This window comes from Pseudomonas sp. Snoq117.2 (assembly GCF_900110545.1).
In the GTDB taxonomy this organism is placed as follows: domain Bacteria; phylum Pseudomonadota; class Gammaproteobacteria; order Pseudomonadales; family Pseudomonadaceae; genus Chryseomonas; species Chryseomonas benzopyrenica.
The window spans coordinates 56,297-169,497 of record NZ_FOED01000004.1; the positions used below are offsets into that span (position 1 = coordinate 56,297).

At 64.7% G+C, this 113,201-nt stretch carries 101 protein-coding genes, 1 tRNA gene, 1 other RNA gene and 1 pseudogene (2 of these 104 running past the window's edge); 52 read left to right on the forward strand and 52 right to left on the reverse strand.

Features of this window, described 5'->3' with window-relative positions; all coding sequences use genetic code 11:
* From aceE to msrA, 4 genes are all read left to right on the forward strand, one after another.
* Positions 1-1,915: the 3' portion of a pyruvate dehydrogenase (acetyl-transferring), homodimeric type gene (gene aceE / locus BMZ43_RS12135; protein WP_093253899.1), read on the forward strand. It extends 728 nt beyond the left edge of the window; only the last 1,915 of its 2,643 coding nucleotides appear in the window; its start codon lies beyond the left edge, outside the window; it ends in the stop codon at positions 1,913-1,915.
* 28 nt (positions 1,916-1,943) lie between these two features.
* Entirely contained in the window at positions 1,944-3,932 is a 1,989-nt protein-coding gene (aceF, locus tag BMZ43_RS12140; protein ID WP_064307371.1) for a dihydrolipoyllysine-residue acetyltransferase, read from the forward strand.
* A 279-nt stretch (positions 3,933-4,211) separates the two neighbouring features.
* Positions 4,212-6,818, forward strand: coding sequence for a putative bifunctional diguanylate cyclase/phosphodiesterase (locus tag BMZ43_RS12145; protein WP_017640099.1), 2,607 nt, complete (start codon positions 4,212-4,214; stop codon positions 6,816-6,818).
* Between the two features lie 81 nt (positions 6,819-6,899).
* Positions 6,900-7,559, forward strand: coding sequence for a peptide-methionine (S)-S-oxide reductase MsrA (gene msrA, locus BMZ43_RS12150; RefSeq protein WP_093253902.1), 660 nt, complete (start codon positions 6,900-6,902; stop codon positions 7,557-7,559).
* A gap of 123 nt (positions 7,560-7,682) precedes the next feature.
* Here the strand turns inward: msrA and BMZ43_RS12155 are convergent, their stop codons facing one another.
* Positions 7,683-8,519 (reverse strand): 23S rRNA (adenine(2030)-N(6))-methyltransferase RlmJ, encoded by an 837-nt coding sequence (locus tag BMZ43_RS12155; RefSeq protein WP_068383043.1) that lies wholly within the window; start codon positions 8,517-8,519, stop codon positions 7,683-7,685.
* Positions 8,520-8,648: 129 nt separating this feature from the next.
* On the opposite strand from BMZ43_RS12155, the gene BMZ43_RS12160 reads away from it, so the two are divergent.
* The 3 genes from BMZ43_RS12160 to selO all read left to right on the forward strand — a co-directional run bounded on the left by BMZ43_RS12160 (position 8,649) and on the right by selO (position 15,335).
* Positions 8,649-10,388, forward strand: a complete 1,740-nt coding sequence (locus BMZ43_RS12160) for a potassium/proton antiporter (RefSeq protein WP_017640096.1) — start codon at positions 8,649-8,651, stop codon at positions 10,386-10,388.
* Between the two features lie 98 nt (positions 10,389-10,486).
* On the forward strand, positions 10,487-13,831 hold the full coding sequence (gene mscK / locus BMZ43_RS12165) for a mechanosensitive channel MscK (RefSeq protein ID WP_064307374.1): 3,345 nt from the start codon (positions 10,487-10,489) through the stop codon (positions 13,829-13,831).
* 31 nt (positions 13,832-13,862) lie between these two features.
* The gene (gene selO / locus BMZ43_RS12170; RefSeq protein ID WP_093253905.1) at positions 13,863-15,335 is read left to right on the forward strand and encodes a protein adenylyltransferase SelO; all 1,473 of its coding nucleotides are present in this window, start codon (positions 13,863-13,865) and stop codon (positions 15,333-15,335) included.
* 27 nt (positions 15,336-15,362) lie between these two features.
* On the opposite strand, the gene pncB is transcribed toward selO, so the two are convergent.
* The 10 genes from pncB to BMZ43_RS12220 form a co-directional block, all read right to left on the reverse strand.
* Entirely contained in the window at positions 15,363-16,565 is a 1,203-nt protein-coding gene (gene pncB / locus BMZ43_RS12175; RefSeq protein ID WP_093253908.1) for a nicotinate phosphoribosyltransferase, read from the reverse strand.
* Between the two features lie 81 nt (positions 16,566-16,646).
* Positions 16,647-16,865 (reverse strand): hypothetical protein, encoded by a 219-nt coding sequence (locus BMZ43_RS12180; protein WP_177344807.1) that lies wholly within the window; start codon positions 16,863-16,865, stop codon positions 16,647-16,649.
* Positions 16,862-17,560 carry a lipopolysaccharide kinase InaA family protein gene (locus BMZ43_RS12185; protein WP_017640091.1) on the reverse strand — a complete coding sequence of 233 codons (699 nt, stop codon included), beginning with the start codon at positions 17,558-17,560 and terminating at the stop codon, positions 16,862-16,864. Before BMZ43_RS12185 ends, BMZ43_RS12180 begins: the two co-directional genes overlap by 4 nt.
* A gap of 27 nt (positions 17,561-17,587) precedes the next feature.
* Positions 17,588-18,274: a class I SAM-dependent methyltransferase gene (locus BMZ43_RS12190; RefSeq protein WP_093253914.1), complete on the reverse strand. Its 687-nt coding sequence runs from the start codon at positions 18,272-18,274 to the stop codon at positions 17,588-17,590.
* A 91-nt stretch (positions 18,275-18,365) separates the two neighbouring features.
* Positions 18,366-19,655 (reverse strand): sensor histidine kinase, encoded by a 1,290-nt coding sequence (locus tag BMZ43_RS12195; protein ID WP_093253917.1) that lies wholly within the window; start codon positions 19,653-19,655, stop codon positions 18,366-18,368.
* A gap of 2 nt (positions 19,656-19,657) precedes the next feature.
* A complete protein-coding gene (locus tag BMZ43_RS12200; RefSeq protein ID WP_017640088.1) occupies positions 19,658-20,332 on the reverse strand; it encodes a response regulator transcription factor in 675 nt (224 codons plus the stop codon).
* A gap of 176 nt (positions 20,333-20,508) precedes the next feature.
* On the reverse strand, positions 20,509-22,149 hold the full coding sequence (groL, locus tag BMZ43_RS12205; protein WP_017640087.1) for a chaperonin GroEL: 1,641 nt from the start codon (positions 22,147-22,149) through the stop codon (positions 20,509-20,511).
* 39 nt (positions 22,150-22,188) lie between these two features.
* A complete protein-coding gene (locus BMZ43_RS12210; protein WP_007161933.1) occupies positions 22,189-22,482 on the reverse strand; it encodes a co-chaperone GroES in 294 nt (97 codons plus the stop codon).
* 189 nt (positions 22,483-22,671) lie between these two features.
* Positions 22,672-23,130: an FxsA family protein gene (locus tag BMZ43_RS12215; protein ID WP_017640085.1), complete on the reverse strand. Its 459-nt coding sequence runs from the start codon at positions 23,128-23,130 to the stop codon at positions 22,672-22,674.
* Positions 23,131-23,281: 151 nt separating this feature from the next.
* On the reverse strand, positions 23,282-24,289 hold the full coding sequence (locus BMZ43_RS12220) for a DUF481 domain-containing protein (protein ID WP_017640084.1): 1,008 nt from the start codon (positions 24,287-24,289) through the stop codon (positions 23,282-23,284).
* 236 nt (positions 24,290-24,525) lie between these two features.
* On the opposite strand from BMZ43_RS12220, the gene BMZ43_RS12225 reads away from it, so the two are divergent.
* On the forward strand, positions 24,526-24,864 hold the full coding sequence (locus tag BMZ43_RS12225) for an MGMT family protein (protein WP_064307380.1): 339 nt from the start codon (positions 24,526-24,528) through the stop codon (positions 24,862-24,864).
* A 28-nt stretch (positions 24,865-24,892) separates the two neighbouring features.
* On the forward strand, positions 24,893-26,614 hold the full coding sequence (locus BMZ43_RS12230) for an AmpG family muropeptide MFS transporter (RefSeq protein WP_017640082.1): 1,722 nt from the start codon (positions 24,893-24,895) through the stop codon (positions 26,612-26,614).
* A gap of 27 nt (positions 26,615-26,641) precedes the next feature.
* On the opposite strand, the gene BMZ43_RS12235 is transcribed toward BMZ43_RS12230, so the two are convergent.
* Both BMZ43_RS12235 and BMZ43_RS12240 read right to left on the reverse strand, forming a co-directional pair.
* Positions 26,642-27,514 (reverse strand): mechanosensitive ion channel family protein, encoded by an 873-nt coding sequence (locus tag BMZ43_RS12235; RefSeq protein ID WP_017640081.1) that lies wholly within the window; start codon positions 27,512-27,514, stop codon positions 26,642-26,644.
* A gap of 97 nt (positions 27,515-27,611) precedes the next feature.
* Positions 27,612-28,091 (reverse strand): YajQ family cyclic di-GMP-binding protein, encoded by a 480-nt coding sequence (locus BMZ43_RS12240; protein WP_017640080.1) that lies wholly within the window; start codon positions 28,089-28,091, stop codon positions 27,612-27,614.
* A 123-nt stretch (positions 28,092-28,214) separates the two neighbouring features.
* On the opposite strand from BMZ43_RS12240, the gene BMZ43_RS12245 reads away from it, so the two are divergent.
* From BMZ43_RS12245 to BMZ43_RS12260, 4 genes are read left to right on the forward strand one after another with little or no spacing between them, the layout of a single operon-like run.
* The gene (locus BMZ43_RS12245) at positions 28,215-29,129 is read left to right on the forward strand and encodes a putative 2-dehydropantoate 2-reductase (protein ID WP_093253919.1); all 915 of its coding nucleotides are present in this window, start codon (positions 28,215-28,217) and stop codon (positions 29,127-29,129) included.
* Positions 29,130-29,172: 43 nt separating this feature from the next.
* Positions 29,173-31,194: a sensor histidine kinase gene (locus BMZ43_RS12250; RefSeq protein WP_064307382.1), complete on the forward strand. Its 2,022-nt coding sequence runs from the start codon at positions 29,173-29,175 to the stop codon at positions 31,192-31,194.
* A gap of 21 nt (positions 31,195-31,215) precedes the next feature.
* The gene (locus BMZ43_RS12255) at positions 31,216-31,776 is read left to right on the forward strand and encodes a cob(I)yrinic acid a,c-diamide adenosyltransferase (protein WP_093253921.1); all 561 of its coding nucleotides are present in this window, start codon (positions 31,216-31,218) and stop codon (positions 31,774-31,776) included.
* Positions 31,773-32,837: a hypothetical protein gene (locus tag BMZ43_RS12260; RefSeq protein WP_068383035.1), complete on the forward strand. Its 1,065-nt coding sequence runs from the start codon at positions 31,773-31,775 to the stop codon at positions 32,835-32,837. Before BMZ43_RS12255 ends, BMZ43_RS12260 begins: the two co-directional genes overlap by 4 nt.
* Here the strand turns inward: BMZ43_RS12260 and BMZ43_RS12265 are convergent.
* Positions 32,818-33,672, reverse strand: coding sequence for an ATPase (locus tag BMZ43_RS12265; RefSeq protein WP_093253924.1), 855 nt, complete (start codon positions 33,670-33,672; stop codon positions 32,818-32,820). The genes BMZ43_RS12260 and BMZ43_RS12265 overlap by 20 nt on opposite strands.
* Positions 33,673-33,924: 252 nt before the next feature.
* Here BMZ43_RS12265 and BMZ43_RS12270 point away from each other — a divergent pair, with 252 nt between their 5' ends.
* Positions 33,925-34,221, forward strand: coding sequence for a hypothetical protein (locus tag BMZ43_RS12270; RefSeq protein ID WP_093253925.1), 297 nt, complete (start codon positions 33,925-33,927; stop codon positions 34,219-34,221).
* Here BMZ43_RS12270 and BMZ43_RS12275 read toward each other — a convergent pair.
* Both BMZ43_RS12275 and BMZ43_RS12280 read right to left on the reverse strand, forming a co-directional pair.
* A complete protein-coding gene (locus BMZ43_RS12275) occupies positions 34,197-35,141 on the reverse strand; it encodes an NAD-dependent epimerase/dehydratase family protein (protein WP_093253928.1) in 945 nt (314 codons plus the stop codon). The two genes, BMZ43_RS12270 and BMZ43_RS12275, sit on opposite strands and share 25 nt — an antisense overlap.
* 81 nt (positions 35,142-35,222) lie before the next feature.
* Positions 35,223-36,110, reverse strand: coding sequence for a LysR family transcriptional regulator ArgP (locus BMZ43_RS12280; protein ID WP_068383029.1), 888 nt, complete (start codon positions 36,108-36,110; stop codon positions 35,223-35,225).
* A gap of 98 nt (positions 36,111-36,208) precedes the next feature.
* On the opposite strand from BMZ43_RS12280, the gene BMZ43_RS12285 reads away from it, so the two are divergent.
* Positions 36,209-36,808 carry a LysE/ArgO family amino acid transporter gene (locus tag BMZ43_RS12285; protein ID WP_068383027.1) on the forward strand — a complete coding sequence of 200 codons (600 nt, stop codon included), beginning with the start codon at positions 36,209-36,211 and terminating at the stop codon, positions 36,806-36,808.
* Positions 36,809-36,870: 62 nt separating this feature from the next.
* Positions 36,871-37,836, forward strand: a complete 966-nt coding sequence (locus BMZ43_RS12290; RefSeq protein WP_093253930.1) for a methyl-accepting chemotaxis protein — start codon at positions 36,871-36,873, stop codon at positions 37,834-37,836.
* A 9-nt stretch (positions 37,837-37,845) separates the two neighbouring features.
* Here BMZ43_RS12290 and BMZ43_RS12295 read toward each other — a convergent pair whose 3' ends face one another.
* The gene (locus BMZ43_RS12295) at positions 37,846-38,460 is read right to left on the reverse strand and encodes a pseudouridine synthase (RefSeq protein WP_017640069.1); all 615 of its coding nucleotides are present in this window, start codon (positions 38,458-38,460) and stop codon (positions 37,846-37,848) included.
* Positions 38,461-38,517: 57 nt separating this feature from the next.
* Between BMZ43_RS12295 and BMZ43_RS12300 the strand changes: the two genes are divergently transcribed.
* Positions 38,518-39,549, forward strand: a complete 1,032-nt coding sequence (locus tag BMZ43_RS12300; RefSeq protein WP_017640068.1) for an MBL fold metallo-hydrolase — start codon at positions 38,518-38,520, stop codon at positions 39,547-39,549.
* 2 nt (positions 39,550-39,551) lie between these two features.
* Here the strand turns inward: BMZ43_RS12300 and BMZ43_RS12305 are convergent, their stop codons facing one another.
* The 4 genes from BMZ43_RS12305 to BMZ43_RS12320 form a co-directional block, all read right to left on the reverse strand.
* The gene (locus tag BMZ43_RS12305; RefSeq protein ID WP_093253933.1) at positions 39,552-40,013 is read right to left on the reverse strand and encodes a hypothetical protein; all 462 of its coding nucleotides are present in this window, start codon (positions 40,011-40,013) and stop codon (positions 39,552-39,554) included.
* The gene (locus BMZ43_RS12310) at positions 40,010-40,684 is read right to left on the reverse strand and encodes a SatD family protein (protein WP_256562933.1); all 675 of its coding nucleotides are present in this window, start codon (positions 40,682-40,684) and stop codon (positions 40,010-40,012) included. Before BMZ43_RS12310 ends, BMZ43_RS12305 begins: the two co-directional genes overlap by 4 nt.
* Positions 40,685-40,849: 165 nt before the next feature.
* Entirely contained in the window at positions 40,850-41,185 is a 336-nt protein-coding gene (locus tag BMZ43_RS12315) for a protealysin inhibitor emfourin (RefSeq protein ID WP_017640065.1), read from the reverse strand.
* Positions 41,186-41,197: 12 nt separating this feature from the next.
* On the reverse strand, positions 41,198-42,259 hold the full coding sequence (locus tag BMZ43_RS12320) for a M4 family metallopeptidase (RefSeq protein WP_093253935.1): 1,062 nt from the start codon (positions 42,257-42,259) through the stop codon (positions 41,198-41,200).
* A 134-nt stretch (positions 42,260-42,393) separates the two neighbouring features.
* Here BMZ43_RS12320 and BMZ43_RS12325 point away from each other — a divergent pair.
* Positions 42,394-42,467, forward strand: a tRNA-Gly gene (locus tag BMZ43_RS12325).
* A gap of 86 nt (positions 42,468-42,553) precedes the next feature.
* On the forward strand, positions 42,554-44,494 hold the full coding sequence (locus tag BMZ43_RS12330; RefSeq protein ID WP_093253939.1) for a site-specific integrase: 1,941 nt from the start codon (positions 42,554-42,556) through the stop codon (positions 44,492-44,494).
* Between the two features lie 35 nt (positions 44,495-44,529).
* On the opposite strand, the gene BMZ43_RS12335 is transcribed toward BMZ43_RS12330, so the two are convergent.
* The gene (locus BMZ43_RS12335; RefSeq protein ID WP_093253941.1) at positions 44,530-46,344 is read right to left on the reverse strand and encodes an ATP-dependent nuclease; all 1,815 of its coding nucleotides are present in this window, start codon (positions 46,342-46,344) and stop codon (positions 44,530-44,532) included.
* Positions 46,345-46,544: 200 nt separating this feature from the next.
* Here BMZ43_RS12335 and BMZ43_RS12340 point away from each other — a divergent pair, with 200 nt between their 5' ends.
* The gene (locus BMZ43_RS12340) at positions 46,545-47,108 is read left to right on the forward strand and encodes a recombinase family protein (RefSeq protein WP_093253944.1); all 564 of its coding nucleotides are present in this window, start codon (positions 46,545-46,547) and stop codon (positions 47,106-47,108) included.
* A 62-nt stretch (positions 47,109-47,170) separates the two neighbouring features.
* Here BMZ43_RS12340 and BMZ43_RS12345 read toward each other — a convergent pair whose 3' ends face one another.
* Positions 47,171-47,638: a hypothetical protein gene (locus tag BMZ43_RS12345; RefSeq protein WP_093253948.1), complete on the reverse strand. Its 468-nt coding sequence runs from the start codon at positions 47,636-47,638 to the stop codon at positions 47,171-47,173.
* Between the two features lie 108 nt (positions 47,639-47,746).
* Here BMZ43_RS12345 and BMZ43_RS12350 point away from each other — a divergent pair, with 108 nt between their 5' ends.
* Positions 47,747-48,244, forward strand: a complete 498-nt coding sequence (locus tag BMZ43_RS12350; RefSeq protein ID WP_093253951.1) for a helix-turn-helix domain-containing protein — start codon at positions 47,747-47,749, stop codon at positions 48,242-48,244.
* Between the two features lie 782 nt (positions 48,245-49,026).
* Here the strand turns inward: BMZ43_RS12350 and BMZ43_RS12355 are convergent.
* The gene (locus tag BMZ43_RS12355) at positions 49,027-51,408 is read right to left on the reverse strand and encodes a hybrid sensor histidine kinase/response regulator (RefSeq protein WP_371913878.1); all 2,382 of its coding nucleotides are present in this window, start codon (positions 51,406-51,408) and stop codon (positions 49,027-49,029) included.
* Between the two features lie 46 nt (positions 51,409-51,454).
* Here BMZ43_RS12355 and cycA point away from each other — a divergent pair, with 46 nt between their 5' ends.
* Complete coding sequence (gene cycA / locus BMZ43_RS12360) at positions 51,455-52,834, forward strand: D-serine/D-alanine/glycine transporter (RefSeq protein ID WP_064307395.1); 1,380 nt, start codon at positions 51,455-51,457, stop codon at positions 52,832-52,834.
* A 15-nt stretch (positions 52,835-52,849) separates the two neighbouring features.
* Here the strand turns inward: cycA and BMZ43_RS12365 are convergent, their stop codons facing one another.
* The 3 genes from BMZ43_RS12365 to BMZ43_RS12375 form a co-directional block, all read right to left on the reverse strand.
* On the reverse strand, positions 52,850-54,121 hold the full coding sequence (locus tag BMZ43_RS12365; RefSeq protein ID WP_093253957.1) for a Y-family DNA polymerase: 1,272 nt from the start codon (positions 54,119-54,121) through the stop codon (positions 52,850-52,852).
* On the reverse strand, positions 54,114-54,545 hold the full coding sequence (locus tag BMZ43_RS12370; protein WP_093253961.1) for a LexA family protein: 432 nt from the start codon (positions 54,543-54,545) through the stop codon (positions 54,114-54,116). Before BMZ43_RS12370 ends, BMZ43_RS12365 begins: the two co-directional genes overlap by 8 nt.
* Before the next feature lie 96 nt (positions 54,546-54,641).
* Entirely contained in the window at positions 54,642-56,660 is a 2,019-nt protein-coding gene (locus BMZ43_RS12375; RefSeq protein WP_093253965.1) for a methyl-accepting chemotaxis protein, read from the reverse strand.
* 176 nt (positions 56,661-56,836) lie between these two features.
* Here BMZ43_RS12375 and BMZ43_RS12380 point away from each other — a divergent pair, with 176 nt between their 5' ends.
* The 8 genes from BMZ43_RS12380 to BMZ43_RS12415 all read left to right on the forward strand — a co-directional run bounded on the left by BMZ43_RS12380 (position 56,837) and on the right by BMZ43_RS12415 (position 63,909).
* Positions 56,837-58,297: an N-acyl-D-amino-acid deacylase family protein gene (locus BMZ43_RS12380; RefSeq protein ID WP_093253972.1), complete on the forward strand. Its 1,461-nt coding sequence runs from the start codon at positions 56,837-56,839 to the stop codon at positions 58,295-58,297.
* A gap of 268 nt (positions 58,298-58,565) precedes the next feature.
* Positions 58,566-59,345 (forward strand): transporter substrate-binding domain-containing protein, encoded by a 780-nt coding sequence (locus BMZ43_RS12385; protein ID WP_256562936.1) that lies wholly within the window; start codon positions 58,566-58,568, stop codon positions 59,343-59,345.
* Between the two features lie 48 nt (positions 59,346-59,393).
* Complete coding sequence (locus tag BMZ43_RS12390) at positions 59,394-60,056, forward strand: amino acid ABC transporter permease (protein ID WP_064307400.1); 663 nt, start codon at positions 59,394-59,396, stop codon at positions 60,054-60,056.
* 10 nt (positions 60,057-60,066) lie between these two features.
* Complete coding sequence (locus BMZ43_RS12395; protein WP_093253983.1) at positions 60,067-60,729, forward strand: amino acid ABC transporter permease; 663 nt, start codon at positions 60,067-60,069, stop codon at positions 60,727-60,729.
* A complete protein-coding gene (locus tag BMZ43_RS12400) occupies positions 60,726-61,502 on the forward strand; it encodes an amino acid ABC transporter ATP-binding protein (protein ID WP_093253990.1) in 777 nt (258 codons plus the stop codon). The genes BMZ43_RS12395 and BMZ43_RS12400 overlap by 4 nt, the downstream gene beginning before the upstream one ends.
* Positions 61,503-61,529: 27 nt before the next feature.
* Entirely contained in the window at positions 61,530-61,916 is a 387-nt protein-coding gene (locus tag BMZ43_RS12405; protein WP_059313667.1) for a RidA family protein, read from the forward strand.
* A 14-nt stretch (positions 61,917-61,930) separates the two neighbouring features.
* Positions 61,931-62,704, forward strand: a complete 774-nt coding sequence (locus BMZ43_RS12410) for an IclR family transcriptional regulator (protein WP_093253995.1) — start codon at positions 61,931-61,933, stop codon at positions 62,702-62,704.
* Positions 62,701-63,909, forward strand: a complete 1,209-nt coding sequence (locus BMZ43_RS12415) for an amino acid deaminase (RefSeq protein WP_093253999.1) — start codon at positions 62,701-62,703, stop codon at positions 63,907-63,909. Before BMZ43_RS12410 ends, BMZ43_RS12415 begins: the two co-directional genes overlap by 4 nt.
* A gap of 4 nt (positions 63,910-63,913) precedes the next feature.
* Here BMZ43_RS12415 and BMZ43_RS12420 read toward each other — a convergent pair whose 3' ends face one another.
* From BMZ43_RS12420 to BMZ43_RS12430, 3 genes are all read right to left on the reverse strand, one after another.
* Positions 63,914-64,342, reverse strand: coding sequence for a pyridoxamine 5'-phosphate oxidase family protein (locus tag BMZ43_RS12420; protein ID WP_093254001.1), 429 nt, complete (start codon positions 64,340-64,342; stop codon positions 63,914-63,916).
* Between the two features lie 119 nt (positions 64,343-64,461).
* Entirely contained in the window at positions 64,462-66,966 is a 2,505-nt protein-coding gene (gene hrpB, locus BMZ43_RS12425; protein WP_093254004.1) for an ATP-dependent helicase HrpB, read from the reverse strand.
* A gap of 43 nt (positions 66,967-67,009) precedes the next feature.
* Positions 67,010-67,085, reverse strand: a non-coding RNA gene (locus tag BMZ43_RS12430) — sX9 sRNA.
* Between the two features lie 127 nt (positions 67,086-67,212).
* On the opposite strand from BMZ43_RS12430, the gene BMZ43_RS12435 reads away from it, so the two are divergent.
* The 3 genes from BMZ43_RS12435 to BMZ43_RS12445 all read left to right on the forward strand — a co-directional run bounded on the left by BMZ43_RS12435 (position 67,213) and on the right by BMZ43_RS12445 (position 70,161).
* Positions 67,213-67,638, forward strand: coding sequence for a hypothetical protein (locus tag BMZ43_RS12435; RefSeq protein ID WP_017639149.1), 426 nt, complete (start codon positions 67,213-67,215; stop codon positions 67,636-67,638).
* The gene (locus BMZ43_RS12440; RefSeq protein ID WP_093254009.1) at positions 67,638-68,552 is read left to right on the forward strand and encodes a cation diffusion facilitator family transporter; all 915 of its coding nucleotides are present in this window, start codon (positions 67,638-67,640) and stop codon (positions 68,550-68,552) included. Before BMZ43_RS12435 ends, BMZ43_RS12440 begins: the two co-directional genes overlap by 1 nt.
* 79 nt (positions 68,553-68,631) lie before the next feature.
* Entirely contained in the window at positions 68,632-70,161 is a 1,530-nt protein-coding gene (locus BMZ43_RS12445; protein ID WP_093254017.1) for an FAD-dependent oxidoreductase, read from the forward strand.
* Positions 70,162-70,227: 66 nt separating this feature from the next.
* Here BMZ43_RS12445 and BMZ43_RS12450 read toward each other — a convergent pair whose 3' ends face one another.
* The 3 genes from BMZ43_RS12450 to BMZ43_RS12460 form a co-directional block, all read right to left on the reverse strand.
* Positions 70,228-71,109, reverse strand: a complete 882-nt coding sequence (locus BMZ43_RS12450) for a glycine betaine ABC transporter substrate-binding protein (RefSeq protein WP_093254023.1) — start codon at positions 71,107-71,109, stop codon at positions 70,228-70,230.
* Between the two features lie 120 nt (positions 71,110-71,229).
* Positions 71,230-72,156 (reverse strand): electron transfer flavoprotein subunit alpha/FixB family protein, encoded by a 927-nt coding sequence (locus BMZ43_RS12455; RefSeq protein WP_093254028.1) that lies wholly within the window; start codon positions 72,154-72,156, stop codon positions 71,230-71,232.
* Positions 72,156-72,905: an electron transfer flavoprotein subunit beta/FixA family protein gene (locus tag BMZ43_RS12460; protein ID WP_093254032.1), complete on the reverse strand. Its 750-nt coding sequence runs from the start codon at positions 72,903-72,905 to the stop codon at positions 72,156-72,158. The genes BMZ43_RS12455 and BMZ43_RS12460 overlap by 1 nt, the downstream gene beginning before the upstream one ends.
* Positions 72,906-73,082: 177 nt before the next feature.
* On the opposite strand from BMZ43_RS12460, the gene BMZ43_RS12465 reads away from it, so the two are divergent.
* A complete protein-coding gene (locus BMZ43_RS12465; RefSeq protein WP_093254035.1) occupies positions 73,083-75,119 on the forward strand; it encodes an NADH:flavin oxidoreductase in 2,037 nt (678 codons plus the stop codon).
* A gap of 59 nt (positions 75,120-75,178) precedes the next feature.
* Here BMZ43_RS12465 and BMZ43_RS12470 read toward each other — a convergent pair whose 3' ends face one another.
* Positions 75,179-75,889, reverse strand: coding sequence for a TetR/AcrR family transcriptional regulator (locus BMZ43_RS12470; protein ID WP_017639142.1), 711 nt, complete (start codon positions 75,887-75,889; stop codon positions 75,179-75,181).
* Between the two features lie 160 nt (positions 75,890-76,049).
* On the opposite strand from BMZ43_RS12470, the gene BMZ43_RS12475 reads away from it, so the two are divergent.
* From BMZ43_RS12475 to BMZ43_RS12495, 5 genes are all read left to right on the forward strand, one after another.
* Complete coding sequence (locus BMZ43_RS12475) at positions 76,050-76,973, forward strand: LysR substrate-binding domain-containing protein (RefSeq protein ID WP_093254039.1); 924 nt, start codon at positions 76,050-76,052, stop codon at positions 76,971-76,973.
* 123 nt (positions 76,974-77,096) lie between these two features.
* Complete coding sequence (locus BMZ43_RS12480; RefSeq protein ID WP_017639140.1) at positions 77,097-78,353, forward strand: aromatic ring-hydroxylating oxygenase subunit alpha; 1,257 nt, start codon at positions 77,097-77,099, stop codon at positions 78,351-78,353.
* A gap of 8 nt (positions 78,354-78,361) precedes the next feature.
* Positions 78,362-79,480 carry an FAD-binding oxidoreductase gene (locus BMZ43_RS12485; protein WP_017639139.1) on the forward strand — a complete coding sequence of 373 codons (1,119 nt, stop codon included), beginning with the start codon at positions 78,362-78,364 and terminating at the stop codon, positions 79,478-79,480.
* Positions 79,481-79,761: 281 nt separating this feature from the next.
* Positions 79,762-80,241, forward strand: a complete 480-nt coding sequence (locus BMZ43_RS12490; RefSeq protein WP_093254041.1) for a metallophosphoesterase family protein — start codon at positions 79,762-79,764, stop codon at positions 80,239-80,241.
* Positions 80,242-80,251: 10 nt separating this feature from the next.
* The gene (locus BMZ43_RS12495; RefSeq protein WP_093254043.1) at positions 80,252-80,872 is read left to right on the forward strand and encodes a flavin reductase family protein; all 621 of its coding nucleotides are present in this window, start codon (positions 80,252-80,254) and stop codon (positions 80,870-80,872) included.
* 59 nt (positions 80,873-80,931) lie between these two features.
* Here the strand turns inward: BMZ43_RS12495 and BMZ43_RS12500 are convergent, their stop codons facing one another.
* From BMZ43_RS12500 to BMZ43_RS12530, 7 genes are all read right to left on the reverse strand, one after another.
* Positions 80,932-81,870, reverse strand: a complete 939-nt coding sequence (locus BMZ43_RS12500; protein ID WP_093254045.1) for a glutathione S-transferase family protein — start codon at positions 81,868-81,870, stop codon at positions 80,932-80,934.
* On the reverse strand, positions 81,858-82,169 hold the full coding sequence (locus BMZ43_RS12505; protein ID WP_093254390.1) for a GIY-YIG nuclease family protein: 312 nt from the start codon (positions 82,167-82,169) through the stop codon (positions 81,858-81,860). The genes BMZ43_RS12500 and BMZ43_RS12505 overlap by 13 nt, the downstream gene beginning before the upstream one ends.
* A gap of 11 nt (positions 82,170-82,180) precedes the next feature.
* Positions 82,181-82,873 carry a phosphatidylcholine synthase gene (gene pcsA, locus BMZ43_RS12510; protein ID WP_093254393.1) on the reverse strand — a complete coding sequence of 231 codons (693 nt, stop codon included), beginning with the start codon at positions 82,871-82,873 and terminating at the stop codon, positions 82,181-82,183.
* Positions 82,874-83,138: 265 nt separating this feature from the next.
* Positions 83,139-83,906, reverse strand: a complete 768-nt coding sequence (locus BMZ43_RS12515; protein ID WP_017639134.1) for an amino acid ABC transporter ATP-binding protein — start codon at positions 83,904-83,906, stop codon at positions 83,139-83,141.
* Between the two features lie 10 nt (positions 83,907-83,916).
* A complete protein-coding gene (locus BMZ43_RS12520; RefSeq protein WP_017639133.1) occupies positions 83,917-85,017 on the reverse strand; it encodes an amino acid ABC transporter permease in 1,101 nt (366 codons plus the stop codon).
* 9 nt (positions 85,018-85,026) lie between these two features.
* A complete protein-coding gene (locus tag BMZ43_RS12525) occupies positions 85,027-86,214 on the reverse strand; it encodes an amino acid ABC transporter permease (protein ID WP_017639132.1) in 1,188 nt (395 codons plus the stop codon).
* 100 nt (positions 86,215-86,314) lie between these two features.
* Positions 86,315-87,343, reverse strand: a complete 1,029-nt coding sequence (locus tag BMZ43_RS12530) for an amino acid ABC transporter substrate-binding protein (protein WP_017639131.1) — start codon at positions 87,341-87,343, stop codon at positions 86,315-86,317.
* Positions 87,344-87,726: 383 nt separating this feature from the next.
* Between BMZ43_RS12530 and BMZ43_RS12535 the strand changes: the two genes are divergently transcribed.
* The 3 genes from BMZ43_RS12535 to rhlB all read left to right on the forward strand — a co-directional run bounded on the left by BMZ43_RS12535 (position 87,727) and on the right by rhlB (position 91,110).
* Complete coding sequence (locus tag BMZ43_RS12535) at positions 87,727-88,371, forward strand: alpha/beta hydrolase (RefSeq protein WP_017639130.1); 645 nt, start codon at positions 87,727-87,729, stop codon at positions 88,369-88,371.
* 199 nt (positions 88,372-88,570) lie between these two features.
* Entirely contained in the window at positions 88,571-89,521 is a 951-nt protein-coding gene (locus BMZ43_RS12540; protein ID WP_068382978.1) for a GGDEF domain-containing protein, read from the forward strand.
* Positions 89,522-89,616: 95 nt separating this feature from the next.
* Positions 89,617-91,110 carry an ATP-dependent RNA helicase RhlB gene (gene rhlB / locus BMZ43_RS12545; RefSeq protein WP_093254048.1) on the forward strand — a complete coding sequence of 498 codons (1,494 nt, stop codon included), beginning with the start codon at positions 89,617-89,619 and terminating at the stop codon, positions 91,108-91,110.
* A gap of 252 nt (positions 91,111-91,362) precedes the next feature.
* On the opposite strand, the gene moaE is transcribed toward rhlB, so the two are convergent.
* The 4 genes from moaE to BMZ43_RS12565 form a co-directional block, all read right to left on the reverse strand.
* On the reverse strand, positions 91,363-91,815 hold the full coding sequence (gene moaE, locus BMZ43_RS12550; protein WP_064309232.1) for a molybdopterin synthase catalytic subunit MoaE: 453 nt from the start codon (positions 91,813-91,815) through the stop codon (positions 91,363-91,365).
* 2 nt (positions 91,816-91,817) lie between these two features.
* On the reverse strand, positions 91,818-92,069 hold the full coding sequence (locus tag BMZ43_RS12555) for a MoaD/ThiS family protein (RefSeq protein ID WP_017639126.1): 252 nt from the start codon (positions 92,067-92,069) through the stop codon (positions 91,818-91,820).
* Complete coding sequence (gene moaC, locus BMZ43_RS12560) at positions 92,066-92,545, reverse strand: cyclic pyranopterin monophosphate synthase MoaC (protein ID WP_017639125.1); 480 nt, start codon at positions 92,543-92,545, stop codon at positions 92,066-92,068. Before moaC ends, BMZ43_RS12555 begins: the two co-directional genes overlap by 4 nt.
* 229 nt (positions 92,546-92,774) lie before the next feature.
* Positions 92,775-94,166 (reverse strand): PhoH family protein, encoded by a 1,392-nt coding sequence (locus BMZ43_RS12565; RefSeq protein WP_017639124.1) that lies wholly within the window; start codon positions 94,164-94,166, stop codon positions 92,775-92,777.
* A gap of 354 nt (positions 94,167-94,520) precedes the next feature.
* Between BMZ43_RS12565 and yaaA the strand changes: the two genes are divergently transcribed.
* The 5 genes from yaaA (at position 94,521) to BMZ43_RS12595 (ending at position 100,891) form a co-directional block, all read left to right on the forward strand.
* A complete protein-coding gene (gene yaaA, locus BMZ43_RS12570; protein ID WP_093254050.1) occupies positions 94,521-95,300 on the forward strand; it encodes a peroxide stress protein YaaA in 780 nt (259 codons plus the stop codon).
* A 398-nt stretch (positions 95,301-95,698) separates the two neighbouring features.
* Positions 95,699-97,159, forward strand: a complete 1,461-nt coding sequence (locus tag BMZ43_RS12575) for a mannose-1-phosphate guanylyltransferase/mannose-6-phosphate isomerase (RefSeq protein ID WP_093254052.1) — start codon at positions 95,699-95,701, stop codon at positions 97,157-97,159.
* Between the two features lie 117 nt (positions 97,160-97,276).
* Positions 97,277-98,140 carry a TIGR01459 family HAD-type hydrolase gene (locus BMZ43_RS12580; RefSeq protein WP_017639121.1) on the forward strand — a complete coding sequence of 288 codons (864 nt, stop codon included), beginning with the start codon at positions 97,277-97,279 and terminating at the stop codon, positions 98,138-98,140.
* A gap of 25 nt (positions 98,141-98,165) precedes the next feature.
* Positions 98,166-99,140 carry a 2-hydroxyacid dehydrogenase gene (locus tag BMZ43_RS12585; RefSeq protein ID WP_093254054.1) on the forward strand — a complete coding sequence of 325 codons (975 nt, stop codon included), beginning with the start codon at positions 98,166-98,168 and terminating at the stop codon, positions 99,138-99,140.
* Positions 99,141-99,370: 230 nt separating this feature from the next.
* Positions 99,371-100,891 (forward strand): fumarate hydratase, encoded by a 1,521-nt coding sequence (locus BMZ43_RS12595; RefSeq protein ID WP_093254056.1) that lies wholly within the window; start codon positions 99,371-99,373, stop codon positions 100,889-100,891.
* 46 nt (positions 100,892-100,937) lie between these two features.
* Here BMZ43_RS12595 and BMZ43_RS12600 read toward each other — a convergent pair whose 3' ends face one another.
* Together BMZ43_RS12600 and BMZ43_RS12605 are read right to left on the reverse strand one after the other, a co-directional pair.
* Positions 100,938-101,822 carry a carbon-nitrogen hydrolase family protein gene (locus tag BMZ43_RS12600; RefSeq protein ID WP_093254058.1) on the reverse strand — a complete coding sequence of 295 codons (885 nt, stop codon included), beginning with the start codon at positions 101,820-101,822 and terminating at the stop codon, positions 100,938-100,940.
* A complete protein-coding gene (locus tag BMZ43_RS12605) occupies positions 101,819-102,406 on the reverse strand; it encodes a GNAT family N-acetyltransferase (protein ID WP_017639116.1) in 588 nt (195 codons plus the stop codon). Before BMZ43_RS12605 ends, BMZ43_RS12600 begins: the two co-directional genes overlap by 4 nt.
* Before the next feature lie 105 nt (positions 102,407-102,511).
* Between BMZ43_RS12605 and BMZ43_RS12610 the strand changes: the two genes are divergently transcribed.
* Both BMZ43_RS12610 and BMZ43_RS12615 read left to right on the forward strand, forming a co-directional pair.
* Positions 102,512-102,913, forward strand: a complete 402-nt coding sequence (locus BMZ43_RS12610; RefSeq protein WP_017639115.1) for a ketosteroid isomerase-related protein — start codon at positions 102,512-102,514, stop codon at positions 102,911-102,913.
* Positions 102,914-102,987: 74 nt separating this feature from the next.
* On the forward strand, positions 102,988-103,356 hold the full coding sequence (locus tag BMZ43_RS12615; RefSeq protein ID WP_017639114.1) for a putative quinol monooxygenase: 369 nt from the start codon (positions 102,988-102,990) through the stop codon (positions 103,354-103,356).
* On the opposite strand, the gene BMZ43_RS12620 is transcribed toward BMZ43_RS12615, so the two are convergent.
* The 4 genes and pseudogenes from BMZ43_RS12620 to BMZ43_RS12635 all read right to left on the reverse strand — a co-directional run bounded on the left by BMZ43_RS12620 (position 103,331) and on the right by BMZ43_RS12635 (position 109,177).
* A complete protein-coding gene (locus BMZ43_RS12620; RefSeq protein WP_026083613.1) occupies positions 103,331-104,635 on the reverse strand; it encodes an acyltransferase family protein in 1,305 nt (434 codons plus the stop codon). The genes BMZ43_RS12615 and BMZ43_RS12620 overlap by 26 nt on opposite strands.
* A gap of 94 nt (positions 104,636-104,729) precedes the next feature.
* Positions 104,730-105,884, reverse strand: coding sequence for a phospholipase D-like domain-containing protein (locus tag BMZ43_RS12625; RefSeq protein ID WP_093254060.1), 1,155 nt, complete (start codon positions 105,882-105,884; stop codon positions 104,730-104,732).
* 158 nt (positions 105,885-106,042) lie between these two features.
* Complete coding sequence (locus BMZ43_RS12630) at positions 106,043-108,181, reverse strand: putative bifunctional diguanylate cyclase/phosphodiesterase (RefSeq protein WP_173150037.1); 2,139 nt, start codon at positions 108,179-108,181, stop codon at positions 106,043-106,045.
* Positions 108,182-108,431: 250 nt separating this feature from the next.
* Positions 108,432-109,177: pseudogene (locus tag BMZ43_RS12635) on the reverse strand (OmpA family protein).
* 167 nt (positions 109,178-109,344) lie between these two features.
* On the opposite strand from BMZ43_RS12635, the gene BMZ43_RS12640 reads away from it, so the two are divergent.
* The 3 genes from BMZ43_RS12640 to BMZ43_RS12650 are packed head-to-tail and all read left to right on the forward strand — an operon-like array spanning position 109,345 to position 111,880.
* Entirely contained in the window at positions 109,345-109,635 is a 291-nt protein-coding gene (locus BMZ43_RS12640) for an ArsR/SmtB family transcription factor (protein WP_068382959.1), read from the forward strand.
* Between the two features lie 16 nt (positions 109,636-109,651).
* Positions 109,652-110,815, forward strand: a complete 1,164-nt coding sequence (locus BMZ43_RS12645; RefSeq protein ID WP_017639108.1) for an MFS transporter — start codon at positions 109,652-109,654, stop codon at positions 110,813-110,815.
* Between the two features lie 15 nt (positions 110,816-110,830).
* Complete coding sequence (locus BMZ43_RS12650; RefSeq protein WP_093254064.1) at positions 110,831-111,880, forward strand: alkene reductase; 1,050 nt, start codon at positions 110,831-110,833, stop codon at positions 111,878-111,880.
* A 670-nt stretch (positions 111,881-112,550) separates the two neighbouring features.
* On the opposite strand, the gene BMZ43_RS12655 is transcribed toward BMZ43_RS12650, so the two are convergent.
* Positions 112,551-113,201 carry the 3' portion of a Nudix family hydrolase gene (locus tag BMZ43_RS12655; protein ID WP_017639106.1) on the reverse strand. 297 nt of this gene lie beyond the right edge of the window, so the window shows 651 of its 948 coding nt (coding positions 298-948); its start codon lies off the right edge, out of view — the gene reads right to left on this strand; it ends in the stop codon at positions 112,551-112,553.

Consider the following 113,201-nt stretch of genomic DNA (forward strand, 5'->3'; position numbering starts at 1 on the left):
GAACCTCGACAACCTGATCTTCGTCATCAACTGCAACCTGCAGCGCCTCGACGGCCCGGTACGTGGTAACGGCAAAATCGTCCAGGAACTGGAAGGCATCTTCCGTGGCGCCGACTGGAACGTCACCAAGGTCCTCTGGGGCCGCATGTGGGATCCGCTGTTCGCCCGCGACACCGAAGGTCGCATGCAGCAACGCATGGACGCCGTGGTCGATGGTGAATACCAGAACTACAAGGCCAAAGACGGTGCCTATGTGCGCAAGCACTTCTTCGGCGCCAATCCCGAGCTGCTCAAGATGGTCGAGGACCTGTCCGACGACGAGATCTGGAAGCTCAACCGCGGCGGTCACGACCCCTACAAGGTCTATGCGGCCTACCACCAGGCGGTCAACCACAAGGGCCAGCCCACCGTCATCCTGGCCAAGACCATCAAGGGCTATGGCACCGGTGCGGGCGAAGCCAAGAACACCGCGCACAACACCAAGAAGGTCGATGTGGAGTCGCTGAAGAAATTCCGCGATCGCTTCGACATCCCGCTGAACGATTCCCAGCTCAGCGAGCTGCCCTTCTATCGTCCGGCCGACGACAGCGCCGAGATGAAGTACCTGATGGGCCGCCGCGAGTCCCTGGGTGGTCACCTGCCCCAGCGTCGCGCCCGCAGCATCAGCATCCCCACCCCGCCGCTGGACACCCTGAAGGCGGTACTGGACGGCTCCGGTGATCGCGAGATCTCCACCACCATGGCCTTCGGCCGCATCCTGTCGCAACTGGTCAAGGACAAGGACCTGGGCAAGCGCATCGTGCCCATCCTCGCCGACGAGGCCCGTACCTTCGGCATGGAAGGCATGTTCCGCCAGTTGGGCATCTACTCGCCCCATGGCCAGCTCTATGAGCCGGTCGATCGCGACCAGGTGATGTACTACCGCGAAGAGAAGGACGGCCAGATCCTCCAGGAAGGCCTCAACGAAGCGGGCGCCATGTCCTCCTTCATCGCCGCCGGCACCGCCTACAGCAACTACAACCAGCCCATGCTGCCGGTCTACATCTTCTATTCGATGTTCGGCTTCCAGCGCATCGGCGACCTGGCCTGGGCGGCGGGCGATGCCCAGACCCGCGGCTTCCTGCTGGGCGGCACCTCCGGCCGTACCACCCTCAACGGCGAAGGCCTGCAGCACGAGGACGGTCACAGCCACATCCTGGCCGGCACCATCCCCAACTGCCGCAGCTACGATCCCACCTATGCCTACGAGCTGGCAGTGATCATGCGTGAAGGCATCCATCAGATGATGGAACTGCAGCAGAGCGTCTTCTACTACATCACCGTGATGAACGAGAACTACCAGCAGCCGGCCATGCCCGCAGGTGTCGAAGAAGGCATCATCAAGGGCATGTACCTGCTGGAAGAAGAGCAGGGCGACTTCAAGCACCGCGTCCAGCTGCTGGGCTCGGGCACCATCCTCAACGAGGTCCGCGCTGCCGCGAGCCTGCTACGCGAGATGGGCGTCGGCGCCGATATCTGGAGCGTCACCAGCTTCAACGAACTGCGCCGCGAAGGCCTGGCCGTGGATCGCTGGAACCGCCTGCACCCGCTGGAAGAGCGCCGCCTGACCTACGTCGAGCAGTGCCTGGGCGAGCGCCAGGGTCCGGTCATCGCCTCCACCGACTACATGAAGCTGTTCGCCGATCAGATCCGCCAGTGGGTCCCCACCGAATTCCAGGTGCTGGGTACCGACGGCTTCGGTCGCAGCGACAGCCGCAAGAAGCTGCGTGATCACTTCGAGGTCGATCGTCGCTGGGTCGCCGTCGCCGCTCTGCAGGCGCTGGCCAACCAAGGCAAGCTGGAACGCAAGGTCGTGGCCGATGCCATCACCAAGTTCGGCATCGACACCGAGAAGCGCAATCCCCTGGATTGCTGATGCGGCACACGGATAAGAGGAAACAATTGTGAGCGAGACCATCCGCGTACCCGACATCGGCAGTGGCGACGGCGAAGTCATCGAGCTGCTGGTGAAGGTCGGCGATACCGTCGAGGCCGAACAGAGCCTGGTGGTGCTGGAGTCCGACAAGGCCAGCATGGAGATTCCGGCCCCCAAGGCCGGCAAGATCGCCGCCCTGCACATCAAGGTCGGCGACACCCTCAAGACCGGTGATCTGCTAATCGACCTGGAAGGCGAGGACGCCGCCACCGGCAGCGAACCCGCCGCCGAACCCAAGGCCGAGTCCAAGCAGACCCAGGTCGAGGAAAGCGAAACCCCGACGCCAGCCGGCGACGAGGACGCTTCGGCGTCCGCCGGCGAAGGCGAGTCCCAGGAAATTCACGTTCCGGACATCGGCTCCAGCGGCAAGGCCAGCATCATCGAGGTGGCGGTCAAGCCCGGCGACACCATCGCCGCCGAGCAGACGCTGATCACCCTGGAATCCGACAAGGCCAGCATGGAAATCCCCTCCCCCGCCGCGGGCGTGGTGGAGAGCGTTTCCGTCAAGGTCGGCGACGAAGTGGGCACCGGCGATCTGATCCTGGTGCTCAAGGGCGCCGCCAATGCCAAGCCGAGCAAGAGCGTCGAATCCAAGGCCGGCGACAAGCCCGCCAAGGAAGCCGCCGAGCCCGAGCTGCACGAGGAAGCTGCCGCCGAGCCGGCCGGTGAGTCGGTCGAGGAGATCAAGGTCCCCGACATCGGCTCCACCGGTAGTGCCAACGTCATCGAGGTGCTGGTCAAGGCCGGTGAGCAGGTCAAGGCCGAGCAGTCGCTGATCGTGCTGGAGTCCGACAAGGCCAGCATGGAAATCCCGGCGCCCAAGGCGGGCGTGGTGGAAAGCGTCGCCATCAAGGTCAATGACCAGGCCAAGACCGGTGATCTGATCCTGACCCTGAAGGTGGCCGGTGCCGCGCCCAAGCAGGCGGCCAAGCCGGCTGCCGGCAGCACCGCCGCCAGCGCGCCGGCTGCCGAGAAGAAAGCCGAGGCTCCGGCCAAGGCTGCCGCCCCGGCCAGCGCACCCGCCGCCGGCAAGGGCAAGAAGGTCCATGCCGGCCCGGCCGTGCGCATGGTCGCCCGCGAGTTCGGCGTCGATCTGGGCGAGGTCACCCCGACCGGTCCCAAGGGCCGCATCCTCAAGGAAGACGTCCAGGCCTACGTCAAGGATCAGCTGCAGAAGAGCAAGGCGGCTCCGGCCGCGGCTGCAGGGGCCACCGGTGGTGCCGGCATTCCGCCGATCCCCACCGTGGACTTCAGCAAGTTCGGCGAGATCGAAGAGGTGCCGATGACGCGCCTCATGCAGGTCGGTGCCAACAACCTGCATCGCAGCTGGCTGAACGTGCCCCACGTGACCCAGTTCGACCAGTCCGACGTGACCGATCTGGAAGCCTTCCGGGTCGGCCAGAAAGCCGTCGCGGAAAAGGCCGGCGTCAAGTTGACCATCCTGCCGTTCCTGCTCAAGGCCTGTGCCCATGTGCTCAAGGAACTGCCGGACTTCAACGCCTCCCTGGCCCCCAGCGGCAAGGCGGTGATCCGCAAGAAGTACGTGCATATCGGCTTCGCCGTGGACACCCCGGACGGCCTGCTGGTCCCGGTCATCCGCAACGTCGACCAGAAGAGCCTCCTGCAACTCGCCGCCGAAGCCGCCCAGCTGGCGGAAAAGGCGCGGACCAAGAAGCTCAGCGGTGACGACATGCAGGGCGCCTGCTTCACCATTTCCAGCCTGGGTCACATCGGCGGTACCGGCTTCACGCCGATCGTCAATGCCCCGGAAGTGGCGATCCTCGGCGTGTCCAAGGCCAGCATGCAGCCGGTCTGGGACGGCAAGGCCTTCCAGCCGCGCCTGATGCTGCCGCTGTCGCTGTCCTACGATCACCGCGTGATCAACGGGGCAGCTGCCGCGCGCTTCACCAAGCGCCTGGGCGATCTGCTGACGGAAATCCGCAGCCTGCTGCTGTAAACGCCACAGGACGGTAATGGCTTCCCGCTACCGTCTTCTGGTGTAGCAAGAACCCCGCTCATGCGGGGTTTTTGCTGCCAGATCAACCGAAAGATCCAGGAAAAAGGTAGGATGAGCGCCCTGAGCGTCGCCCCTTGCATGCCCTGGGCCCTATCGGGCAACCTTGACAGCTATCCCAGAGCGCTGGCGAGACGGAGAGGAAGAAGGATTAATGATTTGTCTGTCCTTTCCGATAACCCTAGGACATTTTTCCGTCTTCACAAGGACGCGGACCCTCGCATGAGTATTCACTCCGATGCTGCCGATGCCGCGGTAGCCGATCAGGCGGGCGCGCTCAGCGCTCCTGCCCGATTGGGCTTGCTGCGCTTCGAGCGTCTGAATGAAGCCTCCTGGGCGATGCTCTATCTCGACTCCCGCTGTGAGGCCAGCCTCGGCCTGCCCGCCCAGGCGCTGTGTTCGCTCATCGATGCCCCCTATGCCAGCCTGATGGAGCCCAGCGTCCGTCATCGCCTGCACGAGGACATCCAGCTGCAACTCGCCGAGCATGGCAGCTATCAGGTGCGTTACCTGTTCCATTCCACCACGGCCCCCTGCCAGGTCGTCGAGGTGGGCGAGAGCCTGCAGCGTCATGGTCGCCCCCTGCTACGCGGCTATCTGCTGCGGGTGATGAACGACGATGCCCTGGCCGGCGAATGGGAAGCCCACAACCTGGCCCTGCGGTCGACCCTGGCGCTCCTGCAGGAAAGCCAGGACCACAGCCAGCAACGGCTGGGGATGGCCCAGGCGCGGCAGACCCTGCTGCTCGAATTGTCCCGGCTGGCCCTGAGACAAACGCCGGTCGACGACGAACTGGTGCAGCTGCTGCGTGCCCAGGGCCCGGCCGCCTTTGCCGTGGATGAGCTCAGCCTGTGGCGCTACGAAGGCAATGGCCTCGTCACCCTGTGCAAGGAAGAGCGCCTGCCCACGCTGTGCAGCGACCACCGCCGCCGGTTGCGTGAGCAGGGCGTGATCGAAGACGCCAGCCAGGTGCTGCACCCTTCCCATACCGGGGGCGGAACGGCCCTGGACGTGGCGCTGCTGCACGAGAATCAGCTGATCGGCCTGCTCTGCCTGAGACGGGACCGGCCAGCTACCTGGGAGGCCGAGGACGTCGTCTTCGCCCGCAGCCTGGCAGAATGTCTGGCTGCCCTGCTCCAGCAGCCGGAGCGCTTGCCGAAGGTCGCCCACCCCCTCACCCGGGTGATGGAAGCCAGCAACGATGCCTTCCTACTGCTGGATGCCGGCGGTCGCCTGGAGCACGCCACCGACAGCTTCGCCCGCATCACCGGCTATCCCATCGCCAAGCTGCAGGGCCTGCACGTCGAATCCCTGCCGGCCCTGGAGAACTGGAGCGAGCTGCTCTACGAAGCCTGGCAGCACCTGGCGCACCAGGACAGCTGGCAGGGCGAATTGCGGTGCTATCGCCGCGACGGCGAGACCTACTGGGGCCAGCTGTCACTGTCCAAGATCCAGCAGCCCAACGGCGACCTGCAGGGCTATCTGGGTATCTTCCAGGACACCAGCAAAACCCGCTTCGCCCAGCAGCACAACGACGAGATGGTGTTTCGCGACAGCCTTACCGGGCTGGCCAACCGCAGCCACTTCATCGCCCGCCTGGAAGAACGCCTGGAGCAGTCCAATCCGAGCAGCGAGCACTCGCTGCTGCTGGTGGACGTCGACAACTTCAAGAGGGTCAACGACAGCCTGGGTCATCGCATCGGCGACCAGCTGCTGGTGGGCCTGGCCCGGCGCCTGCGCAGCGCCCTGGGCAAGGGCGCGCTGATCGCGCGCATCGCCAGCAACGAATTCGCCGTGCTGCTCGACGGCATGGATGCGGTGTCCGCCACCAGCCTGGCTCGCGACACCCTGGTAGCCCTGGATCCGCCGCTCTACGTGGAAGGCCACCCGACCCTGATCAGCTGCTCCATCGGTCTGACCACCGCCAGGCCGCACGAGACCGATCCGCAGACCCTGATCAAGCACGCCGGCCTCGCCCTGCACAGGGCCAAGGCCACCGGCGGCCATCAGGTCCAGGTGTTCACCGAGGCGCTGATCGCCGAGGCCAGCAACAAGCTGTTCGTGCAGAACAACCTGCGCCGCGCCCTGGAGCAGAACGAATTGCTGGTGCATTACCAGCCCAAGGTCTGCCTGAAGCGCGCCAAGCTGCTTGGCCTGGAAGCCCTGATCCGCTGGCAGCATCCGGAAAAGGGCATGATCCGCCCGGACCAGTTCATCAGCATCGCCGAGGAAACCGGGCTCATCGTGCCCATCGGCAAGTGGATCATCCGCGAGGTCTGTCGCCAGCTGCACCGTCTCGACGCCGCCGGCTTCGACGACCTGCAGATCGCCATCAACCTGTCGCCCAAGCAGTTCACCGATCCCGACTTGGTGCAGTCCTTCGTCACCATCCTCGACGAGGAAGGCATCGCGCCCAAAAGGCTGGAGCTGGAACTGACCGAAAGCCTGCTGCTGGATGCCACCGACGCTACCCGCAACACCCTCGAAGCCCTCAAGCGGCTGGGCATGAGCCTGGCGATGGACGACTTCGGCACCGGTTATTCGTCGCTCAGCTACTTGAAAAAATTCCCCATCGACATCATCAAGATCGACAGGAGTTTCATCAAGGACATCCCGGACAACCAGGACGACATGGAAATCACCTCCGCGGTGATCGCCATGGCCCACAACCTGCGGCTGCAGGTGGTTGCCGAGGGCATCGAGACGACCGAACAGCTGGCTTTCCTGCGCCATCATCGTTGCGATATCGGCCAGGGCTATCTGTTCGACAAGCCCATCCCGGCCGACCAGCTCGACGCCGCCCTGGCGCGTTACCTGCCGACGCGCTGACCCGCCGAGCGGACTCGACCCCGCTGCAGCGATTTTGCGTACACTGAGCTTTTCGCCTGGCCCTTTCCCACGAGGTATCCCATGGTCCTGCGTTCCGAAATCCTGACCAAGAAGACCCACCTGCCCGCCGCCGAGCAGGCGCTGCCCGGCCGCGAGACGGCCATGGCCGTACCCGCCGCCCACTACGTCAACGGTAATCCGTTGCAAGGCCCCTTCCCCACCGGGCTGCAGAGTCTGGTGCTGGGCATGGGCTGCTTCTGGGGCGTCGAGCGGCGTTTCTGGCAACAACCGGGTGTCTGGACCACCGCCGCCGGTTACGCGGGCGGCCATACCCCCAACTCGACCTACGAAGAGGTGTGCTCCGGCCTGACCGGTCATACCGAGGTGGTGCTGGTGGTGTTCGATCCGGCCCAGACCTCACTGGAGGCGCTGCTGAAGATCTTCTGGGAAGCCCACGACCCGACCCAGGGCATGCGCCAGGGCAATGATGTCGGTACCCAGTATCGCTCGGCGTTGTATTACAGCGACGACAGCCAGCGCGAGGCCTTCGAAGCCAGCCAGGCCGCCTTCCAGGCTCAATTGGCCGAGGCTGGTTATGGCGAGATCACCACCGAGATCGCTCCTTTGCCGCCCTTCTACTACGCCGAGGCCTATCACCAGCAGTACCTGGCGAAGAATCCCAACGGCTATTGCGGTCTGGCCGGCACCGGCGTGTGCTTGCCGCCCAGTCTGGCGGTCTGATCGCACTTCGCTCGGCTTACCTGGGGATCGTTGGGCTTCGGCGATAGAGCTGCCTCAGCCCAACCTACGCCAAGCTGTTCGTAGGTTGGGTTGAGCGCAGCGAAGCCCAACGTTGCCCCTCCCTTATTCCGCGATCAGCCAGTCCAGCCGCCAGCTGCCTTCGCCCTGGGCCAGATGCTCGGCCAGCCAGGGCAGCAATTCGCGTAGTTCTTCCTCCAATCCCCACGGCGGATTGACGACGGCCAGTCCCGAGCCATTGAGCCGGGTGGGGTCGTCCGCCGCGCGGATCAGCAATTCGACGTTGAGCAGCTTGGGCGCGCTGCTGGCCTGCAGACCCGCATGGAAACGCCTGAGCTGGCGGCGATCCTTGATCGGATACCAGAGGGCGATCACCGTCTGGCGCATCCGGCCGATGGCCTCGGTGACCGCTTTGACGCAACGCTCCAGCTCATCGGCCTTCTCAAAGGGCGGATCGATCAGCAGCAGTGCTCGGCGCTCAGGCACCGGCAGCAGCGCCCGCGGCAGCAGCCAGCCGTCCTTCTGGTGCACCGCTACCCGGCGATCACCGGCCATGTTTTCCTTGAGCAGGCGACCATCCTCGGGGTGCAATTCGTTCAGCAGCAGCCGATCCTGGGGCCTCAAGGCCTGGCGCATCAATTCGGGCGAGCCGGGATAGTAGCGCAGCGCGCCATCGGGATTGAGCGCCGCCACCGCTTCGCGATAGCCGACGAAGGCGGCCGGTGCGGCGTCCAGCGCCCACAGCCGACCGATCCCTTCGCGCCATTCGTCGGTACGACTGGCCTGGTCGCCGGCCAGGTCATAGCGACCCACCCCGGAATGGCTGTCCAGATAGGCGAAGGGTGCCTCCTTGCGCGCCAGCAGCGCGGCCAGGCGCAACAGGGTGGCGTGCTTGAAGACATCGGCGTGATTGCCGGCATGGAAGGCGTGTCGGTAATTCATGGGATACTCCAGCGTCAGCCCTACAGTGTACCGCCTTCCTCGGGCGCCAGCGGCGTCGCGCTTTGACACCCTGGCCGTGCAGCGGGTTAAATCCCCAGGTTCTTCATTTCTTTGCCCCAGGAGTCACGCTTGGACGCCGTCACCATCAACAGCTTGTTCTTGATCGGTGCGGTGCTGATCGGCCTGTCGATTCTGGTCAGTTCGATTTCCTCGCGGGTCGGCATCCCGATCCTGGTGATCTTCCTGGTGGTCGGCATGTTCGCCGGCGTCGACGGCCCCGGTCACATCGCCTTCGACAACTATCCGATGGCCTACCTGGTGGGCAACCTGGCGCTGGCGGTGATCCTGCTCGACGGCGGCATGCGCACCCGGGTGTCGAGTTTCCGCGTGGCGCTCTGGCCGGCGCTGTCCCTGGCCACCGTGGGGGTGATGATCACCACCGGCCTGACCGGCTTGGCTGCGGCCTGGCTGTTCGATCTCAGCCTGCTGCAGGGCCTGCTGATCGGTGCCATCGTCGGCTCCACCGATGCCGCGGCGGTGTTTTCCCTGCTCGGAGGGCGTGGCCTCAACGAACGGGTCACCGCCAGCCTGGAGATCGAATCCGGCAGCAACGACCCCATGGCGGTGTTTCTCACCGTGACCCTGATCGAGATGCTCGCCAGCGGCGAGAGCGGCTTCAGCTGGAGCCTGCTCGGTCATTTCGTCAGCGAATTCGCCATCGGCGGGGTGATCGGCCTGGGCGGTGGCTGGCTGCTGCTGCAGCTGATCAACCGCATCCACCTCGCCGACGGCCTCTATCCGCTGCTGGCCATCAGCGGTGGTCTGCTGATCTTCGCCCTGACCAACGCCGCCCATGGCAGTGGCATCCTCGCGGTCTACCTGGCCGGTCTGCTGATGGGTAATCTGCCGATCCGCAGCCGCCATGGCATGCTGCACATGCTCGACGGCATGGCCTGGCTGGCGCAGATCGGCATGTTCCTGGTGCTGGGCCTGCTGGTGGAGCCGCACAACCTGCTGCCCATCGCCCTGCCCGCCCTGGGCCTGGCGCTGTGGATGATCCTGGTCGCCCGCCCGCTGTCGGTGGCCATCGGCCTCTTGCCCTTCCGCGCCTTCCATGACCGGGAAAAGGCCTTTATCGCCTGGGTCGGGCTGCGTGGCGCGGTCCCCATCATCCTCGCGGTGTTCCCGATGATGGCCGGACTGCCCCAGGCCCAGCTGTTCTTCAACGTGGCCTTCTTCATCGTGCTGGTGTCGCTGCTGGTGCAGGGCTCCAGCCTGCCGCTGGCCGCCAAGTTGCTCAAGGTGACGGTGCCACCGGAGCCGGCGCCCTTCTCCCGCGCCGGCCTGCAGGTCCATCCGACCAGCGAGTGGGAGTTGTTCATCTATCGCCTGGGCGCCGAGAAATGGTGCATCGGCGCCGCCCTGCGCGAGTTGAAGATGCCCGAGGGCACCCGCATCGCCGCGCTGTTCCGCGGCGAGACCCTGCTGCACCCCTCCGGCAGTACCACCCTGGAAGCCGGTGACATCCTCTGCGTGGTCGGCCATGAGCACGATCTGCCGGCCCTGGGCCGCCTGTTCAGCCAGGCGCCGCAGCAGACCCAGAGATTCTTCGGCGACTTCGTCCTGGAAGCCGATGCCGAACTCAGCGCGGTGGCCGCGCTGTACGGCCTGCAACTGGGCGAAGTGGACGGCAACCAGCGTCTCGGCAGCTTCATCACCCACCAGATCGGCGGCGAACCCATCGTCGGCGACCTGGTGGAGTGGAACGGCCTGGTCTGGATCGTCGCGGCCATCGAGAACAAGCGCGTGCGCAAGGTCGGCGTGAAGTTTCCCGAAGGCAGCAGCAGCGGACCTGCGCTCTTTCTTTAACGGTGGATGAACGGGGTTCGCGGCTTGAGGGCCGCCGCCTTGCACCCCAGGCAGCCTGGCTTTAACCTCGCGCCTTTCCACTGCCCGACGCCTGCCGCATGCACCGCCTGTCCGCTCTGCTTCGCGCCGCCGCCCTCTGCGGCTGCCTGTTCACCCTTCCCGCCGTGGCTCAGGATTCCGGGCCGCCGGATGCCCAGCAGGTCCAGCAGAATCTGAGCGCTCTGGCCGATCGCAAGCTGCCCGCCGCCGAGCAGAGCGCCGCCCAGGAGAGCCTGCAGCAGACCCTCAAGCTGCTCGACCAGCGCGACCAGTACGTCAAGCAGCTGGCCGATCTGCGCCAGCAGCTGGCCCAGGCACCGCAGCAGACCAAGGATGCCCAGCGACAACTGGCCCGCCTGCGCGCCGAGCCGATCAAGCCCGCCGAGCAGCGCTATGCCGGCGCCACGCCCCAGGCCCTGGAGCAGCGGCTGAGCGAGACCAGTCTGGCGCTCAACAGCGTGCAGGACGATCTGAACGCCGCCAACAGCCTGGTGATCAATGCCCAGACCCGCCCCGAGCGTGCCCAGGTGGACATCGCCAATTTGCAGACGCGCCTGCAGCAGATCGCCGATCTGCTCAAGAGTGGACGCGAGAACGCCAAGGCGTTGACCGCCGAGCGGCGCGGTCAACTGCTGGCGGAGCAAGCGGCGGCGGGCGCGCAGATCCAGCTGTTGCGCCAGGAGCTGGCGGGCAACAGCGTGCTGCAGGATCTCGGCGCCATTCGCCGGGAGCTGTTCACCGAGCAGGTGAAGCGTTACGAGCAGGAGACCCTGGACCTGCAGACGCTGATCAGCGGCAAGCGACGCCAGCAGTCGGAAAAGACCCTGGCCGAAGCCTCGCGGGAGTCGGAGAAGACCGCTGGGGACGATGTGCTGTCCCAGGAGACCGGGCTCAATCTGCAACTGTCCGACTACCTGCTGCGCGCCACCGATCGACTCAACGATCTCAATCGCCGCAATCTGGAGTCCCGCCAGCAGCTGGATCAGCTCAAGCAGACCAGCGAGAACATGGAACAGCAGATCGGCGTGCTCAAGGGCAGCGTGCTGCTGTCCAAGCTGCTCTACCAGCAGCGTGCCGCGCTACCTTCGGTCAAGGTCAACAAGGATCTCACCGACGACATCGCCGATCTGCGCCTCTATCAGTTCGAGCTCAACCAGCAGCGCGCCCAGATCGCCAATCCGGATGCCTACGTCAGCAATCTGCTGGCCCAGCAGCCGCCGGAAAAGACCACGCCGCAGCTACGCCAGCAGTTGCTCGACCTGCTCAAGACCCGCAGCGAATTGCAGGAGCGTCTCAACACCGAGCTCAATGCCCTGCTCAGCGAGTCCATCGACCTGCAACTCAACCAGCGTCAGTTGCAGACCACCATCAGCAGCCTGCGCGGCACCCTCGACGAGCAGATGTTCTGGATTCCCAGCAACAAGCCGCTGGACTGGAACTGGGTCAAGACCGCACCCCGCAAGCTGATGCAGCAACTGCGCGACGTGCCCTGGGGCTCCAGCCTGCATGAACTCTATGTCGGCCTGGCCGAGCGCCCGCTGCTGCTACTGCCGCTGGTCCTGGCCTTCGCCACCCTGATCTGGCAGCGACCCCGCATCCATGCCCAGGTCAGCAAGCTCAACCAGGATATCGGTCACTACCAGCGCGACAGTCAACTGCACACGCCGCAGGCCGTACTGCTCACCATTCTCCTCGGCCTGCCGGCGAGTCTGGTGCTCTGGCTGGGCGGCGTGGCCCTCGAAGGGGACGAACGCGGCGTCAACGCCGCCATTGGTGCGGCGCTGCTGGAAATGGCCGCCGGCTGGCTGGTGTTCTACACGGTGTATCGCCTGCTGGCCTCCGGTGGCGTCGCCGAGACCCACTTCCGCTGGGCCCGGCCCCAGGCGCAGTCCCTGCGCCGGCTGGTCAGACGCGTGGGCCTGCTGGCCCTGGCACTGATGGCGGTGGTGGCCATCGCCGAACGTCAGCTGGCCGGTCTGGCCGACGATGTCCTGGGCATTCTCATCGTCCTGATCGCCTATGCCAGCCTGGCCTGGATGCTGGGTCGCTCCCTGCTCAATGCCACCGCCCGCGAGCGCCTGCCGTTCTTCCGCCTGTTGCTCGGCCTGATGATCACCGCCATTCCAGCCGTGCTGTTCTTCGCCGTGCTCTTTGGCTATTACTACACCGCGCTCAAGCTCACCGATCGCCTGGTGGACACCCTCTATGTGCTGATGGCCTGGATCATCCTCGAAGCCACCCTGGCCCGTGGCCTGAGCGTGGCCGCACGGCGCCTGGCCTACCAGCGCGCCATCCAGAAGCGCCAGGCGCAGCAGGAAGACGCCGAGGGCGTGGAGGTGGTGCAGGAGCCGACCCTGGACATGGAGCAGGTCAATCAGCAGTCCTCGCGACTGTTGCGCCTGACCCTGCTGCTGGCCTTCCTCGGTGTGCTCTATCTGGTCTGGGCCGACGTGGTAGCGGTGTTCTCCTACCTGGACAACGTCACCCTCTACCAATACACCAGCGGCACCGGCGCCGCCGCCACCCAGGTGCCCCTGACGCTGCGGGTGTTCATCATCGCCCTGGTGATCGCCGGTCTCACCGTCGCCCTGGCGCGCAACCTGCCCGGCCTGCTGGAAGTCCTGGTGCTGTCGCGCCTGAATCTGGCCCAGGGCAGCGCCTACGCCACCACCACCCTGCTCTCCTACGTCATCGTCGGCTTCGGCACCGTGACCACCCTGGCGACCCTGGGGGTGAGCTGGGACAAGCTGCAGTGGCTGGCCACCGCCCTCTCGGTCGGTCTGGGTTTCGGCTTGCAGGAGATCTTCGGTAACTTCATCTCCGGCCTGATCATCCTCTTCGAGCGCCCGGTGCGCGTCGGCGACCTGATCACCATCGGCAACGTGACCGGCACGGTGAACAAGATCCGCATCCGCGCCACTCATATCACCGATGCCGACCGCAAGTCGGTGGTGGTACCGAACAAGACCTTCGTCACCAGCCAGCTGATCAACTGGACGCTGACCGACACCGTCACCCGTATCGTGCTGACCTTCGGCATCAATCGCGGCAGCGATCTGGCCGAGGCCCAGCGGTTGATGATGCAGGCGGTCAAGGAGAATCCGCGGGTGCTGCATGACCCCGAGCCCTCGCTGCACATCACCCACTATGGCGCCAGCACCCTGGACCACGAATTGCGCATCTATGTGCGCGAACTGGGCGATCGCAGCGCCGCCACCGATGAGCTGATCCGCCGGGTCGACCAGTTGCTGCGCGATGCCGGTATCAACCTGCTGTCCACTCCGCAGATGGAGATCACCTTGAAGAATCGCCACGGTGCGGAGAAACAACTGGGCAAAAAGCCTCTCCTACCTGAAGGGGATGCCCAGCAGGAAGCCGAGGATCCCAAGCCATCCAAGGCCTGACGGCCCCCTGCGCGGATATCTCGGGACACCCATGAAACAGCTGCTCGATCTGACGTTCGACAACAGATTCGCCCGCCTGGGCAATGACTTCTCCACCCGCATCGACCCTCGGCCGCTGGACGATCCACGGCTGGTGGTCGCCTCACCCGCCGCCCTGGCGCTGCTGGACCTGGATCCGGCGGTGGCCGAGACTCCTGAATTCACTCAGGTGTTCGCCGGGGCCCAGCTCTGGGACAGCGCCGAGCCCAGGGCCATGGTCTATTCCGGCCACCAGTTCGGCTCCTACAACCCGCGCCTGGGCGATGGCCGCGGCCTGCTGTTGGGCGAGGTGGTCAACGACCGCGGTGAGCATTGGGATCTGCACCTCAAGGGCGCCGGTCTCACGCCCTTCTCGCGCATGGGCGACGGCCGCGCCGTGCTGCGCTCCTCCATCCGTGAATTCCTCGCCTCCGAGGCCTTGCACGCCCTGGGTATCCCGACCACCCGGGCGCTGTGCGTGATCGGCTCCGCCACCCAGGTGGTGCGCGAGCGGTTGGAAACCGGCGCCACCCTGCTGCGCATGGCCCCCAGCCATGTGCGCTTCGGTCACTTCGAGTACTTCTACTACACCCGCCAGCATCAGTTGCTGGAGCAACTGGGCGAGCATGTGCTGGCTGCGCACTTCCCCGAACTGCTAGCCACCCCCGAGCCCTGGGCGGCGCTGTTCCGCGAGGTAGTGGAACGCAACGCCCGGCTGATCGCTCATTGGCAGGCCTATGGCTTCTGCCACGGGGTGATGAACACCGACAACCTCTCGATCCTGGGCCTCACCTTCGACTTCGGCCCCTTCGCCTTCCTCGACGACTTCGACGCCCAGTTCATCTGCAACCATTCCGATCACACCGGGCGCTACTCCTACAGCAACCAGGTGCCCATCGCCCACTGGAACCTGGCGGCCCTGGCCCAGGCGCTGACGCCCAAGGTGGCGGTCGAGACGCTGCAGGAGAGCATCGCGCTCTTCCTGCCGTTGTATCAGGCGCACTACCTAGACCTGATGCGCCGCCGCCTGGGCCTGCAGGAAGGCCGGGAGGAAGACCAGGAGGAAGACCAGGAGCTGGTCGAGCGCCTGCTGGCCCTGATGCAGCAGGGCGGTGTGGACTATCACCTGTTCTTCCGCCACCTGGGCGAAGGCGAACCTGCCGCCGCCCTCGCCCGGGTGCGCGAAGACTTCATCGACCTGCGTGGCTTCGACGACTGGAGCCAGGCCTATCGTGCGCGCCTGGAGGCCGAAGGCGGTACGGCAGCCGACCGCACCGCACGCATGAACGCGGTCAATCCGCTGTATGTGCTGCGCAATTACCTGGCCCAGCAGGCCATCGAACAGGCCGAAGCAGGCGACTACAGCGAAGTGCGCCTGCTGCACGAGGTGCTGTCACGCCCCTTCGAGGCCCAACCGGGGCGCGAACGCTTCGCCCAGCGGCCGCCGGACTGGGGCAAGCACCTGGAGATCAGCTGCTCGTCTTGAAGTCCGGCTCCGACCAGGCGCCGGACTTCAGGCGCCGTTGACCTGGAAGACGTGCCGCAAATAGTGCAGGAAGTCCGGTTCGCCGCCCTGAGCTTTGCCCGGGGCGTCGGAGATCTTGGCCACCGGCTGGCCATTGCAGCGACTCATCTTGAGCACCATGTTCATCGGCTGCACGCCCGGGATGTCACAGGTGAAATGGGTGCCGATGCCAAAGCTGACGTTGATCCGCTCGCGCAGGGCGCGAAACAGCGCGAGGGCCTTTTCCAGATTGAGCGAATCGGAAAACACCAGGGTCTTGGTCAGGGGGTCGATGCCCAGCTGCTGGTAGTGGGCGATGGCCTTTTCCGCCCACTGCAGGGGATCGCCGCTGTCATGGCGCAGGCCGTCGAACAGCTTGGCGAAGTAGAGATCGAAATCGCGCAGAAAGGCGTCCATGGTGATGGTATCGGTCAGGGCGATACCGAGCTGACCGCGATACTCGCGCACCCAGCAGTCGAGGGCGGCGATCTGGCTGTCGATCAACCGTGGCCCCAGTTGCTGGTGCGCCATCAACCACTCGTGGGCCATGGTGCCCAGAGGCGCCACACCCAGCTTCCACGCCAGGTGGACATTGCTGGTACCGACGAAGCGACCGGGAAAGTCGTCCCTCAGGCTGCGCACCACCATCTCCTGCACACCATAGGAAAAACGCCGCCGGGTACCGAAGTCGGCCATCTTGAATTCGGCCAACTCGTCGGCGCCCGCTTCCCGCGCCAGCCAGTCGAACTTGCGATAGAGCTGATCGCGTGCCACCTGCAGGGGCAGGTCGGCATGGCGCTGGCGATTGCGCACCTCGCTGATCAGCGCCAGGATCGGTACCTCGAACAGGATCAGGTGCAGCCAGGGACCCTTCAGGGTCAGGGTGAAGCGCCCCTCCTCCTCGCCGAGGAACACATAGGAGGGATTGAAACGAAACAGCCGCAGAAAGCGGATAAAGTCGGGGGTAATGAAGGGAATGCGCTCGAGAAAGTCCAGCTGGCGATCGCTGATGGCGACATCGGCCAGGGCATCGATCTCGGCCTGGATGGCCGCGTGATAGGGCCGCAGGTCTTCGTCGTTGCGGCAGCGAAAGGCCCACTCGACTTCCGCATTGGGATAGTTGTGCAGGACGGCCTGCATCATGGTGAGCTTGTAGAAGTCGGTGTCCAGCAGGCTCTGCACGGCCTGCTCGGAAAAACTATCGGCCATCATCGGCGGGGGCTCGGCAGCTAGAAGTCAGACGACAGGATGCCGAACTTGCCGGGGAAGCGAAAGGCGCTTGACCGTCTGGGCTTAGCGGTTGTGGGTCTGGGTCATGCCGAAGAGGAACAGCAGCAGGTCCTGGCTACCTGTGCTGGAGGTGGTCAGGGTGCGCGCCACGGGGGTCTGGCAGTAGTCCAGGCCTTCGCTACCGACGACCACGGCCGCCGGTCTTAGCCAGCTCGCATAGGCCAGCGTGGTGACCCCGCAAAAAGCCGCGATCAGCAAACCTCGAGTAATTTGTGAAGTCATGGCTCCAACCCTCTGATCTTCCGTCCCAACGCCTGTTGGTAAACGTAGAGCAGAGTTCGCCATTGCGCAGCGTTCCACGACGAATGGCGGCGTAATTGCAGCATATCCCGACGGGCGGCCGTGTCTATAGCCATTCGTTGGCGACATTTCTCCAGATCGAGCAAGGCGATGGAGAATTGCTTGCCCTCCGGCCCCATGCGCTCGGCGACGAAGATATGTTTGGGATAGAGGCAGCCATGCTGCCAGCGGTGACGGTGCATGCGCGCCAGCACCTCGCCCAGAGTGGTCAGGAAGCGCTCGTGCTCGGCTTCGCTGAGCGCCTGGCCACCGCCTTCGGCGTACCAGTGATCGAGATCCTGATAGCCTTCCAGGGCGGCGCTCACCAACAACGCGCGCCAACCACCCTGGGCTTGCTGGGCATCGCAGAAGAGCAACTCGGGAACCTGGATACCCAGGTCGCGAAAGGCGATCAGCGCATCCCGCTCACGCAAGGCGGTGGGCCGCCCCAGGGGATGACGCAAACTACGATAGAGATGACCGACCTGACGCTTGACGTAGGCCAGGGTCCCGTCGGGAAGCTGCAGGCGCTGGACACCGCTCTCGCCGCCCCGACGGACATTGGGCGCTTCCACCCAGTCGCCTGCGGTGTTCCACCAGCGATCGAAACGCTCTTCGCCCTGCGTCACGGCTCCCATCGGCTGCCTCTCTTATTCTAGATAGCTTCAATTGGCCTTGCGCAGGACATAGACCCGCCACATGGCATAGCCCGGCAAAAAATCCAGGGCTCGGTCGACCACGAAGCCGGCCTGGGCGACTTCCGCCTCGAACTGGCTGCGCTCGACGATGAATCGGTTCTGGTAACCGCCGCGGTCGCGGCCTTCGGCCTGGCGCCGACGTTCCAGTGCCTGGCGACGCCAGGCCTTGAAGTTGCCATCCACCCACAGCGACAGGATGACGCTGTCACGGGTCACCCGATGGAACTCCTGCAGCAGCGCCAGACGGTCCGCCGCTTCGCCCACGTGGTGAAACAAACGCATACAGAAAATACAATCTACAGAATTGTCGGACAAGTCGATAGCGAAAGCCGACGTCTGCAGCGTTTTGACCCGGGCCACGACCTCAGCGGGCTGCTGCGCACGGGCGGTGGCCAGCATGTTTTCCGAGTAATCGGCACCGATGATCAGACGATTGCGCTTCTCCGCCAGCAGCGGCCAGAAACGACCGGCACCACTGGGCAGATCCAGCACCAGATTGGGCTGGCCGGCGATGCTCAGGGCCTGCCGCGCCAGTTGCTGGTCGCGCCAGTTGGACAGGCGCCGGGCCAGACCGTCCTGATGCTTCAGGTAATACTGGCGGGCGTGGTCGGCGTCGTACTTTTGCGAAAAGGGCAGGTCGATGGGCGCTTTCACGGAGGCGGCTCCTGAGGGAGTGGAGAAGTGCCGCTACCCTATCCAGGCCGCTGTCAAACCCCGGTCAAGCCTTTGTGAAAATTCTGTAACGCTAGTCGGCTACCCTCTCGCTGCCAAGAGCGATATCGAAGCGGCACCCCCCTGCCGCGCTGTCGCCCAGGGTCACGCTCCAGCCCTGCAGCTGACAGATCCGCCGGACCAGCGACAGGCCCAGCCCCAGTCCCTCGCCACGGCCCTCGGCGCCACGGACAAAGGGCTGGAACATCGCCTCACGCTGCTCTTCGGGAATGCCAACGCCACTGTCTTCCACCACGAAACCCACAGCGCCGACCTGCAGGCTGATGTAGCCGCGTTCGGTGTAGTGCAGGGCATTGCGCAACAGATTGCTCATCACCGACCGCAAAAAGGGCTCGTGCCAGAGCACGCGCTCGGCCTCCGGCGCCACGCTCAGGCGCCATTGCAGCCCCTTGGCCTCCACCGCCGCCTGCCATTCCTGCGTCTGGCGCCGCGCCACCTCGGCCAGGGTGGCACGGGGTGCCTGGGTATCGCTGTCGCCCTGGTTGCGCGCCAGGGCCAGAAAGGTCTGCACCAGTTCCTGCATCTCCCGCGCCGCGCGCGTCATGCGCTCCAACGGGCCCTTCGCCCGAGGTGGCAGATCCGGCGTGGCCTCCAGCAATTCGCAGGACGAATTGATCACCATCAGCGGCGTGCGCAATTCATGACTGACGTCGCTGGTGAACAGCCGCTCGCGCGCCAGGGCGGCACGCAGGCGATTCAGGGCATCGTCGAAGGCGCCGGCCAGTTCGCCGACCTCGTCCTTGGCATAGTCCGGCGCCAGGGGCGGGGTCACATCAAGGATCTGGTCACGCCGCCGTACCTGGCGCGCCAGCCGCACCACCGGCGCGATCACCCGCCGTGCCAGGGCCCATCCCAGCAGCCAGGCCAGGGCCACGCTGATCAGGAACCCGATCAGCACCACCTTGTAGAGCAACCGCTCGCGCGCCTCGAAATCGCTCTGGTTCTGCAACAGGACGAAATGGTTGCCCTCCAGCTCGGCGACGTAGGCATAGAAGTACTGCTGGTCCTCCTCCACCTCGCTGAAGCCCGCCGGCAGATCGCGCAGGTGCGCGGGCAACTGCGCCACCTCGGCGAGGGGCACGAAATACAGACGCATGTCGGGATCCAGCACCGGCTGGCCGCCGCGTCTCATGTCGCGCTGGACCATGCGCTCCAGTTCGTTGTGCAGATCGGTGGAGATCAAGCGCTCCTCGACGGTGTGCACCACCGCGACGATACCCAGGGAAAAGACGCCACCCACCAGAAAGGTCATCAGCACGAAGGCGATGACGATCCGCCGCGACAGGCTCAGGTGATATTCCATGGCTAATCCTGCTCGACCAACTTGTAGCCCACCCCATGGATGGTGCGCAGCAGCGGCTGCGCGAAGGGCTTGTCGATCACCTGGCGCAACTGGTGGACGTGGCTGCGCAGGCTGTCGCTGTCGGGGTAGTCCTCGCCCCACACCGCCTCCTCCAGTACCTCGCGACGCACCACATGGGGCGACTTCTGCATCAGCAGGGCAAGGATCTTGAGACCGATGGGATTGAGCTTGAGCGACTTGCCGGCACGACTCACCTCCAGGGTGTCCAGGTCGTAGCTGAGATCGGCGACCTGCAGCTGGCGACGCCCGCCCCCCTTGGTCCGGCGCATCACCGCCTCGACGCGCGCGGCCAATTCCGACAGGGCGAAGGGTTTGACCAGGTAGTCGTCGGCGCCGGAGCGGAAGCCTTCCAGACGGTCATCGAGCTGATCGCGGGCGGTGAGCATGATCACCGGGGTGTCGCGGCGGGCATCCTGGCGCAGCCGCTGGCAGAGGGTGTAGCCGTCAATGCCGGGCAGCATGATGTCGAGGATGAGCAGATCGTAGTGCTCGGTCGCGGCGAGGTGCAGCCCCGACAGGCCATCCTGGGCGCAATCCACGCTGTAGCCCTTGAGACTGAGGTAGTCCAGCAGGTTGCTGAGGATGTCTTTGTTGTCTTCCACCACCAGGATACGCATGTCGCTGACCTCGTTGGCGAGCCACCCGGGGCCCGCACGCTTGCTGTTCGGCACAGAGCCTAACCGCGTCCGCCGGGCGCGACCAGCACCAGGCGGGCCGGAGACCGGCCATAAAAAAACCCCGGTGTCCGCGAGGAGCACCGGGGTTGGGCTCGGCCCGGGGGCCGGAGCGGTTCTTACATCATGCCGCCCATGCCACCCATGCCGCCCATGTCGGGCATGGCCGGGGCTGCGTCGTCTTTCGGCAGCTCAGCCACGATGGCTTCGGTGGTGATCAGCAGACCAGCGATGGAGGAAGCGGCCTGCAGCGCGCTGCGGGTCACCTTGGCCGGGTCGATGATGCCGAATTCCAGCATGTCGCCGTATTCGCCAGTGGCGGCGTTGTAGCCGTAGTTGCCGCTGCCCTGCTTGACCTTGTCCAGCACGACGGAGGCTTCGTCACCGGCGTTGGTCACGATCTGGCGCAGGGGAGCTTCAACAGCGCGACGCAGGATGTTGATACCGGCGTTCTGCTCTTCGTTGATGCCTTTCAGATCCTTCAGCGCGTCCAGGGCACGAACCAGAGCGACACCGCCGCCAGGCACCACGCCTTCTTCCACGGCAGCGCGGGTGGCGTGCAGGGCGTCTTCAACGCGAGCTTTCTTCTCTTTCATCTCGACTTCGGTGGCAGCGCCAACCTTGATCACGGCAACACCGCCGGCCAGCTTGGCCAGACGCTCTTGCAGCTTCTCTTTGTCGTAGTCGGAAGAGGTTTCTTCGACCTGGGCACGGATCTGCTTGATACGGGCCTGGATGTCGACCTCGACGCCAGCGCCGTCGATGACGGTGGTGTTTTCCTTGTTCAGGACCACACGCTTGGCTTGACCCAGGTGCTCCAGGGTGGTGCTTTCCAGGCTCAGGCCGACTTCTTCGGAGATGACGGTACCGCCGGTCAAGATGGCGATGTCCTGCAGCATGGCCTTGCGACGATCACCGAAGCCCGGCGCCTTGACGGCTGCGACCTTGACGATGCCGCGCATGTTGTTGACCACCAGAGTGGCCAGGGCTTCGCCTTCGACGTCTTCGGCAACGATCAGCAGCGGACGACCGGCCTTGGCAACGGATTCCAGCACCGGCAGCAGTTCGCGGATGTTGGAGATCTTCTTGTCGACCAGCAGCAGCAGCGGGCTGTCCAGCTCGGCCGACATGGTGTCGGGCTTGTTGATGAAGTAGGGCGACAGGTAGCCACGGTCGAACTGCATGCCTTCGACGACGGACAGTTCGTTTTCCAGGCCCGAGCCTTCTTCGACGGTGATGACGCCTTCTTTACCAACCTTCTCCATGGCTTCGGCGATGATGTTGCCGATGCTGTCGTCGGAGTTGGCGGAGATGGTGCCTACCTGGGCGATGGCCTTGCTGTCGGCGCAGGGCTTGGACAGGTTCTTCAGCTCGGCGACGACGGCGGCGGTGGCCTTGTCGATGCCGCGCTTCAGGTCCATCGGGTTCAGGCCGGCGGCCACGGACTTGAGGCCTTCGGTGACGATGGCCTGGGCCAGCACGGTGGCGGTGGTGGTGCCGTCGCCGGCCGCGTCGTTGGCCTTGGAGGCCACGTCTTTCACCAGCTGGGCGCCGATGTTCTCGATGCGATCCTTGAGCTCGATCTCCTTGGCGACGGACACGCCGTCCTTGGTGATCAGGGGAGCACCGAAGCTGCGCTCCAGCACCACGTTACGGCCTTTCGGGCCCAGGGTGGCCTTGACGGCGTCGGCCAGGGTGTTGACACCGGTCAGCAGCTTCTTGCGCGCGGAGTCACCGAATTTGACGTCTTTTGCAGCCATGTTCTGTTTCCTCTAAGAAATTCGAAAAGTGAGCGGGGATCAGCCTTCGATGACGGCCAGGATTTCGGACTCAGCCATCACCAGCAGTTCTTCGCCATCGACCTTGATGGCGTTGCTGCCGGAATAGGGACCGAAAACCACCTTGTCACCCACTTTCACCGCCGGAGCACGGACGTCGCCGTTGTCCAGTACGCGTCCAGTGCCTACGGCAACCACTTCACCGCGGTTCGGCTTTTCGGCAGCCGAGCCCGGCAGCACGATGCCGCCAGCGGATTTGGTCTCTTCTTCGCTGCGACGAATCACAACGCGATCATGCAGAGGACGAAGCGCCATTGTCGTATCTCCCAAAGTTCTAAGTGTTTCCAGCGCCGATGACTGCATCGGCAGTTTGTTTTTACCGGCTGCGCCGGGTGCGCCCCGTGCATGACAGGACGCGAAACCTGCTCGCCTTGCGGCGACAACCTTGCGGTGTCCGCTACATGAGGTTGTCGCCAGGCATTTCAAGGGCGACGGGCAAAATTTTTAGCGCTTTTGCTCGTCGCGGTGCACCACTTCACCCTCAATCACCTCGGGACGATGAGGTGCGCCCTGCCCAGGGCCCGGTTGGTAGCCCTGGGCACCGGGATTGCGCCGGGTCACCCGACCGATCACCGCGCCCAGCAGGGCCTTGCGGGTCACCGGCAAGAGGCAGATGAGCGCCAGGCCGTCACTGATGAAGCCCGGAAAGATCAGCAGGGCGCCGGCGATCGCCAGGGTCAGCCCCTGGATGACTTCCTGCTCGGGCATCTGCCCCTGAGCCAGGCGCATGCGGATGCGCCAGAGGGTGGTGAAGCCGGCGACGCGCAGCAGGGCGACGCCGACCAGAAAGCTCAGCAGCAGCAGGGCGAAGGTGGCGAGCACGCCGATTTCGCTGCCGATCTTGATGAGCACGGCCAGTTCCACAAAGGGGAACAGCAAGAAGAGTAAGGCGGTCACGCGCATCTCAGGTCCTTCACGGTGGAAACCGATTGAAAGACAGGAGATGGAGGCGGCCGAGCCGATTTCAAGGTGGCTGCCCGGCACCGGCTGGAAACGCGAAGGCCGCGAAAATCGCGGCCTTGACGGGTTGGCGGGCGCCTAGGGAAACATCGGGTTACCAGGAAACGCCGACACCGGCGGTGTACTCGGTCTGGTTGACGTTGCCCTCGGCTCCGCTGGTCAGCTCCTTGGACGCCTTGAGGTTCAGCGACGCCCAGTTGGTCACCTTGTATCTCAGGCCGACATCGCCATCGAAGGTGAGATTGGCGGTGTTGTCCAGCGGCCGGCCCAGTTCACCCGTGGTGAAGAACTGGATGGTCTGTCCATACAGATAGCGGTTGTAGTCCCACTTCATGCTCGCCGAGAGGAACTGGTCGGAGCCACCATCCGCGTACTGGTAGCGGTTGTGGTTGAGCAGGCCGGTAAGGGAGAAAGAGCCCAGCTCGTTGTCCCAGAACTGGTAACCGGGACCGGTACCCAGGGTGCGCTGCTTGGCCAGGTCCTGGATCCAGTCGCGCTTGTATTCGGCGCGGCCCTGCCAGAAGAATTTCTCGTCGAAGAAGCGATCCAGGGCGTACTGCAGGCCGTACTTGCTGGTCGAGACCACGTCGTCGGTCTTGTAGCGGTCGTAGCTGCCATTGGCGTTGTGCCGCCACATGCCGTGCCGGGCCTGGGTCTTGAAATCGATATCGTATTTTTCGCTGTCCTGGGACGAGCTGATGTAGTCCAGGCCGGCATCGATGTTGCCTTTCCAGGCGAAGTCGCGCAGGAAGGGCCGCGGCGGCACGATCTGGGTAATGCTCGCCAGGGGCACGGTCTGCTGGCCGTCGGTGGTGCTGACCACTACCTGGCCATCCTCGGCCGGCTTGAGGCTTTCCACGGGGAAATCGGGTTCGTACTTGCCGCGCTGGACGATCACGGGCTTGTCACGCTGCAAGGTCTTGATCTTGTCCCACGACAGGGGAATGTTGCCGCCGTATTCGGTCTGCAGGAGCAGCTTCTTGCTGTCGAGCAACTTGATGGTTCCGGTCAGACGATCGCCGTTCTTGAGCCAGACGGTGTCGGCATGGGCGAAGGAGGCGAGTGACAACAGCGCGAGCGAGGAGAGGAATCGAAAACGCATGGGCACCAGGACACCTTTGGGTGGACTTGGGTGGAAAGGTAACGAAACGAGAGGGCGCGATTATCCGGGTGCCAGAGGCCCGCGCAACCATTCCTGGGTAAAACTTAGGCAAGTTTCCGGAAATACTGCCCAAAGGTCGGACATCTTGGGAGAATGTGACAGCTCGACACGTTTCAGCACCACCGTAACCAAACTTTTCGGCACACTGGCACTCTCTCCCCGAGCAGCAGGGCGTCATGAGCGCATCCCCTCTCCCCGAACCCCGTCGCCAGGCCGTGTTTCTGGCGCTGGCCGCCATTCCCGCGGGGCGGGTGGTCAGCTATGGCCAGTTGGCGGAACTCGCCGGCCTGGGCCGCGGGGCGCGCTGGGTGGGCTGGGTACTGGGGCGTTTGCCGGAGGGCAGCGCCCTGCCCTGGCATCGGGTGATCGCCGCGGATGGTCGGCCGAGCCTGCCATCCGACAGCCCCTCTGGCCGGGAGCAACGCGAACGATTGCGGGCCGAGGGTGTGCCGTTGCACGAGGACCGGGTGGACATGCGTCGGTACCGGTGGAATCCAGCTGAGAGTGTCGAGTAGAGTGCGCGTTTTTTCCGAGCCCAAGGGCATGTTTGCACGTTTCTGGCGAGAAGCCGTCACCACCTACAAATCCAAGGCCTGCCTGGCCCTGCTGCTGCTGGGTTTCGCCGCGGGGCTGCCGGCCATGCTGGTGTTTTCCACCCTGTCGGTGTGGCTGCGCGAAGCGGGCGTGAGTCGCGAGACCATTGGCTACGCCAGCTGGATCGGCCTGGCCTATGCCTTCAAGTGGGTCTGGTCGCCCATGCTGGACCTCTGGAAGCTGCCCCTGATCGGCAAGCTCGGCCGCCGACGCTCCTGGCTGGTGCTGTCGCAGATCCTGGTGGGCCTGGGCCTGATCGGCATGGCGCTGTGCAATCCACAGCAGCACCTGGAGCAGTTGATCGCCCTGGCGGTGCTGGTGGCCTTCGCCTCGGCCACCCAGGACATCGCCGTGGATGCCTATCGCCTGGAGATCGCCGACGATGATCGCCAGGCCGCCCTCGCCGCCTGCTACATGACCGGTTATCGCATCGCCGCCCTGCTGGCCAGCGCCGGCGCGCTGTTTCTCGCCGAGGAGCTGGGCTCGTCCAAGCTCGACTACAGCCAGAGCGCCTGGGCCACCACCTACATGCTGTTCGCCCTGCTGGTGCTGCCCGGCCTGGTGACCAGCGTGCTGATTCGCGAACCCGAGCCGGTGGCGCCCATGGCCATGGCTGAATCGCGCTTCGGCTTCAATCACCAGCTGGTGGCGGTCGCCCTGCTGCTGGTGATGCTGATCTCCATCCCCGCCGCCATCAATGCGGCCATCGCCCAGGCCTGGCCGCGTGCCTTGCTCTACAGCCTGTTCATCGTCGGTTGCCTGTCGCCCTGGGGCCGCTATTGCTCCAAGCCGCTGAGCGATCTCATGCGGCGCATGCGCGAGCCCCTGCGGTTGCGCGACGCGGCCAATGCCGAGGAGCTGCCGCGCTTCGACTTCGTCCACCAGATGGTCTCGGTGATCCTGCTGATCGTGCTGATCGTGGCCGCCACCGGCGGCCTGTCGGCCCTGGCCGGCGGCTACTGGCCGCGCGGCCTGATGTACGGCCTGATCGTCTGGCTGTGCCTGACCGCGCCCGGGCGTCGGCTGATGGCACCGGTGCTCACGCCCATCACCGAATTCATCCAGCGCTACCAGTGGCAGGCGCTGCTGCTGCTCGGCCTGATCTCCACCTATCGGCTGTCCGACACGGTCATGGGGGTGATGGCCAGCGTCTTCTATATCGACGTGGGCTACAGCAAGGAAACCATCGCCGGGGTCAGCAAGATCTTCGGGGTGTTCATGACCCTGTTCGGCGCGGGCCTGGGCGGCGTGCTGATCACCCGGGTGGGGATCCTGCCGATCCTCTTCCTCGGCGGCGCCGCCTCGGCGCTGACCAACCTGCTGTTCGTGGTGATCGCCTCCACCGGCGCCAACGTGCCGCTGCTGATCGCCACCATCTGCGCCGACAACGTCAGTGGCGGCATGGCCACCTCGGCCTTTGTCGCCTATCTGTCGAGCCTGACCAACCTCAGATTCTCGGCCACCCAGTACGCCATGCTCAGCTCGCTGATGCTACTGTTGCCACGCCTGCTGGGTGGCTATTCGGGCGCCATGGTGGAGCACGTCGGCTACAGCTCGTTCTTCTCGCTGACCGCGCTGATGGGGGTGCCGACGCTGCTGCTGATCGCCGTGCTCTGGCTGCGCCAGCGGCGGACCGCGGTGCCGAGCGGTTCCTCCAGCGGCGGTCACTGAGGCGGCCGGCGGCCGCCCCATCCCGCTTCAGGCTTCGCCGCGCGCCGCGGCCGCAGCGCGTTCGTCACCCTTGTCGTCGAGCACCTTGACCACCCGGCTGGGCAGCGCGATGTCGATGCCCTCGGCACGCAGCCGATCGCGGATCTGCTCGTTGAAGGTGAACTGGGTGCCCCAGAAGTCACTGTTGGCGGTCCAGCAGCGTAGCGACACGGTGATGAAGGTGTCGCCCAGCCCGGCCACCACGATGGCGGGCGGCGGCGTTTCCAGCACCCGCGGATCCTTGGCCATATCGGCCAGCACCTGCTTGGCCTTCTGCAGATCGGCGTCGTAGCCGACCTTGACGTCGAAGACGATCTGTCGGGTCGGCTGGCGCGACTGGTTGGTGATGATGCCGTTGGACAGGTTGCCGTTGGGCACGGTGATGGTGCGGTTGTCGCCGGTACGCAGCACGGTGTGAAAGATCTGGATCGAATCCACGGTGCCCTGCACGCCCTGGGCCTCGATGTAGTCGCCGATCTTGAACGGCCGGAACAGCAGGATCAGCACCCCGCCGGCGAAGTTGGCCAGGCTGCCCTGCAGCGACAGGCCAATGGCCAGGCTGGCCGCGCCGAGGGCGGCGACGAAGGAGGTGGTGGCAATGCCGATCATGGAGGCGACGCTGATCACCAGCATGACCTTCAGACCGATGTTGACCAAGGTCACCACGAAGGTTTCCAGGGCCTGGTCCATGTGCCGTGCGGTGAACAGCGCGGCCAAGCGTCCGGTCAGGCGATTGATGACCCACCAGCCGATCCACAGGGTGATCAGGGCCAGCACCACGTTGCCGCAATACTGCAGAATGACCGGTAGCCAGGCCATGAAGGCCGTCAGCAGGTGATCGGTCTGGGCACTCAAATCCATCGTCTACCTCTCCACGCACAAGAAAAAGTCGGGCGCGACCTGAATGGCGGCGCCCTATGTGCGACGGACGGTAGACCGAGAGGTTCCGAAGACGGGCTCAGTCGCGGAAGTTGTCGAACTGCAGCGGCATGCCCAGGGATTGGCCGCGCAGCAGGGCGATGACCTCCTGCAATTCGTCGCGCTTCTTGCCGGTGACGCGCACCTGCTCGCCCTGGATGGCGGCCTGGACCTTGATCTTGCTGTCCTTGATCAGGGCGACGATCTTCTTCGCCAGCTCCTTGTCGATGCCCTCGCGCAGGGTGGTTTCCTGTTTCACGGTCTTGCCGGAGGCGTAGGCATCCTTGACCTCCAGGCACTGGACGTCGATCTTGCGCTTGGCCAGGTTGACCTTGAGGATCTCCAGCATCTGTTCGAGCTGGAAATCGGCATCGGCAGTCAGGGTGACGGTAAGGTCCTTGGCCTCGAAGCTGCCCTTGCCGCGCAGGTCGTACCGGCGCTCGAGCTCCTTCATGGCGTTGTCCACGGCGTTGGTGACTTCGTGCTTGTCCAGCTCCGATACGACGTCGAAGGAAGGCATGGATTTTCTCCTCGGTTGCGATGGGGCAGCCTTGACGCTGCAGCCTGACCGACCATTATAACGACTGGCCCTCTTCCTCAGGAATCCGACCATGCGCAAGGAATCGACACCGGAGTCACAGCTGTGAGCTGGCACGTACTGGGCGCCGGCAGTCTCGGCGGACTCTGGGCGGCGCGGTTGTTTCGCGGGGGCGAGCCGGTCCGGCTGATCCTGCGCGATCGCACGCGCCTGGCGCAGTACCGCGCGGGCGGCGGACTGCGCCTCAGCGAAGGCGACACCACCAGCCTCTATCCGCTGCCCGCCGAGACGCCCGAAGCCGGCAATCCGATCCGCCGACTGATCCTGGCCTGCAAGAGCTACGACGCCGAAGAGGCCATCGCCAGCGTCGCCGCGCGCCTGGAGCCGGAAGCCGAGATCCTGCTGCTGCAGAACGGCCTGGGGAGCCAGGACGCGGTGGCCGCCCGGGTACCGCGAGCGCGCTGCCTGAGAGCCAGCACCACCGAGGGCGCCTATCGCGAGACCGACTTCCATGTGGTGGCGGCCGGTGCCGGCCAGATCTGGATCGGCGACCAGCTCGGCAGCCATAACCCGCCGGCCTGGCTGAATACCCTCACCGAGCTGGGCTTTCCGGTGCGCTGGACCGACGACATCGACGCCCGGCTATGGCGCAAGCTGGCGATCAACTGCGCCATCAATCCGTTGACCGTGCTGCATGGCTGCCGCAACGGCGAACTGCGCCGGCATCTGCCGGAGGTGGCGGCGCTCTGCGACGAACTCACCGCTCTGCTGGAAGCCATGGGACTCGCCCCGGCGGCCCAGGGACTGCAGCAGGAGGTCGAGGCGGTGATCGCCGCCACCGCCCACAACCGCTCCTCGATGCTGCAGGACGTGGAGCGCGGCCAGCGTACCGAGGTGAGTTACCTGCTTGGCCATGCCCTGCCGATCGCCGGACGGCTGCGCCTGGCGGTGCCGCGCCTGACCGAGCTGCAGCAGCGCCTGCAGACCCGGCTCGCGGAGCGCGGATTGCCCGAGGACTAGCTGCGGGCTACCCTGCCCGCTTCCCTGTTGCCACGGCTGCGCCATGATCCTCGCCAAACGCCTGAAGAATCTCCCGGTCGGCCGCAAGTTGCTGGCCGCCCTGCTGGTGATGATGGTCGCGGTGTTGGTGGTGGCCAATGTGACCTTTATCAGCGCCGCCTACTGGATCTCCCAGGAAAGCGTGGCGCCCCAGGCGCTGCAGACCCTGGGCCGGCTGTTCGCCAGTCCGGTGCTCAGCCGTGAGGTGCTGGCCTCGCCAGCGGCGGCCGAGGTGCAATTGCGGCAACTGGACGGCTATGCGCCGCTGCGCCTGGCGGCGGTCTACGACAGCCAGGGTCAGCGCCTGGCCGAGTTGCACAACGGCGATCGGCTACAGGTGCCGGCGCGCTTCGAGGAGTTGCAGACCTGGCGCCTGCGGGAATTCCGCACCAACCTGCTGGTGGAGCTGCCGCGCCCCGAGGGCGCGCCGGGACACCTGCTGCTGGTGGCCAGCAGCGAACTGCCAGGCGCCTTCTATCGCGGCACCCTGACCGCCAGCCTGGCGATCCTGACCTTCAGCATCCTGCTCTGGCTGGTGGTGGCCCGGCAGATCAAGCGACTCATCACCCTGCCGATCCGCGAATTGGAAGAACTCTCGCGCCAGGTGACCCGCGAGGAAAACTATTCGCTACGCGCCAGCAAGGGTAGCGAGGACGAGCTGGGCCGTCTGGCGGAGTCCCTCAACACCATGCTCGGCCGCATCCAGGGTCGCGAGCAACAGCTCAAGCGCGCTCGCGACGATGCCCAGTACGCGGTGCTGCAGGCCCAGAGTCTGGCCGAGGAAACCCGCCGCTCCAACCGCAAACTGGAACTGGAAGTGCAGGTCCGCGGCAAGATCGAGAAGAAGCTCACCGGCTTCCAGAACTACCTCAACAGCATCATCGACTCCATGCCCTCGGCGCTGATCGCGGTGGACGAGCAGTTCTACGTCACCCAGTGGAACCAGGAAGCCACCCACCTCTCCGGCACCCAGTTGGACGAAGCCCTGAACCAGCCGGTGTTTCTCGCCTTTCCCTCGCTCAAGCCGTTCCTGCCGCAACTGAGTCGCACCGCCGAATTGCTGCGGGTGGAAAAGGTGGAGCGAGTGACCTGGGCGCTGACCGACACCCCACGTCACTACACCCTGACCTTCTACCCGCTGATGGGTGGCGCCGGGCGCGGCGTGGTGATCCGTATCGACGACATCACCCAGCGCCTGAACATGGAAGAGATGATGGTGCAGTCGGAAAAGATGCTCTCGGTGGGTGGCCTGGCGGCCGGCATGGCCCACGAGATCAACAATCCCTTGGGCGCCATCCTGCACAATGTGCAGAACATCCGCCGGCGCCTGTCGCCGGAGTTGCCGAAGAATCTCGAGCAGGCGGCCGAATCCGGCGTCGAGCTCAATGCGGTGAATTGCTACCTGGAGAGTCGGCAGATCCCGCGCCTGCTGGACGGCATCCACCAGGCCGGCAGTCGCGCGGCCAAGATCGTCAGCCACATGCTCGCCTTCAGCCGCCGCAGCAATCGCAAGATGGAAGCCAGCGAGCTGCCGCCGCTGATCGACCAGGCCATCGAGATCGCCGGCAACGACTTCGACCTGGCCGAGGGCTTCGACTTCCGCACCCTGTCGATCCTCCGCGAATTCGACCCGGCGCTGGGACCGGTGCCGGTGATCGCCAACGAGCTGGAACAGGTGCTGCTCAATCTGCTCAAGAACGCCGCCCAGGCCATCCACCTGCGCGACGACGAGGAAGAAGGCGAATACGGTCGCATCACCTTGCGCACCAAGCTACGCGGCGGCTGGGCGGAGATCCAGGTGGAAGACAATGGCATCGGCATCCCCGAAGACATCTGCAAACGCATCTTCGAGCCCTTCTTCACCACCAAGGAGGTGGGCCAGGGCACCGGCCTGGGCCTGTCGGTGTCGTACTTCATCATCACCAATAACCACAAGGGGCAGATGGAGGTGCACTCCACGCCCGGCGTAGGGACCTGCTTCACCCTGCGCCTGCCCCTCGTCCAGGCCGATTTCGAATCCGTCTAGGACCCAGCCAGGAGCCACGCCATGGGTTTTCGCCTCACCGAGATCTACACCCGCCAGGGCGACGCCGGCGATACCGGGCTCGCCGACGGCAGCCGAGTGCCCAAGGACCATCCGCGCATCGAGGCCATCGGTGCGGTGGACGAACTCAACAGTGCCCTGGGTCTGCTGCTCGCCGAACTGGCGGAGGACGCTCGCCTGGCCGAGGTGAGCGAGGCCCTGGCGCCCTGCCAGCACCGGTTGTTCGACCTTGGCGGCGAACTGGCCATGCCCAGCTATCGCGCCCTGCAGCCGGTGGAGATCCAACGCCTGGAAGGTGTTATCGATCGCTGGAACACCGAGCTGGGGCCGCTGGAGAATTTCATCCTGCCCGGCGGTTCCCGCGCCGTGGCCCAGGCCCATGTCTGCCGCACCCTGGCCCGTAGCGCCGAGCGGCGCTGCCGCAGCCTGCATGCGGTGGAATCCCTGGAAGGCCAGGGCCTGCCCTATCTCAATCGCCTGTCCGACCTGCTGTTCGTCGCCGCGCGCATCGTCGCCCGGCGCCAGGGGGTGAGCGAGGTGCTCTGGCAGGCCGCGCGGCCATGAGCGCGCCGGCCACGCCCGCCGCGCCACCCGCGCGTCGCCACGAGGGGCTGCTGGCCCTCTGGGACGGCCTCATCCTGATCCTGGTCTGCGTGAACCTGGCGCTGATCCTGTTCGACAGCCTCTATGCCCTGGGGCCACTCAACCAGGCCCTGGCCGCCGTGCTGCCCGGTTTCCACGCCTTCTACGGCGAACGCATCCACGCCCACTTCACCCGCATCGACCTGGTGTTCGTCGCCTTCTTCATCGCCGACGTACTGCTGGGCTGGCTGGTGGCGGTGGTCGAGCGCCGCCATGCGCGCTGGTACCACTATCCCTTCATCCACTGGTACGACGTGCTCGGCTGCATTCCCCTGGGCGGCTTCCGGCTGCTGCGGGCGCTACGCATCATCTCGCTGCTCCTGCGCCTGCAACGCCTGGGACTGATCGACATGCGCGGCTGGCGGCCCTATCGACTGTTCAACCACTACTACCAGCTGCTCATGGAGGACCTGTCGGATCGGGTGATGATCAAGATCTGCGGTGAACTGCAGGACGAGCTGAATACCCGCGACGACTTCTCCCAGAGCGTGATCGACCGCGTCATCCGCCCGCGCAAGCAACGGCTGATCGACGGCATGGCGCTGCGCATCCAGGCGATGGTGGAACAGGGCTACAGCCAGAATCGCGCTACCCTGGAACGGCTGGTGGGCGACGTGGTGCAGCGCGCCCTGGACGAGAACCCCGACCTGGCCCGCCTCAAGCGGCTGCCCATGGGCGAGCGCCTGGCCGACACCCTGGACGGGGTGCTTACCGATATCGTCAACGGCCTGGTACGGGAGGCGGCGGCCAGTCTGCGCACCCGCGACTTCCGCGCCCTGGCCAGTCGCCTGGCCGATCACGGCTTCGATCAGAGTCTGCCCAGCGGCGCCCAGGACAATGCCCTGGACGAGGTGCTGGTGGAGATCCTCGAAGTGTTCAAGCAGAAGGTCCTGCAGCGCCGGCTCGATCAGCTCGACGGCGAGCTCTGGCCGCAGGAATGGCAGCGCAGCGAGATCGATCCGATCAACGCGCCCCGGCGCTGATCTGCTGCTGCAGATTCTGCACCTGGGTCTGCAGGGTGGTGATGTTGCGGGTGGTCTGCAGGCGGAAGGCGTCGAATTCCTTGCTGTCCGGTCCGACCGGGCGGGCGTCCAGCTCGCTGCGCAGCACCAGCAGGTCCTGCTGCATCTCGCCCAGGGCCTGACTCTGGGCACTGGGTTTCTTCAAGGCGGCGATGTCCGCCTGCAGCGCCTTGTTCTGCGCGGTCAGGCTGGCGACCTGCTCGGCCAGGCTGCCGGTCTGCGCCAGGCCATTCTTCAGCGCCGCCTGTTCCTCGGCCAGGGCCTTCAGCCGGGTGTCCACCTCGCTACTGCCGGTCTGTACCGTCTGCACGGCGGTGGACAGATTCTGCAGGCGATTGTCCTGGGCCTGCTGGTTGTCGCTCACCCCCTGCTGCTGACGCGTGAGTTCGGCGACCTTGGTCTGCAGCGTCTTGACCTGCAGCAGCAAGGCCTCGCGGCTGGTGGTGCCGGAGGATTCGCTTTCCACCAGCTTGCCGGAGATGTCACGCAGCCGGCCTTGGGCATCCTCGCTGATGCGCGCGAAGTTCTCCTGGGTGGCCACCACCTGCTCCTGCATCAGCACCAGTTGCTGGTGACTCCACCAGGCGACGCCGGCCAGGGCCAGGGTCAGAGCGGCGATCAGCACCCACAGCGGCGCCGTGGAGGGGCCGCGCCGGACCGGGCGGGCATGAACGGCGGCAGGCTCGTGATAGACCTCGTCGGCCTCGACCGGCCGGCGACCAACGGGGCGACGGTCATCGCGCTCCGGTGTCAGGCTCGGGACGTTGTCCATTTCATCGAGAAGATCGTTGCGCATGGCAGACCTGTGAGCAGAGGCGAAAAGACGGAATGGCGGCCAGTATAACGGTCGTCACGGCCGACGCGGGGCAGTCGGCCGAAGCTTTCGTTGCGGGATCGTGCACCGAAACGCAGTCTGCGTCGACATCACTGCGCCATCACGACGCAGAATCAACCGCGGTAGCCCTACCAAGCCCCGTTGTTCCTGGCGCTAGCGCTCCTGGTACGTGATTTGCGTCACGACGAACCTCAAGCCAAACGGGAGGTGAGCATGGAATACAACAAGGCGTTCTTCGATTGCCTCGGCGCACTGCGTCGTCGACTGCGGCAGGAGCAAGGCATGGTGATTCGCTTCGACGAAGCCGAGGCGGTTCCGCGAATGCTGGCGGCCAGCCAGGCCTCGGACGATCCTGAGACCCGTGAACTCGGCGAGCGCCTGGCGAGGCTGAGCGGCTTGGTGCCGGTGGTGACCCCTCTGCCGTCCATGGCGGAGATGGCAGACTCGACCTATGTCAGCCAGGAATTTCTCGCGGCCACTCGCCGCTACACCGGCCCGCTGCGCGGCTGACGCCGAGCTGGACGATATTCCTCCAATGCTGTCCAGGAGGCGGCCTGCGGACGAAAGCCGAAGGCCTCCTGGGCGGCGCGGATGTCGAGGGTGAAGGGACTGTCGAGCAAGTCGGGCCAGCGAGCTTCCTGGCGCAGGGTACGCAGCCGCGCATAGAGCGCGCGTGGACTCAGGGTCTTCGCCTCGGTCACCGCCGGCAGCTCGAAGCGCCGCAGCAGGAAGTTGACCGCATCCCAGCACACCAGCGGCTGGCCGTCGCTGAGGTTGAACACCTTGCCACTAGCCGCCGCCGGCTGCTCCAGCAGCAGCGTCACCAGCGCCTGGCGCAGATTGCCGGCACTGGTGAAGTCCCAGCGATTGAGGCCGTTGCCGCGGCGCCCCAGTTGCTTGGCCTTGGCCTGCTCCAGCAGCCCGCGCGCCCAGTCGCGATCGGCCAGGCCGAGCACCTGGGCCGGCCGCAACACCGTGACCTGAGGGCCGAATTCACCGGCGGCCAGGGCCAGGCGCTCCAGTTGCAGACGGCGCTGGGCCTCACGGCCCTTGGGCTTGGCCGGCACCTGGTCTTCCTTGAGCGCCTCGCCACCCCGTTCATAGACACGGGCGGACGACACATAGACGAATTGCGCGACCTGCTGCTGCAGGGCGGCTTCGATCAGCACCTGGCCGTGGTCCAGATCGGCCGCGCTCGGCACGCCGGCCACGTCGGTGCAGTGGGCGATGGCGTCGATGTCGTCGCACAGCGCCAGCACCTGCGCGGGCTGGTCGAGCAAGGCGGGATGATAATCGGCGCCACGCTCGACCAGGGCATCCAGGGTCGCACCGGGACGGCCGTGCACCCGCACCAGTTGGCCGCGGTCGAGCAGATCGCAGGCCAGGCCCGCACCGAGCGCCTCGCTGGCGCCCGTGATCAAGATACGCATGTCGCTGGGATTCCCGAAGCTATCCGCGGTCGCCCGCGGCGACCCATCGGCCAGTGTAACCAAAGCTTTCGACAGCCGCCGCTAATCGCGCACCAGCCACTGACCGGCAACCTGTTCAAGGTGCCGGGTCAGGGCCTGCAAGGCGGCGCCACCGTTGCGCCAGTGGTGCCAGAACAGGGGGACGTCCACCCATTGGCCGGGCGCCAGATCCACCAGCTCGCCGCACGCCTGGGCGGCCGCGCTCTGGATATCCGGCAGGAGCCCCCAGCCGATACCGCCCAGGGTCATCTGCAGGAAGCCCTCGGCGGAAGGACAGAGGTGGTAGTCGAAGGGCTGGGTGACGCCGAGCTGCTCCAGATAGCGATGCTGTAAGCGGTCATCCGGGCCGAAGACGATGGCGGGCGCCCGCGCCAGGGCCTGGGGATCAGGCAACCCGGCCAATTGCCGCGTGCGGAATTCCGGGCTGGCCAGGGCCCGGTAGCGCATGGCACCCAGGGCGCTGACCCGCGCCCCGGCCAATGGCTGGCCGTTGGCGCAGAGACAGGCGGCCACTTCGCCGGCGCGCATGCGCCTGAGCACCACATCCTGATCCTCCACCACCAGATCCAGCAGTACACCCTGCGCCCTGACCCAGGGACCGACCGCCAGCGGCCACCAGTTGGCTAGGCTGTCGGCATTGAGGGCGATGCGCAGTCGCTGTGGCGCCTCCTCGGCCAACCCCGGCACCGCGCTGCCCAGATCGGCCTCCAGCAGCCGCACCTGCTGGATATGGCGCAGCAGGCGCAGACCCGGCGCCGTCGGCTGGGGCGGCGTTTCCCGGACCAGCACCGCCTGGCCGACCCGGGCTTCGAGCAGCTTGATGCGTTGGGACACCGCCGATTGCGACAGGCCCAACCGCCGCGCCGCCCGCTCGAAGCCGCCCTCTTCCACCACCACCGCCAGGGCTTCCAGCAATTTATAGTCGATCATCGATCTGGCTAATGCTGCATAAGGAATATTGGTTTTTCTTATACACCCAGACCCGGCAAGGTGGCAGCCATTCCAGGATGACAAGGCAAGCCCCCGCCATGAACAGCTACTTCACCGGCCTCTTGACCATGGCCAGTCTCATCATGGCGCTGGGCGCCCAGAACACCTATCTGCTGGCCCAGGGATTGCGCCGCGAGCACCATCTGGCCATTGCCGCCTTCTGCCTGACCTGCGATGTCATCCTGGTGGCCGCTGGCGTGCTGGGGCTGGCCGCGCTGATCCAGCACAGCCCGCTATTGGTGGTCATCCTGCGCTGGGGCGGCGCGGCCTTTCTCATCTGGTATGGCGCCCAGGCGCTGCGGCGGGCCTGGAAGCCGGCGGCAATGGGCAGTCTGGAGACCACGAGTCCGCGCAGCCGGCGCCAGGCGCTGCTCGCCGCCGCCGCCGTCTCCCTGCTCAACCCCCATGTCTATCTGGACACAGTGCTGCTAGTAGGCTCCCTGGGCAGCCAACAGGCCGCGCCCCTGGCCTATGTCTTCGGCGCGGCCACGGCCTCCATGCTGTGGTTCTTCGGTCTCGCCCTGGGCGCTGCCTGGGCCGCGCCCTATCTGGCCCGCCCGGGGGTGTGGCGGCTGATCGATCTGCTGGTGGCGCTGGTGATGTTCGCCGTCGCGGCGCAGTTGCTGGTCTCGACCTGAGGCTGGTCTTCGCCGGGCGAGCGCCCTAAGCTGCGGCTCTGCGTTTTCTGCCGAGAGTCCCTATGCCCTTCGCCCGCTCGCTCCGTAGTCAGAGCCTGCTCCTGTTTGGCGGCAGTCTGCTGCTGATGCTGCTGATCGCCCTGGCCGGCTTCGGCCTGCTCTCCCGCGAGCTGCACCGCTACCAGCACCTGATCGAAGGGCCGCTGGAGCGGCTGGTGGAGATCGACGACACCCACCTGACCTTCAAGATCCAGGTGCAGGAGTGGAAGAACTTTCTCCTGCGCGGTGGCGATGCCGCGACCGCAGAGCGCTATTGGCAGGCCTTTCTGACCCGCGAAGCGGAGGTCGACCAGCGCCTGCAACAGCTGGCCACCCGCGTCGACCCCGAATTGCAACCGCGGCTCCAGGCGCTGCGCGCCCAGCACGGGCGTCTGGGCGAGCGCTATCGCGCCGGCCATGCCGCCTATCTGGCCCATGACCGCGATCCGCGCCGCGGCGATGCCGAGGTTCGGGGTATCGACCGGGAGACCGCCGAGGGCTTCGCCGCCCTGGTAGACGACCTGCATGGCCGCACCGCCGCGCAGATCGCCGCCATCCGCGCCGAGGCCCAGCGCGACATCCTGCTCGCCGGCCTGGCCCTGCTGCTCTGTGGCGGCGGCCTGCTGTTCCTCGGGGTACGGCTGGTGGAGCGTCGACTGGTGGATCCACTGGTGGCCTGCGCCCGGCAACTGGGTCTGCTGGCCCGCGGACGTTTCGGCGAACGGCTGCCCGGCGGGCGCGATGACGAACTGGGCCGCCTGACCCTCAGCACCAATCTCCTGCGCGAGGCCGCCGTGCAGCACACCCACGACCTGCGCCACCAGGCCAACGAAGTCGGCGCCCTCAGCGCCCTGCTGGCCAGTCAGTTGCTGACCGAACCAGGTCAGCCAGCGCGCGAAATCGATCCGCAGGTACTTGAGGACGTCAGCCGCCGCCTCGCCGACATCGCCGGTGATCTGCAGGAGACCGCCAGCCAGTGGCAGGACTGAGGTGCGGCGCTAGAGCTGCGCCGGTACCTCGCGCCATTGCCCCGGTGCCAGGTCGTCCAGCGCCCAGGGACCGATGCGTACCCGCACCAGGCGCAGGGTCGGCAGACCCACTGCGGCGGTCATGCGCCGCACCTGGCGATTGCGGCCTTCGCGGATAGTCAGCTCGATCCAGGCGGTTGGCACGCTCTTGCGAAAGCGCACCGGCGGATCGCGCTCCCAGAGCACCGGTGGCTCGGCTAACAGGCGGGCTTCGGCCGGCAGCGTGAGGCCGTCATTGAGTTCGACGCCCTGGCGCAGGCGCTGCAGCTGCTCTTCTCCAGGTGTGCCCTCCACCTGGGCCCAGTAGGTCTTGGGCAGCTTGTGCCGGGGATCGGCGATGCGCGCCTGCAACTGGCCATCGTTGGTCAGCAGGAGCAGGCCTTCGCTGTCGCGATCCAGACGACCGGCGGGATAGACCCCTGGCACCGCGACGAAGGCCTTCAGGGTCGCGCGGCCGTCAGCGTCGGCGAATTGGGTGAGCACATCGAAGGGCTTGTTGAGCAGCAGCAGCCGCGGCGTGACCGGCGGCGCCTTGGCCTGGCGACGGGGACGCTGACCGGGGGTGGAACGGGTATTTCGCGACATGGGGATCGACGGCGGTTAGGGTAATCTGAATGGCCCAGTCTATTCGTCCGAGGTCCCATGCGCATCTTTCGTCCGCTGTGGCTGATCCACCTGCTCACCCTGGCCGGCTGCGCTTCGTCCGCCTACGAGGGTCCGCGCTCCGATCACTTCGACGGCGCGCGCTTCCACAACCTGGCGCCACGCGAGGACAAGAGTCTCTGGACGCTGCTGAAATGGCAGTTCACCCGCACCCGTCCCGAGTGGACCTGGCAGGACGGCCCAGCCGTGCCGACACGGCCGGCGACGCGGGTCGAGGGCGGTGAGTTGCGGGTGACCTTCGTCAACCACGCCACCCTGTTGATCCAGCACCAGGGCCTCAACATCCTCGCCGATCCGGTGTGGTCGGCGCGGGTCAGTCCCTTCAGCTTCATCGGGCCCCGGCGCCATCACGCGCCCGGCGTGGCCCTGGACGACCTGCCGCCGCTGGATCTGATCTTTGTCAGCCACAGTCACTACGATCATATGGATCTGGCGACCCTGAGGCGCCTGGCCGAGCGCGCGCCCCTGACACCGGTGGTGACGCCCCTCGGCAATGCCGAGCTGATCCGCCGCGAGACCGGCTTCGTCACGGTCAGCGAACTGGACTGGTGGCAGAGTCTGCCGCTCAAGGACGGCATACGCCTGCACCTGGTGCCGGGCCAGCACTGGTCGGCGCGCAGTCGCTTCGACACCAATCGCCGGCTGTGGGGTGGCTTCGTGCTGGAAGCGCCGAGCGGGCCGGTCTATTTCGCTGGCGATACCGGCTGGGGCCCGCACTTCGCGCAGATCCGCGAACGCCTCGGCGCACCGCGTTTCGCCGCGCTGCCCATTGGCGCCTATGAACCCCGCTGGTTCATGCAGGACAGCCACCTGAACCCCGACGATGCCGTACGCGCCCATCAGGCGCTGGGCGCTGCCAGCAGTCTGGGCATCCACTTCGGCACCTTTCCCCTGAGCGACGAAGGGCAGTTCGCCCCGCCCCGCGATCTGGCCCATGCCCGGACACTGCATGGGCTGGCGGACGAGGCATTCAGGACGCTGGCGCCGGGCGAGGTCTGGTCGGTGCCCTGAGGTCAGCCGCCGACCTTTGCTGTTTCGATCAAAGGCGGTAGAGAGGAAGCGCTGAGCCAATCCATCAGGGTGGCTCTCATACCGACTCCCCAATGCTGGTCATAGAGCATCCAGGCCCCGGTGACCACGATGGCCCAGAGAATGCTGAACAGCGAACCGACCAGAAAGTATTCGGCAAAGTCCCGCTGATCCAGCTCCTTGAAGCGAGCGACGGTCTTGAGCGCTATCACCGCCGCGAGGATTTCCCAGCTGTTGCTCAGCAGTCCCGCAGCCAACACCAGGCGTTCGAGCCAACCGATGAGGCGTCCCGCGGAAAAGGCGCCATCAGCGGATGAGTCTGGCACCCCCGGCCGTCGCATGCGGATGAGCATCCTGCGACACAAGACATTGCCGAGCTCGGTCAACAGGACCAAGGCCAAGAGCGTATAGGCCAGTGCATGCAATCCTTGCAGCAACCCGTTCACTGTTCAGCCTCCCTGCGATCCAGATCTGTCAGTACCTCCAGCACGGCGTTCCACTGTTGGCTATAGGCGTCAAAGTGACCGGAGGTACGTACCTTGTAGATGCTATGGACCGATACCTGACGCTGTTCTGCCAGCTCCGCGGGCGACTGTCCGCTCAAGAGTGCCGCGATATCGCTCAACTGACGTTGCGTCCAACCCTTCTCAATAACCGTCAAGCCAACCCCTAGCGCATCGAGGGCGATCTCCAGCAGTGGCTCCTGTGGCAGCGAGAAACCATAGCGGCAGAGCGCACGCTTGTCATTGAGCTTGTGCCGACTGCGGCTAAGGCCCGGCCCCATCATGTTCCAGGCCTGTTGCGGATTCACCGCCGTTTCTATCCGGGCCAGCCCCAGGACGAAGCGGCAGTCGATATCGCGCTGCAGGAGATCCAGCCTGATGTCACGCAACAGCCGAGCGCCGGCATTCAAGGAGGTCACCAGACCCTGAAATTCGTCTCCAAGGGTGATGGTCAGCGGTGACGCCAGGACGTCGGCATAACGCCTGTTGTGTTGCACTACCGCTTCATTGAAGGCTTTGTGTAACTGCGCAATATCGGCGGCGTGCTCGCTGTGCACCAAGTCGCCCATTACCACTGCGAGCGTTCTGGCGGTTTTTACCTGCTTTGGGGTCATTTTTCTTGATGTAACTAGAAAAGGGTCAATAAGCTCTTTTTACCCAAAAATGGTATGACTCGCCTAGCGCTAACTATCACCAGTAACCAGCAGGCAAGAGACAAAGGCAGCCAGAGCTTTTGAGGACACCCTCAACGCCTCGCCGCTTCCGCCCGTTGATTCTGGTTACTCCACCAGCCCCTTGTCCCAGAGCCGCACCAGTTCGCTGGGCGCCCGGTCCTCGGGGATCAGCAGGGTCAACTCGTCTTCCTGCTCGGCGGGTTGCGGGCGAAAGCGCAGCTCCACCTTGAAATAGCGTTGATCGCCGCGCCCGACCTGGGTCGGTTCGCCGGATTCCGGCAGACAGCGTTCCAACACCGAGCAGATGCGCCCGCGCTGGGCGCTATCGTATTGGCCGAATTCGATCTCCCGCGGTTTGCTCAGCGCATGCAAGGGCGCGAAGCCGCCCTGGCGCGAGAGCCGTACCACGGTGTCCTTGCCCAGCGGGGGAAGTTCGCGCATTGCCCTGTTCCTCTAGCTAAGGGTGACGCCAACGCCGGCCCAGGCTTCCTCGACGGCGCGAACCTCGGCCGACTCGGCACCGAAGCGGCGACCGGCATTGGAGACGGTCAAGCGGGCGAAGGCGGCGAAATCCGCATCGTTGGCCAGGCGGCTGTCGCAGAGGGTGTCGTACCAGATCGGCCCGGCCTTTTCCCAGGCATGACCACCCAGAGCCAGCGCCGCCAGGTAGAAGGCCCGATTGGGAATGCCCGAGTTGAGGTGGACGCCGCCGTTGTCTTCGCGGGTCTCGATGTAGTCGTGCATATGCCCGGGCTGGGGATCCTTGCCCAGGGTCGGATCGTCGTAGGCGGTGCCCGGCTCGGCCATGGACCTCAGGCCCTTGCCATTGATCTTTTGGGTGAGCAGCCCGGCGCCGATGATCCAGTCCGCCTCGGCGGCGGTCTGCTTGAGCTCATACTGCTTGACCAGGATGCCGAAGACATCGGACACCGACTCGTTGAGCGCACCGGACTGGTTGAAGTACACCAGCCCCGCCTCGCTCTCGGTGACGCCATGCACCAGTTCGTGGGCGATGACGTCGAGGGCGATGGTGAAACGGTTGAAGATCTCGCCGTCACCGTCGCCGAACACCATTTGCTCGCCGTTCCAGAAGGCGTTCTGGTATTCCTGGCCATAGTGGACGGTGCCGGCGAGCGGCAGGCCCTGGCCATCGATGGAGTTGCGGCCGAAGACCTCGTTGAAGAATTTGAAGGTGGCGCCCAGGTAATCATAGGCCTCGTCCACCGCTACGTCGCTCAGCGGCGGCTGCCCCTCCTGGCGCACCAGCCGCCCGGGCAGCTGCATGGCATTGCCGGCATCGAAGATGCTGCGCTGCGGACTGGCGTCATCGGTGCGCGGCAGGGCCCCGACCGGGGCCTGGCGCACCCCGGGGCGACCGGGATTGTGCAGCAGGCTCTGGACATGACTCAGGGTGGTCAGGGCGCAGGAACGCTGGTGTTCGTCGCCATGATCGATGATGCGGCCAAGAATGTAGGGGGGAATCACCCCCTGGATGGTGCCCGGGTTACGAGACATGCGCGCCCTCCTCCTCTGGGGGACAAAGGTCCCCGATCACCGCAGCGTGCGGTCCTGCTGATTGGACCACGAAACGACCAGACGACTCCCGCCTCTTCACCCGGAGGCAGGCTTCTGGTACAAAGGCACCCCACGCGGGCGTCGTATAATGGCATTACCTGAGCTTCCCAAGCTCATGACGAGGGTTCGATTCCCTTCGCCCGCTCCAACTCTTGCGCAAGTCCTTGAATACATAGGACTTTTCGCGCCTAAAGAGCGAAGTGCAGCGTAGCCTCCTACAAAAGGCTAACCCCGATGCACCAGCGCTCAAATGTCTATCGGCGCCCCAATGGCATCTATGTCGTTCGACTGACAGTCCCGAAAGCTTGCGTCCTGCCAACCGGACAGCGTGAAATCCACCTGTCTTCTCAAACATCATGCCGGCGCGATGCTCTCCAATTCGCTAACCGCGTGAGAACAGAATGGTTAGCGTTGGTCATCGCTTTGCAGTGGGAAAACACAGTGAATTCTTCTGAAGATAGTTCTTTGAGCCGGACAGGCTTGGTCAGCGTTCAAGAGCTGAGTGATTTAAAAGGTGTTTCACAAAAGCTCATCTTAAGCGGGATAGTAAACAACAACATACCGATAGCAATCGCTGCGAACTCTATACCTGGCTACTTGGTTAATGACTTCACTGATCTCGAAAGAGAACCCAGCGGCGGCTTCGTTTTGGACAGTGCATTCGCCGCTGGAAATGAACATCACCACACGGGCTATATGAGCCCTTTCCATCCTAGAAACACAGTCTTCAGCATCCTTGAAACCGGTTACGCCGAAGAGACCGTGTTTCGCCTTTTCGGAAGGCAACGGAAAAAAATGGCATTTTTTGTTGACCTTCCTGGGATAAAGGTGGACGGCAGCTCTGTGCTTATCATGCAGCTCCATGCGGACAAACTGACTGGCTTAAGCACCGAAATCAAAGCTCAAAACAGATTGCTCTCCCACACGCCGACTAGTCAAACCGGTGAACCCAAACAAGAGATTGGATCAGACTTCATCAACCCGCGATTTTGGCAGAGAAAATCCAGCTGGCTTGTTGAAAGCTTTCTTGCCGCAAAGGATAGCAACTGGAGCGCTGAGCAAAGAACGAAGATGCATGGAATGTGCAACACCTTTGTCGACTTGATGGGCGATCCCAAACTTAGCGAGGTGGACCGAGAGCTAATTAGGGACTACGAGACTCAGCTAAGAAGGATGCCGGCTAACAGATATAACGCAGCGAGAAGACACGGCACAAACAACCCAATCGAGTTGCAAAATCTCGCTGAAACCAACCGAGAGCCACTTCTATCGTCGACCTCGGTTTTCACCTATATCAGCAAGCTATCAGAGATGTTCAAATGGGCGAAGCGTGAACGTATTTTTCTTGAAAACCCTGCCGACAAGATATCGAGCAAGCCGAAAGCCAATACCAGACAGCAGGACCAAAGACAAAAGTTTTCGCATGAAGAGTTGTTAACGATCTTCTCGGCGCCATGGTTCAAAATTGGCGCTGGAGAAAAAAACAAGCACAACCGCTTTCACCAATTTCGACCCTTCTACTACTGGATGCCTCTACTTGCCTTATTCACAGGCGGAAGACGAAATGAGCTTGCACAGCTCTATCTAAGTGACTTTAGAGAAACAGCAACCGGAACGCCTTACATTTCCTTTAACCTGGATGAAAGCGACAAGAAGGACATTGATGGAAACGACAGTAAAATTCCCGAGAAATCACTTAAAACGATAAATGCGATCCGCGACATACCTATTCACCCTACACTTATCGACTTGGGATTACTGGAGTATGTAAAAGCCTTATCTGAGTCCGGATACAGAAGACTTTTCCCAGAACTGAGAAAAGATCCGATCAAGGGCTATGGCAAACCAGTCGGCAGCTGGTTTAATGAGAGATTCCTCGGACAAAAGCTAAACATCCCGAGAGATGGCACACGGTCCTTTCACTCTTTCAGACACACATTTATTACAGCTTTGCTTGATACGGGAATGCCGCCCCGCACAAGGGCTCAAATTGCAGGCCACGAACGAGGCGACACAATTACAGACACTCGCTACACAAAAGATTCGTCTATTGAAAGCGTGCTGCCCTTCGTCAAAATGGTGGAGTTCTCTTTACCTAAGATAGCGAGATTCCAGTCAGATCTAGGCGTATCTGCAGTGACCGATGCTCTACGTTGGAAGGAACGACTGAAGTAAAGACGGCGACAGCATAGCTATCGCCGCACTAATTACTAAGCGCAAAATGCGAAACTGAGGATCTCACGGAGCTTCTGAACGCTAGCTTCCGTGAGGTTCTGCTTGCCATCCACGTAGTCGCGAAGCCTTTTCCAAGAATTGTAAGGCTTGTCCTTAGAGCTAGCGACCTCGCCGACCTCTTTGTCCCATATTACGTGTTCGAAAGTATCTTCAACAACGAAGACCTTGTTCGCAGCAGCCACATCAGCGATCTTTTTATTCGCTCTATAGGGGTTTATAGGACTAAGCTCTTCCAGCTCGGCATCTGAAAGCCCTTTTCTATCCATATCATGAATAATTCGATACTCAATACCCAAGCTATTCAAGACCTTCGCGATTGCCGGAATGGTCCATTTACCTCCGGCCGCAATGATTGTCGTATCCTTTGCCATAGAAGAGTCAAGCCCTAGCTTTTCCAACAGGTCAGCAGCCATCTGAAACACTGCCACCTCAGTTGCGCCTTCAACTAGCACTACTCGCTTTGCAAATAAACTCTCGCAAACGGTAGGATGGAAATCCAGCGTTGCACGCAATATCTCCCTCTCATCATACTCGCCACTCTTCTCGAAAACCCCATCCGGCAGCTGATATACCAGGCGCTTATTCTGAGCGTCCTTTCTGAGCAGTTTCAGAGATTTAGGCTTGTCAGCTAGCGAAATCAAAAACGGAGAGTGCGTGCTACAAACCACTTGCCATTTAGCGGAGCTAGTTCGCTCAACCAAGGCATGTTTCAGGCGACGCATCAAATGAGGATGTATGTATAGCTCCGGCTCTTCATAGAGAACGATAACGGCCCTATCTCCCCCTTCAACAGCCGCCGCATGAGCCGCATTACTTTCCAACATTGCAAATGCCAGCGCTCTTTGAACACCACTTCCCTGGTAAGCGAGACTCGATTCAAACTCCTCATCGATCAAAAAGGTCGCAGCCTTCATGAATAGTGGCTCTATCTCTATTTCACCTATAGCGAGTCTAACCTTGGAATCAAAGTCTAAAATTTGGTTTAGCGTGTTAGACACCTTATCCAAGGTCTCGCCAAGACCTTCCATTACAGCGCCATCCTCAGACTGGCCTTTCAGCTTCTTCTGTAGAAATGCAGCCTTATCAATATACTCTTTGTAACCAGCATCATTCTTGACGATCGGAAATATTCGATTGGTGAACAAAAATGCGAACGGACTGCTGCTATTTGCCTTCAAATCATCTTCAATTTTGAAACAAGCCGGCACATACATAACATGCGGAACAGCTTGCTGAAGCGAATTCGGGAATCTCTTGACCGTCCAATCTAATTTAGACTGGACACATTCAGGATGGTTATCCCTGAACCATTGCTCAATCTCCGGCAATCTCTGCTTGTATTCATCTGCCTTAGCAACGCCCAAAGAGGCCAAGCATGACTTCAACGGCTCATGCTTCTTAGCTTCACTATAGTTCACATCGGTCCACGGATAGATTTCCGTAGTGCAGTAAACGCTATACTCGTATGTTATACCGGACTCACCCCAACGGGCTTCCATCCTAACCTTTAAGCTATCGCCATCCAGCAGCCCAGAGATTGCCGGCTTTTTCTTCTCCCACTCTTCCAAATCTCGAAATTCGCAAGAAATCTCCATCACATCATCGGATTGAGTTTTATTTGGCCAGTCGTCGATCGTAGGCTTCTTATTGTCTAACAACAAATGAAGAGCGTGCAGAATGGTAGACTTCCCGATGTTGTTTGGCCCGATAAACGTCGTGAAGTCCTCGATCTCAATTGAAGCAGCCCCGATGCCTCGAAAATTCTTAATTTCAAGCTTTCTAATTTTCACTAGCCAAACTCCCTTTGCTAAGAAATGAATCAACGCAGCGCATCTCAATGGGCTGTGCCAATCCGGTGCCGATAATCGACCGTTTTCCGGCATCCATCCCAGCTATCGGCCAGGCCCGTCAGGAATTTAGGCTTGGCTTTGTTGGCACGGCGTCCTACCGTGGCACCGTTTCTTGGCAGTTCACATAGGGCAAAAGGACGATGGCGATCTTCGGGTATGGACGGGTCTCGACTACAGCGCAGACATCTGAAAACCAGAGGCTGGAGCTAGAGCAGTCCGGTTATGCACTGGACTTCTGGTTTACGGATACTGTCAGTGGAAAAGCCTGTGCTGCTCTGCGGCCTGCCTTCGCGGAGCTTCTGAGCAAGATCAGGGATGGCGAGACATTAATTGTTTCAAAGCTGGACCGCCTTGGCCGCGACTCCGTAGACGTCTTACAGACTGTTCGCTTGCTAGAGGCACGACGAATCCGCGTATTGGTGCATCAGCTGGGTGCTGTTGACCTGACGTCTCCAGCAGGCAAGCTATTGATCTCTATGCTTGCAGCAGTCGCGGAAATGGAAAGGGATTTGCTAGTAGAGCGGACACAGGCAGGGCTAACCCGGGCTAGGGAAGCGGGAAAGCAGCTCGGCAGACCTCCCAGACTCTCCCAGGAGCAACGTTCGCAGGTAGCCCTAGGGGTAGGTAGCGGACTGAGCATTAGCGCCCTTGCAAAGCGATATGGCGTGTCGCGAGCGACGATAGCGAAAGTGATTCAGAACTGAAATAGGCCCCTATGCGGGGCCTAGCTCTTGGGTTACGTCATCGCCGAACTGTTCGCGATGAATCAGTGCATCTGTAATTCGAGCAGCCCATCCCCTTGGATAGCTGATTTCGCATAACTCGAGTTAGCGGAAAAGGTTTTGGCGCCCGGCCATACCCCATACTCGATTCGTATACCAATATCCCGAAATGAGCCGTCAGCCTGTTTCTTGGCTAGCTTGATGGATACTACACAGCCCGACTTGATACCTGCTGGTGTCATGACCAGCCCATCACCACAGTCAACGAAGCTATTGTTAGGGTGCGGAAACACGTCATAGCGCTTCAAAAAGCCGGTCAGCCCGTCCGGATATCTCACCGCTGGTAGCGACGCAAATCCGTTGAGGTCGCCAGTCTTGATCGACTTACCCATTGCACCGACCTTCATCCTAGCGCTGAGCTTGTCCAAGGACTCCGCAGCAAAGGTAAGGGCAGGTGCGGCGAACAGAATCGCCAGGGAAACGGCTACAACAGCTTTCACGCTTCCTTTCATCAAAAGCTCCTTTTAGATAGAGATGCATAGGGCTCTACAACCCCTATTGATTCGGATTTCCTCGATTAGAGCGTGGCCGATTAGGGTTCGTCAACCGACATTCCCGGGATGAATGAATCTCTCAGGGTCCGATTCGGCCGACGAATCAAAGAGCTACGCCTAGCTACCGGTCAGAGCCAGGAAGCGTTCGCAGATACCTGCGGCTTTGCGCGTAGCTATATGAGCCGTATGGAGCGTGGAGAGGGAAACCCATCGTTGGATGCGATAGAGCGGCTGGCCGTCGTGCTAGGCATACCGGAGGCGGATCTATTCGTCACGTCCGAAACGAGCGAAGCCCGCCCTGCTCGTCAAGACCTCTCGCCAGAGGTCCCTTACGCTTCAGATGGGTCCTGCTTTCATCCGGGCTTAGCTAGCTCCAGAGATGGAAAATTCAAGGTAGGAGAGAAGGACGCCCCAAAGCGCTTCGCTACGTTTGACGAGGCTTTGGAATACCTGCGAGGCATGAGCACAGCGAAATGGTGGCGACCCAACAGCCAGGGTAACCCGGGCCTGGTGTCAGCTGTCGAATGGAAAAAGCTGACTGAAACGTCTACGCCAAAGAAATAGGCGTTTTTCGTTTACCTACGACCTACTTCTGTTTCACTTTGAGATTTATTCACTTGGTTTTATAGGGCCTTCCAGAGTGTAGGCACATCTCTCCCTAGCCGTCGCAGAGACCGGCTAGAGAGGGTTGAAGACCTACATCCTAGAAGGCTGAGGCCTTCCGTCCGTGTCTCATTTTAACCCTGGTCGGATTATGCAGACCTTGAAGCTGGGGAGTGCGGCGGCTCCAAGACCTGTTACAGCGCGGCTCCGACCCTCAATTACGAGCATCTCTACCGCTGGCTCCTATGCTGCACCTTCTAGAGCCCGCCAACCAAGTGGCTTTGAGAAGGTTGCCCTTCCCCTTCCCGGTGAACGTTCAGATACCGATAGCCCGGGACTTGATTAGACTACTGAGGGTTACATTTCAAATCAACCCCTCAGCGCGTTTTCCCTGATCGATCTCAGGCAGAAATTCAGGCCGAACGCCCATGAGAGCTAGTCAGACCCGTGAATGAGAGCCTGTGTAAGGTTCCACGAAGTTTTGCGACGCCGAATACACACTACCCCCACCTTATACCGGCGCAATCCTAAGGGTCCTTGCTCCTCCTACAAAGAGGTCCTACATTGCCCCCGGGAATCACTCCATAAATCAAAGGTTTACGCGACACTTGGGGTTGGGTTCGATTCCCTTCGCCCGCTCCAGATCCAGACGGCCTCCAATCAGTCCTTGCGGACCAGCTGATTGGGGGCCGTTGCGTTTCCGGCCCTCATTTCCGTGCGGTTCAGCCTGGACGACATGGGGCTTACCCTACCTCCACCAACCCCTTCACCCGCTGCGCCAGAGCCTCCACCGCGAAGGGCTTGGTCAGGATCGCCATGCCCGGTTCCAGGTGGCCGTCGCTGAGCAGCGAGGTTTCGGCGAAGCCGGTGATGAACAGGACCTTGAGCGCCGGGCGGTGGACGCGGGCCGCGTCGGCCAGTTGGCGGCCGTTCATGCCGCCGGGCAGGCCGACGTCGGTCACCAGCAGGTCGATACGGGCATCGGAGTGCAGCACTTCCAGGCCGCCGGCGCCGTCGGCGGCCTCGATGATGACGTAGCCCAGCTCGCGCAGCAGATCGGTCACCAGCATGCGCACCGTGGGTTCGTCGTCGACCACCAGCACCGTGGCATTGGCGCCTTCCAGCGGACAGGGTCGACCATCGGCCAGGGGCGTCTCGCCTGGCTGCTCTACCGGCCGCAGTGGCAGGTAAAGGCAGACGGTAGTGCCCTCCTCCGGCGTCGAGCGCAGCCGCAGCTGGCCGCCGGACTGGCGGGCGAAGCCATAGATCATCGACAACCCCAGGCCCGTGCCCTGGCCCATGGGCTTGGTGGTGAAGAAGGGCTCGAAGGCCTTGGCGGCGACCTCCGCTGTCATGCCGCTGCCGGTATCGGTCACGCTCAGATGCAGATAGCGTCCAGGCGGCAGCTCGAAATCGCGGGTATCTCCGTCACCGAGAATGCGATAGCTGGCGGCGATGAGGATGCGCCCACCGTTGGGCATGGCATCGCGGGCGTTGATGCACAGATTGAGCAGGGTGTTCTCCAGCTGGGACTGATCCACCAACAGCGGCTGGTCGTCCGGCAGACTGGTGAAGTGCACCTGGATGGCGGGCCCCACGGTGCGCTGCACCAGATCGAGCATGCCGCCCACCAGCTGGTTGACCACCGTGGCCTCCGGGGCCAGGGTCTGGCGGCGGGCGAAGGCCAGCAGGCGATGGGTCAGGGCGGCGGCGCGCTTGGCGCTGCCCTGGGCGGCCAGCAGGTATTTTTCCAGCTCGGTGAAGCGCCCCTGGCCGATGCGCAGGCCCATGAGGTCGAGGCTGCCGGAGATTCCGGCGAGCAGGTTGTTGAAGTCATGGGCCAGGCCGCCGGTGAGCTGGCCGACCGCCTCCATCTTTTGCGACTGGCGCAGGGCTTCTTCCGAGCGGCGGAGGTCTGCGGTGCGTTCTTCGACGCGCTGCTCCAGGGTGGCGGTCAGGTCGCGCAGCTCCGCCAAGGCACGGTCACGCTCGTCGGCCAGGGCCCGGCGGGCGTCCACGTCCAGCAGCACGCCGGGAAAGCGCAGCGGGGTGCCGTCCGCTGCCAGCTCGACATGGCCGTTGGCCTCCAGCCAGTAGTAGCGACCGTCCCTGCGGCGCACCCGGTACTGGTGGGCATAGCGCCCGCCGCGTCCGAGCACGTCGGCGATGGCCGCGGCCAGGCCCGCCTGGTCGTCCGGATGCACGTTGGCGACCACCTGCGCCAGGCTCAGCCCATCACGGCCCAGCGCCGGGTCCAGGCCGAAGTGGCTGGCGAAGGCTTCGTCGACGGTGAATCTGTCGGTGGGTAGATCCCAGTACCAGGTGCCGATGATGGCACCGGCGGCCAGGGCCAGCTGCACCCGTTCGGCCGCCGCCAGCACGCTGCTCTTCGCAGCGCGGGCGCTGTCGCGTTCGTCGATGCGCGCTGAGAGCTCCTGTTCGAGGGTCAGGTTGTGTCGGCGCAGCGCGGCTTCGGCGATGTCGCGCTGGCGATGGGCCTGGACGCTGGCGGTGGTCTCGGTGGTGATGTTGAGCATGCCGACGATGCGCTCGCCGTCACGCAGCGGACTATAGGAAAAGCTCCAGTAGGTGTCCTCGGGATAGCCGTTGCGGGTCATCACGAAGTGCTTGTCGACGAAGTGCAGCGCCTCGCCGGCGCGTGCCCGGTCGATCAGCGGGGCGATCTCGTCCCACAGCTCCACCCAGACCTCGTGGATCGGCTGCCCCAGTGCCGCGGGATGCCGCGCACCGAGAAAGGGGGCGTAGGCGTGGTTGTAGATCAGCGTCTGCTCGGCGCCCCAGGTGGCGCACATGGCGAAGGGTGAGGCCATCAGCAGATCGTAGGTGGTCCGTAGCGCGACGGGCCAGCCAGCACGGCCACCCAGCGGCGTGGATTCCCAGGCGAAGGTTTCTAGGTAGGACAAGGAACGACTCACTGGCAGAGGCACTGAGGGATCTCGTGGCCGTCCGGACCCTCTGCAAGGCGTCCGGATGCCCATGATAGGCAGGTACGGGAGTCCCTGCCAGAGTTCCAGGTGACCGACGGCGCAGCCCTGCCCATCGATGGTCGGGCCGGCCCTGCGGCATGCTGTCCCGGTGAAACGACTGGCACCGGCGACGTGCATCTCTTACCGTGTGGCCCCCGCTGTCGCTGTCAGGTATCCGCTCGTCATGTCCGCGTCTTCCACCCCGCCCGAGGGGCTGCAACGCAGCCTGTCCAATCGCCATCTGCAACTGATCGCCATCGGCGGCGCCATCGGCACCGGCCTGTTCATGGGCTCGGGCAAGACCATCGCCCTGGCCGGTCCCTCGATCCTGCTGGTCTATCTGATCATCGGCAGCGCGCTGTTCTTTGTCATGCGCGCCCTGGGCGAACTGCTGCTGTCGGATCTGGAGTACAAGTCCTTCATCGACTTCTGCACCGACCTACTCGGGCCCTGGGCCGGCTTCTTCTGCGGTTGGACCTACTGGTTCTGCTGGATCGTCACCGCCATCGCCGATGTCATCGCCATCGCCGCCTATGCCCAGTTCTGGTTTCCCAGCCTCGCGCCCTGGATCCCGGCGCTGCTCTGCGTGCTGCTCCTGCTAGGCCTCAACCTGGTCACGGTGCGACTCTTCGGCGAACTGGAATTCTGGTTCGCGCTGATCAAGATCGTCGCCATCTGCGCGCTGATCGTCACCGGCTTCGGCCTGGTGCTCTGGGGTTTCCAGTCGCCCTCGGGCAACGTGGCGAGCCTGAGCAATCTGTGGAACGACGGCGGCTTCTTCCCAATGGGCCTGGGCGGCTTCTTCGCCGGTTTCCAGATCGCCGTGTTCGCCTTCGTCGGCATCGAGCTGGTCGGCACCACCGCCGCCGAGACCGCCGATCCCCGGCGCAACCTGCCCCGCGCTATCAACTCCATTCCGGTGCGCATCCTGGTGTTCTATGTGTTGGCGCTGGTGGTGATCATGGCGGTGACGCCCTGGCGCCAGGTGGTGCCGGACAAGAGTCCCTTCGTCGAACTCTTCGTGCTGGCCGGCGTGCCCATGGCCGCCAGCCTGATCAACTTCGTGGTGCTGACCTCGGCCACCTCCTCGGCCAACAGCGGCATCTTCTCCACCAGCCGCATGCTCTATGGCCTGGCCCGCGAAGGCCACGCGCCCCGCGGCCTCACCCAGCTTTCGCGAGCGGCGGTACCGGCGCGCGGACTGGTACTGTCCTGCCTGTGCCTGCTGCTGGGCACGGTGCTGATCTACCTGATCCCCAACCTGGTTACCGCCTTCACCCTGGTCACCACCCTGGCGGCGGTGCTGTTCATGTTCGTCTGGTCGCTGATCCTGCTGGCCTGGCTGGCCTATAGACGCAACCGCCCGGAACGCCATGCCGCCTCGGCCTTTCGCCTGCCCGGCGGGCGCTGGGTGTGCTACGGGGTGCTGGCCTTCTTCGCCGCGGTGCTGGTCTTGCTGACCCTGCAGGACGACACCCGCCAGGCGCTGCTGGCCAGTCCGCTGTGGTTCCTGCTGCTGGGGGTGGGCTACTGGTGGCGCGGGCGGACGCTACGCGGCGGCTAGCCAGGTACTGGTCGCTCAGCCCACCGTCCAGAGTTCATCGAGCCGGGTGGTGTAGCGCGGGCTGAGCAGGTCGCGGCGCATCTGCCAGGCGGGATCCCGGGGAATCCGGGCTGGACGCAGGGTTTCGCGACCGAACTTGCCGTTGATGGCGTCCAGCGTTGCCATCAGCCGGGTAGCGGCCGGATCCGGTGCGGAAGCGAAGAGATCCGCGGCCACCTCGCTACGGCCGTAGAGATCGAGCAGCAACACCTCGGCCTTGGCATAGCCGAAACCGTCGCGAAAGATCTCGCGCAGGCCGGTCTGGGCATAATCGTTGAGCACCCGGGTGTCGTCGCTGGGCACCGGCAGATTGAGCAGGGCGGCATTGGCATAGCGAGCCTCGTCGGCGCCGTGCATCCCGGTCTGGATGCTGACCCTCAGGGTGCGACAGAGCGACCCCTGGGCGCGCAGCTTTTCCGCGGCGCGGGCGGTGTAGCTGGCCACCGCCTCGGCCAAGGCGCCGAACTGGTACTGGCGACGGCCGAACATGCGGCTGCTGCAAATGGTCTGCCGCGGCGCCTCCAGTTCTTCGAGACCCAGACAGGCCAGCCCGCGCAATTCCCGGGCGGTCTTCTCCAGCACCACGCTGTAGCGCTGGCGCAGTGACCAGGCATCCTGCGCGGCCAGCTCCCAGGCAGTGGTGACGCCCTCGCCCCGCAGGCGCGCGGCCAGGCGCCGGCCGACACCCCAGACGTCTTCGATCGGCGAGTGTTTCAGCACCCAGTCATGCACCACCGGATCGCGCAGATCCAGCACGCCACCGGTGCGCTCCGGCCAGCGCTTGGCGGCGGCATTGGCCAGCTTGGCCAGGGTCTTGGTACCGGCGATGCCGACGCTGACCGGGATGCCCGTCCACTTCTGCACCCTGGCCTGCAGGCGATGACCGAGGGCGTCCAGGGGTTCGGGCAGGCCAGCCAGATCGGCGAATACCTCGTCGATGCTGTAACGCTCCAGGCGCGGCACCAGAGTCCCCAGGGTGCGCATCACCCGGTCGCTGAGGTCGCCATAGAGAGCATAATTGGAACTGAAGGCCGCGACCTCGCCACGCTGGGCCAGCTCGCGCACCTGAAACCAGGGCGCCGCCATGGCGATGCCCAGGCGTTTGGCCTCGGTCGAGCGGGCGATCACGCAGCCGTCGTTGTTCGATAGCACCACCACCGGGCGCCCGGCGAGATCGGGGCGGAAGACCCGCTCGCAACTGCAATAGAAGGCATTGCAGTCGATCAGCGCCAACACCGACTCAGCCATGGCCAAAGCGCCTCAGGCTGTGGGTGGCCACACCCCAGACTTCGAAGTCATCGCGCTCGCCGATGACCAGGGGTGCATAGGCGGGGTTTTCCGCCAGCAGGACGAAATGGGCGCCTTGCCGACCGAGGCGCTTGAGGGTGGGCTCGCGGTCGCGCACCGCCACCACGATATCGCCCACCCGCGCCGGACGGGCGCGGTCGACGATCACCAGATCGCCAGGAAAAATGCCCACCCCGGTCATGCTGTCGCCACTGACCTGGATAACGTAGGTATGAGGAGCGCGCAGGTCGACCAGTTCGTCCAGCGAAACCTGGCGCTCCAGATGATCCTGGGCCGGCGAAGGAAAGCCGCACGGCAGGCGAAAATCATAGAGCGGCAGCTGGGTGGCGGACGACGCCAGACAACCCAGGACGGTAACGGACATGACAAGGCGCTCCTGCGGATAACTGTCTATTTATACAGTTATCCGCAGCCGTCAGGTTGTAAAGTCAGACCTGATTTCCGCCGATGAGCGGCGCCTTCAGGCGCTAAGGCGGAAGCGCGAGACGATACCGCGCAGATCCTGGGACAGACCGGCGAGACGCTCGGCGGTATCGGCATCGGACTCGATGCCGCTCAGCACCTGCAGGGTGCTGGCGCGGATGCCGGTGGTGTTGCGGTTGATGTCCTCAGACACTGCGGCCTGCTGCTCCGCAGCGCTGGCGATCTGCACATTGACGTCGACGATGCGCCCCACGGCGGAGCCGATGCTGGTCAGGCTGACGCTGGCCTGCTCGGCGGCCGCGACACCGGTCAGGGCGTGGCTACGACTGCCCTGCATCTGGCCGACGGCTTCGGCGGTAGCGCCCTGCAATTGCTCGATGATGCGGCGAATCTCCTCGGTGGAGGTCTGGGTACGGGAGGCCAGGGTGCGGACCTCGTCGGCCACCACGGCGAAACCGCGACCCTGCTCACCGGCCCGTGCGGCCTCGATGGCGGCGTTGAGGGCCAGCAGATTGGTCTGCTCGGCGATGGTACGGATCACCGCGATGACCCCACCGATGGCCTGGCTGTGACTCTCCAGGGCGGCGACCTTGGTGGCGCTGAGATCCACCTCGGCGGCCAGGGCTTCGATGGCCTGTTGGGTCTGCTGCATCACCCGGGCGCCGTCGCGGGTGGCCTGATCGGCCTGCTGGGCAGCCGCGACAGCGCCTTCTGTGTTGTTGGCGACGTCCGCCACGCTGGCGGTCATCTCGGTGATGGCCGTGGCCACCTGGTCGGTCTCGCCCTGTTGCGCCTGCATGGTCGAGCGTGCCTGACCAATGGAGCCGGCCAGGGCACCGGATGCCTGGGCGACTGCCTGGGAAGCCTGATCGACCTCGCGCAGCGAGCGACCGAAAGCCTCCAGCATCTCATCCAGGCTACGACCTATGTCGGCGATCTCGTCACGCCCGGACAAGGCTGCCCGGCGGCTCAGATCGCCCCGGGCAGCGGCGGCGGTCACCTCGACCAGCTCGGCGATCCCCAGGCGCAGGGCCTGGTAGATGCCGGCGAAGGTGTAGCTCAGCAGCAGCAAGGCCCCCAGGATCATGCCCAGCATCATATTGCGCAGCGCGGTCTCATGGGCCAGGCGCTCGGCCAGCATCTGGGACAGAAGGCCCTGGGCCTCTTCCAGAACCTTGTAGTAGCGGGCGACCACGGCATTGCCCTGGGCACCCAGAGCGCGCCCGGCAACTACACCCTCCCCGCTCATGGCGGTCAGCATGCCCTGGCGGAAGTTGGCATAGTCGTCCGCCGCGAGCGCCAGGGAGCCCTTGAGGCGTTGCGCCAATTCAGGCGCCTGGCGCGCCAGCAGCCGCAAACCCTGCTCCAGTTCGTCGGCGGTCTGCCGCTCCTGGCGCACCAGGGTACGCGCCACATTGAGGGTGGCCGGATCGAAGTTGTTGGTAGCGCTCAGGCCGCTCGCCAGGCCGCGCAGCTGGCCGATGAGATTGATCTCCCGCGGCAGTCGCAGCGAGGTGATATCGATGAGAAAGAGGCTGGTGTAGTCGGCATCCAGCGCCAGGCCCGAGGTGGCCGAGACGTAATAGAAGAAGTTGAGGGTCTTGGTCAGCTGCTCATTCCAGCCTTCGAACACCTCCAGGGAGTTGCCTGAGGTGCCCTGCAACAACCGTTCGGCTCCCAGCCGCAGCTGGCTGACGCGATCGCCGGTTTCCAGCTTACCGCCGAGTTCACGATCCAGCTGCCCCAGGTCGTCATAGGCCTTGAGCAGGTTGTCGCGATTGTTCTGCCAATCCTGCTGCGCCGAGGTGTCGCCATCCTGGACACGCTTGGTCAGGGCACGCTGCAACATGCTCAGTCGGGCGACCGGGGTCAGCTGCGTCAGATAGCGCTGACCGTCGATCTCCTGGGTCAGGCTCACGCGCTGCTCCTGGATATCCTGATAGAGGTAGACGCTGAGAAACAGAAGCGGCACCAGAACGATGGTGGCGAGGCAGACGAACTTGGCGGGAAACCTCAGGCGATTCATTATCGTTACAGCAGGGGTCAGCAGATTCATGGCTAGCTCGGGCGGCGGCGAAAGGGGTCATTAGGGCTATACCGCCCTATTTGTGACGTAATAGACAAAAATTCTTGTAACAGTTTCGTCTCTATCGAGCTGTCGCTTCGCTTCCCTGGCTATTTGCCACTCGGCGGTCGAAAGCCGCCCCTCAACGGTCTTCGGATAGCTCTAGCATGCATGACTTATTGATTCGCAATGCCTTGGTGCTGGACGGCCACGACCGTCCGGGCAGGCCGCTCGATGTCGCTGTCTCAGCCGGACGTATCCAGAAGCTGGGCGACCTGTCCACTGAACCAGCCCGAGAGGTCCGCGACGGCAGCGGCCTGGTGCTGGCGCCTGGCTTCATCGACGTCCACACCCATGACGACACCATGGTCATCCGCCGCCCCGAGCAGTTGCCCAAGCTCAGCCAGGGAGTCACCACCGTGGTGGTAGGCAACTGCGGCATCAGCGCCGCCCCGGTGCGGCTACGTGGCGAGCCGCCGGACCCGCTGAATCTGCTCGGCCCGGCCACGGCTTTCGTCTATCCCACCTTCGCCGCCTACCGCACCGCCGTGGAACGGGCGCAGCCCGGCGTCAACGTGGCTGCCCTGGTCGGCCACACGGCGTTGCGCAGCAACCACCTGGACGATCTCCAGCGTGCCGCCACTCCGGCCGAGATCGCCACCATGCGTGCCGAGTTGCGCGACAGCCTGGCCGCCGGTGCCCTGGGGCTTTCCAGCGGCCTGGCCTATGCGTCCGCCGCGGCGGCCCCGACCGACGAGGTGGCCCAGCTGGCCGCGGAGCTGGATGCCGTGGGCGGACTCTATGCCACCCATTTGCGCAGCGAATTCGCCGCGGTCCACGAAGCGCTGGACGAAGCCCTGGCCATCGGTCGCCAGGCCCGGGCACCGGTGGTGGTCTCCCACTTCAAATGCGCCGGGGTGGACAACTGGGGGCGCGCACCGGAACTGCTCGGCGCCCTGGCCGAGGCCGCGCAGACCCAACAGGTTGGCTGCGACTGCTATCCCTATGCCGCCAGCTCCTCCACCCTGGATCTCAAGCAGGTCACCCAGCGGCATCGCATCACCATCACCTGGTCCACCCCGCATCCCGAATGCGGCGGCCGTGACCTCGACGCCATCGCCGCCGACTGGGGGCTGGACCTGCAGGAAGCCGCCCGTCACCTGCAACCAGCGGGTGCCGTCTACTACGGCATGAGCGAGGCCGATGTGCGGCTGATCCTCGCTCATCCGCTGAGCATGATCGGCTCCGACGGCCTGCCCGAGGATCCCTTCCCCCATCCGCGCCTCTGGGGCGCCTTTCCGCGGGTGCTCGGCCATTTCAGCCGTGACCTCGGTCTCTTCCCCCTGCACACCGCCGTGCACAAGATGACCGGTCTTTCCGCCACGCGCTTCGGCCTCAAGGATCGCGGCCTGATCGAACCGGGCGCCCATGCCGACCTGGTGCTGTTCGATCCCGCCCGCATTCGCGATGTGGCCGATTTCAGCGAGCCACAGCGCCCCGCAGAAGGCATCCACGCCGTCTGGGTGAATGGCCGTCTGGCCTATGCGCCGGACCAGAGCATCGACGAGCGCCATGGCCGCTTCCTGCCCCGTGCCGGGGACCTGCGGCAAACCTTCCCACGCTGCTGATTGAACGCTACCGGGTAACGTCCTGACCTGGTGCGCCGCCGTTACCTTCCGCCACTTCCCGGTGCCACCCACGGCACCGGGAGCCCCTTCTTTGCCCGTCGTTCAAGCCAAGCCATTGATTTGCAAAGCCGTCGAAAAAGCTGGCACAGTGACTGCAGTCTATTCCGTTTTTACGAACATTATTCCGCTATAACGGAAAAGGAGTCGCATAATGACGGGCAAGACGAAGGGGTGGAAAACACTGGCGCTGCTGGTGGGTCTGGTCGCCATGACCGGCGCCCAGGCGGCCAAGCTGGATGACGTGCTCAAGCGCGGCCATCTGGTGGTGGGTACCGGCAGCACCAACGCCCCCTGGCACTTCCAGGGCGCCGACGGCAAGTTGCAGGGCTTCGATATCGATATCTCCAAGGTCATCGCCAAGGGCCTGTTCAACGATCCGGAAAAGGTCGAATTCGTCGTCCAGGGCTCGGATGCGCGCATCCCCAACCTGCTCACCGACAAGGTCGACATCAGCTGCCAGTTCATCACCGTGACAGCCAGCCGCGCCCAGCAGGTGGCCTTCACCCTGCCCTACTACCGTGAAGGCGTGGCCCTGCTCCTGCCGGCCAACAGCCGCTATCAGCAGATCGACGACCTCAAGGCGGCCAAGGGCGACCTGACCGTGGCCGTGCTGCAGAACGTCTATGCCGAGGAACTGGTGCACCAGGCGCTGCCCGGCGCCAAGGTCGACCAGTACGACAGCGTCGACCTGCTCTACCAGGCCCTGGGCACCGGCCGCGCCGACGCCGTGGCCACCGACCAGTCCTCGGTCAAGTACCTGATGACCCAGAATCCCGGCCGCTACCGCTCGCCCGACTACGCCTGGAGTCCCCAGACCTACGCCTGCGCGGTCAAGCGCGGCGACCAGGACTGGCTGAGCTTCGTCAACACCGCCCTGCACGAGGCCATGACCGGTGTGGAATTCCCCACCTACCAGGCCTCCTTCAAGAAGTGGTTCGGCGTCGAGTTGCCGTCCCCGGCGATTGGCTTCCCCGTCGAGTTCAAGTGATCCTGGCCCCGGCGCGGCCTGTCCGCGCCCTCTAGGTAGACGTCGAGCATGAACTACACCCTCAACTTCGCCCCCGTGTGGCAGAACCTGGACCACCTGCTGGCCGGGCTCGCCCTCGGCCTGCAGCTGGCCCTGGTGGGCATCGCCATCGGCTGCCTGATCGGCCTGGCCACCGCCTTCGCCCTGCTCTCGCCGGTGCGGGCGCTGCGCTGGCTGGCGGCGGGCTACGTCACCCTGGTGCGCAACACCCCAATCCTGGTGCTGATCCTGTTGCTGTACTTCGCCCTGCCCAGCGTCGGTATCCGCCTGGACAAGCTCAGCTCCTTTCTCATCACCCTGGCGCTCTATGCCGGCGCCTACCTGGCCGAGGTGTTTCGCGGCGGCCTCATGGCCATTCCCAAGGGCCAGCGCGAGGCGGGCCTGGCCATCGGCCTGCGCGAATGGCAGATCAAGGCCTACGTCATCATTCCGGTGATGCTGCGCAACGTCCTGCCATCGCTCTCCAACAGCTTCATCTCCTTGTTCAAGGACACCTCCCTGGCGGCGGCCATCGCCGTGCCGGAGCTGACCTACCAGGCACGCAAGATCAACCTGGAAAGCTACCGGGTCATCGAGACCTGGCTGGTGACCAGCCTCCTCTACATCCTCACCTGCTACGTCATCGCCCTGCTGCTGCGCCAGCTGGAACGGCGGCTTAGCCTGACCCGCTAGGAGCCGTATCGTGTACGAAGCCCCCTCCTGGTTCCTGGAATTGTGGAACGCCCGCCAGACCCTGGCCGCCGGTTTCGCCACCACCCTGGCCTGCTCGGTACTGGCGGTGCTCGGCGGCACCCTGCTGGGTACCCTCGGCGGCCTGGCGCTGACCTATGGCCGCTGGCCGCTGCGCCTGCCGTTCCGCGTCTACGCCGACCTGATTCGCGGCACCCCGGTGTTCGTGCTGGTGCTGGCCTGCTACTACATGGCGCCGGCGCTGGGCCTGCGACCCACGCCCTTCCAGGCCGGCACCGCGGCGCTGCTGCTGTTCTGCGGCTCCCACGTGGCGGAGATCGTCCGCGGCGCCCTGCAGGCCATTCCCCGTGGCCAGCACGAGGCGGCCAAAGCCATCGGCCTGACCTTCGCCCAGAGTCTCAAGGAGGTGCTCCTGCCCCAGGCGCTGCGCCAGATCCTGCCGACCTGGGTCAACGCCTCCACCGAAATCGTCAAGGCCTCCACCCTGCTCTCGGTGATCGGCGTGGCCGAGTTGCTGCTGAGCAGCCAGCAGGTCATCGCCCGCACCTTCATGACCCTGCAGTTCTATCTGTTCGCCGGGCTGCTGTTCTTTCTCATCAACTTCGCCATCGAGCGGCTCGGCCGCTACCTGGAAAAACGGGTGACCCTGCCATGACCGCTGCCAACGACCCCTTGCTGAGTATCAACGGCCTGCACAAGAGCTTTGGCGAGGTGGAGGTGCTCAAGGGCATCGATCTCAGCCTCTACCGTGGCGACGTGGTGACCCTGATCGGCTCCAGTGGCTCGGGCAAGACCACCCTGCTGCGCTGCGTCAACCTGCTGGAAGACTTCCAGGGTGGCAGCATCCAGCTGGCCGGCGAGGCCATCGGCTACCGCGAAGACGGCGGCCGCCGCCAGCGCCTGCCGGAGCGCGAGGTCGCCCGCCAGCGTTCGCTCACCGGGATGGCCTTCCAGCAATTCAATCTGTTTCCGCACCTCACCGCCCTGGAAAACGTCACCCTCGGCCTGCGCAAGGTCAAGAAGCTGGGCAAGGACGAAGCCATCGCCCTCGGCGAGCAGTGGCTGCGCCGGGTCGGATTGATCGAGCGGCGCGACCACCATCCCGGCCAGCTCTCCGGCGGTCAGCAGCAACGGGTGGCCATCGCCCGCGCCATCGCCATGAACCCCAGCCTGATGCTGTTCGACGAACCCACCTCGGCGCTGGATCCGGAGCTGGTCGGCGAGGTGCTGGCAGTGATCAAGGACCTGGCCCAGGATGGCATGACCATGCTGCTGGTGACCCACGAGATGAGATTCGCCTACGAGGTCTCCGATCGCATCGTCTTCATGAGCCAGGGTCGCATCGAGGAGCAGGGTCCGCCGCGCGAACTGTTCGAGCGGCCCCGCTCCACCCGTCTCGCCGAATTCCTCGGCCGGACCTCTTTCTGAATCATCCCCCGCTACAGGAGCAACACCATGAGCATCATTCGTTACGGCGCCGGCGAACGCGGCGCAGGTGGTCAACCCCTCCCCTTCGCCCGCGCGGTGGAAGCCGATGGCTGGCTGCACGTCTCCGGCCAGGTGGCCATGGAGAACGGCGAGATCATCGACGGCGGCATCGTCGCCCAGACCCACAAGACCATGCAGAATCTGATCGCCATCCTGAACGAGGCCGGCTACGGTCTGGAGCACGTGGTACGCGCCGGCGTCTGGCTGGACGATCCCCGCGATTTCTGGAGCTTCAACAAGGTGTTCGCCGAGTACTTCGCCGGCAATGCCCCGGCGCGCGCCTGCGTGCAATCCTCCATGATGGTGGACTGCAAGGTCGAGATCGACTGCATCGCCTACAAACCCAAGGCCTGAGACAAATCACACAGATGACCGAACCTACCCGCCAGAGAGCCCGCGGCCTGGACCGCGCCTTCGACATCCTCGATCACCTCAAGCGGGTAGGTCGGCCGCTGCGACCCAACGAGATCGCCGCCGGCCTGGGCATTCCCAAGTCCACCGTCTACGATCTGGTCGGCCTGTTGCTGGAGCGGCACATGCTCGATGCCGTGGGCCGCGACGGTCAGGTCTACCTGGGCCGCGAGCTGTACTTTCTCGGCCAGGCGCACCTGCGCCACTTCGACCTGGCCCGCGAGGCCGGGCTGCTGCTGGACGACATCGTCGCCCAGACCCGCGAGACCGCCCAGCTGTGCCAGCTCAATGGCCGCAAGTACACCGTCTCGCTGATGAAAGAAGGCGCCCGCGCCTTTCGCATCTCCTCCAACGTCGGCGAGGACGCGCCCATTCCCTGGACCGCCTCTGGCCGGTTGCTGCTCGGCCATCTGAGCGACGCCGAGATACTCGCCCTGATCGATCCGGACGACTTCATCCTGCCCGACGGCAGCCGCCTGCCGCCGGCGACCTTTATCGCCGAGATCCGTAGCGCCTGCACCGCAGGCTTCTTTTCCTTCGATAGCATCGCCGACACCTACACCCACTGCTTCGCCGCTCCGGTGCAGGATGCCAGCGGCCTGAACATCGCCACCCTGTGCATCGTCGCGCCCCGCGCCGACGCCCAGGCCCACCATGCCGAGTACCGCCAGGTGCTGGTCGACAGCGCTCGCCGCCTGTCCCAGCGCCTGGGCGGCCAGGAGAATCCATGACCGCTCTACATGCCCCCGAGAAAGGCGCCGCCAGTCCTGGCGCCAGCCTGCTCAGCGACATCGCCCTGCCCGCCCTGGTCATCCACCAGCGGGCGCTCGACCACAACATTGCCTGGATGCAGGCTTTCGCCAGCGACCGTGGCGCCGAGCTGGCACCCCACGGCAAGACCAGCATGGCGCCGGCGCTGTTCCAGCGACAACTGGCCGCGGGCGCCTGGGGCATGACCCTGGCCACCGCGGTGCAGACCCGCGCCGCCCATACCCACGGCGTGCGCCGGGTACTGATGGCCAATCAGCTGGTGGGCGCGCCGAACATGGCGCTGATCGCCGAACTGCTCACCGCCGATCCAGACTTCGACTTCCATTGCCTGGTGGATCATCCCGACCAGGTCAGCGCTCTGGGTGCATTCTTTGGCGCACGCGGCCTGGCGCTGCAGGTGATGATCGAATACGGCGTACCCGGCGGCCGTTGCGGTTGCCGCAGCGAAGCCGAGGTGCGTGAACTGGCCCGCGCCATCGCCGGACAACCGGCGCTGCGGCTGACCGGCATCGAAGGTTACGAGGGCGTGATTCACGGCGCCGAGGCAGTGACCGACATCCGCGCCTTCGCCGATTCCCTGGTGCGCCTGGCCGAGGAGTTGCGTGGCCAGGGCGCCTTCGCCCTCGACCGGCCCGTCGTCACTGCTTCGGGCTCGGCCTGGTACGACCTGATCGCCGCCGCCTTCGACCAGCTGGAAGTGCGCGAGCGCTTTCTCGCCGTCATGCGTCCCGGCAGCTATGTGGTCCATGACCACGGGATCTATCGTGATGCCCAGTGTGGCGTCCTGGCCCGCACCGGTCTCGACGAAGGCCTGCAACCGGCGCTGGAAGTCTGGGCCCACGTGCAATCCATGCCCGAACCCGGTTTCGCCATCCTCGCCCTGGGCAAGCGCGACATCGCCCACGATGCCGGCCTGCCGCTACCGCTACGCCGCTACCGGCCGGGCCAGGCCGCCAGCGAAGCCCTCGACATCAGCGGCTGCACGGTCACCGCCATCATGGACCAGCACGCCTTCATGGTCGTGGCCCCGGGGACCGCGCTGGCCATCGGCGACATCGTCGCCCTGGGCACCTCCCATCCTTGCCTGACCTTCGACAAGTGGCGCCAGGGCTGCATCGTCGACGAGGGGCTGCAGGTGGTCGAGACCTTCGCGACCTGCTTCTGAGGCGCTAGGGACGCAGCTCGCCCTCTTCCTCGCCATCCCAGTAGCGGATGCGCTCGGCATGCACCTTGATGAGGATCATGCCGGGCGTGTCGGTACCCTGGGGAAACCAGCGATTGAGATTCTTGGTCCAGTGGGCCTCGAATTGCGCCTTGTCGCGGATCAGCTCGGCATGCCCTTCGATGCCGATGAAGATGCCGGGCTTGCCCAGCAGGCTCTTACCCTCGCTGAAGCTCAAACCCACTGCCGGATCAGCCTCGATGTCGCGGATCTTGGCCGAATCCTCATAGGCGTAGAACCAGGAATCACCGTCGTACTCGACGTCGCCGTTATTGCTCATCGGCCGGCTGGTCAGACGCCCGGTGCCAGTAGTCAGCATGCAGAAATCCAGATCGCTCATCGCTTTGGACAGGTCGTGCAGGGTCTTGTCGGCCATGGGTATTGCTCCGGTAGGGGGCAGGCAGTGCCCGTCTGAATTCAGACCCGGAGCTGCTGCCGCTTGGTTCCGACGCGCAGCCGCCGACCCGGCTTTTCAGACGGACTGCGCTGCCGACTTCAGGTCCCCCTGGGCTTGGCCCGCGCCGTCGGTTCGGCGATCAGCGGATCGTCCGGCCAGTAGTGCTTGGGATAGCGACCCTTGAGGTCCTTCTTCACCTCGCCATAGGTGTTGGCCCAGAAGCTGGCCAGGTCCTGGGTGACCTGCACCGGACGCCGCGCCGGGGAAAGCAGGTGCAGCTTGACCGCCAGGCGCCCACCGGCGAGGCGCGGGGTATCGGCCAGACCGAACAGTTCCTGCAGCCGCACCGCCAGCACCGGCGGCTGCTCGCTGTAGTCCAGGCGGATGTTGGAGCCGGAGGGTACCACCAGGGTGCGCGGGGCCAGCTCGTCCAGCTGCCGCGGCAGCGGCCAGGGCAGTAGCCCCTGGAGCATGGCTGCCAGATCCAGGGTAGCGAAGTGGGCCAGGCGGATGACGCGGTCCAGGTAGGGCAGCAGCCAATCTTCCAGGCTGGCCAGCAGGGCAGCGTCGCTGACGTCCGGCCAGTCGCTCGCCTGCTTCTGCTGCAGGTCTAGCTGGCGCAGCAAGGCCACCCGCGCCTGCCACTGGCGCAATTCCGGCGTCCAGGGCAGCAACTCCAGGCCCTTGCGCCGCACCAACCCCAACAGCGCGCGGCTGCGGGCCGCAGCGTCCAGGTTCTTCAGCGGTTCGCGACTCAGCACCAGATGGCCGACCCGTCGCTGGCGCTCGGCGCGCAGGACGCCTTCGCGCTCGTCCCAATCCAATTCATCGTGACTCACGACCTGCTCGGCCAGCGGCCCCTCGAACAACGCCGGATCCAGTTCGGCGGCCAGGTAGATGCGCTCCTCGCGCTGCCCCTGGCGACTGCCCAGGTCGGCCACCACCAGCCAGGGCGATTTCATCAGCCCGTCCGGCTCGCCAAAGCTGGCGGCCCGGCCATTGGCCAGGCGATAGTCCTGGCCGCCGGCCTTGCGCTGCTGGGCGATGCGATCCGGATAGGCGCAGGCCAGCAGGGCGCCGGTCCAGCGCGGGTGCTCGGGATCGGCCACCAATTGCTCGGCCTGGCCACGCAGCAGGCCACGGTACTGACGGACCAGCTGGCGAATGCGCGCCACCCCGCCACGCGGGCCGCGCCCCTCACCGGCCAGGAGCAGCAGACGGGTATGCAGGTCGGCGCCCTGCCCTGGCGCCAGGTCGCGCTCGCCCAACAGTGCGGCGATCGCGCAGGCGCGCTCGGCCAGGCCCCAGGCCTGACCACGCAACAGCAGGTGCGCCAGCCGCGGATGGGCCGGCAGACCGCTCATGGCCTGGCCATGAGGGGTGAGCACGCCCTGGTCGTCCAGGGCGCCCAGGCGCATCAGCAGGTCGCGGGCCTGGGCCAGGGCGGCGGCGGGCGGCGCATCGAGCCAGGCCAGCTCCTCGGCGTTCATGCCCCAGCGCGCCAGTTGCAGGGCCAGACCAGCCAGATCGGCCTGGAGGATCTCGGCGCTGTCGTAGGCTGGCAGCTGCTGATGCAGCTCTTCCGACCAGAGTCGATAGCAGACCCCCGGTTCCAGGCGGCCGGCGCGACCCTGGCGCTGGGTCGCCGAGGCACGGGAGATGCGGCGGGTGGTCAGACGGGTCATGCCGCTGCCGGGATCGAAGGCCGGCACCCGCGCCAGGCCCGCGTCCACCACCACCCGCACCCCTTCGATGGTCAGGCTGGTCTCGGCGATATTGGTGGCCAGCACCACCTTGCGGCTGCCGGCCGGCGCCGGCTCGATGGCGGCGCGCTGGGCCGCCAGCTCCAGCTCGCCATGCAGCGGACAGAGCAACACCCCGGCAGGCAGCTGCTCCGTCAGGCGCTCGGCGGTGCGGCGGATCTCCGCCTGGCCGGGCAGAAAGACCAGCAGGCTGCCAGTCTCCTCGTCCAGTGCCTGCAGCACCGTGGCGGCCACCCGCGTCTCCAGGCGCTCGTTCTGGCCGAGCGGTCGACTCCAGCGGGTCGTGACCGGAAACATCCGGCCTTCACTGCGCACCACCGGCGCGCCCCCGAGCAGCGCGGCGAGACGCTCGCCTTCCAGGGTGGCGGACATCACCAGCACCTTGAGCGGCGTATCGCGTAGCAGCTCTCGCCCGCTCAGGGTCAGTGCAAGGGCTAGATCGGCGTCCAGGCTGCGCTCGTGGAATTCGTCGAAGATCACCAGGCCGACACCGTCCAGCGCCGGGTCGTCCTGCAGCCGGCGGGTGAGGATGCCCTCGGTGACCACTTCGATGCGGGTGCGGGGCCCTACCCGGCTTTCCAGGCGGATGCGATAGCCCACCGTCTCGCCGACGCCTTCGCCCAGTTCCGCGGCCAGGCGCTCGGCGGCAGCGCGAGCCGCCAGCCGGCGCGGCTCCAGCAGCAGGATGCGCTGACCGGCCAGCCAGGGTTCGTCCAGCAGCGTCAGGGGCACCCGGGTGGTCTTGCCGGCGCCGGGCGGCGCTTCCAGCACGCAGTCATCACGGCGGGCGAGGGCCTGGCGCAGGTCGGGCAGGACAACATCGATGGGCAAGGGCGTCATGGGGCTCGGCCGGTGGTCTCAACGGGGCGGGCAGTATAAGAGCGGCTAACAAAATGTAGCGAGCGGCTGTCAGGCAGGTGCGCGCGGCGCGCAGGAACCGCAGTGTACGAGTGGTACATGAGGATTCCGAGCACTGCACGCACCTGTATGGCAGACGCGCAGTAGTTTTGTTTGTCGCTCTAAAGCGTCTCGCCCGCCGTGATTCCGGCCGCTATAGTGGCGTCCTCATCCAACCGGAGGTTGTCTATGTCGATGCGTACCCGCGCGGTGTGTGGCGTCCTCGCCGCCGCCCTGTTCACCCAGCTGACCGCTTGCGGTTCGCTGTTCTATCCCGAGCGCCGCGGCCAGATCACCGGCAGTGGCCGGATCGATCCGGGCATCGTCGCCCTCGATGCCATCGGCCTGCTGTTCTACATCATTCCCGGCCTGATCGCCTTTGGCGTGGACTTCGCCACCGGCGCCATCTACCTGCCCGACAACAAGCGCGCCGAGGTCGATCCCAGCGAGCTGAACAAGGCGGTGAATCCGGACGGCAGCGTCGATCGCGCGCGCCTCAAGGCCATCATCCAGCAGGCCACCGGTCACAACCTGCCGCTGGACGATCCGCGCCTGCTGCAGCGCAGCGGCAGCAACGAGCAGCTCGCCAGCCTGGGTCTCGCGCCGCGCGCCTGATGAGCGACCCGCACAGCACCGAGCGGCTCCTGCGTCGCGCCACCGCCGCCTCGGTAGCGGTGGCGACGACGCTGATCCTGGCCAAGGCCGTCGCCTGGTGGTTCAGCGGTTCGGTCAGTCTGCTCGCCGGCCTGACCGATTCGCTGCTCGATGGCCTGGCCTCGGTGTTCAACCTGCTGGCGGTGCACTACGCCCTCAAGCCCGCGGACGACGATCACCGCTACGGTCATGGCAAGGCCGAATCCCTGGCCGGCATCGCCCAGGCGGTGTTCATCGGCGTCAGCGCCGTGCTCATCGCCTGGCAGGCCATCGGTCGCCTGCAGCAACCCGAGCCCCTCGGCGCCCACGCCCTGGGTATCGTCGTCACCCTGTTTTCCCTGGTCCTGACCGCCGTGCTGGTGGCCTACCAGCAACACGTCATCCGTCTCACCGATTCCACGGTGGTCCGCGCCGACGCCCTGCACTATCGCTCCGACCTGCTGCTCAACGTCGGCATCCTGATCGCCCTGGCGCTGACCGGCTTCGGCTGGTACTGGCTGGATCCGCTGTTCGGCCTGGCCATCGCCCTCTACATCCTCTGGAGCGCCTACGGCATCGCCCGCGACTCCTTTGGCGTGCTGATGGACCAGGAGCTGCCCGCTGACATCAGCGAGCACATGCTGCAGCTGGCCTGCCAGGTACCTGGCGTGATCGGTGCCCATGACCTGCGTACCCGTCTCTCCGGCAATCACTGGTTCGTGCAACTGCACCTGGAGCTGCCGGGGCAGATGAGCCTGTCCCGTGCCCATGTGCTGTGCGACGAGGTGGAAGCGGCCATCCGCGCCGAGTATCCCCAGGCCGAGGTGCTGGTCCACGCCGATCCGCTGGATGCGCCCGACGTGCCGCATCGTCATCCGCTGCCGCCCGCCACCTGAGCGGAACCCGGCACCGTTGCGTTCCCTCGAATCTGCATAGCCTGATTTGAGAGCGTCCCAGACGGCGCCGGAGCCCACCATGAAAACCCTGCACCCGGTCGCGCGCCTCGCCGACCTGCGCGAAGACCGTGGCACCGCGGTCAAGATCGAAGACATCGAAATCCTGCTACTGCGCGTCGGCGACCAGGTGCGGGCCTTCCAGGCCCACTGTCCCCATGCCGGCGCCCCGCTGGCCGAGGGCGCCGTCTGCCAGGGGCGACTGGTCTGTCCCTGGCACAAGGCGAGCTTTGCCGTCGACGATGGCGGCCTGTGCGAACCGCCGGCACTGGACGCCCTGCAGTGCTATCCGGTCGAGGTGCATGAGGACGAGGTGCTGGTGGGCAGCGAGCCACTGCCGGTACAGGCGGCCGAAACCCAACGCGACGAGCGCCTGCTCGTCGTCGTGGGCGCGGGCGCCGCAGGCACGGCCGCCGCCGCTGCCCTGCGTGAGTTCGGTTACGGCGGGCGCCTCTTGTTGATCGGCCACGAACCGGGGGAGCCCTATGATCGGACCGCCCTGTCCAAATTCGTCCTCCAGGGCGACAAGGCCCCCGACGAAGCGCCGCCGCTGCGCGAGGCCGACTTCTTCCGCCAGCAGCGCATCGAACGCCTGCACGCCGAGGTAATCCGCCTGGATCCCCAGACCCGCCAGCTGGAACTCGCCAACGGACAGACCCTGACCTACGACGGCTGTGTTCTCGCCACCGGTGGTGAACCCAGGCCGCTTGACGTTCCCGGCGCCGACCTCAAGGGCATCCAACTGTTGCGGACCCGCGCTGACGCGGCCGCCATCCTGGCCGACTTGCCCGCCGAGGGCCGCGCGGTGATCGTCGGTGCCAGCTTCATCGGCCTGGAAGCCGCCTCCGCCTTGCGCAAGCAGGGCCTGGCGGTGGACGTGGTCTCCCCCGCCTCCCTACCCTTCGTCAAGCAGATGGGCGAGACCCTGAGCCAGCACTTCAAGACCCTGCACGAGGCCAATGGCGTCATCTTCCACGCGCCCAGCGAGGTGATCGGCTTCGAAGGCGAGGGTCAGGTCCGCCAGGTCAGGCTCAAGGACGGTACCCGCCTACCCGCCGACCTAGTACTGGTGGGTACCGGTATCGCCCCGGCGACTGCCTTCCTCGTCAACCTGCCCCTGGCCGACGACGGCAGCGTCCCGGTCGACGGCCAGCTCAGGGCCGCCGAGGGTCTCTACGCCGTCGGCGATCTGGCCACCTTCCCCTATGCCGGTCAGCCGACCCGGATCGAGCACTGGCGCTTGGCCCAGCAACACGGCCGCCTGGCGGCACGCAACCTGCTCGGCCACGCCGAAACTTACGCGGACGTGCCGTTCTTCTGGACCCTGCATCACGGCAAGCGTTACGAGTACCTCGGCCATCCGCGCCAGTGGGATGACATGCACCTCGACGGCAGCCTGGGTGATCAGACCTTCGTCGCCCTGTTGCTGGCCGAGGATCTGGTAGTGGGTGTAGTCGCCTGCCAACGAGAGCGTGCCACCGCGGTGCTGAGCCAGCTCATGCGGCAGCCTCTGCCGCGGGCTCGCGCCTTGGAGATTCTGGCCGGGTCTTGATCCAACCAGGACGCGCTCGGGTGACCGGGCACGTCCTCATTGGACGGATAGCCAGCTTTTGGGCGCTCAGTTCTTGCCATTGAACATGTCGGCGAACATCTGCTTGTGGGCGGCGTAGTAATCGGCCACGACCTTGTCGGCGGAGCTTTCCCGGGCCTGCAGCATCAGCTGCTGCAGGTCGCCGTCCGGCAGGTGGTAATGGGCGAAGAAGGTGGCGATCTTCGGATACTCGGCCGGAAAGTCCTTGCGTGCGATGGCGTGAATCTGTTCCGCCGTACCGAAGACGCCCTTGGGATCGTCGAGATAGCGCAGCTTCCACTTGGAAAACATCCAGTGCGGACTCCAGGCATTGATCACCGACCACTTGCCGCGTTTCAGATTGCGATCCATCTCGGTGAGCATGCCGACTTCGGACGACGCGACGATCTTGTAGCCCTTGAGCTGGTAGACGTCGAAGGCCTTCTCGGTGAGCTTGTACTGGCCATTGCCCACTTCCGAAGAAAGGATCTTGCCATCGAGCTTGGCCCGCACCTCAGGCTTCTTCAGATCCTCGACGCTGGAGAGTTCGCTCTTGGGAATGGAGTCCGGCACCGCCATGCCCAGCTTGCCCTCGTAGAGCACGCCCAGGTCGGTGAGCTTGTCCTTGTGCTTGTCGACGAACACCGCATGGGTGGTGGGCAGCCAGACCATGGGAATGAGATCGATGCTGCCATTGGCCATGGCCTGGAACTGGATGCCGATGTCGGCCTGCACCATCTTCACCGGCAGCTTGAGTTGGTCTTCGATGGCAATCTGGGCGAGCTTCGCGGTGATTTCCGCGTCCGACCAGTTGACCCAGCCGATGCGGACCGGCCCCTGGGCAGCGTGAATGCCCTGGCTGGCGATCGTCAGGCCCAGCACGGCGACCAGACCCAGGACCTTGCGCTTCATGTTCTGTACGACATTCATCAGCTCTATCTCCGGCGTTTGTAGTGTTGTTGTTGCTGGCAGTCTCAAGTCGAAGAACGCATTGTTGTTAGGGTTGAAGGGCCTGTGCCTGCACGGCCGCGCCGCTGCAGGGAGGGCTTGCTACAGCGCCTGTTCGAGGGCCGGCAGGGCTTCGAACAGATCGGCTACCAGGGTGTAGTCGGCGACCTGGGTGATGGGCGCCTCGCCATCCTGGTTGATGGCGACGATGACCTTGGAGCCGCTCATGCCCGCCAGATGCTGGATGGCGCCACTGATGCCCACGGCCAGATAGAGGTCGGGCGCGACATGCTTGCCGGTCTGGCCCACCTGCAGATCGTTACCCGCAAAGCCGGCATCCACCGCGGCACGGGAGGCTCCGACAGCGCCGCCCAGTCGATCGGCGACCCGCTCGACCAGGGCGAAATTCTCCCGACTGCCCAGGCCACGCCCACCGGACACCACCACGCGCGCACTGCCCAACTCGGGCCGTGCGCTGGTGCTTAGCACCTCGCTGACGAGACGACTCGCGGCCGGTGCCAGCGCCTCCTCCAGCCGCACGATCGGGCAAGACGTCGCGCATCGCTCAGCCTCGGCGAAAGCGGACGCGCGCACGGTCAGGACTCGCACCTCATCGAGGGATTCGACGCAGGCGATGGCATTGCCGGCATAGATCGGTCGGCGGAACACCGTCGGACTGTCGATGGCGATGACCTCGGTAATCATCCCGACATCCAGCAAGGCAGCCACGCGCGGCAGGACGCTGCGACCCTGGGTGCTCGCCTCGGCCAGCACATGCCCAGGATGGCGTCCTGCCAGCCTGGCGATCAGCTCGGCCTGGACTTCGGGCGCGCATGACTCGGCGGTCTCGGCCAGCAGCACCCGCTCCACCCCAGCGAAGGTTGCAGCCTGCTCCGCTGCGGCGGCGGCGCCCGGCCCGATCAACAGTAGCTCGATCGGCTGCGCCAGCTCCCTGGCCGCCATGATGACGTTTGCCGTGGCGGCCTTGAGCTGACCCTGGTGGTGTTCGGCGATGATCAAGGTGGACATCAGAGCACTCCTGCACGCTGTTTGAGGTGACTGACCAGCTCGTCGACGGACTGGACCTGGATGCCCGCCGTACGCTGGATCGGGGGCTGCACGCCCAGTAGTCGGGTATGCGTTCTGGTCGCGACGCCCAGGGTCGTACCGTCAAGCACCTCCAGGGGCTTTTTCTTGGCCTTCATGATCGCCGGCAGCGAGGCATAGCGGGGCTCGTTGAGCCGCAGATCGCAGGTGACGACGGCGGGCGAACGCAGCGCGACGGTCTGGCGCCCGCCATCGATCTCGCGCTCGACGATCCACTCGCCCGCCGCATGGCTCAGGGCCGAGGCGCAGGTGGCCTGGGGCAGACCGACGAGCTGCGCCAGCATCTGGCCCGTCTGGCTGTTCTCCTGGTCGATGGCCTGCTTGCCGAACAGCACAAGGTCCGGGCGCTCGCGCTCGACCACCCGGGCCAGCGCCTTGGCCACGTTGAGCGGTTCCAGGGGGCCTGGCAGCTCCACCAGCAGCGCTCGGTCGGCCCCCAGGGCCAAGGCCGTGCGCAACTGCTCCTGCGCCGCACTGCTGCCGACCGTCACCACCACGACCTCCTGGGCGACGCCCCTTTCCTTCAGGCGGACGGCCTCCTCCACGGCGATTTCGCAAAAGGGATTCAGTGCCATCTTGATGCCGGTCAGTTCGACGTCGGAACCGTCGGCCTTCACGCGAACCTTGATGTTCGGATCGATAGCGCGCTTCACCGCAACGAGCACTTTCATCGTCTCTCCTGGGGCTATTGAGGCCATGACAACCACCGGCAATGGCCCAATCCTAGCCAGAGCCCATCACCTTCGGCAAGAGAAATGTACACGACAGATTTATTTGTTGACACTCCTGTACATTGAATCCAGATTGAGCGAAAACACGCCTGATGTCGTTCGCCCGGAGAGCCCGAGATGTCCACCGATCCGCTCCTGCAGCCGTACCAGCTCAAGCACCTGACCCTGCGCAATCGCATCATCACCACTTCCCATGAGCCGGCCTATCCCGAGGACGGCATGCCCAAGGCGCTGTACCGGGCCTACCATGTCGAACGCGCCAAGGCCGGGGTCGCCCTGACCATGACGGCCGGTTCGGCGGCCGTCTCCCGCGACAGCCCGCCGGTGTTCAACAACGTGCTGGCCTGGAAGGACGAGGTGGTGGGCTGGCTGCGGGACCTGACGGACGAATGCCACGAGCATGGCGCCGCGGTGATGATCCAGCTCACCCACCTGGGCCGGCGCACCCGCTGGGACAAGGCCGACTGGCTGCCGGTGGTCTCGCCCTCACATGAGCGCGAACCGGCGCACCGGGCCTTTCCCAAGCAGATCGAAGACTGGGATATCGAGCGCATCGTCAAGGACTACGTCGACGCCGCCGAGCGCATGAAGTACGCCGGCCTCGACGGTCTGGAGCTGCAGGCCTACGGCCATCTGATGGACCAGTTCTGGTCGCCGCTGACCAACACCCTGGACGGCCCCTATGGCGGCTCGCTGGAAAACCGCATGCGCTTCACCTTCGAGATCCTGCGCGGCATTCGCCAGCGTTGCGGCGAGGACTTCCTGGTGGGCATCCGCTACACCGGCGACGAGACGTTGCCAGGCGGTATCGATGCCAACGAAGGCATGACCATCTCCCAGTTGCTCAAGGACAGTGGCCTGGTGGACTTCCTCAACGTGATCCGTGGCCATATCGAGACCGATGCGGGCCTTACCGATGTGATCCCGATCCAGGGCATGCGCAACTCGCCGCACCTGGATTTCGCCGGCGAGATCCGTTCGGCCACCGGCTTTCCGACCTTCCATGCGGCGAAGATTCCCGATGTCGCCACCGCGCGCCACGCCATCGCTTCCGGCAAGGTCGACATGATCGGCATGACCCGGGCGCACATGACCGATCCGCACATCGTGCGCAAGATCATCGAGAAGCGCGAAGAAGAGATCCGCCCCTGCGTTGGCGCCAACTACTGCCTGGATCGCATCTATCAGGGCGGGGCGGCCTATTGCATCCACAATGCCGCCACCGGTCGCGAGACCACCATGCCCCACGACATCCCCAGGACGGCGGTGCCGCGCAAGGTCGTGATCGTCGGCACCGGTCCGGCGGGGCTGGAAGCCGCCCGGGTAGCCGGCGAACGCGGGCACCGCGTCAAGGTGTTCGAAGCGGCCGATCGGCCGGGTGGCCAGATCCGCCTGACCGCCCAGAACGAAAGGCGGCGCGAGATGATCAGCATCATCGACTGGCGCATGGCCCAGTGCGAACGCCTGGGCGTGGAGTTCGCCTTCAACACCTGGGTCGAAGCCGATACGGTGTTGGCCGAAGAACCCGACGTGGTGATCGTCGCCACCGGCGGCCTGCCCCACACCGAGATCCTCAGCCAGGGCAACGACCTCACCGTCTCGACCTGGGACATCATCTCCGGCGACGTCAAACCCGGGCGCCAGGTGCTGATCTTCGACGACGCCGGCGATCATGCTGCCCTGCAGGCCGCCGAGGTCATCGCCAGGAGCGGCGCCCAGGTGGAGATCGTCACCCCCGACCGGGCCTTTTCCGCCGAAGTCATGGCGATGAATCTGGTGCCCTACATGAGGACGCTGCAGGACCTCGACGTGACCTTCACGGTGACCTATCGCGTCGACCGGGTCGAGCGGCGCGATGGCAGGCTGGTCGCTACCTTCAAGAGCGACTACGGTCCGGTCCACAAGGAACGCATAGTCGATCAGGTGGTGGTGAACCACGGGACGGTGCCGCTGGACGATCTCTATTTCGAGCTAAGGCCGCAGTCGAAGAACGATGGCGCCGTGGAGCACCAGGACCTGATCGCCGGCAAGCCGCAGAACATCGTCACCAACCCGGCCGGGCGTTTCCAGCTGTTCCGCATCGGCGATGCCGTGGCCGCCCGCAATACCCATGCGGCGATCTACGATGCGCTGCGACTGATGAAGGACCTGTAGTGCCGCTGCACGCCCTTCCCCGCCTCCGGATAGGGGGCCAGGGCGTGAGGACCGCCGCCCTAGTATTCGTCGGTTGTCGGCGCCTGCCGGAAGGTCTCGCTGAGCGGTACGAAGACTCCAGGCTCGGTCTCGGCATAGCCGAACTTGCCGAAGAAGCGGTCGAGCTCGCGTTGGGCAGGCCGCTCGCCGGTAAAGATGCTGGTGTAGTGCGGAATACGCCGGAAGCGCTCGGTCAGTCCCTCGTCGGTCTTCATGGAGATATAGCCAATCTGCGTCAGGTACAGCGTGCGCGCCCGGGTGTCGGCCGCATCGGCGTCGTAGCCGAAGCGCCGGAACATGGTGGACAGCGCCGCCATGCGCGTGCGGTCGGCAGCGGCGATGGCCGCTGCAACCTCTTCGGACTGCAACGCCCAGCTGCGTACCGCGAACTCGAACTGGGAGTCGAACAGCGTGTTGTCCAACCAGCATTCGAAGACGTTGAGGATCGCCTCGGCGATGCTCTCCGCGTAGCTTTCGCACTGGCGGATCAGGTTGCCGGTATTCTTGTCGCGCCAGCGTTCGAGCAGCGCCGCCAGCAATTGCTCCCGATCCTCGAAAAACCAGTAGAAACTGGTGCGTGACAGCTTCAACCGCTTGGCGAGCGGCATCACCTTGACCCCGTCGATGCCGGACTCCTTCAAGGCCTCGTAGGCCGCCTCCAGCCAGCCATCGGCCGAACCCCGCCAGCCACTGTCCGCGTCCTTGTCCCGCGCCTTGCTCTGTCGCGCCATCGACCTCTCATCCCGTGCAATACTGTCCGGCAACTGTACAGCACCGCGCTTTTTCTGTGCACGAAGGTGAGTCCTGGCTTCTCGACGGTCATGGCCGTGTGAATCCGGGGCTGAAGACATGACCCTGGCGACCGCTCGCCCTCTGCTCAGGCTGGCTCCCATGCAGCGCTCCGAATCCATGCGCCGTTCCAAGGGCTATCGCCGGCTCATTCCGTCCATGAACGCCCTGCTGGTGTTCGAAGCCGCCGCTCGCCTCGGCAGCTTCACCGTCGCCGCCCAGGAACTCGGCGTTACCCAGGCCGCCGTGAGCAAGCAGATCCGCTTTCTCGAAGAATTGCTGGATACCCGCCTGTTCCACCGCCTGCACAGGGCCATCCAGCTCACCCCCGAGGGCAGTGCGCTGTTTCTGGTCATGGGTGATTCGCTGCAACGCATTGCGGCAACCTTCGACAAGATCCTCGATGGCCAGGCCGAGCACGAGATCGTCCTGGCCTGCACCAGCGCCTTCTCCCACCTGCGGGTCATGCCCCGCCTGCCGGCCCTGCAGGCACTGCTGCCCGATCTCCGGCTGCGGCTGGTCCCGCCGCTGCATCGCGAGGCCGACCTGGCCATCCGCTACGGCAATGGCAGCTGGGATGACGGGACGGCTACCCTGCTGTTCGACGAAGAGGTCTTTCCGGTCTGCGCACCCGAATGGCTGGCGAGCCATGCCGCACCGCACTCCATCGCGGACCTCTACCAGAGTCCGCTCATCGACTCGGATGCGACACTGGAAGGCTGGATGACCTGGAGCACCTGGTTCCGCGCCCTGGACCATACGCCACCGCGGCTGCGCATCGGCCTGCGCTGCACCCACTATGCCGATACCATCCGGGCGGCTACTCAGGGCCTGGGGATCGCCCTGGGCTGGAGTCGCCTGGTCGCCCCCCTGCTGGCCGACGGCCACCTGATTCGGGTGACGGATTTCATCGTCAAGCCACGCGACGCCTATTACCTGGTGACACCCCATGGCCGCCAGTCGGTGGCCAGCGATCTGCTGCTGGCCTGGCTGCAGGAGGAGCCAATCGCCCGCGAACCGCTCTAGGCCTGGCTTCCCTGGCATAACCCTGGCTCATGCCAGCGTAACAATAAAGCGCGTTGACCCCTTTCGGGGGCACTTCGATACTGCGGCCACACATCCCGGTAAACGTCTCCCTTGAGGTGCCCCATGGACAATGCCCCTGCCAAGAGCCATCGCGACCTGCTCGCCCAGCGCCAGCCGGGCCATGGTCTTCCTGGTGAGCTGTATGGCCGACAGGATGTCTTCGCGACCGACCTCGAGGTCTTCTACACCCGGCACTGGATCGTGGTCGGCGTCACTGCGGACATTCCCGAGCCGGGCGACGTCTCCACCCTGGATATCGGCAAGGCCTCGATCATCCTGGTACGCGACGACGACGAGAACATCCGGGCGTTTCGTAACGTCTGCAGGCATCGCGGCGCGCGGCTCAAGGAAGCGGGCAAATCCACCGTGGGCATGCTGGTCTGCCCCTATCACCAATGGACCTACGACCTCGACGGCCAACTGAAACATGCCGCGCACATGGGCAAGGACTTCGACGCCAGCTGTCGCAGTCTCATACCGGTGGCCGTACGGATAGTGGGTGCCCATATCCTGGTCTGCCTGAGTGACGAGTCGCCCCAGGACATCGACGCCCTCGCCACCGAGATGGCACCACGCTTCGCCCCCTATGCCCTGCAGTACAGCAAGATCGCCTACGAGAGCGAGATCATCGAGAACGGCAACTGGAAGCTGGTTATCGAGAACAACCGCGAGTGCTATCACTGCGCCGCCGGTCACCCCGAGTTGAACGCCTCCTTCCTGCCGGAAGACTTCGGTGTCTGTACCGACGGCATGAGTCCGGAATCGCTCCAGGCCCTGGCGGCCTATCAGGCGAAGAACGCCCAGGCCCGTCAGAGCTGGGAAGACCAAGGCCACCTCTGTGCCGCCGTCGAACACCTGGAAGAGGACAGCATCACCCAGTTCCGCTCGCAGCGCCTGGTCATCGCCAATCATGGCGAATCCCAGACCCTGACCACCCAGGTGGCCTGCACCCGCTTGCTGGGCGACCTGACGCGCCGCGACCTGGGCGATGTGCATTTCTGGACCCACAATTCCTGGACCCACGTCATGAGCGATCACGCCGTGGTGTCCTACATCATCCCGCTCGGACCGGACCAGACCCTGGTCAGGACCAAATGGCTGGTTCATGCCGATGCCGTGGAGGGTGTCGACTACGACCTCCAGACCCTGACCGAGGTCTGGCAGGCGACCAACCTGCAGGACGCCGGACTTGTCGCCATCACCCATCGCGGCACCCAGGATCCCGCCTATGTGCCCGGCCCCTTCTCGACCTTCACCGAGACCTACGTCGAGCAGTTCACCCGCTGGTACGCTGCCCGCCTCGCGGCCCACGGAGTGTGAGGAATACCATGACGACCCTCACCGCCTTCGCCTCCCTGCAAGACAGCCGGCTCAGCGACGTCCAGACCTGGTCGGCGTTCGGCACGTCCTGGAGCAGTGCCGAACAGAAGATCCTCGAATGCTGCGCCATCCAGGTCGAGACCGACGACGTCAAGACCTTCGTCTTCCGCTGCCCCGATTTCGCAGCCCTCGCCTTCGAGCCCGGACAGTTCATCACCCTGTCGCTGACCCTCGACGGCCTGAGTCTCTCGCGGTGCTACACCCTGTCCTCCACGCCGACCCGCCCCTTCAACTTTGCCATCACCGTCAAGCGTGTGCCCGGCGGGCCGGTGTCGAACTGGCTGCACGATCACCTGCAGGTCGGCAGTCGCCTGCTGGCCGCCGGTCCGGCAGGTATCTTCACCCCGGTTGGGCATCCCCAGCGCAAACTGCTCTATCTGTCCGCCGGCTCGGGCGTCACGCCGCTGATGGCCATGACTCGCGCCGCCTTCGACCTGGGTGGCGACCCGGACCTCGCCTTCGTCCACAGTGCCCGTACCCCCCAGGACATCATCTTTCGCGCCGAACTGGCACAGCTGCAGGCCGCGCGACGGCACCTCAAGGTTTTCGCCATCTGTGAGGCGTCCGGCGCCGAAACGGACTGGCAGGGCCCGCTCGGCCGCCTTGATCTCGCCCTGCTGGAGCGACTGGTGCCGGACTTTCGCGAGCGCGAGGTCTTTACCTGCGGCCCCCAGGGCTATATGGACGCCGTCCAGCGCACCCTGCGCGAAGGAGGGTTCGATCTCTCCCACTATCATCAGGAAAGCTTCGCCATCGGCAGCCCGACGGCCCCTGTCGATGCCGCGCCGGCCACGGTCGGCGAAACCCTTTTCACCGTCACCCTGGCCCGCTCGGGAAAGGTATTCAAGATGGCAGGCGACCAGACCGTGCTCAGCGCTGCCAAGCGTGCCGGGGCCATCGTGCCTTCCTCCTGTGGCCAGGGTCTGTGTGGCACCTGCAAGACGGCCCTGCTCGAAGGCCAGGTGGAGATGCAGCACACCGGCGGCATTCGCCAGCGTGAGATAGATCGCGGGCTACGACTCCTGTGCTGCAGCAAACCCACCTCCGATCTGGTGCTCGACCTCTAGCGGTCGTCAGGCATCGCCAACGCGCCTGCATCGGTACTCTTCAGCAGCACGAGCCAGACGTCATCCCGGTATCCGACCGCCATGTGACTGCGCGCTATCGGCACCCAGCGCAGTTGCCTGCCAGATGCGCTGGGTGCTGAACTGACGATTGCTTCCAGCGTTTGGCTTCCGCGTAGAACTCCTGCGCGCCTGGACACCTCTCAACGTAAACGGCCAGGCCTGTGATCGACAGCGATCCAGCCAAAGGCCTTGAGAGAGCCTGAGCCCCCATGAGTGACCACATGCCCACTGCGCCTCGCCCCTATCGCATCGGCCTGATCGCCGACACCCACGGCCTGATGCGCCCCCAGGCACTGGAGGCCCTGGCCGGCAGCGATTTCATCCTGCACGCTGGCGACATCGGCAAGCCGGAGATCCTCGACGCCCTGCGCGAGCTGGCACCTCTGGCCGTGGTCAGGGGCAACAACGACGACGTGCCCTGGGCCGATGACATCCCAGAGCGCGTCACCCTGACCCTGGCCGGGGTCGACGTCCATATGCTGCACATCCTGCCGGAGCTCGACCTGGAGACCGCCGGCGCTGCGGTGCGCGTGGTGGTCAGCGGGCACTCGCACAAGCCGCTGATCGAAACGCGTGATGGCGTACTCTACGTCAACCCCGGCAGCGCCGGCCCACGGCGCTTTCGGCTGCCGATCAGCGTCGGCCGCCTGACCCTGGACGCCGGCCGGATCCAGGCCGAGATCCTGGAACTCACTCCCTGAAGGAACCCCGATGAGCATCGACTACTACTCCTACGAACCCGCCCAGGGCCATGGGCTGCCCCACGATCCCTTCAACGCCATCGTCGCGCCGCGCCCCATTGGCTGGATCTCGTCGCAAAGCGAAGCCGGCATCCTCAACCTGGCGCCCTACAGCTTCTTCAACGCCTTCAACTACAAGCCGCCGCTGATCGGCTTTTCCAGCCAGGGCTACAAGGACAGCGTGGCCAATATCGAGCGCACCGGTGAATTCGTCTGGAATCTGGCCACCCGCGAACTGGCCGAGGAGATGAACGCCAGCAGCGCCATGGTAGGTCCGGAGGTGGACGAATTCGCCCTGGCCGGCCTGGAGCCTGCCCCCTCGACGATCGTCAAGGTGCCACGGGTCGCCCGGGCCCAGGTGGCCTTCGAATGCAAGCTGAGCCAGATCGTACGGCTCAAGACCGCTGCCGGTGACGACTTGGACCAGTGGCTGGTGCTGGGCGAGGTGGTGGCGGCCCATATCGACCAGCGCCTGCTCAAGGACGGCATCTACCAGACTGCCGCGGCTCGTCCCATCGTCCGTGGCGGTGGTCCGGCTGACTACTTCGAGATCACCGAATCGGCGCTGTTCCGCATGCGTCGCCCCGACTGATCGACTTGCGCTGGAAGGCAAAACGGCGCCCTTGGGCGCCGTTGTTGTTTTCGCGAGGGCTAACCCGCCGCGCTAACGCGGAAATTCAGGCGCGGGAAATGCACCTGGATGGCCCCCAGCTGCTCAGCGTGGCGACGGATCACCAGGGCTTCGCTATCGGCATGGACCAGCTCACCCACCACGGGATCCACGCCATAGTCGGTCGCCGCCACGCTTACCCGCTCGCCCCAGGCAAAGCCCTCCACGGCCAGCGCCTGGTCACGCGGCAAGGCCACCGGCTCCGCCGTCCTGGCGATCTCCAGCGCCTCGGCGGCGCCGAGATCCTCGTGGGTACCGTGGCCGAAACCCAGCACCCGGGCGAACCAGGCGGCGATCTCGGGGCGCTCGTCGATCAGGGGCGCCAGCTGCGCCGTGCTCTTGAGGAACCAGAAGTTGTGAGCCAGGGCGATGTCGGCTACCGAGGGCGCGCCGAAGAGGAATTCGCCCTGGCTGCGCTGCAGCTGCGTCTCCAGCCGCGACAACAGGGTCGGCAACTGCTGCCGGGCCTGCTCGGGCGTCAGCCGGCTCAGGCTGCCGCCGCTGAACAGCGCCTTGCGGTCATCCAGAAAGGCCTGGGCCTGCTCCGGCGGCAGGCTGGCCAGGCGCGGGCCCATGATCTCCGGCTGGAACATCAGCGCCACGGCGTGCTGGAACAGCACCGAGTCCGCCCAGCCGGCAAAGGCGGCCACGACCGCCTCCTGGCCTTCCGGGAACAGCGCCGGCACGGCCTTTTCCGCCTCCAGGCGGCGAGCGATCAGGGTCGTGTCGCAATAGACGTCCGCACCCACCTGCAGCACCGGCGTCCTGCGATAGCCACCGGTGAGGGCCACCAGCTCAGGCTTGGGCAGCATCCGCGGAATGATCACCGAAAGCCAGGCCAGCCCCTTGAAGCCCAGCAGCAGGCGCGCCTTCTCGGCGAAGGGCGATTGCCAGTAGTGATGCAGAATCAGCTCGGACATGACAGCACTCCTGAATCAGCCGTGGGCCGCGGGCCGGACAGGGCCAGCACCAGGGATTCCTTGGCTCGTTTGGGTAGCTTCTTGATCTGGATCTCGCGGCGCAAGGCGGCCGACTTGTCGGCGCAGGCTTCGACATAGACCAGCGCCTGGGCCGGGCTGGAAGCAAAGAAGCGGGCACCACGGCCACTGCGGTGCTGGGCGAAGCGGCGCTCGGGATCATCGCTGATGCCGCAATAGAGCGCCTGGTTCTCGGCGCGCACCAGGTAGACATACCAAGTGCGCGCGGGGTGCTGGGGGATGTCGCTCACCGTCAGGCGAACCACTCCCGGGCGGTACGCCAGACGCACACGCCAACGAAGTAGATGCCGCTGGCGAACCAGAGCACCATCAGCCACAGCGGCTTGTCGGGGTGCAGGAACACCATCATGGCGCTGCTGAGCAGCCAGATGGAGGTAATGGTGATGTTCACCGCCATCAGCTGACGGACGCGGAAGGGGTGCAGGAACTTGACCCGGGTCAGGGTCAGGGCGGCCAGTACCAGCACCACCGCCATGCTGAACCAGGGCGCCAGGTCCAGCACGTAGAAATACAGCGCCACCACGTTCCAGGCCGCAGGAAAGCCGATGAAATAGTTGTCGGCGCTCTTCATGTTCACATTGCAGAAACAGAACAGTGACGACAATAGAATGATGCCCACCGCCACCAGTTCGAAGTGCGGCGGCAAGGGTACGAAGCGATAGATGAAGATCGCTGGAATGAAGACATAGGTCAGGTAATCGACCACCAGGTCCAGCGCGGAACCATCGAAATGGGGCAGGACCCGCTTGACCTCGAATTTGCGGGCCAGGGTGCCGTCGAGACCATCGACGAGCAGCGCGATGCCGAGCCACATCAGGCAACCCTTGGGTTGACCGTCGACCAGAGCGAGCAGCGCCAGAAGCGCGAGGATCACACCACTGGAGGTCACCGCATGGGCGCCCCAGGCCTTGGCTTTTGTCAGCATGAGCGGATGGGAAATGGAGTTCACGGGCGTCTCTCTATGATGACGGCTTCGACTGCCCGGCGCACCGCTCGTTCTAGCGATGCGCTGCGAAATCGACAATGAAGCCGGTGAACGGCAAGGCGGACCTTGACCGCCGACCCCGGAAACCGGGCGCCAAACATCGAGGATACCGCGCCTTGAGGTCCTTTGCCCGCCTTCCCGCCGAACGCCCGTGATTGGGTTCGCAGGACGACCGGGGCGGATGGGTGTCCACCCCGGTCGCGTCTCAGTGCAGGATCTGCCCGAGGAACAGGCGCGTACGCTCATTCTGCGGGTTGTCGAAGAACTGGTCTGGAGCGGCCTGCTCGACGATTTCGCCCTTGTCCATGAAGATCACCCGGTTGGCCACGGTGCGGGCGAAGCCCATCTCGTGGGTCACGCAGAGCATGGTCATGCCGTCCTGGGCCAGACCGATCATGGTGTCCAGCACCTCCTTCACCATCTCCGGGTCGAGCGCCGAGGTCGGCTCATCGAACAGCATGATGCGCGGCTGCATGCACAGCGCCCGGGCGATGGCCACGCGCTGCTGCTGGCCACCGGACAGCTGGCCCGGAAACTTGTGGGCCTGCTCGGGAATGCGCACCCGCTGCAGGTAGTGCATGGCGATCTCTTCGGCCTGCTTCTTCGGCAGCTTGCGTACCCACATGGGCGCCAGGGTGCAGTTCTGCAGCACGGTCAGGTGCGGGAAGAGGTTGAAGTGCTGGAACACCATGCCGACTTCGCTGCGAATGGTCTCGATCTGCTTGAGATCGTTGGTCAGCTCGGTGCCGTCGACGATGATCTGGCCCTTCTGGTGCTCTTCCAGGCGATTGATGCAGCGGATGGTGGTGGACTTGCCCGAGCCGGACGGTCCGCACAGCACGATGCGCTCGCCCTGGGTCACGGTCAGGTTGATGTCCTTGAGCACGTGGAACTGGCCGTACCACTTGTTCACGTCCTTGAGCTGGATCATGACCTTGCTGCTGTCGACCGGCTGCTTGTTGCTTACGTTCATCTATTGACTCCTAACGCTTGTGGCCGGTGTTCAGCTTGCGCTCCAGACGGGCGGAGTAGCTGGACATGGCGAAACAGAAAATCCAGAAGACCAGGGCGGCGAACACATAGCCTTCGGTGGACAGACCAGGCCAGGCCGGGTCGGAGGTGGCGCGCTTGATGCTGTTGAGCAGATCGAACAGGCCGATGATGACCACCAGGCTCGAATCCTTGAACAGCGCGATGAAGGTGTTGACGATGCCCGGGATCACCAGCTTGAGCGCCTGCGGCAGGATCACCAGACCGGTGGTCCGCCAGTAGCCCAGGCCCATGGCCGCGGCGGCTTCGTACTGGCCCTTGGGAATGGCCTGCATGCCACCCCGCACCACCTCGGCGATATAGGCCGCCTCGAAGATGATCACCATGACGATGGCGCGCAACAGCTTGTCGAGGTTCATGCCATCGGGCAGGAACAGCGGCAGCATCACCGACGACAGGAACAGCACCGTGATCAGGGGGATACCCCGCCAGAACTCGATCATGGTCACGCAGATGACCTTGATCGCCGGCAGCTTGGAGCGCCGTCCCAGGGCCAGCAGAATGCCCAGCGGCAAGGCGCCGACGATGCCTACGGCGGCGATCACCACGGTCAGCATCAGGCCACCCCATTCGGTGGTGGGCACAACGCGCAGACCGAAACCGCCATACAGCAGCCAGAAGGCCACCAGCGGATAGATCACCAGCAGGGCCAGACCGTAGCGAGCCTTGTGCTTGAAACTGTCGAGGAACAGCGGGATGGCGCCGATTACGGCGATCACCACGGTCAGATCCACACGCCAGCGCTGATCGCCGGGGTAGAAGCCGTACATGAACTGCCCGAAGCGCTCCTTGATGAACACCCAGCAGGCGCCGCCCGGGGCGCAATCGGCACGGGTGCTGCCGCTCCAGGTGGCATTGATGAAGGCCCAGTTCACCACCGGCGGTACGATCAGCCAGACGATGTAGAGACCGAACAGCGTCAGCAGGGTATTGCCGATGCTGGAAAACAGATTGCCCCGAATCCAGGCCAGGGCACCGACGCTGGAAGGCGGCGGCGGCAGGTCCGGTTTGAAGGTATGGGTCTGGTTACTCATACGCGCTCCTTAACGCTCGATCAGCGCGATGCGCTTGTTGTACCAGTTCATCAGGATGCTGATGCTGATGCTGATGGCCAGGTAGACGCTCATGGTGATGGCCATGGTCTCGATGGCCTGGCCGGTCTGGTTCAGGACGGTGCCGGCGAACAGCGCCACCATCTCCGGATAGCCCACCGCGGCGCCCAGCGAGGAGTTCTTCATCAGGTTCAGATACTGGTTGGTCAGTGGCGGAATGATCACCCGCAAGGCCTGGGGAATGATCACCAGCCGCAAGGTCAGGCCCGGACGCAGCCCCAGGGAGCTGGCCGCCTCGGTCTGACCGTGGCTGACCGCCTGGATACCACCGCGCACCGTCTCGCCGATGAAGGCCGCGGTATAGACCGACAGGGCCAATGCCAGGGAGACCAGCTCGGGGATGATCACCCAGCCGCCGCGCAGGTTGAAGCCCTGCAATTCCGGCACTTCCCAGTGCAACGGCCTGCCGAAGACCAGGGCCGCCAGCAGCGGGATCCCGATCAGCAGCGCCAGCACGGTCCACAGCACCGGAAAGCGCTGGCCGGTGGCATGCCGCCGTTTGCGCGCCCAGCGCACCACCACCACGCTGGCGACGATGGCGATCAGCAGCGCGATCAGACCGGGTAAAAAGCCGGCATCGGCGATCGGCGCCGGCATGTACAGGCCGCGGTTGTTGACGAAGAAGGCATCGCCCAGGGTCAGGCTCTGGCGCGGACCCGGCAGCGGCGCGAGCACGGCGAAATAGACGAAGAAGATCAGCAGCAGCGGCGGAATGTTGCGGAAGGTCTCGATATAGACCGTGGCGACCTTGCGCAGCAGCCAGTTGTTCGACAACCGCGCCACACCCACGCTGAAGCCGATGATGGTCGCCAGGAAGATCCCGATGACCGACACCAGCAGGGTGTTGAGCAGACCGACCAGGAAGACGCGCCCGTAGGTATCGCCTTCGCTGTACGGAATCAGGTGCTGGGGAATGCCGAAGCCGGCGGTGTTGTTGAGAAAGCCGAAGCCGGAGGTGATGCCCCGGTTGGCGAGGTTGGTCTGGGTGTTGTCGAACAGGAACCAGCCGAAGGCCACCACGGCGACCACGGCCACGATCTGGAACAGCCAGGAGCGTACCTGCGGGTCGGTGAGCAGCGACCCACGGACCGGTGCGGACGGTTTGCTAACGTTTTGCATCTACTTGGAGCCTCATTAAATTCTCGCCCCACAGCGCGGGTAGCGCTGCAGGGCGAGAATCTGCACATCCGGAAGGTGTTCGGCGACTAAGGCGCCGAGATCAACGGACCGGCGGGGCGTACTGCAGACCGCCTGCATTCCACAGGGCGTTGAGGCCACGCTTGATCTTCAGGTCGCTGCCCATGCCGACGTTGCGCTCGAAGACTTCGCCGTAGTTGCCCACCTGCTTGACGATCTTCACCGCCCAGTCCTTCGGCAGCTTCAGATCCTTACCGAATTCGCCATCGGCGCCGAGCAGACGACGCACGTCAGGGTTCTTGGAGTCCTTGGCCTGGGCTTCGACGTTGGCGGAGGTCAGACCCAGCTCTTCGGCGTTGACCATGGCGAACAGCGACCACTTGACCACGGTCAGCCAGTCTTCGTCGCCACGCCGCACGGCCGGTGCCAGCGGCTCCTTGGAGATCACCTCGGGCAGCACGACGTAGTCGTCGGGCTTGGACAGCTTGTTGCGCTGGGCGTACAGCTGCGACTGGTCGGAGGTCAGGACGTCGCAACGACCGGCTTCCAGCGACTTGGCGCTCTCGTCCGAGGTGCTGTAGGTGATGGGGGTGAACTTCATGCCGTTGGAACGGAAGTAGTCGGCCAGGTTGAGTTCGGTGGTGGTACCGGCCTGGATGCACACGGTGGCGCCGTCCAGTTCCTTGGCGCTCTTCACACCCAGCTTATTGCTCACCAGGAAGCCCTGGCCGTCATAGTAGGTGACGCCGGCGAAGATCAGACCCATGCCGCCATCGCGGGAGCTGGTCCAGGTGGTGTTGCGCGACAGCACGTCGATCTCGCCGGATTGCAGCGCGGTGAAACGCTCCTTGGCGGTCAGGGGAGTGAAGCGAACCTTGGTGGAGTCACCGAAGACTGCAGCGGCCACGGCGCGGCAGACGTCGACGTCAATGCCCTTGTAGTCACCCTTGGAGTCGGTGAAGGAGAAGCCCGGCAGGCCATCGCTGACGCCGCATTGCACGAAACCTTTGTTCTTCACCGCATCCAGGGTAGCGCCTGCGTGAGCCATGCCGGACAGGCCAAGAGCAGCGGCGGTGGTCAGAATTGCCAGGGTAGACTTCACCATCTTCATCGATAAGCTCCACTTTGTTTATGAATTACGTTCCAGTTGCACGGCAGCACGATGTCTCTCGCCTGATTGCCGTGGAACCCGCCCACCCGATCCCTGGGCGTCCTTCATCAAGGGAAGAAGGAGACGCACTGGAAGGCATGACGAAGCAGTGAGTCAGTGTTACCTGTTAGTGCACTACCTGGCCGCAGCCTAGATGAGGCAATTTGCGGACCAGTGAATGCGACAGAAGCTCACTTGGCTCAAACCCGGCAATCGCGAGACTTCGAGCAAAAAGCCGGACGAATAAATTACGAAAATGCGACACGCATTTTGTGCACCATCTGTTACCACACCCATTTTTAGTGGCACCAAACTGGAGCAAAGCCTTGGAAAATTCGCCTCTTGTGCTGGAATCGCCCAGCGGAACCGCCGATAGCTGCGTCATTTGGTTGCATGGCCTGGGAGCCACCCAGCATGACTTCGAACCCGTTGCCGAATTGTTGCAGCGCACCCTGACCACAACCCGCTTCGTCCTGCCTCAGGCACCGACCCAGGCGGTCACCATCAATGGTGGCTGGGCCATGCCCTCCTGGTACGACATCCTGGCCATGAATCCGGCCCGGGCCATCGACCGCGCTCAGCTGGATGCATCGGCCGCCACGGTGCAGGCGCTGATCGAGACCCAGCAGGCCCAGGGCATTCCTGCCGAACGCATCGTGCTGGCCGGCTTCTCCCAGGGGGGCGCCGTGGTTCTGCATACCGCCTACAACACCGCCTGCCCCACCCTGGGTGGCGTCATGGCGCTATCGACCTATGCGCCCAGCTTCGAAGACGCCCAGGTCAACCGCGGTGGTGCCACCCCGGTGCTGTGCCTGCATGGCGACCAGGATGACGTGGTACCCCTGGCCCTAGGGCGCGCTGCCTACGAGGCGCTGGTGGCCGCCGGCGTGGAAGCGCTCTGGCACAGCTATCCCATGCGCCACGAGGTCATTCCCGCGGAAATCCAGGATATTCAGGGCTGGCTGCTGGCACGTCTCGGCGGAAAATAAAGACCGAATCGCCGAGCCGTTGCGTTTTTGGAAACCGGTCGACAGTTTGCGGAATCCGGGCACGAATGGAGGCCCGGACAGGGCCAAGCGAACGAACTTTGAGGTACCCATCCGGTCCAGTAGGGGTGCCTGAAGGTCGTGATGTGCATGGAGCAGCTATGGCCCGAGTTTTCCTTTCAGCCCCCGGGGTGATCCTTTGATGGCTGCCCCCTTGTCGGCCTGGCTGGCCGAAGTACCGGTCGCTTCCCTGAAGGACCTGCGCCTGTTCAAGGGCGTGGAGACCTACCTGCTGGAAGCCCTGATCGCCCGCTCGGCCACCCGTAGCCTGGTCGCCGGTGAGTGCCTGCTCTCGCCCGCCATGATCAACCAGTACATGTACCTCATCCTGGAAGGTCGCCTGCGAGTCCACCTGGGCTCGCCGGAAAATCCGCCCATCTATCTGCTCGGCCCAGGCGAATGCTCGGGCGAGATCAGCTTCATGGACAACGAGCGGCCCAGCGCCCACGTCATCGCCGAAGCCGACACCCAGGTGCTTTGCCTGCATCGCGACCTGGTGCTGGAGCTGATCGAGCGTTCTTCCAAGGCCATGCACAACCTGCTCGGCATCCTCTGTGAGCGGATGCGCCGTGGCAACCAGCTCATCGTCGACACCGAACGCAACGCCAATGTCGATACGCTGACCGGCCTGTTCAATCGGCGGCGCCTCGAGCAGCTGTTCGAGCGCGAGAGCACCCGTTGCGCCTTCAATCGGCAGCCCCTGAGCCTGCTGATGCTGGATGTCGATCACTTCAAGCGCTACAACGACACCCATGGTCATCTGGCGGGCGACTATGCCCTGTGCCTGGTCGCCAATACCCTGCGCGACCAGTTGAGACCCAAGGACAGCATGGCGCGCTATGGTGGCGAGGAGTTCGTCATCCTATTGCCGGAAATTGATCGCGACGAGGCGATCGCCATTGCCGAGCGCCTGCGCCAGAGCCTGGCGGAGATCAAGGATTTCTATTCGCCCTGCGGCAAGCTACCGGGCGTCACCGTGTCGATTGGCCTGGCGCAGATGCGCAAGGCCGATTCCCTGGACGAACTGGTCGGGCGCGCGGATAAGTCGCTCTATCAGGCCAAGGATGCCGGGCGCAATCGGATCAGCGGCTAAGCGGATTGCGCTTGCGTTCGGCAGGTAGTTGTTGCCGGGCACGTCGGTTGCTTTACACTGCGGTCTCATTCCGCTTTCGATGATCGAGACCCTCCGTGCTCAAGGCACTCAAAAAATTTCTGGGCAAGGATCAAGAGGTCGCTCAGCCGACCCCCTCCCCTGCGCCCCAAGCTACCCCCAGCGCCGCTCCTGAAGCCCCCTCCTCTCCTGACCCGATCGCGCCCGAGCCCCAGGCCGAGCGTGCGCCGCGCAAACCGCGCACCCCAGGCGAAACCCGCAGCCAGGAATCCCGCCCCCAGGAGCCACGCGCCCAGGTGGAAAAATCCGCCAAGCCACGTCGCGAACGCAGCCCGCGCAAGCCCAAGCCGATCGACACCTGGAAACTGGAAGACTTCGCGGTCGAGCCCCAGGAAGGCAAGACGCGCTTCCACGACTTCAAGCTGGATCCGCGGCTGATGCACGGCATCCACGATCTGGGTTTTCCCTACTGCACGCCGATCCAGGCACAGGTGCTGGGTTTCACCCTCAAGGGCAAGGACGCCATCGGCCGCGCCCAGACCGGCACAGGCAAGACCGCGGCCTTCCTGATCTCGACGATCACTCAGCTGTTGACCACCCCGCCGCCCAAGGAAAGGTACATGGGCGAGCCGCGGGCGCTGATCATCGCGCCGACCCGCGAGTTGGTAGTGCAGATCGCCAACGACGCCCTGGATCTGGCCAAGTACACCGGGCTCAACGTCATGAGCTTTGTCGGCGGCATGGACTTCGACAAGCAGCTCAAGCAGCTCGAAGCACGCTATTGCGACATCCTGGTCGCCACCCCCGGCCGTCTGCTGGACTTCAACCAGCGCGGTGAGGTGCACCTGGACATGGTCGAGGTGATGGTGCTGGACGAGGCCGACCGCATGCTGGACATGGGCTTCATCCCCCAGGTCCGCCAGATCATCCGCCAGACGCCGCCCAAGAGCGAACGCCAGACCCTGCTGTTCTCCGCCACCTTTACCGACGACGTGATGAACCTGGCGCGGCAGTGGACCACCGATCCGGCCATCGTCGAGATCGAGCCGGAAAACGTGGCCAGCGACACCGTCGAGCAGCACGTCTATGCCGTGTCCTCCAGCGACAAGTATCGCCTGCTCTACAACCTGGTCGCCCAGAACAACTGGGAGCGGGTGATGGTGTTCGCCAACCGTCGCGACGAGGTGCGCCGCATCGAAGAACGCCTGACCAAGGACGGCATCAGCGCCGCCCAGATGTCCGGCGATGTGCCCCAGCACAAGCGCATCAAGACCCTGGAAGGCTTCCGCGCCGGCAAGATCCGCGTGCTGGTGGCCACCGACGTGGCCGGTCGCGGCATTCACGTCGACGGCATCAGCCACGTGATCAACTTCACCCTGCCGGAAGACCCGGACGACTACGTGCACCGCATCGGTCGTACCGGTCGCGCCGGCGCCAGCGGTACCTCCATCAGCTTCGCCGGTGAGGACGACGCCTTCGCCCTGCCGCCCATCGAAACCCTGCTGGGGCGCAAGATCGGTTGCGAGATGCCGCCAGCCGAGTTGCTCAAGCCGGTCCCGCGGCAGCGTTGAGTAGCGCTGCCCCACCACGGCTCCTACGGGCCGCGGTAGGTTGGGCTGAGCGCAGCGAAGCCCAACATTGCCTCGAGGGCCGCCACTGTTGGGCTTCGACGATGGAACCGTCTCAACCCAACCTACGGTCTATCATGGTCATGACTGCGATAAGCCAGTCGCTCCTACAAGATAGGTCCTAGAGTGGATGACGGCGCAGCCTCATCCACCAACAGCCGGAGCACTACGTGGAAAACGCTGTGCGGTTTTCCCCTACGTCGTCCAACGCCCCGCGGCGTCTTGGTCGCTGGCACGCCCATCCACCCAGCGCGGGCCCTCGGATGTGTCCTCCTTCTTCCAGAAGGGTGCGCGGGTCTTGAGATAGTCCATCACGAAATTGCAGGCCTCGAAGGCCGCCTGGCGATGGGCGCTGGCGGTACCGACGAAGACGATGGGTTCGCCCGGCTCCAGGCGACCGATGCGATGCAGGATATCGACGTTAAGCAGCGGCCAGCGCTGATTCGCCTCTTCGACGATGCGCGCCAGGGCCTTCTCGGTCATGCCGGGAAAGTGCTCGAGGAACAGCCCGCCGACGTCGCGCCCAGCGTTGAAGTCCCGTACATAACCGACGAAACCCACCACGGCACCGATGCCGGTGTTGGCGGCATGCAGGGCATTGAGCTCCTGGCCAGGATCGAAAGCCGCAGCCTGTACACGAATGGCCATGCCTAGCCTCCGGTCACGGTGGGAAAGAAGGCGACTTCGTCGCCATCGCGCAGCGGCTCGGCCAGCCCGCAGAGTTCTTCATTGCGGGCGCACATGAGACCGCGCTCGCCCAGAGTCTCGGTCCAGATTCCACCGCGCTGGACCAGGTGCTCGCGCAGGTCGCCAACGGTGGCCAGATCAGGCTCCCAGGCCAGACTGTCCTCGGCGAGACCCAGCACCTCGCGATAGCGGGCGAAGAATTGCACGCGGATCATGCCGGCTGCTCCTTGGCGCGGAAGTGGCCACTCTTGCCGCCGTTCTTTTCCAGCAGGCGTACCGCCTCGATGGTCATGCCCCGATCGACCGCCTTGCACATGTCGTAAAGGGTCAGGGCCGCGACACTGGCTGCGGTCAGGGCCTCCATCTCCACCCCGGTCTGCCCGGACAGCTTGCAGGTGGCGGTGATCCGCACCGCATCGGGCGCTTCCGCGGCCAGCTGGACCTTGACGCCGGTCAGCATCAGCGGATGGCAGAGCGGGATGAGATCGGCGGTCTTCTTGGCCGCCTGGATGCCGGCGATACGGGCCACAGCGAAGACATCGCCCTTGGGGTGGCCGCCGCTCTGGATCAGGTCGAGGGTTTCCGGACGCATGCGCACCCGGGCTTCGGCGGTGGCTTCACGGAAGGTCACCTGCTTGTCGGTGACATCGACCATGTTGGCACGGCCTTGGGAATCGAGATGGGTCAGCACGGCATGACTCCTGGAAAGGACCTGCCATTGTAGACCTGCGGCTAGGGATTTGATCCCCGCCCGTGACCAGACGGGGATCGTGGGCTGTGTCTAAAAAGTGCCTGCGCTCGGTCATGCTGCGTTAACAATCCGTTCGGAATGCTCATTTACCACTCGTAAACTCCGCTTCCTCACGGATTTTTGCCTTGCCTGACCTTCGCTCGGCTACTTTTCAGACAAGCCCTAGCACTTACAGATGGGACTCTGCGTATTCGGCGAGGATGGACCGGGGTACGCCCTGCAGGGTGATGTGCACTCCGTGGTTGAAGCCCTTGAAGCGCTCGGACAGGTAGGTGAGACCCGAGCTGGTGGCGGAAAGGTAAGGCGTATCGATCTGCGCCAGGTTGCCCAGACAGATCACCTTGGAGCCGCTACCGGCGCGGGTGATGATGGTCTTCATCTGGTGTGGCGTGAGGTTCTGGCATTCGTCGATGAGGATCAGACTCTGCTGGAAGCTGCGACCGCGGATGTAGTTCAGCGATTTGAACTGCAACGGCACCTTGCTGAGGATGTAGTCCACGCTGCCGTGGGGGTTGTGGTCGTCCATGTGCAGGGCTTCGAGGTTGTCGGTGATGGCGCCCAGCCAGGGCTCCATCTTCTCGGCCTCGGTCCCGGGCAGGAAGCCGATGTCCTCGTCCAGGCCCTGGACGCTGCGGGTGGCGATGATCCGCCGGTATCTCTTGGTGACCATGGTCTGCTCGATGGCCGCGGCCAGCGCCAGGATGGTCTTGCCCGAACCCGCCGCACCGGTCAGGTTGACCAGGTGGATATCCGGCTCCAGCAGGGCGAACAGCGCCAGCGCTTGGTAGATGTCCCGCGGCTTCAGTCCCCAGGCTTCCTGGTGCATCAGGGGCTCCTGGTGCATGTCGAGCAGGATCACCTCGCCGTCACGCACCGCCTTGACCCAGCCGACGAAGCCCTGCTCGTCGAGCACGAAGTCATTGACGTTGAACGGCGGCATTTCGGCCGACAGCTGCACCCGGTGCCAGACCCGGCCCAGCTCCTGCCGGCTTTCCACCTTGCTCACGTTGTCCCAGAAGGACCCCGGCAGGTTGTGATAACCCTGGGACAGCAGGGAGACATCATCGAGCAACTGGTCGGTCTGGTAGTCCTCGGCGGCGATGCCGCAACCACGCGCCTTGAGGCGCATGTTGATGTCCTTGGTGACCAGCACCACCCGCTCCTGGGGATGCTGGGTGCGCAATTCGACGAGCTGGTTGATGATGCGGTTGTCGTTGATGTCGTCGGGCAGGCAGGCCATGGGGCCGGCGCGGCGGCCCATGAGGATGGACAGTCGCCCCTTGGCCTCGCCCTTGCCGCGGGGAATGGGTACGCCCCGCTCGACGTCCTCGGGCGAGGATTCGGCGAGCACGCTGTCGATCAGGCGGATCGCCTGCCGGCATTCGGCGGCAACGTTGTGCTTGCCGGTCTTGAGCTTGTCGAGTTCCTCCAGGACCGTCATGGGGATGGCGACGTGATGCTCCTCGAAATTGAGCAGCGCGTTGGGATCGTGGATCAGTACGTTGGTGTCGAGCACATAGAGGGTGGGCTGGGTGGGGCGGGAACGTCCGTGATCATCCATACTCGGTCACCTCGTAGAAACGCTTGACTCGCAAGCCTGTCGACGGAGCGCCAGAACGACGCTCCGCGGCGAAAGGTGCCGTCGCTCCAGCAGCGGGTTCACGGACCGGCCAACATGAGGGCACGGGACCCGAGAGATGCGACGGACACTTCGGTAATAACGCAAAAGACCTGAGGCACAAAAGCTTTTTTTGGCCGCATCCAATTTTTTTCACGGAGCTGTCGATGTTGCCGCCCGACCCGGCAACCTCGCCCCGAGACCGTGGTCAATACCTATCGACTCCATCGGCAAGGCCCACTGGAGCCGAGCGGCGGAGACTTCTAGAATGGCGCCTCGCCCAGAGGAGCCAAGCCGATGCTGATGGTGATTTCCCCCGCCAAGACGCTGGACTACAGCACACCGCCCAGCACGTCCCGCCATACCCTGCCGCAATACCTGGAGCACTCCCGCGAACTGATCGACGGACTTCGCCAGCTTGCCCCGGCAGAGGTCGCCGCGCTCATGGGGGTGTCCGACAAGATCGCCACCCTCAATGTCGCCCGCTTCGGCAGCTGGACCCCGGATTTCACGCCGGAGAATGCCAAGCAGGCGCTGCTGGCGTTCAAGGGTGACGTCTACACTGGGCTCGCCGCCGAGGATTTCCAGGAAGACGACTTCGATTTCGCCCAGCGCCACCTACGCATGCTGTCCGGTCTTTACGGCCTGCTGCGCCCGCTGGACCTGATGCAGCCCTATCGCCTGGAAATGGGCACCAAGTTCGCCAATCCGCGCGGCAAGGATCTCTATGCCTTCTGGAGCGAGCGTATCAGCGACTGGCTCAAGGCGGATCTCGCGGCCCAGGGGGACGACGTCCTGCTGAATCTGGCCTCGAACGAATATTTCAGCGCGGTGCGCCGGGCGCGCCTGCAGGCCCGCGTCGTGGATGTGGAATTTCGCGATCTCAAGAATGGCGACTACAAGATCATCAGTTTCTACGCCAAGAAGGCGCGCGGCCTGATGGCGCGGCACGTGATCAAGCAGCGCGTCTCCACGGTGGACGAGTTGCGCGAGTTCGGTGACCAGGGCTATCGCTACTCGACCGAGCGCTCCTCGGCCGACACGCTGGTGTTCCTGCGCGATACACCGCCGGATTAGCCGGGCGAATCGACGGATGGCACAATTGCCCGCATGCTGGGCCACCGAACTGGCTAGAGGGTCACATTCGACGCCTGCCATCCGTGAAAGACTGTCATCTCCCTCCAATAAAAAAGGTTTCAGCCCCGTAGCGGAGATGCTTCAGGCAAGAAAAGTTGCCAGACGTCTCAAAATCGCTGCCTTTCCGGAAAAAGGAAATTTTGCTGAGAACCACTTTCGTTTGATTCTGTCTTTGTCTGGTCCTTGCCCTAGGCCATGATGGCCAATGGCAATCAGTCCGCACGTTCAATTTGTACCGGTCGACGCTTCGGCCGGTTGATCTTTTCGAAGCATGGACGCTTCGTCCCGACCTCAGGGACAGCGGCCACAAATCAGCAGACGCTGAAGGAGTAACGCCCATGATTCCCGTCATCCTGTCCGGTGGTAGCGGCTCGCGACTCTGGCCCCTCTCGCGCAAGCTCTACCCCAAGCAGTTCCTGGCCCTGACCAGCGAACAGACCATGTTCCAGGAGACCATCAATCGCCTGGGCTGCGAGGGCAGCATCGATTGCCCCATCATCGTCTGCAACGCCGAACACCGCTACTTGGTGGAAGAGCAGCTCAAGGCCGTCGAGTGCAAGCCGCAGGCGCTGATCATGGAGCCCTTCGGTCGCAACACCGCGCCGGCCGTGGCCATCGCCGCCATGCAACTGGTCGCTGACGGCAAGGACGACCTGATGCTGGTGCTGCCCGCCGATCACGTGATCGAGGACGAAGCCCAGTTCAAGGCCGCCCTGCAACAGGCCGCCGCCGCCGCCGAGCGTGGCGAGATGGTGCTGTTCGGCATTCCGGCCACCGCGCCCGAGACCGGCTACGGCTACATCAAGACCGGTTCCAACGATGGCCTGCCCCAAGGCGTGTCCCACGTCGAGCGCTTCGTCGAGAAGCCCGACGCCGTCACCGCCACCGAATACGTGGCTTCCGGCGACTACTGCTGGAACAGCGGTATCTTCCTGTTCCGCGCCAGCCGTTTCCTGGAAGAACTGAAGAAGCACGACACCGACATCTATGACACCTGCCTGCTGGCGCTGGAGCGCAGCAGCATCGACGGCATCAACATCAGCATCGATGCCGCCACCTTCGCCGTCTGCCCGGACAACTCCATCGACTACGCCGTGATGGAAAAGACCACCCGTGCCTGCGTGGTACCCATGAGCGCCGGCTGGAACGATGTCGGCTCCTGGTCCGCGCTGTGGGACGTCCATGCCAAGGATAGCAACGGCAACGTCCTCAAGGGCGACGTCGTGCTGCATGACAGCCGTAATTGCCTGGTGCACGGCAACGGCAAGCTGGTGACCCTGGTCGGTCTGGACGACGTGGTCGTGGTGGAAACCAAGGACGCCGTCATGATCGCCCACAAGGACAAGGTCCAGGACGTCAAGAAGCTGGTCAACACCCTCGAGAAGCAGAATCGCAACGAGGTCAAGGCGCACCAGGAAGTCTTCCGTCCCTGGGGTTCCTACGACTCCATCGACATGGGCCAGCGCTTCCAGGTCAAGCGCATCACCGTCAAGCCGGGCGCTCAGCTGTCGCTGCAGATGCACCACCACCGTGCCGAGCACTGGATCGTGGTCTCCGGTACCGCCGAGGTCACCTGTGACGACAAGGTCTTCCTGCTGACCGAAAACCAGTCCACCTACCTGCCGATGACCTCCGTGCACCGCCTGGCCAACCCCGGCAAGGTACCGCTGGAGCTGATCGAAGTGCAGTCCGGTGGCTACCTGGGCGAAGACGACATCGTCCGCTTCGAAGACATCTACGGCCGCGTCGACACCCAGGCCCTGGAAGTCGCCAAGGCAGGCAAGGCGCCCACGCGCTAAGCACTGCCAACAGGCACCAAACAGACACCGGCTCAGGCCGGTGTCTGTGTTTTCGGCAGCCGCTCGGCAAAACGGGTTAGGCTTGTCGTTTCCCCTTTTCGCCATCGGATCCGCCGCATGACCGCTCCCACCCTGCTCCGCCTCGCTCAACTGGACGAGGCGCTGGCCGCCTACGACGGCTTCATCCTCGACCTCTGGGGCGTTCTGATCGACGGCTACGAGACCTTTCCCGGTGCCCGCGCCTGGCTGGAGCGTCGCGCCGCCGAGGGCAAGCCGGTGTGGTTCCTCAGCAATGCCTCCCGCGATGCAGACGGCATGGTCGAAGAGCTGGGCAAGCTGGGCGTGTCGCGCGACCTCTTCGCCGGCATCACCACCTCGGGCCAGTTGGCCATCGACGCCTTTCAGCAGGATCCGCAATTTCGCGAAGGCGGCATCTACCTGTCCGGCCCTGGCACCGGCCAGGTCGGCTGGCCCGCGGAGATCCGCGAGCGCTTCGTCGAGGATATCGACCAGGCCGCCATCATCCTCGGCGTCGGCAGCTTTCCGGAAGACGAGCTGGAGACCCGCTTCGCGCCCTTGGCGACTGCCCTGGACAAGCCTTTTCTCTGCGCCAACCCGGATCGTAACGTGGTGTCCGGGGGTCTACCCTTCTATGCGGCCGGCAAGCTGGCCGATCGTTTCGCCGCCCTGGGTGGCACGGTCACCTGGTATGGCAAGCCCGATCCCTATGCCTTCCATTGCGCGGCAGGGGCGCTGGCCGAACGGGGTGCCAGGCACCTGCTGTTCGTCGGCGACTCCCTGGTGACCGATGTGCCCGGTGCAGTGGCGGCAGGTATCGACTGCCTCTGGCTGGCCACCACCGGCATCCATCGCGAGGCACTCGGGCTGGGCTTCAACCAGGAGCCGACCCGCGAGGGTCTCGAGCCGCTGCTCAGGCAACATCCCGAGCGTCCGCGCTTCGCCGCGGCCGGTCTGGCCTAATCCTTTTCCGTACGCCGAGGTATCGATGAGCAAGAAGCACGTAATGGTCTTCAACCGCCTGCCCGAAGAACTGGTGGAGCGTCTGCGCCAGCACTTCACGGTCGAGGTGATCCCCTTCAGTGCCAACATCGACCTCTTTGCCGCCTCCGCGGCCAAGGCCCAAGGCCTGATCGGCGCCAGTCGCAAGCTCGGCGAGCAGGAACTGGAGATGGCCACCACCCTGGAAGCCATCGCCAGCGTTTCGGTCGGCTACGACAGCTATGACGTGGACTACCTGACCAAGCGCGGCATCCTGCTCACCAACACCCCTGACGTATTGACCGACACCACCGCCGACCTGGGCTTCACCCTGCTGATGAGCGCCGCCCGACGAGTGCCGGAGCTGGACGCCTTCGTCAAGGCCGGCCTCTGGCGCAAGGGCATCGGCGAAGAGCATTTCGGCACCGACATCCATGGCCGCACCCTGGGCATCGTCGGGGCCGGTCGCATCGGCGCCGCCATTGCCAAGCGTGGCCATTTCGGCTTCGACATGCCGATCCTCTACACCGCCAACAGCGCCAAGCCCGAGCTGGAAGAGCAGATGGGTGCCCAGCGCCGCGAGCTGGACGAGCTGCTCAGCGAAGCCGACTTCGTCTGCCTGGTGGTGCCCCTGTCGGCGGCCACCGAAGGACTCATAGGGGCACGCGAGTTGGGCCTGATGAAGTCCAGCGCCATCCTGATCAACCTGGCGCGCGGCCCGGTCATCGACGAGGCGGCGCTGATCGAGGCGCTGCGCAGTGGCCAGATCCGTGGCGCGGGCCTGGACGTCTATACCCGCGAACCGCTGGAGGCCTCGCCGCTGTTCGAGCTGCCCAATGTGGTGACCCTGCCGCACATCGGCTCGGCCACCCACGAGACCCGCTACGCCATGGCCGAACGCGCGGTAGACAACCTGATCGCTGCCCTCGAAGGCAAGCAGCCGACCGATCTGGTCAATCCGGCGGCCCTGGACCGCCGCTAGGCGCTGATCGCCCACCGCCAGCCCAGGCGGCGTGCCGTCCGGCCGCTTAAAGGCTATACTGCCGCGCCGCTCTCGGGTCGGCCGCCCTGGCCGGGTGGGCCTCTCTCAGTGTGTCAGGCCACCCCTCCGATCGGGCCCCTTCGCGGCCCGGTTCGTGCGACCCGAATTGCGCGCCCGTCTCGCCACCGCCCGTGGTCGAGACGCAAGAAACCGCCAAGAGGAGCGCGTACATGACCGTGATCAAGCAGGATGACCTGATCCAGAGCGTTGCCGACGCCCTGCAGTTCATCTCCTATTACCACCCCGTCGACTTCATCCAGGCCATGCACGAGGCCTATCTGCGCGAAGAATCCGCCGCCGCGCGCGACTCCATCGCCCAGATCCTGATCAACTCGCGGATGTGCGCCACCGGCCACCGGCCGATCTGCCAGGACACCGGCATCGTCACCGTCTTCGCCAAGGTCGGCATGGACGTGCGCTGGGACGGCGCCACCCTGAGCCTGGACGAGATGATCAACGAGGGCGTCCGTCGCGCCTACAACCTGCCGGAAAACGTCCTGCGCGCCTCGATCCTGGCCGACCCGGCCGGTGCCCGCAAGAACACCAAGGACAACACCCCGGCGGTGATCCACTACCAGATCGTGCCCGGCAACACCGTGGAGATCGACGTCGCGGCCAAGGGCGGCGGCTCCGAGAACAAGTCGAAGATGGCCATGCTCAACCCGTCCGACTCCATCGTCGACTGGGTGCTCAAGACCGTGCCGACCATGGGCGCCGGCTGGTGCCCGCCGGGCATGCTGGGCATCGGCATCGGCGGCACCGCCGAGAAGGCCGCGGTGCTGGCCAAGGAATCGCTGATGGACGAGATCGACATCCATGAGCTCAAGGCCCGCGGCCCGCAGAATCGCCTGGAAGAGTTGCGCCTGGAGATCTTCGACAAGGTCAACCAGCTGGGCATCGGCGCCCAGGGCCTGGGCGGCCTGACCACGGTGCTGGACGTCAAGATCAAGGATTACCCGACCCATGCCGCCTCCCTGCCGGTGTGCATGATCCCCAACTGCGCCGCCACCCGTCACGCCCACTTCGTGCTCGACGGCTCCGGCCCCGCCAGCCTGGAAGCCCCGCCGCTGGACGCCTATCCGGAAATCGTCTGGGAAGCCGGTCCGAGTGCCCGTCGCGTCGACCTCGACACCCTGACCCCGGAAGAGGTGCAGAGCTGGCAGCCCGGCGAGACCGTGCTGCTCAACGGCAAGATGCTCACCGGACGCGATGCCGCCCACAAGCGCATGGTCGACATGCTCAACAAGGGCGAGCCCCTGCCGGTGGACCTCAAGGGCCGCTTCATCTACTACGTCGGTCCAGTCGATCCGGTGGGCGACGAGGTGGTCGGCCCGGCCGGTCCTACCACGGCGACCCGCATGGACAAGTTCACCCGCCAGATCCTCGACCAGACCGGCCTGCTGGGCATGATCGGCAAGTCCGAGCGCGGTCCCATCGCCATTGAGGCGATCAAGGACCACAAGGCGGTGTACCTGATGGCCGTCGGCGGCGCCGCCTACCTGGTGGCACAGGCCATCAAGGGCGCCCAGGTGCTGGCCTTCCCGGAACTGGGGATGGAAGCCATCTATGAGTTCGAGGTGAAGGACATGCCGGTGACTGTGGCCGTGGACACCCGTGGCGAGTCGGTGCACATCACGGGTCCGCAGGTGTGGCAGAAGAAGATCGCCGACAGCCTGGCCGTCGAGATCTAGGTTCCGTCCCACGAAAAAGCCCAGCCCAGTGCTGGGCTTTTTTCATTCAGCGCCTGGGTTCCAGCACTTGCCACTGCTCCGGCCAGTCGCGACGGATGAACACCTGGCCATGGGTCCGCACCCGCTGCACCTCGTCCAGATCGAGGTCGGCATAGAGCCATTGGCTGACGTCTGGACAGAGTTCTGCGCTCTGGGCGATCACGCCGTCCGCAGGCATGCCACGATCCGGCGGGACGAAGAGGCCGGCCCGACCGACATTTTCGTCCAATGCCGGCGACCAGGGCGCCAAACCCACCGTCGGCGACTGCAAGACGGCGACCTGGTTCTCCAGCGCCCGGGCCTGGGCACCGATCCGCACCCGATGGAACCCGGCGACGGTATCGGTGCAACTCGGTACCAGGATCAGGTCCGCGCCCGCTTCGGCTAGGTGGCGGGCCAGCAGCGGGAATTCGCTGTCGTAGCAGATCAGGATGCCAAGACGCCCGAGGGCCGTATCGAATACTCGCAAGCCTTCGCGGCCGCTGGAGATGTTCCACTCTTCCCGCTCGAAGCGGGTCATCATCAGCTTGTCCTGATGGCCCAGGCAGCCCTCGGGACCGAACAGCCAGGCGCGATTGCGGTATTGGCCGTCGCTATCGAGGACGGGAAGCGAACCGGGCAACAGGTACAGCCGCAGCCGGCGCGCCAGGCTTTCACAGAGGTCGCGCCAAGCCGGAATCAGTGGCTGGATGCCGGCAATGGAGCCCTGCAGGTCGCTGCGCTCGTCGGGAGGCAGCTGGCCGCTGAGCACCAGGCCGGCGTATTCGGGCAGCAGCAGGAGTTGGCTACCTCTGGCGGCTGCGACCTCGCAGAGTTCTGTGAGGTGCGCGGCATAGGCGTCCCAGGTCTCCAGCAATTCGATGGCGTATTGGCAGGCGGCCAGGCGGATCATGGCAACTCCTTGAGCCAGAAGGTCATGGGTTTGGGCGATTCGGCCATCTCGTCGAGATCCTGCCAGAAGTAGTGGGTCAGCAATTTCGGATGCTCGACGAAGCCCTCGCCATGCCAGAGGCCGTGCAGAGGTCGATAACCTACTGGACGGCGCGGATGGTCGTCCGGGCGCTGCACGGCGCAGAAGGCGCACCAGGTGAAGCGCCCCAGTTGCCGGGCCCGCGCCTCGCGCTCGGCAAAGAAGCGCCGGCCGAATCCCTGGCCCCGATAGGCCGGCAGCAAGAGGGATTCACCGAAGTAGTAGATCCGTTCCACCGGCCAGCCCTGAGCGCGGAAGGGCTGCTGGAACTCCGCGGTCTCGTCCGCCAGCGGCAAGGCGGTCGCGGCGCCCACCACCCGCCCGGCATCGCGAACCAACACGCAAAGGCTGTCCGGCGCCTCCGCATAGGTCTGCAGATAGCGGGACTCGTAGTCCAGAGTGCCGTCGTAGAGATAGGGAAACTCGCGAAAGACCGCGATGCGCAATTCGGCAAGTTCGGGAATCAGCGGGGTGATGGCAGCGCCGTGGAGGAGTTGGATGTCCATGGACTCTTCTGGTTAAGCAGGAGACGTGAATGGCTATGTCGGCCTCGTAGCGGCACCCTACCATGTGCGGGCAAGGCCATTTTTTCGTCCACGACAGGAACCGCCATGACCACGACCGACCTCATCGACGCCTATTACGCCGCCTTCAATGCCGGCGACATGGACATCTTTCTGGAGTTGCTCACCGAGGATGTGGTCCACGACATCAACCAGGGCGAGCGTCAGGTGGGCAAGGCCGCCTTCGCGGCCTTCATGGCGCACATGAATCGCTGCTATCGCGAGCGCCTGACCGACCTGGTCGTCATGGCCGAACCCAGCGGGCGCCGCGCCGCCGCCGAATTCGTCATCCATGGCGAGTACCTGGCCAGCGACGAAGGCCTGCCGCCGGCCAGCGGCCAGACCTATCGCCTGCCGGTGGGGGCCTTCTTCGAGATCCGCGACGGCAAGGTGGCGCGGGTGACCAACTACTACAACCTCAACGACTGGATCGCCCAGGTCGGCGGCTGACGTCCGTCAGTTGACGGGAGCGCCGTCCCGTCGGCAGGGGTCGCATGGAAACCACCCCTGACCCAGGAGTTTCCATGCCCACCCTTCCCAGCGATTCCGTCTGCAGCCTGGCCCCCGTCTTCGCCATCCAGCCCGATCAGGTCGAGGCCTTCAAGCGCCTGGGCGAGGCCATGCTGCAGCGCACCCAGAGCGAACCCGGCTGCCTCTACTACGGTTTCTGCTACGACGGCGCCACGGCGCGTTGCCGCGAGGGCTACCGCGATGCCCAGGCGCTGCTGGCCCACCTGGACAACGTCGGCGATCTGCTGGAACAGGCCCAGGCCATCGCCACCCTGGAGCGCTTCGAGGTATTCGGCGCGGCCGATCAGCTGGAGCAGCTACGCGAGCCGCTGGCGGCGCTGAACGCCCGCTTCTTCGTCATGGCCGCAGGCTTCCGCCGCTAGCCTGGGGTGGCTTCTGCGGCGGCGCCAGACGCGGCAGCAGCACCTTGAGAATGCGCTTGCGGGTCGGCACCACCAGCCGCTCCTGGAACAGCACGCAAAGCACCACCACCGCCAGCAGGAACAGCCAATACCATTCGATGGAATTGGTATAGGCCCCGGCGGCGGCGATGCAGACCTCGCGATTACCGCTGAGACAGGCTTTAAGATCACCGCCGATCAGCTGCTCCAGGGTCATGTAGATGCCCGACAGGGGCACGTGCAGGGCGAACATCGACAGCGAGGCCGCGCCCAGCCGCGGCGACCAGTGGCGGATGCGCTCACTGGCCGGCTCCTGAGCCAGCGCGGCCAGGTAGACCAGGATCAGTTGCGACGGCAGGAACAGGCCGTTATGGAACAGGAAGTACCAGAACTTGGGCCCATGGGTGAACAGTGCCGTACCCAGGGCGAAGCTCAGGACCAGGTAGCTCGCCAAGAGCACCCGCTGCCGCTCCGACGGTGCCCAGCCTCGCTCGTACTGGCGGCGAAAGATGGCATACAGCAGGATGCCGGCGAGAAACTCCGGCAAACGGAACAAGGGCACCCGCTGCAGGAGGCCGGTGAAAGGCATGCCGTAGTTCTGGTTGGCGATCACCAGCAGCGGCGGGATCAGATAGAGCGCCCAGACCAGCAGCAACAGCTGCCAGGGACGTTCGCTGGTCATCAGCCGCGGTGCCAGCTTGGGAAAGGTCAGATAGAAGAAGAACAGCGCCGAGATCGACCAGAGCGGCGCATTGAAGGTGAGATAGTAGGGATTCCAGGCCTGCAGCATGAACAGTTGCAGCACGGCGTTGAAGGCCAGTTCCACGTTGGTCATGAAGTGCTGGAACAGCTCGGGGTTGGTCCGTGCCAGGGGCTCGTTGGTGTCGAACACCACGAAGCGGATGCTGGCCGTGGCTGCACCCGGCGGTATGCCGAGGCTGCCGATCCAGGTCACCACCGCCATCGCCAGCAGCAGCGCGAAGATATGGATCGGATAGAGGTTGGCGAACCTCTTGACCCAGAAGCTGCGCGCCGGCTCGCGCAGGCTGCCACGGCCGCAATAGACATGGGCGAGCAGAAAGCCGGAGAGCACGAAGAAGGTGCTAGTGGCGAAGAAGCCCATGCTGGTGATCTCGTCCAGCAGGGGGATGGTCTTGCGCTCGGGATAGAAATGGATGGTGTGGTAGACGACCACATAGAAACCCATCAGGAACCTGAGCCACTCCAGACCGATGAAGCGGTGTTTATCTAAAGTCTGCACTAAGGCGTTACTCGTCTGGCCTCGTCCGCGGGACGATGGGTCCGGCCTACTGCACCGGATCGGTTATGTTACCCGCACCTGACCACCGGGGCTGCTAACCGCGCCCCAGTACACCGATCACCAGGCGATCCAGCGAACCCCACAGCCACTCGCGCGCCCGTCGCCACCAGGGACGGCTGCGCCAGAATTCCAGGGTGATCTCGCGGCTCTGGGCGAAATCCTTGACGAAGCTGGCCGCCACCGCCTGGCTCAGACCGCGATCCACCGCCTCGACATTGGCCTCCAGGTTGAATCTCAGATTCCAGTGATCGAAATTGCAGGAGCCGACGCTGACCCAGTGGTCCACCAGCACCATCTTGGCGTGGATGAACCTGGGCTGGTATTCGTAAATGCGCACGCCCGCGCGCAACAGGCTGCGGTAGTAGCGCTGCCCGGCGAAGCGCACCGGTGGATTGTCGGTATGGCGACCGGTGAGCAACAGGCGCACGTCGACGCCACGCCGCGCCGCGCGCCGCAAGGCCCAGCGCACGCGCCAGGTCGGCAGAAAGTAGGGAGTGGCGAACCAGATGCGCTCCTGGCCACCCACCAGAGCGCGGATCAGCGCTTGCAGGATGTCGCGGTGCTGGCGGGCATCGGCATAGGCGACCCGGCCCTGCCCTTCCTGGGCAACGGGCGGCAGCGGTGGACGCTCGCGTCCCCGCCGCGGTCGCGGCTTCCAAGCACGGCGGCGACGGACCGCTTCCCATTGCCGCTCGAACAGGGCCAGCCAGTCCGCCACCAGCGGACCCTGGATACGCACCATCACCTCGTGCCAGTTGCAGTCGCTCTTGGCTGGATCCCAGAAGTCATCGGTCGCGCCGCTGCCACCGACAAAGGCCTCTTCGCCGTCGATGACGAAGATCTTGCGATGATCGCGGTGCAGGTTGTGCAAGCCATGGCCGAAGCGCACGGGATTGAAGAGCCGCAGCTCGGCGCCCGCCTCTTCCAGCTGGCGGCGCAAACCGGCGTCCATCCGCAGGGTACCGAAGCCGTCGAACAGGCAGCGCACCACGACGCCCCGACGGGCCGCCTCGGTCAGCGCCACGAGCAGCTGCTCGGAGCAACTGCCGGCTTCCACCAGATAGAGTTCGACATCGATCTGGCGACTGGCGCCAGCGATGGATTCGAGCATGGCCGGAAAGAACCGACCGCCGTCCACCAGCAATTCGAACCTGTTGTTTTCCCGCCATGGAAAGACGGCGCCCCGCATGCTTCCTACTCCGTGCCTGTGGCCATTGCATAAGAAGGCGCGGACGAAGGTTCGTTCAGTGGCGGTCGTGGTTTGGCTGGCGAGTGCCGGCCTGGGAAGTCTCGCCAGCCCTGGCACGCCGCCTGCCCGACGGCCTGCGCCGATGGACGGCGGCGCGCCTAGAGCGTCGGCTCGGGGCGCCGGGAGATCCAGTCCACCTGCTGCGGGAAGCGTCCGGTCAGCTCGGCGCTCAATGGCCGGGAAACCAGGAAGCCCTGCATGATCTCGCAGCCATGCTCAAGCAGCCAATCGCGCTGTTCCAGAGTCTCCACCCCTTCGGCGATGACCTCCAGATCCAGGTTGCGGCCCAGTTCGAGGATGGTGCTGACGATGGCGGCATCGCGCGAGGAATCCAGCATGTTGGCAATGAACAGCTGATCGATCTTGAGGGTATCCAGTTCGAAGTGACGCAGATAGGCCAGCGAAGAATAGCCGGTGCCGAAGTCGTCCACCGCGATACGCACGCCCAGCGCCCGCAGTTGTGACAGCTGCGCCCGGGTGTAGTCGATGTCGTGCATCAGCGCCGATTCGGTCACCTCGATTTCCAGCTGCTCGGGCCGCAGCTGGTGGGTCTCGATGATCTGGCGCAGACTCTCCGTCAGTTGCGGCATGCCGAATTGCACCGGGCTGAGGTTGATGCTCAGCAGCAGTTCGTCGCCATAGATCTCCTGCAGGGACTGCAGCTTGGTCGCGCCTTCGCGGAAGATCCAGTCACCGATGCGGTTGATCAGCCGGGTCTCTTCCAGCAGCGGGATGAAGACACTGGGCGAGACCTTGCCGGCCACCGTGTGCTCCCAGCGCAGCAACGCCTCGAAGCCACGCAGGCGACCGTCGCGCAGATAGACCTGCGGCTGGTAGGCGAGCACGAAATCCTTGTTGTCGATGGCATTGCGCACGCTTTCTTCGAGCATCAGCCGGGAACGGGCACGGCCATTCATTTCCGGCGAGAAGAAACGGTATTGCTGACGACCGCCACGCTTGGCCTCGTACATGGCGATGTCGGCCGAGCGCAACAGGCCGTCCACGGTGTGGCCGCAGTCGGGATAGCTGGCGATGCCGATGCTGGCGCCCAGGCTGACCTCCATGCCGTCGATGCGATGCACCGTGGCCAGCAACTCCAGCAGCTTCTCGGCGACCCGGGCGGCATCCTCGGGATGCTCCAGGGAATCGAGCAGTGCAGTGAATTCGTCACCGCCCATGCGCGCCAGGATGTCATAGGGCCGCATGCAACTCTTGAGCTGCTCGGCGACGATGCACAGCACCCGGTCACCCGCTTCGTGGCCGAGGGAATCGTTGATGCGCTTGAAGCCATCGAGATCGATGTAGAGCACGGCCATGCGCTTGCCGTTGCGACCGCTGCGCGCCAGCGCCGCTTCCAGCGTCTGGTTGAAGCCGCGGCGATTGAGCAGGCCGGTCAGGGCATCGGTGACGGCCTGGGATTCCAGTTGGTCCTGCAACTCGCGCATGCGCGACATGTCCAGGGCGATGATGACCATGGCCCGCTGCATACGTGGCAGCGGCGCGCAGGACAGCGCCACCGGCAGGCTGTCGCCGCGGTTGGTACGCAGGCGCGCGTCGTGCAGGCGATAGGTCTCGCGGCGGTCGTAGTGCTCCATGAAGGGCGAGGTCTGCCAGTCGTCGAGACCGCTGCCGCCTTCGAGGAAGTCGAGAAAATTGGCGTGTACCAGGTCGCTGACGCTGCATCTCAACATGCGAGCGATGGCGGCGTTGGCGAAGGTCACCCGACCCTGCTCGTTGACGGTGAGGATGCCCTCGGCGGCGTTGTCGAGCAGCGAGTCGCTGAACGACTTGGCTAGCTCCAGCTGCTGGGTGGCCTGCAGCAACTCGCGGCGATTGCGCTCGTGATCGAGCAGCGAGCGCACCTTGTGCCTGAGGATGTTGGGATCGACGGGCTTGAGCAGGTAGTCCACCGCACCGGTGGCATAGCCACGCAGCACCGATTCGTAGGAGTGGGCTTCAGCGGAGACGAAGATGATCGGCGTGAAGCGGGTGCGCAGGTTGCTGCGCATGATGCGCGCCACCTCGAAGCCGTCCATGATCGGCATCTGGACGTCGAGCAGGACCAGGTCCACGGTTTCGTCCAGCAGGTATTGCAGGGCGCGCTCACCCGAGGCGGCGGTGATCACCCGCCAGTTCCCGACCTCCAGCACGGCCTGCATGGCGAACAGGTTCTCCTGACGATCGTCGACCACCAGCAACACCGGGCCTTGTTCTGTCTGCGGCAACGGGCACTCCATCAAGCCTCTTCTCCCCGCGGCGTCTGCCGCCGTGCAGCAGCCATGCGCGGCTGGCTACCCCTTCCCTTCGTGTCCGTTATGCGATGTGTCGCTCCAACCCTACTAGCGTAGCAGCCGGACAGGCACCTGCCGCCTGCAATTTGCCAGGAGGGGGCCTTCGCGACGTCTATCAGAGCGCAAAATGAAAAAGCAGTTTCCGCAACCCTTCACCAAGGTGCGGAAACTGCGGGTCGCGGGCGACGAGCGGTTGTTACTGCGCGGGGGTGCCAGTAGCACCGGGCAGGGGACGCAGATTGACCTCGACGCGGCGATTCTGCGCCCGACCATCGGCGGTGGCATTGCTGGCGATGGGCGCATCGGGACCGGCGCCACGGGTGCTGAGCCGCGCCGTGGGTACGCCCTGGGCGGTCAGGTAGCCGGCGACATTCTGGGCGCGGCGCTGGGACAACTCGACATTGTGGGCGCGGCTGCCGGTGCTGTCGGTGTAGCCGACGATTTCGATGCTGTTCTGATCGAACTGCTTGAAGGAATTGGCTAGGTCGTTCAGCGGCTTGTAGAAGCTGTTGGCGATATCGGCGGAATCGGTGGCGAAGGTGATGTTGCCCGGCATGATCAGCTTGATGTCATCGCCCTGACGCTGCACCTCGACACCGGTGTTTTCCATCTGCCGACGCAATTCGGCTTCCTGGCGATCGGCGTAGTAACCGTAGCCGGCAGCGGCTGCGCCCACCGCAGCGGCGCCGATCAGCGCGCCCTTGCCTCGGTGATTGTGATCGATGGCGGCACCGGCGACGGCACCGGCCAAGGCACCCAGGCCGCCGTACTTGGCGGTCTTGGAGGTACCACCGCTGACCTGACCCTGATTTTCGTAGGGATTGGGGGATGCGCATCCAGCCAGGGTGGCCAGGGCCAGGCTGGCGAGAAGGATACGGGTGGGCAGCGCCATGTCTTTACTCCTTGAAATCCATCGCGGCGGACAGGGCCGCTCCTGGCAATTCTAGCTATGTGATCTGAATCGCAACTGAACGAGGCGGTAGCCACGGACACTTATCGCGATAGTGAGCCTCTAAGCCCACGATAGCCAGAATTGAAGATAGATAGCTTGCATATCGATTTTTTGCGATCTAAGGTTCGATAGAACCCAATATGACGATACGACCGCAATGGACGAGATCCTCAAGGCCCTGGCTAATCCCCTGCGTTGTCAGATCCTGGGCTGGCTGCGTGATCCCCAGCAGTATTTTCCGCACCAGGAACACGACCTGGGGACGGGCGTCTGCGCCGGGCAGATCGAGGCACGCGCCGGCCTGTCGCAGTCCACGGTCTCGGCGCATCTGGCCGTATTGACCCGTGCCGGCCTGGTCACCACGCGGCGCATCGGCCAATGGGTGTTCTACCAACGCGACGAGGCCGCCATTCAGGCCTTTCTGCAACGTCTCGCTCGCGAACTCTAGTCTGCAAGGAATCCTGATGCCCGCTTCCCTCATCGTGCTGGCGCTGAGCGCTTTCGCCATCGGCACCACCGAATTCGTCATCATGGGGCTGCTGCCCAATGTCGCCGCCGATCTCGGCGTGTCCATCCCTAGCGCCGGCTGGCTGGTCACCGGCTATGCCCTGGGTGTGGCCGTCGGCGCGCCCTTCATGGCGCTGGCCACGGCCCACTGGCCGCGCAAGCGCGCCCTGCTCGCCCTGATGGGCATCTTCATCGTCGGCAACCTGCTCTGCGCGGTGGCCAGTGGCTACAACATGCTGATGCTGGCCCGGGTGGTCACGGCGCTCTGCCACGGTGCCTTCTTTGGCATTGGCGCCGTGGTGGCCGCGAGCCTGGTGCCGGAGAATCGCCGCGCCTCGGCGGTGGCCCTGATGTTCACCGGCCTGACCCTGGCCAATGTGCTGGGCGTGCCCTTGGGCACCGCCCTCGGCCAGGCCGCCGGCTGGCGTTCGACCTTCTGGGCGGTGGTGGCGATCGGCGTGGTCGCCCTGATCGGTCTCTGGCGGGTCCTACCCACCGATCGCAACCAGCCGCGCGCCGATCTGCGCCGGGAGTTGCTCGCCCTGCGCGGCCTGGGCTTCTGGTTGGCGCTGTCGATGACAGTGTTCTTCGCGGCCTCCATGTTCGCCCTCTTCACCTATGTCGCGCCGCTGCTGCAGGAGGTCACCGGCGTCTCGCCCCGTGGCGTCACCGGCACCCTGCTGTTGATCGGCCTGGGCCTGACCCTGGGCAACTTCATCGGCGGTCGGCTGGCCGACTGGCGCCTGGCCACCAGCCTGGTGGGCATCTTCGTCGCCCTGGCGCTGACCTCCGCCGCCCTGCGCTGGACCGGCCAGGCCTTCCTGCCCGCCGAGATCACCCTCTTCCTATGGGCCGCGGCCGCCTTCGCCGCCGTACCGGCCCTGCAGATCAACGTGGTCACCTTCGGCAAGGACGCGCCGAATCTGGTCTCGACCCTCAACATTGGCGCCTTCAACGTGGGCAACGCCCTCGGCGCCTGGGTCGGTGGCCTGGTGATCGATCACGGTCTGGGTCTTACCGCGGTACCCCTCGCCGCCAGCGGGCTCGCCCTGCTGGCCCTTATCGCCACCCTGCTGACCGCCAGCCAGGCCCGCAAGAGCGGCCTGGCGACCGCCAGCTAATCAAGAGAGCTAGCCATGACTCAGCTGTTCGAGCCGATCAAGATCGGCGCCCTGGAACTGCCCAACCGCGTCATCATGGCGCCCCTCACCCGCTGCCGCGCCGAACCGGGCCGGGTTCCGGGCGATCTGATGGTCGAGTACTACGTGCAACGCGCATCCGCCGGCCTGATCATCACCGAGGCTACCTCGGTAGATCCCATGGGCGTGGGTTATCCCGACACCCCCGGCATCTGGTCCGACGCCCAGGTGGCCGGCTGGCAACGGGTGACCACTGCCGTACACAAGGCCGGTGGCCGCATCGTGCTGCAACTCTGGCATGTGGGCCGCATCTCCGACCCCCGCTACCTCGACGGCGAACTGCCGGTGGCGCCGAGCGCCATCGCCGCCCAGGGCCACGTCAGCCTGCTGCGCCCCAAGCGTGACTATGTCACCCCGCGGGCACTGGAAACCGCCGAGATCCCCGGTATCGTCGCCGCCTATCGCCATGGCGCCGAGAACGCCAAGCGCGCCGGCTTCGATGGCGTCGAGGTCCATGGGGCCAACGGCTATCTGCTTGACCAGTTCCTGCAGAGCGACACCAACCAGCGCACCGACAACTATGGTGGCTCCATCGAGAATCGCGCTCGGCTGCTGCTGGAAGTGACCGATGCCTGCATCGACGTCTGGGGCGCCGATCGCGTCGGCGTACACCTGTCCACCCGTGGCGACATGCACACCATGGGCGACAGCGACCCCGCCGCCACCTTTGGCCATGTCGCCCGCGAACTGGGCCAGCGCCAGGTCGCCTTCATCTGCATTCGCGAAGCGGCCGGCAGCGACAGCCTGGGCCCGGACCTCAAGGCGGCCTTCGGCGGCGTCTACATCGCCAACGAGAAATTCGACAAGGCCAAGGCCAATGCCTGGCTGGACGAAGGCAAGGCCGATGCCGTGGCTTTCGGCGTGCCCTTCATCGCCAACCCGGACCTGCCGCAACGCCTGGAGCAGGATGCCGCGCTGAACGAGCCGCACCCGGATACCTTCTACAGCAAGGGGCCGGTAGGCTACATCGACTATCCGCGGCTGTAATCAGCCCCGTCGATAGGAAAAGCCCGCCGATTGGCGGGCTTTTTCATGGGGATTCAGGTTTATCGCGGCCATGGGCCGCTCCTACGGTAATGTCTGAACCTGTAGGAGCGACTGCATCGGCGGACCGTCATGGCAGTGATGCCCCTAACGTCCCGGCATCAACCGTAGGTTGGGCTGAGACGGTTTTATCGTCGAAGCCCAACAGTCATGGGCACGGCCCACCCATGTTGGGGTTCGCTGCGCTCAGCGCCAACCTACGTCAGGAGCCGTAGGTTGGGTTGAGACGGCTCCATCGTCGAAGCCCAACAGGCACGAGCACAGTGCCTCCCTGTTAGGCTTCGCTGCGCTCAGCGCCAACCTACGTCAGGAACCGTAGGTTGGGTTGAGACGGCTCCATCGTCGAAGCCCAACAGGCACGAGCACGGTGCACCCCTGTTGGGCTTCGCTGCGCTCAGCGCCAACCTACGTCAGGTACCGCAGGTTGGGTTGAGACGGTTTCATCGTCTAAGCCCCACAGTCACGAGCACGGACCATTCATGTTGGGCTTCGCTGCGCTCAGCGCCAACCTACGTCAGGAGTCGTAGGTTGGGTTGAGACGGCTCCATCATCGAAGCCCAACAGGCACGAGCACAGTGCCTACCTGTTGGGCTTCGCTGCGCTCAGCGCCAACCTACGCCGGTGTAGCCCAGAACGCGCGGATCGCCGCCACGCCCTGGGCGCCGGCCTGCCAGGCGCCGGTGAGGTCGGCATCGCCCAGCCCTCCCAGCAGATAGGCCGGCAGGTTGCAGTCGGCCAGCAGTTGCTGGGCCTTGACCCAGCCCAAGGTCGGGGCGCCGGGGTGGCTGGCGGTGGGCATCACCGGCGACAGAGTGACGAAATCCACCCCCATCTGCTGAGCCAGGGCCAGTTCTTCGGCGTCGTGGCAGGAGGCCGCCAGCAGGCGCTGTTCCGGAAAGGGTCGCCCATTGGGCGCATAGCGACGCAACTGCTCGGCGGTCAGGTGCCAGCCGGCCGCGGGGAAGTCGCCCAGCCACTCCAGCGGGCCCTTGAGCATCAGCTGGGCGCGGCCGGTGCAGAGCCCCTGGACGTCGCCGGCCAGGTCGCGGTACTGGGGATCGAAGTTGTCCGGCGTGCGCAGCTGGACCAGGCGGATGCCGCTGTCCAGCGCTCGATGCAGGCCGTTGAGCAACTCCGCGGTGGTCAGCTCGCCGGGGGTGATGAGATAGCGGTCTGGTAGCCGCGCCGCCTGGACGATGGGTCGGTTGGCTGCGGGAAAGTCATAGTCGAGCAGCGCGCGCGGGGCGACCCAGGTCAAGGGCTG

Excerpts from the sequence above, each read along its gene's own strand:
- BMZ43_RS12145 (WP_017640099.1), top strand. The coding sequence starts at position 4,212 with ATGAGTATTCACTCCGATGCTGCCGATGCCGCGGTAGCCGATCAGGCG.
- msrA (WP_093253902.1), top strand. The coding sequence starts at position 6,900 with ATGGTCCTGCGTTCCGAAATCCTGACCAAGAAGACCCACCTGCCCGCC.
- BMZ43_RS12155 (WP_068383043.1), bottom strand. The coding sequence starts at position 8,519 with ATGAATTACCGACACGCCTTCCATGCCGGCAATCACGCCGATGTCTTC.
- mscK (WP_064307374.1), top strand. The coding sequence starts at position 10,487 with ATGCACCGCCTGTCCGCTCTGCTTCGCGCCGCCGCCCTCTGCGGCTGC.
- selO (WP_093253905.1), top strand. The coding sequence starts at position 13,863 with ATGAAACAGCTGCTCGATCTGACGTTCGACAACAGATTCGCCCGCCTG.
- pncB (WP_093253908.1), bottom strand. The coding sequence starts at position 16,565 with ATGATGGCCGATAGTTTTTCCGAGCAGGCCGTGCAGAGCCTGCTGGAC.
- BMZ43_RS12180 (WP_177344807.1), bottom strand. The coding sequence starts at position 16,865 with ATGACTTCACAAATTACTCGAGGTTTGCTGATCGCGGCTTTTTGCGGG.
- BMZ43_RS12185 (WP_017640091.1), bottom strand. The coding sequence starts at position 17,560 with ATGGGAGCCGTGACGCAGGGCGAAGAGCGTTTCGATCGCTGGTGGAAC.
- BMZ43_RS12195 (WP_093253917.1), bottom strand. The coding sequence starts at position 19,655 with ATGGAATATCACCTGAGCCTGTCGCGGCGGATCGTCATCGCCTTCGTG.
- BMZ43_RS12200 (WP_017640088.1), bottom strand. The coding sequence starts at position 20,332 with ATGCGTATCCTGGTGGTGGAAGACAACAAAGACATCCTCAGCAACCTG.
- groL (WP_017640087.1), bottom strand. The coding sequence starts at position 22,149 with ATGGCTGCAAAAGACGTCAAATTCGGTGACTCCGCGCGCAAGAAGCTG.
- BMZ43_RS12210 (WP_007161933.1), bottom strand. The coding sequence starts at position 22,482 with ATGGCGCTTCGTCCTCTGCATGATCGCGTTGTGATTCGTCGCAGCGAA.
- BMZ43_RS12215 (WP_017640085.1), bottom strand. The coding sequence starts at position 23,130 with ATGCGCGTGACCGCCTTACTCTTCTTGCTGTTCCCCTTTGTGGAACTG.
- BMZ43_RS12220 (WP_017640084.1), bottom strand. The coding sequence starts at position 24,289 with ATGCGTTTTCGATTCCTCTCCTCGCTCGCGCTGTTGTCACTCGCCTCC.
- BMZ43_RS12225 (WP_064307380.1), top strand. The coding sequence starts at position 24,526 with ATGAGCGCATCCCCTCTCCCCGAACCCCGTCGCCAGGCCGTGTTTCTG.
- BMZ43_RS12230 (WP_017640082.1), top strand. The coding sequence starts at position 24,893 with ATGTTTGCACGTTTCTGGCGAGAAGCCGTCACCACCTACAAATCCAAG.
- BMZ43_RS12235 (WP_017640081.1), bottom strand. The coding sequence starts at position 27,514 with ATGGATTTGAGTGCCCAGACCGATCACCTGCTGACGGCCTTCATGGCC.
- BMZ43_RS12240 (WP_017640080.1), bottom strand. The coding sequence starts at position 28,091 with ATGCCTTCCTTCGACGTCGTATCGGAGCTGGACAAGCACGAAGTCACC.
- BMZ43_RS12250 (WP_064307382.1), top strand. The coding sequence starts at position 29,173 with ATGATCCTCGCCAAACGCCTGAAGAATCTCCCGGTCGGCCGCAAGTTG.
- BMZ43_RS12255 (WP_093253921.1), top strand. The coding sequence starts at position 31,216 with ATGGGTTTTCGCCTCACCGAGATCTACACCCGCCAGGGCGACGCCGGC.
- BMZ43_RS12260 (WP_068383035.1), top strand. The coding sequence starts at position 31,773 with ATGAGCGCGCCGGCCACGCCCGCCGCGCCACCCGCGCGTCGCCACGAG.
- BMZ43_RS12265 (WP_093253924.1), bottom strand. The coding sequence starts at position 33,672 with ATGCGCAACGATCTTCTCGATGAAATGGACAACGTCCCGAGCCTGACA.
- BMZ43_RS12270 (WP_093253925.1), top strand. The coding sequence starts at position 33,925 with ATGGAATACAACAAGGCGTTCTTCGATTGCCTCGGCGCACTGCGTCGT.
- BMZ43_RS12275 (WP_093253928.1), bottom strand. The coding sequence starts at position 35,141 with ATGCGTATCTTGATCACGGGCGCCAGCGAGGCGCTCGGTGCGGGCCTG.
- BMZ43_RS12280 (WP_068383029.1), bottom strand. The coding sequence starts at position 36,110 with ATGATCGACTATAAATTGCTGGAAGCCCTGGCGGTGGTGGTGGAAGAG.
- BMZ43_RS12285 (WP_068383027.1), top strand. The coding sequence starts at position 36,209 with ATGAACAGCTACTTCACCGGCCTCTTGACCATGGCCAGTCTCATCATG.
- BMZ43_RS12290 (WP_093253930.1), top strand. The coding sequence starts at position 36,871 with ATGCCCTTCGCCCGCTCGCTCCGTAGTCAGAGCCTGCTCCTGTTTGGC.
- BMZ43_RS12295 (WP_017640069.1), bottom strand. The coding sequence starts at position 38,460 with ATGTCGCGAAATACCCGTTCCACCCCCGGTCAGCGTCCCCGTCGCCAG.
- BMZ43_RS12300 (WP_017640068.1), top strand. The coding sequence starts at position 38,518 with ATGCGCATCTTTCGTCCGCTGTGGCTGATCCACCTGCTCACCCTGGCC.
- BMZ43_RS12310 (WP_256562933.1), bottom strand. The coding sequence starts at position 40,684 with ATGACCCCAAAGCAGGTAAAAACCGCCAGAACGCTCGCAGTGGTAATG.
- BMZ43_RS12315 (WP_017640065.1), bottom strand. The coding sequence starts at position 41,185 with ATGCGCGAACTTCCCCCGCTGGGCAAGGACACCGTGGTACGGCTCTCG.
- BMZ43_RS12320 (WP_093253935.1), bottom strand. The coding sequence starts at position 42,259 with ATGTCTCGTAACCCGGGCACCATCCAGGGGGTGATTCCCCCCTACATT.
- BMZ43_RS12330 (WP_093253939.1), top strand. The coding sequence starts at position 42,554 with ATGCACCAGCGCTCAAATGTCTATCGGCGCCCCAATGGCATCTATGTC.
- BMZ43_RS12340 (WP_093253944.1), top strand. The coding sequence starts at position 46,545 with ATGGCGATCTTCGGGTATGGACGGGTCTCGACTACAGCGCAGACATCT.
- BMZ43_RS12345 (WP_093253948.1), bottom strand. The coding sequence starts at position 47,638 with ATGAAAGGAAGCGTGAAAGCTGTTGTAGCCGTTTCCCTGGCGATTCTG.
- BMZ43_RS12350 (WP_093253951.1), top strand. The coding sequence starts at position 47,747 with ATGAATGAATCTCTCAGGGTCCGATTCGGCCGACGAATCAAAGAGCTA.
- BMZ43_RS12355 (WP_371913878.1), bottom strand. The coding sequence starts at position 51,408 with ATGCACGTCGCCGGTGCCAGTCGTTTCACCGGGACAGCATGCCGCAGG.
- cycA (WP_064307395.1), top strand. The coding sequence starts at position 51,455 with ATGTCCGCGTCTTCCACCCCGCCCGAGGGGCTGCAACGCAGCCTGTCC.
- BMZ43_RS12365 (WP_093253957.1), bottom strand. The coding sequence starts at position 54,121 with ATGGCTGAGTCGGTGTTGGCGCTGATCGACTGCAATGCCTTCTATTGC.
- BMZ43_RS12370 (WP_093253961.1), bottom strand. The coding sequence starts at position 54,545 with ATGTCCGTTACCGTCCTGGGTTGTCTGGCGTCGTCCGCCACCCAGCTG.
- BMZ43_RS12375 (WP_093253965.1), bottom strand. The coding sequence starts at position 56,660 with ATGAATCTGCTGACCCCTGCTGTAACGATAATGAATCGCCTGAGGTTT.
- BMZ43_RS12380 (WP_093253972.1), top strand. The coding sequence starts at position 56,837 with ATGCATGACTTATTGATTCGCAATGCCTTGGTGCTGGACGGCCACGAC.
- BMZ43_RS12385 (WP_256562936.1), top strand. The coding sequence starts at position 58,566 with ATGACCGGCGCCCAGGCGGCCAAGCTGGATGACGTGCTCAAGCGCGGC.
- BMZ43_RS12390 (WP_064307400.1), top strand. The coding sequence starts at position 59,394 with ATGAACTACACCCTCAACTTCGCCCCCGTGTGGCAGAACCTGGACCAC.
- BMZ43_RS12400 (WP_093253990.1), top strand. The coding sequence starts at position 60,726 with ATGACCGCTGCCAACGACCCCTTGCTGAGTATCAACGGCCTGCACAAG.
- BMZ43_RS12405 (WP_059313667.1), top strand. The coding sequence starts at position 61,530 with ATGAGCATCATTCGTTACGGCGCCGGCGAACGCGGCGCAGGTGGTCAA.
- BMZ43_RS12410 (WP_093253995.1), top strand. The coding sequence starts at position 61,931 with ATGACCGAACCTACCCGCCAGAGAGCCCGCGGCCTGGACCGCGCCTTC.
- BMZ43_RS12415 (WP_093253999.1), top strand. The coding sequence starts at position 62,701 with ATGACCGCTCTACATGCCCCCGAGAAAGGCGCCGCCAGTCCTGGCGCC.
- BMZ43_RS12420 (WP_093254001.1), bottom strand. The coding sequence starts at position 64,342 with ATGGCCGACAAGACCCTGCACGACCTGTCCAAAGCGATGAGCGATCTG.
- hrpB (WP_093254004.1), bottom strand. The coding sequence starts at position 66,966 with ATGACGCCCTTGCCCATCGATGTTGTCCTGCCCGACCTGCGCCAGGCC.
- BMZ43_RS12435 (WP_017639149.1), top strand. The coding sequence starts at position 67,213 with ATGTCGATGCGTACCCGCGCGGTGTGTGGCGTCCTCGCCGCCGCCCTG.
- BMZ43_RS12440 (WP_093254009.1), top strand. The coding sequence starts at position 67,638 with ATGAGCGACCCGCACAGCACCGAGCGGCTCCTGCGTCGCGCCACCGCC.
- BMZ43_RS12445 (WP_093254017.1), top strand. The coding sequence starts at position 68,632 with ATGAAAACCCTGCACCCGGTCGCGCGCCTCGCCGACCTGCGCGAAGAC.
- BMZ43_RS12450 (WP_093254023.1), bottom strand. The coding sequence starts at position 71,109 with ATGAATGTCGTACAGAACATGAAGCGCAAGGTCCTGGGTCTGGTCGCC.
- BMZ43_RS12455 (WP_093254028.1), bottom strand. The coding sequence starts at position 72,156 with ATGTCCACCTTGATCATCGCCGAACACCACCAGGGTCAGCTCAAGGCC.
- BMZ43_RS12460 (WP_093254032.1), bottom strand. The coding sequence starts at position 72,905 with ATGAAAGTGCTCGTTGCGGTGAAGCGCGCTATCGATCCGAACATCAAG.
- BMZ43_RS12465 (WP_093254035.1), top strand. The coding sequence starts at position 73,083 with ATGTCCACCGATCCGCTCCTGCAGCCGTACCAGCTCAAGCACCTGACC.
- BMZ43_RS12470 (WP_017639142.1), bottom strand. The coding sequence starts at position 75,889 with ATGGCGCGACAGAGCAAGGCGCGGGACAAGGACGCGGACAGTGGCTGG.
- BMZ43_RS12475 (WP_093254039.1), top strand. The coding sequence starts at position 76,050 with ATGCAGCGCTCCGAATCCATGCGCCGTTCCAAGGGCTATCGCCGGCTC.
- BMZ43_RS12480 (WP_017639140.1), top strand. The coding sequence starts at position 77,097 with ATGGACAATGCCCCTGCCAAGAGCCATCGCGACCTGCTCGCCCAGCGC.
- BMZ43_RS12485 (WP_017639139.1), top strand. The coding sequence starts at position 78,362 with ATGACGACCCTCACCGCCTTCGCCTCCCTGCAAGACAGCCGGCTCAGC.
- BMZ43_RS12490 (WP_093254041.1), top strand. The coding sequence starts at position 79,762 with ATGCCCACTGCGCCTCGCCCCTATCGCATCGGCCTGATCGCCGACACC.
- BMZ43_RS12495 (WP_093254043.1), top strand. The coding sequence starts at position 80,252 with ATGAGCATCGACTACTACTCCTACGAACCCGCCCAGGGCCATGGGCTG.
- BMZ43_RS12500 (WP_093254045.1), bottom strand. The coding sequence starts at position 81,870 with ATGTCCGAGCTGATTCTGCATCACTACTGGCAATCGCCCTTCGCCGAG.
- pcsA (WP_093254393.1), bottom strand. The coding sequence starts at position 82,873 with ATGCTGACAAAAGCCAAGGCCTGGGGCGCCCATGCGGTGACCTCCAGT.
- BMZ43_RS12515 (WP_017639134.1), bottom strand. The coding sequence starts at position 83,906 with ATGAACGTAAGCAACAAGCAGCCGGTCGACAGCAGCAAGGTCATGATC.
- BMZ43_RS12520 (WP_017639133.1), bottom strand. The coding sequence starts at position 85,017 with ATGAGTAACCAGACCCATACCTTCAAACCGGACCTGCCGCCGCCGCCT.
- BMZ43_RS12525 (WP_017639132.1), bottom strand. The coding sequence starts at position 86,214 with ATGCAAAACGTTAGCAAACCGTCCGCACCGGTCCGTGGGTCGCTGCTC.
- BMZ43_RS12530 (WP_017639131.1), bottom strand. The coding sequence starts at position 87,343 with ATGAAGATGGTGAAGTCTACCCTGGCAATTCTGACCACCGCCGCTGCT.
- BMZ43_RS12540 (WP_068382978.1), top strand. The coding sequence starts at position 88,571 with ATGGCTGCCCCCTTGTCGGCCTGGCTGGCCGAAGTACCGGTCGCTTCC.
- moaE (WP_064309232.1), bottom strand. The coding sequence starts at position 91,815 with ATGGCCATTCGTGTACAGGCTGCGGCTTTCGATCCTGGCCAGGAGCTC.
- BMZ43_RS12555 (WP_017639126.1), bottom strand. The coding sequence starts at position 92,069 with ATGATCCGCGTGCAATTCTTCGCCCGCTATCGCGAGGTGCTGGGTCTC.
- BMZ43_RS12565 (WP_017639124.1), bottom strand. The coding sequence starts at position 94,166 with ATGGATGATCACGGACGTTCCCGCCCCACCCAGCCCACCCTCTATGTG.
- yaaA (WP_093254050.1), top strand. The coding sequence starts at position 94,521 with ATGCTGATGGTGATTTCCCCCGCCAAGACGCTGGACTACAGCACACCG.
- BMZ43_RS12575 (WP_093254052.1), top strand. The coding sequence starts at position 95,699 with ATGATTCCCGTCATCCTGTCCGGTGGTAGCGGCTCGCGACTCTGGCCC.
- BMZ43_RS12580 (WP_017639121.1), top strand. The coding sequence starts at position 97,277 with ATGACCGCTCCCACCCTGCTCCGCCTCGCTCAACTGGACGAGGCGCTG.
- BMZ43_RS12585 (WP_093254054.1), top strand. The coding sequence starts at position 98,166 with ATGAGCAAGAAGCACGTAATGGTCTTCAACCGCCTGCCCGAAGAACTG.
- BMZ43_RS12595 (WP_093254056.1), top strand. The coding sequence starts at position 99,371 with ATGACCGTGATCAAGCAGGATGACCTGATCCAGAGCGTTGCCGACGCC.
- BMZ43_RS12600 (WP_093254058.1), bottom strand. The coding sequence starts at position 101,822 with ATGATCCGCCTGGCCGCCTGCCAATACGCCATCGAATTGCTGGAGACC.
- BMZ43_RS12605 (WP_017639116.1), bottom strand. The coding sequence starts at position 102,406 with ATGGACATCCAACTCCTCCACGGCGCTGCCATCACCCCGCTGATTCCC.
- BMZ43_RS12610 (WP_017639115.1), top strand. The coding sequence starts at position 102,512 with ATGACCACGACCGACCTCATCGACGCCTATTACGCCGCCTTCAATGCC.
- BMZ43_RS12615 (WP_017639114.1), top strand. The coding sequence starts at position 102,988 with ATGCCCACCCTTCCCAGCGATTCCGTCTGCAGCCTGGCCCCCGTCTTC.
- BMZ43_RS12625 (WP_093254060.1), bottom strand. The coding sequence starts at position 105,884 with ATGCGGGGCGCCGTCTTTCCATGGCGGGAAAACAACAGGTTCGAATTG.
- BMZ43_RS12630 (WP_173150037.1), bottom strand. The coding sequence starts at position 108,181 with ATGGAGTGCCCGTTGCCGCAGACAGAACAAGGCCCGGTGTTGCTGGTG.
- BMZ43_RS12640 (WP_068382959.1), top strand. The coding sequence starts at position 109,345 with ATGGACGAGATCCTCAAGGCCCTGGCTAATCCCCTGCGTTGTCAGATC.
- BMZ43_RS12645 (WP_017639108.1), top strand. The coding sequence starts at position 109,652 with ATGCCCGCTTCCCTCATCGTGCTGGCGCTGAGCGCTTTCGCCATCGGC.
- BMZ43_RS12650 (WP_093254064.1), top strand. The coding sequence starts at position 110,831 with ATGACTCAGCTGTTCGAGCCGATCAAGATCGGCGCCCTGGAACTGCCC.